89 protein-coding genes (1 of these 89 running past the window's edge) are annotated in these 115,343 nt (G+C 35.4%); 55 read left to right on the forward strand and 34 right to left on the reverse strand.

Features of this window, described 5'->3' with window-relative positions:
• Window positions 1-155: 155 nt before the first annotated feature.
• Together ICJ84_RS15560 and ICJ84_RS15565 are read right to left on the reverse strand one after the other, a co-directional pair.
• Window positions 156-1,322 (reverse strand): lipoprotein N-acyltransferase Lnb domain-containing protein, encoded by a 1,167-nt coding sequence (locus ICJ84_RS15560; protein WP_188217345.1) that lies wholly within the window; start codon window positions 1,320-1,322, stop codon window positions 156-158.
• Window positions 1,323-1,354: 32 nt separating this feature from the next.
• Window positions 1,355-2,425 carry a putative type IX sorting system protein PorV2 gene (locus tag ICJ84_RS15565; protein ID WP_455423514.1) on the reverse strand — a complete coding sequence of 357 codons (1,071 nt, stop codon included), beginning with the start codon at window positions 2,423-2,425 and terminating at the stop codon, window positions 1,355-1,357.
• A gap of 117 nt (window positions 2,426-2,542) precedes the next feature.
• Here ICJ84_RS15565 and ICJ84_RS15570 point away from each other — a divergent pair, with 117 nt between their 5' ends.
• Entirely contained in the window at window positions 2,543-3,295 is a 753-nt protein-coding gene (locus ICJ84_RS15570) for a CDP-alcohol phosphatidyltransferase family protein (RefSeq protein WP_188217346.1), read from the forward strand.
• A 26-nt stretch (window positions 3,296-3,321) separates the two neighbouring features.
• Window positions 3,322-4,188 (forward strand): DUF808 domain-containing protein, encoded by an 867-nt coding sequence (locus ICJ84_RS15575; RefSeq protein ID WP_188217347.1) that lies wholly within the window; start codon window positions 3,322-3,324, stop codon window positions 4,186-4,188.
• Window positions 4,189-4,315: 127 nt separating this feature from the next.
• Here the strand turns inward: ICJ84_RS15575 and lptB are convergent, their stop codons facing one another.
• The 4 genes from lptB to ICJ84_RS15595 all read right to left on the reverse strand — a co-directional run bounded on the left by lptB (window position 4,316) and on the right by ICJ84_RS15595 (window position 7,942).
• On the reverse strand, window positions 4,316-5,056 hold the full coding sequence (lptB, locus tag ICJ84_RS15580) for an LPS export ABC transporter ATP-binding protein (RefSeq protein WP_188217348.1): 741 nt from the start codon (window positions 5,054-5,056) through the stop codon (window positions 4,316-4,318).
• 126 nt (window positions 5,057-5,182) lie between these two features.
• Window positions 5,183-5,542, reverse strand: a complete 360-nt coding sequence (locus ICJ84_RS15585; RefSeq protein ID WP_188217349.1) for a carboxymuconolactone decarboxylase family protein — start codon at window positions 5,540-5,542, stop codon at window positions 5,183-5,185.
• Between the two features lie 598 nt (window positions 5,543-6,140).
• Window positions 6,141-6,977, reverse strand: coding sequence for a twin-arginine translocase subunit TatC (tatC, locus tag ICJ84_RS15590; protein ID WP_188217350.1), 837 nt, complete (start codon window positions 6,975-6,977; stop codon window positions 6,141-6,143).
• Window positions 6,977-7,942 (reverse strand): KpsF/GutQ family sugar-phosphate isomerase, encoded by a 966-nt coding sequence (locus ICJ84_RS15595; RefSeq protein WP_188217351.1) that lies wholly within the window; start codon window positions 7,940-7,942, stop codon window positions 6,977-6,979. The genes tatC and ICJ84_RS15595 overlap by 1 nt, the downstream gene beginning before the upstream one ends.
• A gap of 213 nt (window positions 7,943-8,155) precedes the next feature.
• Between ICJ84_RS15595 and ICJ84_RS15600 the strand changes: the two genes are divergently transcribed.
• From ICJ84_RS15600 to ICJ84_RS15615, 4 genes are all read left to right on the forward strand, one after another.
• Window positions 8,156-10,354 carry a RecQ family ATP-dependent DNA helicase gene (locus tag ICJ84_RS15600; RefSeq protein ID WP_188217352.1) on the forward strand — a complete coding sequence of 733 codons (2,199 nt, stop codon included), beginning with the start codon at window positions 8,156-8,158 and terminating at the stop codon, window positions 10,352-10,354.
• A gap of 209 nt (window positions 10,355-10,563) precedes the next feature.
• Window positions 10,564-11,193: a hypothetical protein gene (locus ICJ84_RS15605; protein ID WP_206688710.1), complete on the forward strand. Its 630-nt coding sequence runs from the start codon at window positions 10,564-10,566 to the stop codon at window positions 11,191-11,193.
• A gap of 256 nt (window positions 11,194-11,449) precedes the next feature.
• Window positions 11,450-12,382, forward strand: coding sequence for a peptidylprolyl isomerase (locus ICJ84_RS15610; protein WP_188217354.1), 933 nt, complete (start codon window positions 11,450-11,452; stop codon window positions 12,380-12,382).
• A 119-nt stretch (window positions 12,383-12,501) separates the two neighbouring features.
• Window positions 12,502-12,987, forward strand: a complete 486-nt coding sequence (locus tag ICJ84_RS15615) for a GNAT family N-acetyltransferase (RefSeq protein WP_188217355.1) — start codon at window positions 12,502-12,504, stop codon at window positions 12,985-12,987.
• Here the strand turns inward: ICJ84_RS15615 and ICJ84_RS15620 are convergent.
• Window positions 12,984-13,541 (reverse strand): thioredoxin family protein, encoded by a 558-nt coding sequence (locus ICJ84_RS15620; protein WP_188217356.1) that lies wholly within the window; start codon window positions 13,539-13,541, stop codon window positions 12,984-12,986. The two genes, ICJ84_RS15615 and ICJ84_RS15620, sit on opposite strands and share 4 nt — an antisense overlap.
• A gap of 46 nt (window positions 13,542-13,587) precedes the next feature.
• Here ICJ84_RS15620 and ICJ84_RS15625 point away from each other — a divergent pair, with 46 nt between their 5' ends.
• The gene (locus ICJ84_RS15625) at window positions 13,588-13,923 is read left to right on the forward strand and encodes a tRNA-binding protein (RefSeq protein ID WP_188217357.1); all 336 of its coding nucleotides are present in this window, start codon (window positions 13,588-13,590) and stop codon (window positions 13,921-13,923) included.
• A 44-nt stretch (window positions 13,924-13,967) separates the two neighbouring features.
• On the opposite strand, the gene ICJ84_RS15630 is transcribed toward ICJ84_RS15625, so the two are convergent.
• Window positions 13,968-14,354 (reverse strand): PUR family DNA/RNA-binding protein, encoded by a 387-nt coding sequence (locus ICJ84_RS15630; protein WP_188217358.1) that lies wholly within the window; start codon window positions 14,352-14,354, stop codon window positions 13,968-13,970.
• 163 nt (window positions 14,355-14,517) lie between these two features.
• On the reverse strand, window positions 14,518-16,275 hold the full coding sequence (locus ICJ84_RS15635) for an ABC transporter ATP-binding protein (RefSeq protein WP_188217359.1): 1,758 nt from the start codon (window positions 16,273-16,275) through the stop codon (window positions 14,518-14,520).
• A 298-nt stretch (window positions 16,276-16,573) separates the two neighbouring features.
• Between ICJ84_RS15635 and nusB the strand changes: the two genes are divergently transcribed.
• The 9 genes from nusB (at window position 16,574) to ICJ84_RS15680 (ending at window position 22,932) form a co-directional block, all read left to right on the forward strand.
• Window positions 16,574-17,518, forward strand: coding sequence for a transcription antitermination factor NusB (gene nusB / locus ICJ84_RS15640; protein ID WP_241748774.1), 945 nt, complete (start codon window positions 16,574-16,576; stop codon window positions 17,516-17,518).
• 139 nt (window positions 17,519-17,657) lie between these two features.
• Window positions 17,658-18,113, forward strand: coding sequence for a DUF1573 domain-containing protein (locus tag ICJ84_RS15645; protein ID WP_188217360.1), 456 nt, complete (start codon window positions 17,658-17,660; stop codon window positions 18,111-18,113).
• Window positions 18,114-18,161: 48 nt separating this feature from the next.
• Complete coding sequence (gene yajC, locus ICJ84_RS15650; protein ID WP_188217361.1) at window positions 18,162-18,455, forward strand: preprotein translocase subunit YajC; 294 nt, start codon at window positions 18,162-18,164, stop codon at window positions 18,453-18,455.
• A gap of 152 nt (window positions 18,456-18,607) precedes the next feature.
• Complete coding sequence (locus tag ICJ84_RS15655; protein WP_188217362.1) at window positions 18,608-18,790, forward strand: hypothetical protein; 183 nt, start codon at window positions 18,608-18,610, stop codon at window positions 18,788-18,790.
• A 563-nt stretch (window positions 18,791-19,353) separates the two neighbouring features.
• Window positions 19,354-19,794, forward strand: coding sequence for a GNAT family N-acetyltransferase (locus ICJ84_RS15660; RefSeq protein ID WP_188217363.1), 441 nt, complete (start codon window positions 19,354-19,356; stop codon window positions 19,792-19,794).
• A 30-nt stretch (window positions 19,795-19,824) separates the two neighbouring features.
• On the forward strand, window positions 19,825-20,016 hold the full coding sequence (locus tag ICJ84_RS15665) for a hypothetical protein (RefSeq protein ID WP_188217364.1): 192 nt from the start codon (window positions 19,825-19,827) through the stop codon (window positions 20,014-20,016).
• A gap of 118 nt (window positions 20,017-20,134) precedes the next feature.
• Entirely contained in the window at window positions 20,135-20,941 is an 807-nt protein-coding gene (gene proC, locus ICJ84_RS15670; protein WP_188217365.1) for a pyrroline-5-carboxylate reductase, read from the forward strand.
• A gap of 1 nt (window position 20,942) precedes the next feature.
• On the forward strand, window positions 20,943-21,713 hold the full coding sequence (proB, locus tag ICJ84_RS15675; RefSeq protein WP_188217366.1) for a glutamate 5-kinase: 771 nt from the start codon (window positions 20,943-20,945) through the stop codon (window positions 21,711-21,713).
• Window positions 21,688-22,932, forward strand: coding sequence for a glutamate-5-semialdehyde dehydrogenase (locus ICJ84_RS15680; protein WP_262891583.1), 1,245 nt, complete (start codon window positions 21,688-21,690; stop codon window positions 22,930-22,932). The genes proB and ICJ84_RS15680 overlap by 26 nt, the downstream gene beginning before the upstream one ends.
• A gap of 7 nt (window positions 22,933-22,939) precedes the next feature.
• On the opposite strand, the gene ICJ84_RS15685 is transcribed toward ICJ84_RS15680, so the two are convergent.
• The 4 genes from ICJ84_RS15685 to ICJ84_RS15700 form a co-directional block, all read right to left on the reverse strand.
• Window positions 22,940-23,533, reverse strand: a complete 594-nt coding sequence (locus ICJ84_RS15685; protein WP_188217368.1) for a YdeI/OmpD-associated family protein — start codon at window positions 23,531-23,533, stop codon at window positions 22,940-22,942.
• Window positions 23,534-23,542: 9 nt separating this feature from the next.
• Window positions 23,543-26,518, reverse strand: coding sequence for an AsmA family protein (locus tag ICJ84_RS15690; RefSeq protein WP_188217369.1), 2,976 nt, complete (start codon window positions 26,516-26,518; stop codon window positions 23,543-23,545).
• A 195-nt stretch (window positions 26,519-26,713) separates the two neighbouring features.
• Window positions 26,714-27,088 (reverse strand): hypothetical protein, encoded by a 375-nt coding sequence (locus ICJ84_RS15695; RefSeq protein ID WP_241748775.1) that lies wholly within the window; start codon window positions 27,086-27,088, stop codon window positions 26,714-26,716.
• A gap of 510 nt (window positions 27,089-27,598) precedes the next feature.
• Window positions 27,599-28,471 carry an AraC family transcriptional regulator gene (locus ICJ84_RS15700; protein ID WP_188217371.1) on the reverse strand — a complete coding sequence of 291 codons (873 nt, stop codon included), beginning with the start codon at window positions 28,469-28,471 and terminating at the stop codon, window positions 27,599-27,601.
• 93 nt (window positions 28,472-28,564) lie between these two features.
• Between ICJ84_RS15700 and ICJ84_RS15705 the strand changes: the two genes are divergently transcribed.
• Window positions 28,565-28,921, forward strand: coding sequence for a DUF983 domain-containing protein (locus tag ICJ84_RS15705; protein ID WP_188217372.1), 357 nt, complete (start codon window positions 28,565-28,567; stop codon window positions 28,919-28,921).
• 59 nt (window positions 28,922-28,980) lie between these two features.
• On the opposite strand, the gene ICJ84_RS15710 is transcribed toward ICJ84_RS15705, so the two are convergent.
• The 4 genes from ICJ84_RS15710 to pepT all read right to left on the reverse strand — a co-directional run bounded on the left by ICJ84_RS15710 (window position 28,981) and on the right by pepT (window position 33,065).
• Window positions 28,981-29,301 (reverse strand): hypothetical protein, encoded by a 321-nt coding sequence (locus ICJ84_RS15710; RefSeq protein ID WP_188217373.1) that lies wholly within the window; start codon window positions 29,299-29,301, stop codon window positions 28,981-28,983.
• Between the two features lie 445 nt (window positions 29,302-29,746).
• Window positions 29,747-31,312 (reverse strand): sulfatase family protein, encoded by a 1,566-nt coding sequence (locus ICJ84_RS15715; protein WP_188217374.1) that lies wholly within the window; start codon window positions 31,310-31,312, stop codon window positions 29,747-29,749.
• Window positions 31,313-31,440: 128 nt separating this feature from the next.
• On the reverse strand, window positions 31,441-31,716 hold the full coding sequence (locus ICJ84_RS15720; RefSeq protein ID WP_188217375.1) for a hypothetical protein: 276 nt from the start codon (window positions 31,714-31,716) through the stop codon (window positions 31,441-31,443).
• Window positions 31,717-31,823: 107 nt separating this feature from the next.
• Complete coding sequence (pepT, locus tag ICJ84_RS15725; protein ID WP_188217376.1) at window positions 31,824-33,065, reverse strand: peptidase T; 1,242 nt, start codon at window positions 33,063-33,065, stop codon at window positions 31,824-31,826.
• A gap of 158 nt (window positions 33,066-33,223) precedes the next feature.
• On the opposite strand from pepT, the gene ICJ84_RS15730 reads away from it, so the two are divergent.
• From ICJ84_RS15730 to ICJ84_RS15780, 11 genes are all read left to right on the forward strand, one after another.
• The gene (locus ICJ84_RS15730) at window positions 33,224-34,258 is read left to right on the forward strand and encodes a quinone-dependent dihydroorotate dehydrogenase (RefSeq protein ID WP_188217377.1); all 1,035 of its coding nucleotides are present in this window, start codon (window positions 33,224-33,226) and stop codon (window positions 34,256-34,258) included.
• A gap of 77 nt (window positions 34,259-34,335) precedes the next feature.
• Window positions 34,336-35,199 (forward strand): hydroxymethylglutaryl-CoA lyase, encoded by an 864-nt coding sequence (locus tag ICJ84_RS15735; RefSeq protein ID WP_188217378.1) that lies wholly within the window; start codon window positions 34,336-34,338, stop codon window positions 35,197-35,199.
• 143 nt (window positions 35,200-35,342) lie between these two features.
• On the forward strand, window positions 35,343-36,551 hold the full coding sequence (locus tag ICJ84_RS15740) for a DUF4856 domain-containing protein (RefSeq protein WP_188217379.1): 1,209 nt from the start codon (window positions 35,343-35,345) through the stop codon (window positions 36,549-36,551).
• A 100-nt stretch (window positions 36,552-36,651) separates the two neighbouring features.
• Window positions 36,652-37,770, forward strand: coding sequence for an imelysin family protein (locus ICJ84_RS15745; RefSeq protein ID WP_188217380.1), 1,119 nt, complete (start codon window positions 36,652-36,654; stop codon window positions 37,768-37,770).
• 63 nt (window positions 37,771-37,833) lie between these two features.
• Window positions 37,834-39,189: an HTTM domain-containing protein gene (locus ICJ84_RS15750; protein WP_188217381.1), complete on the forward strand. Its 1,356-nt coding sequence runs from the start codon at window positions 37,834-37,836 to the stop codon at window positions 39,187-39,189.
• Window positions 39,170-41,593: a TonB-dependent receptor domain-containing protein gene (locus ICJ84_RS15755; RefSeq protein WP_188217382.1), complete on the forward strand. Its 2,424-nt coding sequence runs from the start codon at window positions 39,170-39,172 to the stop codon at window positions 41,591-41,593. The genes ICJ84_RS15750 and ICJ84_RS15755 overlap by 20 nt, the downstream gene beginning before the upstream one ends.
• A gap of 89 nt (window positions 41,594-41,682) precedes the next feature.
• A complete protein-coding gene (locus ICJ84_RS15760) occupies window positions 41,683-44,436 on the forward strand; it encodes an outer membrane beta-barrel protein (RefSeq protein WP_188217383.1) in 2,754 nt (917 codons plus the stop codon).
• Between the two features lie 158 nt (window positions 44,437-44,594).
• The gene (gene guaB, locus ICJ84_RS15765) at window positions 44,595-46,067 is read left to right on the forward strand and encodes an IMP dehydrogenase (protein ID WP_188217384.1); all 1,473 of its coding nucleotides are present in this window, start codon (window positions 44,595-44,597) and stop codon (window positions 46,065-46,067) included.
• A gap of 179 nt (window positions 46,068-46,246) precedes the next feature.
• The gene (locus tag ICJ84_RS15770; RefSeq protein ID WP_188217385.1) at window positions 46,247-48,625 is read left to right on the forward strand and encodes a TonB-dependent receptor; all 2,379 of its coding nucleotides are present in this window, start codon (window positions 46,247-46,249) and stop codon (window positions 48,623-48,625) included.
• A 67-nt stretch (window positions 48,626-48,692) separates the two neighbouring features.
• Complete coding sequence (locus tag ICJ84_RS15775; protein WP_188217386.1) at window positions 48,693-49,850, forward strand: PepSY-associated TM helix domain-containing protein; 1,158 nt, start codon at window positions 48,693-48,695, stop codon at window positions 49,848-49,850.
• 231 nt (window positions 49,851-50,081) lie between these two features.
• On the forward strand, window positions 50,082-50,732 hold the full coding sequence (locus ICJ84_RS15780) for a sterol desaturase family protein (RefSeq protein ID WP_188217387.1): 651 nt from the start codon (window positions 50,082-50,084) through the stop codon (window positions 50,730-50,732).
• A gap of 1 nt (window position 50,733) precedes the next feature.
• Here ICJ84_RS15780 and ICJ84_RS15785 read toward each other — a convergent pair whose 3' ends face one another.
• Window positions 50,734-50,970, reverse strand: coding sequence for a hypothetical protein (locus ICJ84_RS15785; RefSeq protein WP_188217388.1), 237 nt, complete (start codon window positions 50,968-50,970; stop codon window positions 50,734-50,736).
• Between the two features lie 147 nt (window positions 50,971-51,117).
• Here ICJ84_RS15785 and ICJ84_RS15790 point away from each other — a divergent pair, with 147 nt between their 5' ends.
• From ICJ84_RS15790 to mqo, 9 genes are all read left to right on the forward strand, one after another.
• Complete coding sequence (locus ICJ84_RS15790) at window positions 51,118-53,073, forward strand: peptidylprolyl isomerase (RefSeq protein ID WP_188217389.1); 1,956 nt, start codon at window positions 51,118-51,120, stop codon at window positions 53,071-53,073.
• Window positions 53,074-53,925: a peptidylprolyl isomerase gene (locus ICJ84_RS15795; protein WP_188217390.1), complete on the forward strand. Its 852-nt coding sequence runs from the start codon at window positions 53,074-53,076 to the stop codon at window positions 53,923-53,925.
• Window positions 53,888-55,339, forward strand: coding sequence for a peptidylprolyl isomerase (locus ICJ84_RS15800; protein ID WP_188217391.1), 1,452 nt, complete (start codon window positions 53,888-53,890; stop codon window positions 55,337-55,339). The genes ICJ84_RS15795 and ICJ84_RS15800 overlap by 38 nt, the downstream gene beginning before the upstream one ends.
• A 3-nt stretch (window positions 55,340-55,342) precedes the next feature.
• Complete coding sequence (locus ICJ84_RS15805) at window positions 55,343-56,296, forward strand: AAA family ATPase (RefSeq protein ID WP_188217392.1); 954 nt, start codon at window positions 55,343-55,345, stop codon at window positions 56,294-56,296.
• A 37-nt stretch (window positions 56,297-56,333) separates the two neighbouring features.
• Window positions 56,334-57,446, forward strand: coding sequence for an acyltransferase family protein (locus tag ICJ84_RS15810; RefSeq protein WP_345013603.1), 1,113 nt, complete (start codon window positions 56,334-56,336; stop codon window positions 57,444-57,446).
• 275 nt (window positions 57,447-57,721) lie between these two features.
• Window positions 57,722-60,514, forward strand: coding sequence for a bifunctional aconitate hydratase 2/2-methylisocitrate dehydratase (locus tag ICJ84_RS15815; RefSeq protein WP_188217484.1), 2,793 nt, complete (start codon window positions 57,722-57,724; stop codon window positions 60,512-60,514).
• A 207-nt stretch (window positions 60,515-60,721) separates the two neighbouring features.
• The gene (locus tag ICJ84_RS15820) at window positions 60,722-62,989 is read left to right on the forward strand and encodes an aconitate hydratase (protein WP_188217393.1); all 2,268 of its coding nucleotides are present in this window, start codon (window positions 60,722-60,724) and stop codon (window positions 62,987-62,989) included.
• A gap of 104 nt (window positions 62,990-63,093) precedes the next feature.
• Window positions 63,094-63,867, forward strand: coding sequence for a nucleoside triphosphate pyrophosphohydrolase (gene mazG / locus ICJ84_RS15825; protein WP_188217394.1), 774 nt, complete (start codon window positions 63,094-63,096; stop codon window positions 63,865-63,867).
• Window positions 63,868-64,038: 171 nt separating this feature from the next.
• Window positions 64,039-65,403 (forward strand): malate dehydrogenase (quinone), encoded by a 1,365-nt coding sequence (gene mqo / locus ICJ84_RS15830; protein WP_188217395.1) that lies wholly within the window; start codon window positions 64,039-64,041, stop codon window positions 65,401-65,403.
• A 69-nt stretch (window positions 65,404-65,472) separates the two neighbouring features.
• Here the strand turns inward: mqo and ICJ84_RS15835 are convergent, their stop codons facing one another.
• From ICJ84_RS15835 to ICJ84_RS15885, 11 genes are all read right to left on the reverse strand, one after another.
• Window positions 65,473-67,446, reverse strand: coding sequence for a DUF349 domain-containing protein (locus ICJ84_RS15835; RefSeq protein WP_188217396.1), 1,974 nt, complete (start codon window positions 67,444-67,446; stop codon window positions 65,473-65,475).
• A gap of 129 nt (window positions 67,447-67,575) precedes the next feature.
• Window positions 67,576-68,319, reverse strand: coding sequence for a shikimate dehydrogenase family protein (locus ICJ84_RS15840; RefSeq protein ID WP_188217397.1), 744 nt, complete (start codon window positions 68,317-68,319; stop codon window positions 67,576-67,578).
• Window positions 68,312-69,331 (reverse strand): DUF368 domain-containing protein, encoded by a 1,020-nt coding sequence (locus ICJ84_RS15845; RefSeq protein ID WP_188217398.1) that lies wholly within the window; start codon window positions 69,329-69,331, stop codon window positions 68,312-68,314. Before ICJ84_RS15845 ends, ICJ84_RS15840 begins: the two co-directional genes overlap by 8 nt.
• Window positions 69,332-70,252 (reverse strand): DUF368 domain-containing protein, encoded by a 921-nt coding sequence (locus ICJ84_RS15850; protein WP_188217399.1) that lies wholly within the window; start codon window positions 70,250-70,252, stop codon window positions 69,332-69,334. It abuts the gene before it with no gap.
• A 51-nt stretch (window positions 70,253-70,303) separates the two neighbouring features.
• The gene (locus ICJ84_RS15855; protein ID WP_188217400.1) at window positions 70,304-71,692 is read right to left on the reverse strand and encodes a tetratricopeptide repeat protein; all 1,389 of its coding nucleotides are present in this window, start codon (window positions 71,690-71,692) and stop codon (window positions 70,304-70,306) included.
• A 154-nt stretch (window positions 71,693-71,846) separates the two neighbouring features.
• Window positions 71,847-73,031 carry an aspartate aminotransferase family protein gene (locus ICJ84_RS15860; RefSeq protein WP_188217401.1) on the reverse strand — a complete coding sequence of 395 codons (1,185 nt, stop codon included), beginning with the start codon at window positions 73,029-73,031 and terminating at the stop codon, window positions 71,847-71,849.
• A 6-nt stretch (window positions 73,032-73,037) separates the two neighbouring features.
• Entirely contained in the window at window positions 73,038-75,185 is a 2,148-nt protein-coding gene (locus ICJ84_RS15865) for an OstA-like protein (RefSeq protein ID WP_241748776.1), read from the reverse strand.
• Between the two features lie 151 nt (window positions 75,186-75,336).
• Window positions 75,337-76,614, reverse strand: coding sequence for an adenylosuccinate synthase (locus ICJ84_RS15870; RefSeq protein ID WP_188217403.1), 1,278 nt, complete (start codon window positions 76,612-76,614; stop codon window positions 75,337-75,339).
• 12 nt (window positions 76,615-76,626) lie between these two features.
• Complete coding sequence (locus tag ICJ84_RS15875) at window positions 76,627-77,079, reverse strand: Fur family transcriptional regulator (RefSeq protein WP_188217404.1); 453 nt, start codon at window positions 77,077-77,079, stop codon at window positions 76,627-76,629.
• A 26-nt stretch (window positions 77,080-77,105) separates the two neighbouring features.
• Window positions 77,106-79,328, reverse strand: a complete 2,223-nt coding sequence (locus tag ICJ84_RS15880; RefSeq protein WP_188217405.1) for a RelA/SpoT family protein — start codon at window positions 79,326-79,328, stop codon at window positions 77,106-77,108.
• Between the two features lie 70 nt (window positions 79,329-79,398).
• Window positions 79,399-79,971 (reverse strand): non-canonical purine NTP diphosphatase, encoded by a 573-nt coding sequence (locus ICJ84_RS15885; RefSeq protein ID WP_188217406.1) that lies wholly within the window; start codon window positions 79,969-79,971, stop codon window positions 79,399-79,401.
• A gap of 122 nt (window positions 79,972-80,093) precedes the next feature.
• On the opposite strand from ICJ84_RS15885, the gene ICJ84_RS15890 reads away from it, so the two are divergent.
• Window positions 80,094-80,393: an HPF/RaiA family ribosome-associated protein gene (locus ICJ84_RS15890; protein WP_188217407.1), complete on the forward strand. Its 300-nt coding sequence runs from the start codon at window positions 80,094-80,096 to the stop codon at window positions 80,391-80,393.
• Between the two features lie 2 nt (window positions 80,394-80,395).
• Here ICJ84_RS15890 and rlmH read toward each other — a convergent pair whose 3' ends face one another.
• On the reverse strand, window positions 80,396-80,869 hold the full coding sequence (gene rlmH / locus ICJ84_RS15895) for a 23S rRNA (pseudouridine(1915)-N(3))-methyltransferase RlmH (RefSeq protein ID WP_188217408.1): 474 nt from the start codon (window positions 80,867-80,869) through the stop codon (window positions 80,396-80,398).
• A 127-nt stretch (window positions 80,870-80,996) separates the two neighbouring features.
• Between rlmH and nadC the strand changes: the two genes are divergently transcribed.
• The 3 genes from nadC to priA all read left to right on the forward strand — a co-directional run bounded on the left by nadC (window position 80,997) and on the right by priA (window position 85,370).
• Entirely contained in the window at window positions 80,997-81,857 is an 861-nt protein-coding gene (gene nadC / locus ICJ84_RS15900; protein ID WP_188217409.1) for a carboxylating nicotinate-nucleotide diphosphorylase, read from the forward strand.
• A gap of 111 nt (window positions 81,858-81,968) precedes the next feature.
• Window positions 81,969-82,907, forward strand: a complete 939-nt coding sequence (locus ICJ84_RS15905; RefSeq protein ID WP_188217410.1) for a YihY/virulence factor BrkB family protein — start codon at window positions 81,969-81,971, stop codon at window positions 82,905-82,907.
• A gap of 6 nt (window positions 82,908-82,913) precedes the next feature.
• Entirely contained in the window at window positions 82,914-85,370 is a 2,457-nt protein-coding gene (gene priA / locus ICJ84_RS15910; protein WP_188217411.1) for a replication restart helicase PriA, read from the forward strand.
• Window positions 85,371-85,400: 30 nt separating this feature from the next.
• Here the strand turns inward: priA and ICJ84_RS15915 are convergent, their stop codons facing one another.
• Window positions 85,401-86,096 (reverse strand): LytR/AlgR family response regulator transcription factor, encoded by a 696-nt coding sequence (locus ICJ84_RS15915; protein ID WP_188217412.1) that lies wholly within the window; start codon window positions 86,094-86,096, stop codon window positions 85,401-85,403.
• A 213-nt stretch (window positions 86,097-86,309) separates the two neighbouring features.
• Between ICJ84_RS15915 and rpsF the strand changes: the two genes are divergently transcribed.
• The 6 genes from rpsF (at window position 86,310) to hisS (ending at window position 92,811) form a co-directional block, all read left to right on the forward strand.
• Complete coding sequence (rpsF, locus tag ICJ84_RS15920) at window positions 86,310-86,648, forward strand: 30S ribosomal protein S6 (protein ID WP_188217413.1); 339 nt, start codon at window positions 86,310-86,312, stop codon at window positions 86,646-86,648.
• A gap of 2 nt (window positions 86,649-86,650) precedes the next feature.
• Entirely contained in the window at window positions 86,651-86,947 is a 297-nt protein-coding gene (gene rpsR, locus ICJ84_RS15925; protein WP_188217414.1) for a 30S ribosomal protein S18, read from the forward strand.
• 13 nt (window positions 86,948-86,960) lie between these two features.
• Window positions 86,961-87,407, forward strand: coding sequence for a 50S ribosomal protein L9 (gene rplI, locus ICJ84_RS15930; protein WP_188217415.1), 447 nt, complete (start codon window positions 86,961-86,963; stop codon window positions 87,405-87,407).
• Window positions 87,408-87,546: 139 nt separating this feature from the next.
• Window positions 87,547-90,702, forward strand: coding sequence for an outer membrane beta-barrel protein (locus ICJ84_RS15935; RefSeq protein WP_188217416.1), 3,156 nt, complete (start codon window positions 87,547-87,549; stop codon window positions 90,700-90,702).
• Between the two features lie 100 nt (window positions 90,703-90,802).
• Window positions 90,803-91,273 carry a DUF6495 family protein gene (locus ICJ84_RS15940; RefSeq protein ID WP_188217417.1) on the forward strand — a complete coding sequence of 157 codons (471 nt, stop codon included), beginning with the start codon at window positions 90,803-90,805 and terminating at the stop codon, window positions 91,271-91,273.
• A 167-nt stretch (window positions 91,274-91,440) separates the two neighbouring features.
• Window positions 91,441-92,811: a histidine--tRNA ligase gene (hisS, locus tag ICJ84_RS15945; protein ID WP_188217418.1), complete on the forward strand. Its 1,371-nt coding sequence runs from the start codon at window positions 91,441-91,443 to the stop codon at window positions 92,809-92,811.
• A gap of 100 nt (window positions 92,812-92,911) precedes the next feature.
• Here hisS and ICJ84_RS15950 read toward each other — a convergent pair whose 3' ends face one another.
• Both ICJ84_RS15950 and ICJ84_RS15955 read right to left on the reverse strand, forming a co-directional pair.
• Window positions 92,912-93,694: a hypothetical protein gene (locus tag ICJ84_RS15950; RefSeq protein WP_188217419.1), complete on the reverse strand. Its 783-nt coding sequence runs from the start codon at window positions 93,692-93,694 to the stop codon at window positions 92,912-92,914.
• 187 nt (window positions 93,695-93,881) lie between these two features.
• Window positions 93,882-100,991: a LamG-like jellyroll fold domain-containing protein gene (locus ICJ84_RS15955; protein WP_188217420.1), complete on the reverse strand. Its 7,110-nt coding sequence runs from the start codon at window positions 100,989-100,991 to the stop codon at window positions 93,882-93,884.
• A gap of 555 nt (window positions 100,992-101,546) precedes the next feature.
• Between ICJ84_RS15955 and ICJ84_RS15960 the strand changes: the two genes are divergently transcribed.
• A complete protein-coding gene (locus ICJ84_RS15960; RefSeq protein WP_188217421.1) occupies window positions 101,547-101,975 on the forward strand; it encodes an FKBP-type peptidyl-prolyl cis-trans isomerase in 429 nt (142 codons plus the stop codon).
• A 73-nt stretch (window positions 101,976-102,048) separates the two neighbouring features.
• On the opposite strand, the gene ICJ84_RS15965 is transcribed toward ICJ84_RS15960, so the two are convergent.
• The gene (locus ICJ84_RS15965) at window positions 102,049-106,146 is read right to left on the reverse strand and encodes an ATP-binding protein (RefSeq protein WP_188217422.1); all 4,098 of its coding nucleotides are present in this window, start codon (window positions 106,144-106,146) and stop codon (window positions 102,049-102,051) included.
• Window positions 106,147-106,409: 263 nt separating this feature from the next.
• Between ICJ84_RS15965 and ICJ84_RS15970 the strand changes: the two genes are divergently transcribed.
• The 7 genes from ICJ84_RS15970 to ICJ84_RS16000 form a co-directional block, all read left to right on the forward strand.
• Complete coding sequence (locus tag ICJ84_RS15970; RefSeq protein ID WP_188217423.1) at window positions 106,410-107,768, forward strand: Gfo/Idh/MocA family protein; 1,359 nt, start codon at window positions 106,410-106,412, stop codon at window positions 107,766-107,768.
• A gap of 649 nt (window positions 107,769-108,417) precedes the next feature.
• Entirely contained in the window at window positions 108,418-110,691 is a 2,274-nt protein-coding gene (locus ICJ84_RS15975; protein WP_188217424.1) for a SusC/RagA family TonB-linked outer membrane protein, read from the forward strand.
• A gap of 16 nt (window positions 110,692-110,707) precedes the next feature.
• Window positions 110,708-111,625 carry a hypothetical protein gene (locus ICJ84_RS15980; RefSeq protein WP_188217425.1) on the forward strand — a complete coding sequence of 306 codons (918 nt, stop codon included), beginning with the start codon at window positions 110,708-110,710 and terminating at the stop codon, window positions 111,623-111,625.
• Window positions 111,626-111,636: 11 nt separating this feature from the next.
• Entirely contained in the window at window positions 111,637-113,181 is a 1,545-nt protein-coding gene (locus ICJ84_RS15985; protein ID WP_188217426.1) for a RagB/SusD family nutrient uptake outer membrane protein, read from the forward strand.
• Between the two features lie 28 nt (window positions 113,182-113,209).
• Window positions 113,210-113,869 carry a fasciclin domain-containing protein gene (locus ICJ84_RS15990; protein ID WP_188217427.1) on the forward strand — a complete coding sequence of 220 codons (660 nt, stop codon included), beginning with the start codon at window positions 113,210-113,212 and terminating at the stop codon, window positions 113,867-113,869.
• Window positions 113,870-113,900: 31 nt separating this feature from the next.
• Window positions 113,901-114,992: a DUF5007 domain-containing protein gene (locus ICJ84_RS15995; RefSeq protein WP_188217428.1), complete on the forward strand. Its 1,092-nt coding sequence runs from the start codon at window positions 113,901-113,903 to the stop codon at window positions 114,990-114,992.
• Between the two features lie 74 nt (window positions 114,993-115,066).
• Window positions 115,067-115,343: the start of a hypothetical protein gene (locus ICJ84_RS16000; protein ID WP_188217429.1), read on the forward strand. 1,049 nt of this gene lie beyond the right edge of the window; 277 of the gene's 1,326 nt are visible here — the first part of the coding sequence; the start codon lies at window positions 115,067-115,069; the stop codon falls past the right edge of the window.

A 115,343-nucleotide genomic window follows, 5' to 3' on the forward strand; every position in this document is an offset into this window, starting at 1 on the left:
GTCATCCTGAACTCGTTTCAGGATCCAGTTACTTTTTTTAGCGATGAAAATCGACGTAGGAGATTCATGAACACCTTTAACTTGAGATATAGATTAGTGAATAAAAAAGTAAATCCATTTGTTTAAACAGCAACAGCAAACTACGACTTAACGCCTCACGCCTCACGATTCACAACAATCAAATACACATACCTAACCAGTAGAGCAATAAGCAAAGGAATTAACCCAACGGTAAAGACTTGTACACCAATCATCCAATGCAGGGTAAGCAGGCAGAGTAAAATCACCAAAAGTTTTAAATACTTCACAAACCAGGTACTGACTTTAGGTTTCAATAACTGACCGATGACAAACAGATTTAAAGGAAAAGCCCAAAGTAAATTGTAATTTTGATGCGTTCCTGTATGATCCGTAGCAAACCAAAGCAGTAAAAGAAGAACACCTAGTATCCCAGTCACAGAAAACAAAATAACATCTAGCCACTGACTTCTTCTGTTGTTTCTATAATCTTTATAAGTAATGTATAAGATGACAAGCGCTATCATGCCAAAAACAAACAACGGACTGGTGAAAAAGTGTGTCGCAGCTGGGGTATCAATCTTGTTGTAGATAACGCTACTGTCTTTCACCAAAGGTTTGTTATTTACGGTGGCTACTTCAAAAAAGCGATAGATGTTTTCGGGTAAAAACATATGGTCTTCAGCAGGTGCCACACGGTCTATTATAGATCCCAAAGCGACATTTATACCAAAACTACCCCAGGAATTAGCGCTTAGATTATTATTGATTAGGGTTCGGAAGGTCGCATCTTTAAAATCGGCTGGTTTGTTAAAAACAATACCGTTACCCACCGCAATATTGGTAACATCTTTGATTTTGGTCGCACAGTTATCGTAAAAGAAATCGTAAAGATAACGTCGGTTGGCGGGCTTAATATTGTTTCTAAGGTAATCGAAGAGCTTTTGTTTTTCGGTAGCATCTAAGTTTAAAACCTGAGCTTTTATGCTGCGGTTTTGAGAGATATAGGCATTATAGAAATCTTCATAATAATTCATGCCGCATAAATAATGCAACCGTCCCTGAGCAAACTTCAGATAGAAATTAGGGGTGTTAAAATCATAAATACCATAGTTGAAAACCAGGTCAATACCTTTTACAGGGTCTTTTACGCGAAATCCGCTATGGCCAAAAGAATCGTTTAAAGAGGTGCCCGGACCTATAGTTAATACACTGATTTCGGCACGTTCAGATAATAATTGAGATTGTGAAAAACTCAGCTGACTTAAAGTGAAAACGATAAGGGAAAAAAGAAAATGTTTCATCAATGTATTCTTATTTATAGAATGATACGGGCTTACCTAAAGATACTAAAATCGAGTTTTAATGAAAATACATTCGAATATAAAGCCACACTTTGGTCTCCAATGTCTGTAAAAGCATAATCCACCTGAATGCCGTTGTATTTAAAACCAACCCCAAAACTCGCCTGAAAGCTTAACTGTTCGGTATTGTCGATTTGTAATTCATTTTGAAAATTACCCACACCACCACGTAAATACACCATATCAATATAACCAAACTCAAACCCTAAAGCGGGATTGATACTGGCGAAAGATGAGGAGATAATATCGTTATTTTCTTCGAATCGTACATTTAAATTCGCGGCTGCCAATAGGGTGTAGTCGTAATGAAAGGTGAATAACTTCGAGACTCCTAGTTGTAATTTAGGAATGGTAATTTCAGTAGTCTCCGGAAGCTCTTGATTCTGACCGGCAACGGCGTCCTGGATTTTTTTAAATTCGTCTTCGTCAATAGCCCAGGCGTTAAATGTGGTGGTGATATCACGGGCCATCAATCCGAATTTCCAGTTGTTATCGGTTTCAAACTGAATACCGGCATCAAAACCAAAGCCCCATGAGGAGGCAAAATCGCCGATAATTCTGCGAATCACTTTTGCATTAACACCGTAGTTTAAACCCTCAACAGGCAAGGCGCGGGCATAAGAAAAGCTTAAAGCGTAATCGGCAGTTGAAAACAAACTAATGCGATCGTAATTAATATTCCCTTGCTCGTCTATCAATTGTGTGGTGTTTAATATATCATCTACAGCAAAGCGAATTAATGAGATGGCAAAGGCACTTCGGTCATCTAAAGGCTTGGCAAAGGCGGCATAATCGTAATTGGCGATATTGGCAAAATAGCTGGAGTGCATCAAAGCCATTTGGTTATCTTCAAGATGTAATAATCCGGCTGGATTCCAGTAGCCTGAATTTACATCTGCCGAATGTGAGGTTACGGCATTGCTCATACCTAAAGCTGCTGCGTCAACACCTATATTCATAAACTCGTTAGAATATTTTCTAACCGTCTGGCTGAAGATGGTTGCCGTAATAAAACAAAGCAGGACAGTAAGGGATGTTCTCAACCGCAATTTTTTTTACAAAGATGCATATTATTTATAATCTTTTAAAACTTGAAAATGGAATAGATATTGTTTTAGACGAAAATTGTTTGCTATTTTTACCGAAATAAAATGCCTGTTATGAAGAAACACATCCCCAATGCTTTAACCCTTCTTAATTTATTCTGCGGAAGTATTGCTGTTATTTATGCTGTGAACGATAACTTTTCGTCGGCAGCCTTATTTGTGTTTTTAGGGATTTTCTTCGACTTTTTCGATGGGTTTGCGGCCAGAAAATTGGGAGTTTCAAGCGAATTGGGTTTGCAGCTGGATTCTTTAGCCGATATGGTTACCAGTGGGGTAGTGCCGGGTATCGTCATGTATAAGATGCTGGAATTAACTCAGGAAAAATCGGTGGTCATGCAGGTCATCAACGAATGGAATTCTGATATCGAGTTGTCTGGTTTTAAATTATCGGCGCTGCCGCTCATAGGTTTGTGCATCACCTTGGCATCGGCATATCGTCTGGCTAAGTTTAATTTGGATGATGAGCAGAAAACCTATTTTAAAGGTTTGCCAACACCGGCAAATACACTTTTAATTGTGTCCTTACCGCTTATTCTGGAATTTCAGAATAGCGATGCTATAAACAGCATTATTATCAATAAATGGTTTTTAATAGGATTAACGGCAGTAAGTTGTTATTTACTGAATGCTAATATCAAGTTATTCGCATTAAAATTTAAAGACTTCAGTTTTAAAGCAAATGGTCTGCGCTATACCTTTATTGCGCTTTGTGTGGTATTGCTTATTGTATTGCAATATGCAGCCATTCCGTTAATCATTCTAACATATATCCTGTTGTCTTTATGGGACAACGCAACTTCAAAATAATTTTCTAAAACACAGAACAACGTTTTATGGCCTCAGGTTTTTTCGCATTATTAGATGATATCGCTGCATTGATGGATGATGTAGTGGTAATGAGTAAGATTACAACAAAAAAAACAGCAGGGATATTAGGTGATGACCTGGCTGTTAATGCTGAAAAAGCGATAGGCTTTGTATCGTCAAGAGAATTACCCGTATTATGGGCAATCACCAAAGGATCGTTTTTAAATAAGTTGATTATTTTACCTATTGCCTTTTTATTGAGTGCATTTGTGCCTTGGGCGGTGACCTTAGTATTGATTGCCGGGGGAGTTTATCTGGCTTATGAAGGGGTTGAAAAAGTCATGGAATATGTTTTTCCGCATAAACATCAGGTGGAAGTCGTAAGTCATGAAGCGCTATCGCCGGAAGAACAGTTGATAGCAGAGCAGAAAAAGGTGAAATCGGCCATATTTACGGATTTTATCTTGTCGGTGGAAATTGTGATTATTGCCTTGGGAACGGTTTTAGGAAAGCCCTTGCTGTTTCAGGTATTGGTAGTGTCTATTGTGGCAATTATTGCAACTGTTGGGGTTTATGGTATTGTGGCCTTAATTGTGAGAATGGATGATATGGGCTTTGCATTAATTCAGAAAAGTGGCGACCAGAAAGGAATGGTGTTTAACATAGGAAATGTTTTAGTTAAAGCGCTGCCAGTCGTAATTAAGAGTCTGTCGGTGATTGGAACCATTGCTTTGCTTTTAGTAGCAGGTGGGATATTTACACATAATATTGAAGCCTTGCATCACTTTGCAGAATCGATTCCCGGATTTATAAAGGATTTTATTATTGGAATTCTTGTTGGACTACTCGCTTTGCTAATGGTGAAAGTATTCAGTATGATGTTTAAAAAATAGAATGGCATAAAAAAAGCGACTTAGTCTAAAAGGTCGCTTTTTGTCAATCTGAACTGGTTTCAGATTCTTTATGTTGTTAAGAATAAAAGTCTCGTTATTCTGAAATAAATTTGAATAACAGAATGTATTAATCTCTGATTTTCTTTTTACGTAACTCGAAATTCTGACCCAGATACACTTTGCGTACCATCTCATCACTTGCTAATTCTTCCGGTTCTCCGGCTTTAAGAATACTACCTTCAAACATCAGGTAGGTTCTGTCGGTAATGGCTAAGGTTTCCTGAACGTTGTGATCGGTGATTAAAATACCGATATTCTTTTTGGTTAACTGCGCCACAATACGTTGAATATCCTCAACCGCCACCGGGTCAACACCTGCAAAAGGTTCATCCAGTAAAATGAAACTCGGGTCGGTAGCCAGAGCACGGGCAATCTCGGTACGACGACGCTCGCCTCCGGATAATAAATCACCGCGGTTTTTGCGAATATGTCCTAAACCAAACTCCTCGATAAGTGATTCCATTTTGTGCAGTTGTTCTTTTTTGCTCAGTTTGGTCAGCTGCAATACACTTAAAATATTGTCTTCAATACTCAGTTTTCTAAACACCGAAGCTTCCTGTGCCAGATACCCGATACCGTTTTGAGCACGTTTGTACATCGGGAACTGGGTGATTTCGGTATTGTCTAAAAAGATATGGCCGCCGTTTGGTTTTATAAGACCAACAATCATATAGAATGAGGTGGTTTTACCAGCACCGTTAGGTCCCAGTAATCCAACAATTTCTCCTTGATGTACTTCAAGAGAAACGTCTTTAACAACTTTTCGTCCGTTATAGGACTTCATTAAATGTTCGGCTTTTAAAATCATATGCTCAACTCACCAAGTGAGAATTTAATATTCAGATGGATCTGAAATGTTAAATGGTATTTCAGTTTAAAACGCTAAAAATAGAAAAATACTATAAATACGGTCTGTTATTTTGTTACAAATGGGTTATGCTTTCGAATCGTCTTGTGCTTCTAAGGCATCCCAGAACTCATAGGCACGACGCAAATGCGGGATCACAATGGTACCACCAACCAGGGTAGCAATACTTAAAGCTTCAACCACTTCAGCTTTGGTTAATCCTTCTTTGTAGCTGGTTTCTAAATGGTATTTCACACAATCGTCACAGCGTAACACCGCTGAGGCCACAAGACCTAATAACTCTTTGGTTTTAACATCTAAGGCGCCTTCCGCGTAAGCGTTGGTATCTAAATTGAAAATACGTTTGATAACTTTATTGTTATCAGATAAAATTTTATCGTTCATTTTAGAACGGTAATCATTAAATTCAGAAACGATATCAGACATTTTTTTTAGTTATAATGTTATTTTTTATTTAATATGCTCATTTCTACATTTTAGGCTTCACAATATCTTGTCATCCTGAATATGTCATACTCCACTGTCATTCCGCGCTTGATGCGGAATCCATTTCAGGTCAGACGTGCATATCACAACTCACAACCCACAACTGATAACCGACAACGCCTCACACTTCACACTTCACGACTCACGTTCCCCAACTCACTGTCATTCCGTACCTGATGTGGAATCCATGTTTAGGTCAGACGTACATATCACACCCGACAACCCACAACTGATAACCGACAACCGACAACGCCTCACGCTCCTCGCCTCACGCCTCACGTTCCCCAACTCACTGTCATTCCGCACTTGATGCGGAATCCATTTCAGGTCAGAGGTACATATCACACCCGACAACCCACAACTGATAACCGACAACGGACAACACTTTACACCTCACGACTCACGCCTCACGTTCCCAACTCACTGTCATTCCGCACCTGATGCGGAATCCATTTTAACTCAGATATACATATCACAACCGACAACCGACAACCGACAACCGACAACCGACAACCGACAACCGACAACGCCTCACGTCTTATTTCCTAACCGCCTCCGATGCTAATTTTTGGTTCCTCACCACAAGCTTGGAAATGTAAATACTCGCTTGATACAGTATTAAAATCGGAATCGCCACAATCACCTGACTCGCAATATCCGGAGGGGTAATAACCGCCGATAGGATTAACACGATAACCAAAGCAAACTTCCTGTATTTCTTTAATATTTCCGGGGTTACCAGACCTATTTTGGTTAAAAAGTAAATAACGATGGGTAACTCAAAAATTAATCCTGATGCTAATACCGATGAGCGCACCAAACCAATATAAGAACTGATGTCGATTTGGTTTTCAACCACATCTGAAATACTATAATTAGCTAGGAAATTAATCGATAAAGGGGTGATGATGTAATAACCGAATAATGTTCCCAAAAAGAACAGTAGTGAGCAAATGATAATAAAGCCACGTGAATGTTTGCGCTCGTTTTCATGTAGCCCCGGGCTTACAAATTTCCAAAGCTGATAAATGGTATACGGAAAAGAGATGATGAATCCGGCCAAAATAGCAGTCCAGATATCGGCAGAAAACTGTCCGGCCATGGTTCTACTTTGAATCATCATCGGGATTTCATCATTACAAAACGACGTTTCTACACCAATAAGCCTGCCCATATTACATAAGAATTCGTAGGTAGGGAAGCTCATGTTAAGCGGAGCAAAAATAATATCCTCAAAAATGAAGCGACTAAATGTAAAAGCCAGTACGGCAATAATCATGATGCCGGCACAAATACGAATAAGATGCCAGCGTAAATCTTCAAGATGGTCTAAAAAAGACATCTCATTAATACTTTTCTTTTCCTTTTTAGCCATTATATAATGCCTTCTTTTATTAAATCGTGAATATGAACCACACCAGCGTAAAGCCCGTGGTCTTCAACTAGAATCTGGGAAATTTCGTTGGCTTCCATAATTTCTAAAGCATCAATCGCCATGGCACTGGCTTCAATGCGTTTTGGGTTGCTGCTCATAATATCTTTGGCGGTCAGGTTCGCAAAACTATCTACTTTAGTCAGCATGCGACGTAAGTCACCGTCGGTAATGATACCGATGATTTTACCCTGTTCAACCACGGCAGTAACACCTAACATGTTTTCGGTGATTTCAATAATTACATCTTTAATGTTGGTTGAGGCTTCAACCTTTGGTTTTTTGTTAACCGATGAGATGTCCTGAACTCGTAAGTACAGTTTTTTACCTAAAGCTCCACCAGGATGGAATTTAGCAAAGTCGTTGCTGGTAAAACCACGCATTTCTAACAAACAAACCGTTAAGGCATCACCAATAACCAATTGTGCCGTGGTACTGGTGGTTGGTGCTAGGTTGTTCGGACAAACTTCCTTTTCAACATAAGCGTTTAAAATATAATCGGCATGTTGGCCAAGAAACGAGTCTTTATTTCCGGTAATGGCAATCATTTTATTGTTAACGCGCTTAATAAGCGGCACAAGTACTTTTATTTCCGGAGTATTTCCGCTCTTAGAAATACAAATAACCACGTCGTCTTTTAAGATGAGTCCTAAGTCGCCATGAATGGCATCGGCAGCATGCATAAAAACGGCAGGTGTACCGGTGGAATTTAATGAGGCGACTATTTTACTGGCAATAATGGCACTTTTTCCAATACCTGTTATAATAACACGACCTTTTGAATGGTATATAAGCTCTACGGCTTCGGCAAAATCAGAATCGACAAGATTCGATAAATTTAAAATAGCTTGACTTTCAGCTTCAATGGTTTCTTTGGCTATTTTAAGAATTGAATGTTTGTTATTCAAAATTTATGAAATTTTTTAGTTGATGCTTTTGAAGAAATTCTTAACTTTAAATGTAAATAAAATTTAATTTTATAGTAATTTCGATTTTCGTTACAAAGCTAACGAAAAAAACACGAGGGTTTCTTAATGCACTATTAAAAAGTCAATTCAAAATTTGAGTTTGATAGGGGCATGGTATAATTAATTAAAATAAATTTTAAAGTTTTCTGATTGATGGAAAAGAGTGACTTGCATTCTGCGCTAAAAAAATATTTTGGGTTTAGTAAATTCAAGGGACTTCAGGAAGATGTTGTAGAAAGTATATTATCGGGCAACAACACATTTGTGATTATGCCCACCGGAGGCGGTAAATCGTTATGTTATCAGCTCCCGGCATTAATGCAGGAGGGTACGGCTATCGTGGTCTCGCCTTTAATTGCCTTAATGAAAAACCAAGTAGACGCCATTCGTGGCGTTTCTAATGAGGAAGGTATCGCACACGTGCTGAATTCTTCGTTAAACAAAACAGAAATTAAACGGGTTAAAGAGGACATTGTTAACGGGGTAACCAAATTACTTTACGTGGCTCCCGAATCCTTAACCAAAGAAGAGAATGTAGAGTTTTTACGTTCGGTTACAATTTCGTTCATGGCCATAGATGAAGCCCACTGTATTAGTGAGTGGGGGCATGACTTCAGACCGGAATACCGTAACTTAAGACATATCATTTCTCGCATAGGGGATAATATTCCGATTATCGGACTCACCGCAACGGCGACGCCGAAGGTTCAGGAAGATATTATTAAAAACTTAGGGATTACTGGGGCAAAAACGTTTAAAGCCTCCTTTAACCGTCCTAATTTATATTACGAGGTACGCCCAAAGACCAAGAATGTCGATGGCGATATCATTCGTTTTATCAAACAAAATGCTGGTAAATCGGGTATTGTATATTGTTTAAGCAGAAAGCGCGTGGAAGAGCTGGCGCAGGTATTACAGGTTAACGGCATCAACGCCGTACCATACCATGCCGGGTTAGATGCTAAATCGCGTTCCAGTTTTCAGGATAAATTCCTTATGGAAGAGGTCGATGTGGTCGTAGCAACCATCGCTTTTGGTATGGGAATTGACAAGCCGGATGTGCGTTTTGTAATTCACCACGATATTCCTAAAAGTATCGAAAGTTATTATCAGGAAACCGGCCGTGCCGGACGTGATGGAGGTGAAGGACACTGTTTAGCCTACTATTCTTATAAGGATATTGAAAAGTTAGAAAAATTCATGTCGGGGAAACCGGTGGCTGAACAGGAAATCGGGCATGCCTTATTACAGGAAGTGGTCGCTTTCGCGGAAACGTCAATCTCACGTCGTAAATTCATCTTGCATTATTTCGGAGAAGAGTTCGATAACGAAACCGGTGAAGGTGGTGATATGGATGATAATGTACGTCACCCTAAAAAGAAACATGAAGCTCAGGACGATGTGGTGGTGCTATTGGAAACCATTGCTAAAACGAACGAAAAATATAAGTCTAAAGATTTGGTTCAGGTAATTATCGGTAAAGAAAACGCCTTAATAAATTCACATAAAACAAACGAACAGCCGTTTTTTGGTAAAGGAAAAGACAAAGACAAAAAGTATTGGATGGCCTTGTTGCGCCAGGTCTTAGTCGCTGGTATGTTGAGGAAGGATATCGAAACCTACGGGGTAATCAAACTCACGGAAAGTGGTAAAGCCTTTTTACAGACTCCGGAATCCTTTATGATGACTGAAGATCATGAGTTTGATAGCAGTCAGGATGACGGTGTGGTTGTGTCCGCAGCTAAAGCACAGGCTGCCGTGGCTGATGCCTTACTCATGGATATGCTTAAAGACTTGCGTAAAAAGAACGCGAAGAAATTGGGCGTGCCGCCGTTCGTTATTTTCCAGGATCCCTCTTTAGAGGATATGGCGTTAAAATACCCGATAAACTTAACTGAGTTGGGCAATGTGCATGGCGTAGGTGAAGGGAAAGCTAAAAAATATGGTAAAGACTTTGTGGAGTTGATTGCCAGATATGTCGAAGAACATGATATCATTCGTCCGGATGATTTGGTAGTGAAAACCACCGGAACCAATTCGGCAAATAAATTATACATCATCCAGAATATTGATAGAAAACTGCCACTTGACGATATTGCTTCGGCCAAAGGTTTGGCAATGGATGAGTTTATCAAGGAAATGGAAGCCATTGTATATTCGGGGACCAAACTAAATATCGATTATTGGATTGACGATATTTTAGATGAAGATCAGCAGGAAGAACTGCACGATTACTTCATGGATTCTACCACAGATAATATTGCTACAGCCATTGAAGAATTTGATGGCGATTACGACGATGAAGAATTGCGTTTATACCGTATTAAATTCATCAGTGAAGTAGCGAATTAATTGTTATTCTTTTTATTGAACTATTTTATTTTAAGTTTCAGAGATATAGAAGTTTAGTTAAACTTATTTTCTTTGAAACTTAATTTTTTAAGGAATATCTTCAATTTTATAACATTAAAATGAGACTAAAAAGATTTTTAAAATTATCATTCTTTATTATTACAATTAATGTCAATTCACAATCATTAATTGAAACTATTTTTTATCAGATGAAAATTTCTGATTTGAATGAGTTTAGCAAAAGGAATTTGATTGAAAGCGGTAAAATATTTAATGTAAAAGAAAAAATATATACTGATGAATCTCAAATACCAGAGAATGAAAAAAATGAATTTCATAGAGAATTTGAAATTGAAAGCTTCTTACCAAAATCAGGATTTTTAAGTTTTAATGAAAATTTCATTAGAGCTGATGGTGGGAGTCATTATGATTTATGTTATTGGAATACCTCAAAAGACTATAAATTGGTAGCGTTTAGATATTTTGAATTTGGTTCAGAATCATACGACGAATTGGAGTTTTTTATTCTAAAGAATAATAAAATTGTCGAAATTGATAGCAAAAATATTCTACCAAAACTTGAATTAGAAGATTTAGTAGATATTAAAGCTATTGAAAAAGATGGTTTGGACAAAGTTGAGCTCCTAAGGATTTTTCAAAAAGTAACAGAATTGGAATTTATATTACCTAAAAAAGGTAAAAATATAATTGTAGATTCATTTGAAAAAGATGTTGAATTAAATGGACAAGAGTTTGACTCTTTTCAAAAATTCAGAAAATACTTTAAGAAAAATATAGTTCTAATCTGGAATGATGGATATTTCGAACTTGATAAATAAAATGTGATTTAATAAAGTGTGTGAAAATTACTATTTTGTACTAATCAGGGATATTTGTTTTCTAGTATTTGATTTTTCGTTAATCTTAGAAATAAGTTAGGGCTATAGCTAAGATATAGTTAAGATATAGTATGGATATAGTATGAAATATACATTTAGTAAGATAGGAGCTTTTATAAAAGTATAATATTGAGACCGCTTAATTGTCAAATGACAATTAATTAAGTACCTTTGCGCTTTCTTAAAAATTAGAACCATGCAAGACGGATTATACGCAAAATTCAATACAACAAAAGGAGAAATTCTTGTGGCTTTAGAATACAAAAAAACACCTGGAACCGTAGGTAACTTTGTGGCTTTAGCAGAAGGAAATTTAGAGAATAAAGTAAAACCTCAGGGTACACCGTACTACAACGGATTAAAATTCCATCGAGTAATTCCTGACTTTATGATTCAGGGAGGATGTCCTCAGGGAACAGGTTCAGGTAATCCTGGGTATCAGTTTGATGATGAGTTTCACCCGGAGTTAAAACACGACGGTCCTGGAGTATTATCTATGGCTAACGCAGGTCCTGGAACCAACGGAAGTCAGTTCTTCATCACACACGTTGAAACGCCTTGGTTAGATAATAACCATACCGTGTTTGGTAAAGTGGTAGAGGGTCAGGATGTGGTTGATGCCATTGCTCAGGGTGATGTTATCGAATCTTTAGAGATTGTTAGAGTAGGTGCTGATGCTGAAGCTTATAATGCTGTTGAGGCATTCAGAACATTCGAAGGTTCTAGAGAGAAGCGTTTAGCTGAAGAAAAAGCAGCTATCGAAGCGGAATTAGATAAATTAGCTGCTGGTTTCGAGAAAACGGAAAGCGGTTTACGTTACCAGATCATACAAAAAGGAACTGGTGTAAAAGCTACAAAAGGTAAAAACGTATCTGTACACTACAAAGGGCAATTAGCTGATGGTACCGTTTTTGATTCGTCTTACAAACGTAACCAGCCTATCGATTTTCCGGTAGGAATGGGGCAGGTAATCTCTGGATGGGATGAAGGTATTCAGTTGTTAAATGTTGGTGATAAAGCACGTTTTGTAATTCCTAGTCATTTAGGTTACGGAAGCAGAGGTGCTGGTGGTGTAATTCCTCCAAACGCAACTTTAGTTTTCGACGTAGAATTAATGAACGTAAAATAAGAGATTCCTCTTTTTTATAATATCTAAAAGCACTTCATTTTTGAAGTGCTTTTTTTATATTTACTCAATTCGAGTTATTGATAGCTCTTGAAACGGAACTTAATTTAAAAAGCTTTGGAATGATACGATCTGTAAACTTTGGCGATGCACAGCAAATTTTAAATATTTATAACTACTACGTTATTAATACAGATGTCACGTTTGATTTGACGCCTATGTCGTTAAAAGCATTTCAGGAAAAGATGCATAGTATCACCAAAGGGTATCCATTTATCGTTTACGAAGAAGATAATGAGATTTTAGGCTATGCTTACGCCGGAAAATTCAGAGAACGTCCGGCTTATAATGCGACCTTAGAATCTACGGTTTATGTGAAACATAACCAGCATGGGAAAAAAATAGGGTCTTTACTTTATGCCGAATTGATTTCGCAATTAAAACAAACCGATTGTCGTGTGGTTTTAGGCGTTTTAACGCTTCCAAATGATGCGAGTGTGAAGCTGCATGAAAAATTTGGTTTTGAAAAAGTAGGGCACTTAAAAGAGGTCGGCTTTAAATTCAATACCTGGCTCGATGTTGGTATTTTTGAGTTGAAACTCGTTTAGAGTTTCCACTTGATATTACAGCCAATACTTGGTTTTTGTACTTGTGTGTTTTCTTTCCCCTCAATTAAACAATCTAAGGCATGCGATAAATCAGAGCCGGTTACCGGAAGTCCGTTACCAGGTCTGGAATCATCCAGTTGGCCGCGATAAGTAAGTTTTAAGTCCTTATCAAAAACATATAAATCAGGTGTACAGGCTGCATCGTAAGCTTTCGCGACTTCTTGAGTTTCATCATATAAATACGGAAACGGATAACCTTCGGCTTTAGCGTGAACCTTCATTTTGTCAGGACCATCTTGCGGATAGTTAACAACGTCGTTACTGGAAATGGCAATAAAAGCAATACCTTTTTCCGCGTAAGCGTTAGCTATTGAAACCAAAGTGTTATTTACATGAATCACAAACGGACAATGGTTACAGATGAACATGACTACGGTGCCATTTTCTCCTTTAGCACGCTCTAAACTGACCATGGAATCGCTTACAGTATCTGGAAGTGTGAAAAGAGGTGCTTTTGTGCCTAACGGAAGCATATTTGAAGGGGTATTTGCCATAACTTAAACTTTTTTCAAAGTTCGTAATTATTTATATTTTTGAGAAATGGACAAAACAATAACTTTCGAAGATTTTTCGAAAACAGACTTACGTGTCGGGACAATTATTGAAGTGAATGATTTTCCAAAGGCCAGAAAACCAGCTTATCAGTTAACTATCGATTTTGGGGAATTAGGCATTAAAAAAACGTCGGCTCAGGTCACAACACTTTATCAAAAAGAAGATTTATTGCATAAACAAATTGTGGCAGTTGTAAACTTTCCGAAGAAACAAATCGCCAATTTTATGAGCGAATGTCTGATTTTAGGTGCTGTTAATGGGAAAAATGTGATTTTACTTAACCCGGAACATCAGGTTAAGAATGGTAGTGTAGTAAGCTAAAAAAAAACCGTTAAGAACACTTAACGGTTTTTTTAGTTCGCTATTTAAATATCGTCGAAATCGATATCTGTAAAACTTTCTGTAGTTTGGTGTAATTCACCATTTTCACTGGCTTCTACGGTATCGTATTCTTTTTTGAAGTCTTTTTGATGACGTTCGCTAATTACCTCGTCGCCTCTTTCATTAACAATGAAATCGGTCATTTCGTTTAGAATTTCTTTAAACTCGGCAAAATCTTCTTTGTAAATATAGATTTTATGCTTCTTGTAGTGGAAAGACCCATCGTCATTGGTGAACTTTTTACTTTCAGTAATTGTCAAGTAATAATCATCTGCTTTTGTCGATCTCACATCAAAAAAATAGGTACGTCTTCCTGCTCTTAATACCTTAGAAAAAATCTCCTCTTTCTCCATCATGTCATTATTGCTCATAGTTGTTAATAGAAATTATTTAAATATTCTTTCAGTACCAAAAATCTAAAAAAAAGAGTTATTAACCAACATTTTATAAGATTTCTTTTTAAAATCTCAGTTTTTGTTGCATTTTATTAAAACAAAGTTGATGTATGTTGTTGATTATTAAATGTTTAATTTGTTAAGAAGCAGCAGTTTCGCTTAACTGTTTCAAATAAAGGTGTTTGTAATAGCCGTCAACATTAATAAGGGAGTCATGTGTACCTTGCTGAACTATTTTACCATCATCTAAAACAATAATCTTATCGGCATTTTTTGCTGAAGACACACGGTGACTCACAATCACAGAGGTTTTATTTGCTGTGATTTTATTCAGGGTTTTTAAGATTTTTTCTTCGGTTTCGGTATCGACAGCTGATAAACAGTCGTCGAACAATAATATTTTTGGCGCTTTAATTATGGCACGCGCAATAGATACACGTTGTTTTTGTCCACCAGACAAGGTAATACCTCGTTCGCCTAAAACCGTATCATAGCCGTTATTGAATTTTACGATGTTTTTATGCACCTGTGCATTTTTAGCAGCCTCGATAACTTCCTCGTCGGTAGCGTTTTCTTTTCCGAATTTAATGTTGTTCTTTATAGTATCAGAAAACAAAAAGGCATCCTGAGGCACATAGCCAATACTGTCTCTTAAATCGGATAGGTTGTGCTTTTCTATTGACAGATTATTGATGGTAATGACGCCTTGATCTATATCATACAGTCGACCAATTAAATCTAAAATGGTAGATTTTCCAGATCCGGTTTTCCCTAAAATGGCCAAGGTTTCTCCGTTTTTAATTTCGAAACTCACGCCTTTTAGCGCTTGAATGTTCGTGTCGTCGTAAGTGAATGTTACATCTTTAAATACAATATCACCGGTGACTTCAGTATGTTTGTCAACATCATTTTTTATTTCTGGTTCGATTTTTAAGAATTCATTAATGCGTTTTTGAGAAGCTTCAGCTTGCTGTACAATAGATGTTACCCATCCTACTGTCGCTACAGGCCAAGTAAGCATGTTTACGTAAATGATAAACTCAGCGATAGTTCCCAAACTTTCTATTTCTCCGTTAATGTATTGCATACCTCCAATGTAAATAACAAGTAAGTTACTGGTACCGATAAGTAAAATCATCATCGGAAAAAACCAGGCCTCCACTTTAGCTAGATTCACTTGTTTGTTTTTGCTTTCTTCAGCTAAAGTTTCAAAATTAGCTGAGGTTTGTGGTTCTATGCCGTAAGCTTTAATCACTGAAATACCGCTAAATGATTCCTGAGTATAAGTCGATAATTTCGATAAATATTGCTGTACAATAGTACTGCGGTTATGAATTTCTTTACTTAATTTATAGATAGCTACCGACAGAATAGGTAAAGGGATAACCGTATACATGGTTAACAACGGCGCTTGATTGTACATGTAAATGATGGCAATTATAAAAAGTGTGATGGTATTGATACTGTACATAATCGCTGGACCTGCATACATACGTACACGTCCAACATCTTCACTTATGCGATTCATTAAGTCCCCTGTTCGGTTTTTCTTATAAAAATTTAGTGATAGCTTTTGGTATTGTGCGTAGACTTCATTTTTTAAATCGTATTCAATATATCGCGAGATATTAATAATATACTGACGCATGAAAAAGGTGAGTATGGCTCCAATAATGGCTGCGCCAATAATGTAGATGATGATTTCGATTAGTTCACTTTTTATGACCTTTTCGGTAATTTTACCATCCAGATAATTTTCCACAACGATGAAAATTTTTCTAACATAACGCGGTGTATAGAGCAAAAAGATACGGGCAATAATGGTGATTAAAATCCCAAGAATAAGCTTCGTTTTATATTTTAAGAAGTATTTATTTAAGTGTTGTAATTCTTTCATTGAAATTGATAATCTGCTATGAAGATGTATTTGATATACTAACACGCAAATATACAGCAATAAAACAACAAAAGAGAAGTGAAGCCATATGCCTTGTGTTAAATATAGATTAAAGTTAAGGCTTTTATAAAATCAAGAAGCTTCCCGCAGAGCGCATTAGCAGCCATTCAAAGGTGATTTGTAAATGAAATAATGAAGAATTAAACGAAAATATGAAGTGACTTTTTTAAAATAGTATTATTTTTGCAGCCTGAAACCATATTTTTTCGGCTAAAATAAATTTAAGTTCCTTGTTATTATGTTAAACAGAAGACATATACGTGTAAAAGTAATGCAAACCCTTTATGCCTTTAAAGGAGGCGAAAGCGATGATTTTAGTAAAGATCAAAAGTTTTTACTGTTTAGCATAGACAATATGTACAACTTGTACTTATTAATGATTTCCTTACTTCTTGAAGTACAAAAGCGCGCCGAAAGCGACCTGGTTAAAAAGCAAAACAAATACTTAGCAACTAAAGAGGATAAAGATCCTAACCGAAAGTTTGTAAATAACGAGGTGTTAAATCTGCTTCAGGAAAATTATCAGTTAAAAAATCAGTTAGAAGTTCATAACATCAACAACTGGCAGTTAGATGATGAGTATGTTGAAGTTATTTTTAAAGCAATTACATCGAGTGAATTGTATGAAGAATACATGAAAACTCGTGTGTCTGACTTTAAAGAGGACAAGGAGTTTATTGTAGATGTTTTTAAAGATATTATTGCTCCTAACGAAAAACTTTATGAATATTTAGAAGATAAAAACCTAACGTGGTTAGACGATCTTCCAACAGTAAACACGACTATTTTAAAGTTATTGCGCAAGGTGAAGCCATCGTCTGCAGAAACGCATTTTACACCTAAATTATATAAAGATTTAGACGATAAGCAGTTTGCAATCGACTTATTTAAAAAGACCTTATTAAACCGTACAGCGGTTAATAAGGAAATTGAAGACAAGACACAAAACTGGGATTCTGATCGTATAGCCAATATCGATTACGTATTACTTCAAATGGCTATAAGTGAGATTAAGCATTTCACCTCTATACCTGTAAAAGTAACCATTAACGAGTACTTAGAAATCGCAAAAGAATATTCTACTCCCAAAAGTAGTGTCTTCATAAACGGTATTCTTGATAAATTGGTTAAAGAATATGAAGAAGCCGGTAAACTAAATAAAATAGGGCGTGGTTTAATGTAAGTTTCCAAATTAGTGGAGCTTTCATTTCGTCTATTTAATTCTCGATGAGTAATAAAAATAGTGTTAACGGATTAACAAAAGTTTTTAATCGTATAAATAATTTCTATTTTTACGACATTAATACTAAATAAATTTTACAATGAAAAAATTAATATTAGGATTAAGTGCATTAAGCTTAATAGCATTTACATCTTGCAAAGAAAACGCTGCTAAAAAAATAGAAGAGGCTAATGTAATTGCTGCGGCAGAAAGAGATGCAGTAGCGTCTAAATTTCCAAAAATTGAGTTTAACGAAACGGAGCATGATTTTGGTGAAATAGAAAAAGGAACGCCTGTAGAAACAACCTTTAAATATAAAAACGTAGGTGATGCACCTTTAGTAATTACCGATATTAAAAGTTCTTGCGGATGTACTGTACCTAAAGATTGGAGCAGAGAGCCGTTAGCGCCAGGAGAAAGTGCAGAGTTCTCTGTGAAGTTTAATGGTAGTGGAGCGAACAAAGTGTCAAAAACGATTACAGTAACAGCAAATACAGAGAAAGGTTCTGAGATTGTAAAAATTACAGCCTTTGTAAAACCAGACGCTGCTGAGTAATTAAAAAGTAACCAAGCTGTGTAGACAGCAAATTAAATACATAAAATAATGGGAGAAGGAATCGGTCAATTTTTACCGTTTTTACTAATGTTTGCGGTGGTATATTTCTTTATGATTGCACCACAAATGAAAAAGGCTAAGAAAGAGAAGAAATTCGCTGCAGAATTAAAAAAAGGCGATAGAGTCATTACCAAAAGCGGTATGCACGGTAAAATTTTAGAACTTAACGATAAAGACGGAAGTTGTGTTATTGAAACATTATCTGGTAAAGTTAAGTTTGAGCTTTCTGCTATTTCAATGGACTTAAGTGCAAAACTAAATGCTGGAGAAACTAAAAAGTAATTCGTTACTTAAAACTTATACTATAAAAGGCTTTCCGTGAAGGGAAGCCTTTATTGTTTGTTTAATATTCTGGACTAGGGTAGGGTAAATTCTTACGAAGGTGTCTTGTTTACAGAAAGCTTAATGTAAGTGTTTAACAAAATCCCAGATCTATGAAAGTCGTTCCAGTATTACTTTTTTTAATGGTTATTAACTTAGGTTGTTTTTATAATTTTAAATATGATGAAGCACATGAAACCGATTATAATGTTGTAGCTTCATCGTCTGATATCTTCTTTCTTCAGGTTTTAAAGAAGAAGAAATTGCCGGGTCTAGCCAATAAAAGCAAATCTTAGGTCTATAGATTCAACATGTTTAATTTGTCAAATAGCCTTGAAATAGCAGTGCATTAAAATTTTTTTTAATTTTTTTCCTTTCTGTTTATCTGAATTTTTATAGAGTAGATTTTATAAGCAAAATCTATTTTACATAATCTTTGTTAAGTGTTATGGTTACACGTTGTAGAGGGGATTTTTATTTGTAAGAAATCATTCGAAAAACACGCAAAATATCTGTCTCAAATTAACAGCTGTTAACAGCATCTTAGCCTTGTCTTAACGACTTCGATTTGCGTAAAGCCTTGTGTTTTCGTATATTTGCAGTATGGAAAAAGGGATTCATGAAATACAAAACAACAGAATTTTTAATTTTAACTTTCTAGTTTTTAGAAACCAGTCCGATAAGTTTATTCCTCCGAGCACTTCCAATTAAGTATTCTATTCGTAAGACGTTTTTGTCTTACCCGAACACGTTATCGCCTGTAAATATTTAAGTTTTTCAAGTATTTATAGCTTTAATTAATTCTAACATGATAATTGCGCTCCTAAGTATAAGGTGTGCTCAAAACATATATCTGTTAATGACTATTAAAACTTTTGATGCCTTTTCGAGGCTGTCAATTATTGATATCAATCGAATAACTAATTTTTTGTATCGCTATTCAGGAGAATTCAGAGATACAAAAAGTGCTATAAAGAAATCTATTCTGTATGCCGCCAAAGAAATTCCCGGATTGGGAGGTTATGTGTTTGTTATAGAACAACATAACGAGATTATTGGTGCAACGGTAGTAAACCGTACGGGTATGAACGAGTATATTCCCGAGAATATTCTGGTTTATATTGCCGTAAAAGAAGGGTACAGAGATAAGGGTATTGGAAGCGAATTAATTAAGTATACAAAAACGTATTGCGATGGCGATATTTCAATTCATATAAATAAAGATAATCCGGTAATTAAATTATTCGAAAAGCAAGGGTTTAAACCTCGAAACATAGAAATGCGACTGGTTAGAGACTAAGTTTTATTAATTACAAACAAACAACGACAGATGAAAATTTTATATATCAAAAGAGAAACGAAATACGAAAAGCGCCATACAGTTAAAATGGGTGAGTTAACGACCAAGGTAACTTACATCAAAAAATACTTATTAGGCCTGCCTATTGCAACGCTTCACAAATATCGTGAGACTTATTATGGTGAAGTTAAAGATTGTAACGACTGCATGCTTTTTGTTTAACATTCTATCATAACATATTAAATATAAATAACTAATGGCTTTAAGTAGTTGCTGTAACTGGCTTCTACCGAAGCGTTATGTCTAATCACTAAACAAAAAATAAGTAAACAAACAACACATGAAAGTACTAGTAATTGGAGCAGGTAACATGGGATTAACCTATGCTGAAGGGATGTCTAAATCCAAACTGTTAAAAAAGAAAAACATTATGGTTTTAGATAAGTCTGAAGAGAAGCTTGAAGAGCTTCATCAAATTTCACACTTCGATGCCTTTAGCGAACTTAAAGATTGTGTGCCAGAGGCCGACATTATCTTTATAGCCGTTAAGCCATACCATGCCGAAGGCGTGTTTAAAGCCATTAAGCCGCTTGTAAATTCGCAGCAAATACTTGTTTCCATTATGGCAGGTGTGACTATCGCATCTATAGAAGACATTACAGGCTTAACAAAAATTGTTAGAGCCATGCCAAATTTACCGGCACAAATAGGTAAAGGATTAACATCGTATGTTATTTCTCAAGACGTTTCAAGAATTGAAATGTTAACCGTAGAGAGTTTATTAGATACCACTGGAAAATCTATTCAGGTAAGCAACGAGCAATTTATCGATGCTTCTACAGGTATTTCGGGTAGTGGTCCCGCTTATGTTTTCTACTTTATGCAAAGTATGATGGAAGCAGCCATGCAAATGGGCTTTTCAAAAGAAGATTCAACCATTTTGGTAAGACAAACCTTTACAGGAGCTGTCGAGCTCTTCAATCAATCCAACTTATCACCTAATTCATGGATGGAACGTGTGGCTTCAAAAGGCGGAACAACACGAGCAGCATTAGACTCGATGGAAGACAATAATGTAAATGAATTAATTAAAGATGCTGCATTTGCTGCTTTTAACAGAGCTGTAGAATTAGGTAAAGAATATTAAAATGTACAAGGAAAAAATAGTAATAAAGGTCGGGACAAACGTCATGACCAACAGAGATAATAAAATTGTTAGACCCGTACTTAAAGAGTTAGTGAGACAAATAGCAGAGCTTTACGAACGCGACATTATGACCATTCTGGTATCATCAGGGTCGGTAATCGCAGGTAAGGAAGTACTGGGGAAATCGCAAATTGAAAACAAAACACAAAAACGTCAGGTGTATTCGGCCATCGGGCAACCTCGAATGATGCGCTTGTATTATAACATTTTTCATGATTACGGAATGAAATGTGCGCAGGTATTACCTACTAAACGTGATTTTAGTCCGGGGGTACACCGCCAGAATATGATTAATTGTGTGGAAGGACTCCTGTCTGAAGGTGTAATACCTATTGCGAATGAGGATGATGCCGTTTCGGTAACCATGTCGATGTTTTCCGATAACGATGAGCTGGCCAGTTTAATTGCACAATTAGTTAATGCCGATAAGTTGATTATCCTAACCGATATTGACGGATTGTATACCGGTCACCCCGATCTGGAGAGTAGTAATTTAATAGAAAACGTCAATCCAGACGAAAACTTAGATAAATATATAAAAGACAGCAATAAAAGTGAAGGAGAAGGTCGTGGAGGCATGGGCTCGAAATTAGATTATGCGCAGCAAGCCGCCTCGAAAAATATCCCAACCTATATTGCGAATGGTAAAAACAATAATACCATTATAGATATTATAGAAGGCAACTTTGTGGGAACCAAAGTGTCTCTATAAACAAAACAAAAACAGACAGATGAAATTATTATCAGAAGATAAAAAGAATGATGTATTAGTAAGTATGGCCAAGCTCATTAAAGTCAACGCCCATACTATACTGGAAGCGAATAAAAAAGATATAGATGCCTTTAACAAAGAAGATCAGGCCATGTACGACCGTTTAGTTTTAAATGAAAAGAAAATTGACGGTATGATTCAGGCTATTGAAGAGGTGCATGTGCAAGCCGATCCGGTAGGGAAGGTTATTGAAAGCAAAACTTTAGAAACTGGCTTGGAAATTATTAATAAAACAGCACCATTCGGAACGATTATGATTATTTATGAATCACGTCCCGATGTGACCGTAGAGGCAACCGTTTTAGCGTTTAAAGCCAACAATAAAATCCTTTTAAAAGGAGGTAAAGAAGCCATTCACAGTAACAAAGCTATTGTAGAGCTTTGGCATCAGGCTTTAGCTGAAAATGATTTAAACACGGATTATATTCAGTTGTTAACCATGAACCGTGAGGAAACGCAGGAGTTTTTAAAGAATCCTAGTGAGCCCTTAGATTTAATTGTACCTCGTGGAGGCGAGCGTTTAATTAAGTTTGTTAAAGATCACGCTAAGTGTGCAGTATTAGTCAGCGGACGTGGGAATAACTTCCTGTATGTCGATACCGAAAGTAACTGGCAACAGGTTATTAAAGTGATTTTGAATGCCAAGACTCATAAAATTTCGGCTTGTAATGCTTTAGATAAAATAGTGGTGAATAAAAACATTGCTGATTATGAAGCTAAACTAAAGGATTTAAACGCTGTATTGAAGTCTAATGGTGTATCTGTATTAGTCGATGCCGAAACGCACAAGGTATTAAATGAAGATACCTTGATTCAAAATGAATCGGTTTGGTATGAAGAGTTTCTGGAGATGAAATGTCTTATAGGAACAGTGGATTCTTTGGAGGAGGCTATTCGTCAAATCAATATCTATTCCGGAGGGCATTCCGCAACCATTATGACCACAAATACTGCTACCGCACAACAGTTCATGGAACAGGTAGATTGTGCAGCAGTGTACCATAATGCATCAACAAGATTCACCGATGGTGGACAATTAGGAGCGGGTGCAGAGCTCGCTATTAGTACCGATAAATTACATCACCGTGGTCCATTAGGACTTAAAGAACTGGTGACCAATAAATATTATGTATATGGCGATGGTCATGTAAGAGTATAATCGGGACTTAACGATATTTATCGTTGAGACCGATACCCTGCAAAACCATAGGAATAATTTTTTCTAAGCGCGACAGTTTAGTCGCTTCCCGTTTTGCAGTACTAATGTATTCACAATATTCGCGTTGTTTGTATGTGGTAAGTGAAGCGAAGCCGGCTTTAAAGTCGGTATTATTACTTATCAAATCTTTTAATTCCATAGGCATGCTAAGACTCTTAGCGTGCCTTTTTGGTTTTAGTTCTTTTCCTAATTTCTGATTTTCAATCGCCTCCTTTATATAACTGATAACAAGATTCTTGTCGATGTCGTTTACAGATTCAAAACGCAATTGTCGTAACGCTTTGGTTTTATCTTCCTGAGCATTCACTAAGACCTTATGCTCGTCTTTTAAAAACACCCCGTTAAAAAACCAGATGCCAAAATGATTTTTGAAGGCGCCCAGTCCAACCACATTTTTTCCGTTTAAGGTGTAAACAGGTGAACTCCATTTTATAGTTTCTTCAAGTTCTGTTGAAATAATAATATCTCGAAGCAATTGTAATTCCTGCTCAAAATGCGAATGGCGTTCTATGTATTCTTCAACCGAAGCGACTTTACTCATACTAGTTGTTTAGTTGAAATCCAACGTTTTTAAAATACGTTCTTTATGCTCAAACACCGAAGCATCAGCTTTTTTTATTAACCGTTCTTTATCGGTAAAATAATATTTGTATTTGGCTTTTACTAGTTTGATATGATGCTCAGAAAAATTACTGCCACTAATATCAACACCCATTTTAATAGGAATAGGCGATTTGAGTACCGAAACGTGATAATCATAACTCATATCCAGACGTTGTACACCACCCAAAGCAATACGGTATTTATCTACTTCCAGTAGTGCCGGAAGAATGTCTACTTCCCCTTCTTTAAATTCAATCTCAACATCAAAGGTTTTTACCGGGTTTTTCTGTTTAGGTTTAAAACTTATGACTTTTGCCACATCGTTAAATGCCGGATCGTTTACCACCATAATATTTCGGGCTTTTAGCGCAGCGACGCCTCGTAAACTGGGAAGTTTAAAGTCTAAATTTTCATTTAAAAGGACATTGCCTTTTATTCTGAAATCGGCCTTGCCTTCAAACGATTTAATGGCCGGGAAGAGCGTATCCATCACCGGAACGACATCGTTAATTTTATTCATATCAATTTTACTGATATAAAATCTGAAATCTAAGCTCGCCTCGGTGTTGCTTTTCGGATTGTATTTCATATAGGCATCCATATTAGCTGAAAGTGTGGTCAGGTTGATGTTATTCATGTTTACCACACCATCTTTCACCGTCATGTCACCTTTAATTTCATTCATGTTAATGAACCCCATACGAAAGGCTTTCACATAAGTTGAAAACTTAAAGTCACACTGCTTGGGGATTCTAAATATGCGTTTGCCAGGTGTAACATGAGCCGCTTTCACCGAATCGATAACGACTTCGTCTTTTACCGTAACAATTTCTCCGGTTTCCGGTGGCGCCAAAGCCGTCATTAACTGGTTGGCATCTGTAAAGTTCGATTCTACTTTTAAATTTGCCGTTACCAGTTCACCATTTTGAAAGCCTCGGGCGTGTTTCAATTCTCCGGTAAGGGTCATGTCGGTATCGCCAAAGTTAATTTTGGTACGGTTTAGGGTAATGTCGTCATTCACAAAAGCAATGCCCGACTGCGAGGTTTTTAAATTATACACATATTCCGGTGCGTGAGCATAAATACTTTTAAACGATAAGTTTCCTGAAGGTTCCCAAAGGTTATTGGGTGTTTTTCTCACCTTCAATTGCGTTTGTGCGCCCATAATGGTTACAAAGGCTGTTTTTTGTGATAAGGTAACACTATCGGTCACGATTTCAGATATCATATGAGCTGAGAGATTTTCGGTTTTCGGGATGAACTGTGCATCCATATTCAGGGTTTTTATATAGCTGTAAATGGAATCGGTGGCTTGCATTTCAAAGTGTTGTAGGGCGATATCGGCTTTAAATTCAGGTAGCGTTGTTGGTTTGTCAACAGCTTTAAAATCCATACTTACCTGTTTCATACTGGTATCCAGCCACTGTTTATATTTGGCTGCCGTAGTATTAACCGATACAGTCGCAGTTAGGGATTTATGGGCATCTTCACCTTTATGTATTTTTAAATTGATGTTTTCAGAACTCACCAAAACCGAGTCTTTTTGCGAACTTAAAACCAGATTATTAACCTCTAATAGCGCATCCAGATTTACTTTATTGAAGTGAAAATCTTCGAGGTCGGCTGTGTTGAATTCAGCCAGTATGTTGGAGTGGATACTGCCCTGTAGTTTAATGGATGGATGAACCGGAAAGTTGTTCGTAATGGTATTGAAATTTATATCGGCTTTCGATTGAATGTCGATGATGGGTTGTTGGGTGAGTTGTTTGATGTTGCCCGATACATCTATGTTTATGCCTGTGCCTAGAATGTTTAAGGTTTTAATCTCTGAGAAGGACTCCTTTGGACTATTTAAATTAATGTAGGTATGAATATCGGCATTCATGTCTTCAATTTCGCCCTTAAACGTTTTGTAGGCTATCGATCCGTTATCCAGTTTAAAGTAAGTGTTAACCACCGGAAAGCTGTCTTTGCTGTAAATGCCTTCGGTATGGGTTTTTAAACTGATAGACCCTTTGGCCTTTAAGCCTTCCTGGCTTAAAAAGCGGGGAGGGATCGTATTAGCAATATTTTTTAAGGACTTTGTGGAAAGTTCACTGTTTATATTAACCTTTATTTTTTTATGATGCGGAAAGAACTGTACATAGCCTTCATTTTCGAAGTGGATGTCGTTTATAGATACTTCGCTGTTTTTTATGGTGAGCAGGGTATCGGCAAAGGTGAGTTCCAGTTTTGAAGCCACAGTAACATGGTCCAGGCTATAGGGGTGTTTGCCGGGTTGCGATAGAGCAATGTGGTCGCTGCTTTTCTCTACATTCAGTCGCAGACCGGTTTTGGTAGTTTTCGATTTTATGGAAAGGTTGAGGTTTTCAACATCGTAATTCATTTTCGATAAACCGTCTATGGCATGGGCTTCGGCCTGTGTAATGGTAATTTCAGGGACATAAATTTCAGATGCTTTAATCGGTTTTTTTGTTTTGGTCGCTTTGGTTGTATCGGGAGTGGTTTTAGCCAGATTATTCCAGTTCGAGTTTCCTAAGGAGTCTACATAAAAGAACAGTTTAGGGCTATTAAGCTCAATGCTGTGTACCGCTTTTTTGCTTTTTTGCAGTAAGCCAATCACACTTAAATTTACCCGGGCTTTTTTGAAAGCGATTAAGGTGTCTTGTTTATAAAAGGTTTTGTTAGGTAATAGGGCACCGTTGGTTAGCTGTAAGGAGAACTTAGGAAAACTGGAAAAATAGGTGACTTCTATACGTTCACAATCCACTTTTCCTAGTAAATCCTGATTGAGTAGTTCTAAAGCTTTGGGCGTAATTTTTTCGGGAGTAATAATTATGTTAAGCGCTATGGCAATGACAATAAAAACGAACACAATGAGACTTAGCAGTGCTATTGAAAGGCGTTTGATCCATGTTTTCATATTAGAATTTATTAGTTGATTACCAGTGGTTAAGGACTAATAAATTTATGAAATATTAATAAGAAAGACGATTAATCAGATAAGTTTATTGGAGGGCATTACAATAAAAGGCAATCACCCTGAAAGGGGCGATTCTATATTTTGGGTTTATAAAATTAGATGTTGCGTAACAGTTACCACTTTTGTATTTGCCTCTTAATTAATCTTTCCGTTAAATGTTTTTGAAGTATTATATACCGTGATTCCAAAAAGATTCCATTTAAGGATACCGTTAACAACAAATTCGGTTTGTTCATTAGAATTATAATTATTGATGTCGATGGATTTAAATTCCCAGTCATATCCCATAACAAGACCAGTTAATGAACTATAACTTTCAATAGGGATGTAGTTGTTTTGTTGAATTGAATATTGCACATGTAAATTTATATCTAGAGTTAAATTGTCTTCAAGTATTATTTGTTTCGTTTTTGTTTCATCTTTTTTGTTATAATTCTTAGATATTGTTATGTGGTTCGTGCTTTTTTTAGAATTAGATGCTGAAATTATTTGAACAATCCCAATAATCATTATAAATATTGATATTCCTTTGAATTGTGGTTTGAAAATTCTTTTGCCTTTTAAAATGAACCCGATAAGCAGATAGAAAAAGTATACGACAATTATTACGTTAATTATTGACCAAATTAAATGTATCATAGTTTTCGTTTTATTGAGCTTATTTACAAATTGTATATTAAATATTGTGTGTTTTAGAGCGAGGATTTTACGAAGGAAATTCAGAAGCTAATAAATAACAAGCAACTCACAGTCTTTCATTCACGATTTTCGGGGCAAATGATTAGCAACAGTTAGTATAACTGCCAGTTATCATTTTGGTTTCTTAACTTTTAGTTGCAATATAATAACTTTCTTACAATGTGTCGCTTGTTGTAGGTCTTATTTTTAGAAACATATTATATATTCTTTCGGAAATTCTATAGTAAACATTTAGTTGAATCCTTGTAAATTTTTTATCCACCCAAAACAGAAGGCATCCTAAAGGCTGGATAAAGCATTATAGACTGTATTAATTGCTAATCAAAAATACTTTTTACGAAAATCCAATGGTGTCATACCTGTTTTCGATTTGAAGAATTTCGAAAAGTAGCTGTAGTCTGAGAATTCAAGAGTATGTGCGATAGCGCCTAAACTCTCGTGAGAATGTACAATTAATCTTTTGGCTTCCAGAATTATCCTTTCAGAAATTAGTTGGCCTGTTGTTTTATTTATTGTTTTTTTTACAATCCTGTTAAGATGCTTGGTGGTAATATTTAATTTATCGGCATAAAATTTAGGTAGCTTTTCTTTATACACATGTGTGTTTATTAAGTTTTCTAAGGTTTCAAGTGTGTTCGAATAGTTAGAAGCATTAAGTTTTTCTACATTAATATCTATGGTGTAAACCCGTGTTAACTCTATATAAATGTTATTTAGTGAATTCACTAGTTTTAATTCTCTTAAAAGATTGTTTTGTAAATATTCATTATAAGCTTCTTGAAACTTCATGCTTAATTCCTGCAGCTTTTCAGGCGGTAATTCTAATACAGGAGGATTTTGATATGAATAATAAAAAGGAAATGCATGCAGCTTATGTTCTAAAAACTTTAATTCATAAAATTCTTTAGAATGAAAAAAGATAAATCCTTCGGGTGGTGTTTCAAATTTCCAGAAATGCGTTTGCCCTGGTTTTAAAAAGAATACTTTGCCCGGGTTTATACTATAAGAATTGAAATCAATTTCATGTGTACCTGTGCCCTCAGTAAACAATACACACAGATAGAAGTTATGACTGTGTGGTTTGTTAATTAAATTCTTATTTAGCTGTATGTGATTTGAAAACGAATTTATGTACACATCATTAAGGTGTACCGATTCTTTAAATTGATTAATATGTAGTACGGGTGTTGTCATTGTAAATGTCCTAAAACTACAAATAATAGCGTATATATTATACAAGAAAAGAGTTTTTAGGTCTTAATTTTGCAGTTAAATAAATGGCAGGTTATGAGTAAAGTTATCAATGCTTTAAATTGCAAATGTCCGAATTGTAAAAAAGGAAAGATTTTTCTGAACAAAGGAAATATATTATTGTTGAATATACCTAAAATGAACGAGAGGTGCCAGATTTGTAATTATAAATTTGAAAGAGAAACAGGATTCTTTTTTGGAGCTATGTTTGTGAGTTATGCAATTGCAGTGGCGCAAATGATTGCAAGTCTTGTGGTGTTTTGGTATTTTTTTGATTTATCGCCTTTAAGAGTTTTTGTAATAGTTATTCTGGTAGCCTTTCTGTTAAGTACTGTTAACTTTAAATTGTCAAGGTCTATTTGGATATATTTATTTTATAGGAATAAGTCTTAAAGCCTGTTTTAGCCTGCTTTTATAAAGTTAGGAGTTTATGCTACGGTTACCGGTGTAGACTAATATACTAATCTATCAAATTTCACAATTGTAGTGTCTTTTTCCACTCTAAAATCAACGCAATAGTTAACTGAACCACCATTGGTATAATAGCCAGCTAGGTTCGTTACTCTTTCTCCATTTGAACGGGTAAAAGTTAATAAGTATGCTCCATCGCTTTTATTTTTCCGCATCGATAAAAATTGCTTCACAATTTCCCTTGGAGCGATTTTATCAATTTTTATTACTTCCAGATTTTCGGTAGTGGTAAATTCAACGTTAGTTATTTGTTTGCTTGAGTTGTTTTTAATCTTTATTTCAATTCCAGTTTCTTTAACCATAAAACAAGAATTTAAAGTCAGAATTATCATTATTGCGAATAGTTTTCTCATATTATGTCTAACGTTTTTACAAACATCCCAGAGCGTTTAACTGTATAGTTTATATTCAAATATAAATAAATACTTACGTAATGAACCGCTACTTAAGAAAAATACCTGTTAAATTCTAACGGATATTCATAGGTTTCCTTCGATACATGTTCGAGTTTCCTTCGGGGATTCTTCGGTAAAACCCTTATTTTACGAAGAAAACCCGAACAATTCCTGAAGGAAACTCGAAGCAAACCCCTTAAAACACACTTTTTTATGTTAAAAATACTACAATAAGTATGTTTTTGTAGTATTTTTAATTAGTTGTTTACGTTGTTGTACTAACCTCGCTTAAAATCAAAATATTGCAATAAGGAAAGTGGTAGATAGGAGTAAGAAGGTGTTCTGTTAATTTTTAAGGGTTTACAAAATCGATTTGTTTCCAGATAAAACTAATGGCGTCGTTGGGTTGTGGTGTACCGGGTGTACTTCGGCCTTCTTTTATATATCTTATCAATAAGGTTTTTAAGGCTGTTACTTTTTCCGGATAACGGTCTTGCAGATTGGTGGTTTCTCCCGGATCGTTTTTCAGATTATACAATTGAATTTCAGGTAAGGTTTCAATCACTTCTTTGTCACCTGGTTTAGGGCCGCTCCACCCTCCGGAACCCGCACACATTGCTAATTTCCAATCGCCTTGTCTGATGGCAAAACTACCATTAATGGAGTGGTGCACCGTAGCTTCTCGGATTGGTTTTTTAGGGTTCGGTTTTTTAAATAAGGGCAGCATGCTGTAACTGTCTTCTCCTTCGTTATCCAATAGGGAATAGTTGGTAATATCGGCAGCTGTTGCCATAAAATCTGTAGTACAAATAATGTCGTTCGATACAGTACCTTTTTTAATATAGTCCGGCCATTTTACAATAAAAGGGACACGGTGGCCACCTTCAAAAATATCTGCTTTGTGGCCACGGTACTGATCACTTGGGTAATGCCCCTGTGCTTCCAAACCTTTAATGTCGGCAGCAGGCGAACAGCCGTTGTCACTGGTAAATATTACCAGCGTGTTGTCTTCAATTCCTGCATCTTTTATGGCTTTTACAAGTTGCCCCATGTAATCATCTACCATCATAACAAAATCGCCATATGGATTTAGCTGACTTTTTCCCTGCCATTCTTCAGTAGGTAAAATAGGCGTATGTGGTGAAGGTAAGGCTAAGTATAGGAAAAAAGGCTGATCGGTTTTTGCTTGTGCTTCAATATGTTTAAACGACTTTCTAAAGAAATTAGGAGTAACGTCTTCATGCACAAAGTCGCTGGCTGTAGGCCCTTTGCGCCACCAGGAGAACTTTCCATCGTTTACCGATACGGTATCGGGTACCTGAGTTGGCATACCGTTTTCAACATACACGTAAGGCGCCATGTCTAATGAACCACTATGTCCGTAAGAGTAATCGAAACCAAGCTCTTTTGGTCCGTTTTGTACGGGTTTAGAAAAGTCTATATTATCAAAATCTTTAGCATCCCAGCCTTCTTTTTTTTCTGCATTGGAATCTTTAAGCGCCCAGTCCCAACCTAAGTGCCATTTGCCAATGAAGGCGGTGTGGTAACCTTGTTGTTTGAGCATAGAGGCTACAGTTGTGCGTTCGGTAGGAATTAAGGCTTTAGAGTTTCCGGTAAGCACACCCTGTTTAAGAGGGCTTCGCCAGTTATAACGCCCGGTGATGATACCGTATCGGGTTGGGGTACATACCGACGAAGAGGTATGGGCATCGGTAAACATCATCCCTTCGGAAGCCATCTGGTCTAAATGCGGGGTTTGTATTTTACTGTTTTTATTGTATGCAGAAAGATCGCCATAACCTAAATCGTCTGCCAGTACATAAATGATATTCGGACGCTTAGTTTTTTTAGGGATCTCTTTAAAGGAGTTGAAACTTAAAATTGCAAAGAGACTGATAAACAGTACCGTGATTTTCATAGTATGCGACTTGTGTATTAAATTGGGATGAATATAGAAAATTCATTGTGATTTTGACATTAAATTTCGACAGACAGAGGTTTTTAAACTCTGAAGGTTGACATTAAACGGGGTTAGTATGATGGTGTTTATTTATTGCTAAATAGGGGAACTGAATCTATAACAACAATAATGAAGAAAACAACAAAGAGTAAGAATCCCAAAGGTATGGTAAACATACCTAACCAGGGGAGTACCATCCAACCGCAATTGCCTTCATGGCAGGGTTCGCCGGTTGTGTATTCGGTAAAACTGGCGCCAATCATGCCAATGATAACCGGTGCTAATCCTATAAAAATAATCAGGAATGTTAACAGGGGCACTCGGGTGAGCAGGTGTTTTTTACGTTTTACAATAAGGGGCATGGTAAGTAGTTTGTTTTTTTGTTTTAAATATAAATTAAATATGGTGTAATAAAAAAACGCCTGAAACTTTCATTTTCAGGCGTTTTTAAAAATATCTAAAGTGTAACTTATTGAGCTTTTAAGGCTGTAAGTTCGGCGATTTTACAAATCACCTGAGTGGCTTTAATCATACTTTCAACTGGTACGTATTCGTAACGTCCGTGGAAGTTATGACCACCAGCAAAAATATTCGGACATGGTAACCCCATATAACTTAATTGCGACCCATCGGTCCCTCCGCGAATGGGTTTGATGATTGGCGTAATGTCTAGTTGTTTCATGGCTTCTTCAGCAATATCAACAATATGCATTACCGGTTCTACCTTTTCACGCATGTTAAAGTACTGGTCTTTAATTTCGATAGTAATGACTTCGCGACCGTATTGTGAGTTCAACTCATCGGTTAACTTTTTTAGCACTTCCTTACGTGCTTCAAAATGCCCTAAGTCATGGTCACGAATGATGTATTCCAAAGTGGTTTCTTCAACCTCTCCTTCAATAGAACATAAATGGAAAAAGCCTTGGTAACCTTCGGTGTGTTCCGGAGTTTCAAAACGAGGTAAGGAGCTGATGAATTCCTGAGCGATATACATTGAGTTTACCATTTTACCTTTGGCATAGCCCGGGTGTACAATTTTACCTTTTACCTTTACTACGGCTCCGGCAGCGTTAAAGTTTTCGTATTCTAATTCTCCAATCTGGCTACCATCCATAGTATACGCCCAGTCGGCACCAAATTTTTCAACGTCGAATTTATGCGCACCACGACCAATTTCTTCGTCTGGAGTGAACCCAACACGAATGGCACCATGCTTAATTTCAGGATGATTTATCAGGTATTCCATCGCCGAAACAATTTCGGTAATCCCGGCTTTATCATCGGCACCAAGAAGTGTTGTTCCGTCGGTAGTAATTAAGGTCTGGCCTTTGTATTGTAACAAGTCTTCAAAATAATCTGGAGATAGTACAATATTTTCAGCTTCATTCAATACAATATCTTTCCCATTGTATTTTTCAATAATCTGTGGTTTTACATTGGCTCCGGTAAAATCCGGAGAGGTATCAAAATGCGATACAAAACCAATGGTTGGTACCTCGTGGTCTACATTGCTTGGCAGAGTAGCCATAATGTAGGCATTCTCGTCGATGCTAACATCTTGCATGCCAATAGCTTTTAGTTCTTCGGCAAGCTTGTTGGCTAAATCCCATTGCTTTTCGGTACTGGGTGTGGTTTGTGATTTAGGATCTGATTCGGTGTCTACGGTAACGTAGCTAACAAATCGGTTTATAATATGTTCTTTAGAAATCATATTAACGACATTTAAATGGATTAAATTTGAGTGTTCTGGTATAATGTATACCTAGTGTTTTTCAGGTTTCAAAAGTACGATTAATAATTTTTTTGCTTTTAGAATTTCCCGATTTTTTATTTAGAAGAAATAAAAGTATTTTTGCACAAATAATCGAGATGTATAAATTATTACTCCGCCCTATATTTTTCGCGTTCGATCCGGAAAAGATCCATCACTTTACGTTTTCATTAATAAAAATCACCTCTAAAATCCCTGGTTTTAAAACTTTGTTTAGAAGTTTGTATGTGGTTAATGATGCCCGATTAGAACGTAAACTGTTTGGTTTAACCTTTAAAAACCCCGTGGGTCTTGCTGCAGGTTTCGATAAAAATGCGGTATTGTATAACGATTTAGCCAACTTTGGGTTTGGCTTTATTGAAATAGGAACTGTAACACCAAAGGCGCAACCAGGAAATCCGAAAAAGCGATTATTCCGTTTAAAAGCCGATCAGGGAATTATTAACCGCATGGGCTTTAATAATGAAGGCTTAGAAGCTGCGATTGAAGCATTAAAGAAAAATAAAGGTCAGTTAATTATAGGTGGAAATATTGGTAAAAATACCAGTACCAAACCGGAAGATTATACCAAAGATTATTTGGAGTGTTTTAATGCACTTCACCCGTATGTAGATTACTTCGTGTTGAATGTAAGTTGTCCGAACGTAGGAAGCCATGCCAAGTTAAACGATAAAGATTACTTAGAGGAATTGATTGGCGCGGTGCAACAGGCAAACAAAAGTTTTGAAACCCAGAAACCAATTCTCTTAAAAATTGCTCCAGACTTAAACAATATGCAACTAGACGAAATTGTAGAGTTGGTTAAAGATACAAATCTGGATGGGGTGATTGCCAGTAATACATCTACCGATAGAAGTGGTTTAAAAGCCACTGAAGAACAGTTAGCTGAAATTGGTAACGGAGGTTTAAGCGGACAACCCATTAAGGATAAGAGTACTCAAGTAATTAAATACTTGGCAGAAAAGAGTAGTAAGGCCTTCCCGATTATTGGGGTAGGTGGTATTCACTCAGCTGATGATGCTTTAGAAAAGATTGAAGCGGGAGCCGATTTAGTTCAGGTATATACCGGATTTATTTACGAGGGGCCAGCCTTAGTTAAGTCGATTAACAAGGCGATTCTTAAAAAGAAATAAGTGAATTACAAATTGCTTTTCCTGAATTTGATTAAAAATTATAGTATTTTTATTCTCCTATTATTTTAAACAAATCAATGCCAAGTCCGATAAAAATCATTGAATGTCCTCGTGATGCTATGCAAGGCATCAAGACCTTTATTCCTACTGAAAAGAAGGTTCAGTACATACAGTCATTGTTGCGTGTGGGATTCGATACCATTGACTTCGGAAGTTTTGTATCGCCAAAGGCTATTCCACAAATGGTGGATACAGCTGAGGTTTTGGCACAGTTGGATTTGAGCAAGACGACGAGTAAACTATTAGCCATTATCGCTAATACCCGTGGTGCTATGGATGCAAGTGTTCATAATGAAATAGATTACCTGGGCTATCCGTTTTCAATTTCTGAAAACTTCCAGATGCGTAACACGCATAAAACCATTGCGCAGTCGGTGGTTACACTTCAGGAAATTCTAAATATTGCCGCTAAAAGTAATAAGGAAGTAGTCGTTTACATTTCTATGGGCTTTGGTAACCCATATGGAGATCCTTGGAATGTAGATATAGTAGGGGAGTGGACGGAACGTTTGCACAACATGGGCGTGAAAATTCTATCGTTAAGTGATACCATTGGAAGCTCAAACCCTGAAAGTATAACCTATTTGTTTTCAAATTTAATTCCTAAATATCCGCACATTGAATTCGGGGCACATTTACATACTACATCGTCTTCCTGGTTTGAAAAAATAGACGCTGCTTACAAAGCTGGATGCAAACGTTTTGATGGCGCTATTCAGGGATTTGGTGGTTGCCCCATGGCAAAAGATGAATTAATAGGTAATATGCCTACTGAAAAATTGCTATCCTATTTCACTTCAAAACAAAACAATAACCTGAATGCTTTGAGTTTTGAAAGTGCTTATAATGAGGCTTCTAAAATATTTAAAACATACTTTTAATTTTATTATAAGATTTAAAATTTTACCGTCTTAATGTTAAGAATTTCACTTTATTTATTTTTAATCTAAATAAACTTTGTGAATTTGATTTAGTATTTTAAATTTGCAGCTGTCAATTAATTTATACTAAGTCTAAATAAAAAATGAAAAAGTTTTTATCGATAGCTGCTGTGGCTGCAGTATTGTTTACATCGTGTTCAGATGATGATAATGAAAAAAATAATGTAGAAAATCCGGCAACCTATACCTTTACCAGAAATGGAGAATCTACTGTAAATTTTGGAGGTCAAACCACAAGGATTGCTATGGCCACCGAATTGGTTTCAGCTTTAAGTGACAACACAAAAACAAAAGTACAACTACAAGCGATGTTTAATCATCAGGCAGGTAATGCAGACTTTACCGATGCCAACTTAAATAGCTCAGATAAAAATGTACGTAGTAAAGTGGCGGCGTCTAACGATTTCTTTGCCAGCAATACTACGGTTTCAAATACTATTAAAGCCGATTTTGATGCCTGGATTTCAGAGCAGGCTGATAATGTTTTTGTAAGTTGGAATGTTACAGCTCAGGCTGGTGTGGCAGGTAAATTACAACAATTGGGGAGTACTACAGTACGCTATTTTAACGCAAAAGGTTTAGAATTAAACCAGGCCGTAGCAAAAGGGTTAATAGGTGGTTTAATGGCAGATCAGATGCTTAACAACTACTTAAGTGATGCCGTGCTTGATGCAGGTTCTAATATGGCAAATAATGATAATGATGTGGTTGAAGTAGGTAAAACATACACCACAATGGAGCACAAATGGGATGAAGCTTACGGTTATTTATACGGCGCAGAGGAAAACCCTGAGAGCCCGGTTTTAGATGCCGATCGCTTTTTAAATACCTATTTAAGACAAGTGAATGATGATGCTGATTTTGCTGGTATTGCCGATGAGGTTTATCAAGCTTTAAAATTAGGTCGTGCGGCTATTGTAGCTAAAAATTATACAGTTCGTGATGCGCAGGTAAAAGTGATAAGAGAAAATATTTCTAAAGCTATAGCGGTTCGTGCCGTACACTATTTACAAGGAGCGAAATCTGATTTAGAAGCAGAAGGAACTGTTGATTATGCACATGCGTTCCATGAATTATCAGAAGGTTTTGGTTTTGTTTACAGTTTGCAGTTTACGAGAAAGCCAGAAACCAATGCCCCTTACTTTAGTCATGAAGAAGTTAATGCATATGTTGATGCGTTATTAAACGATAATACAAATGGTTTCTGGGACGTAACTCCTGAAACTTTAGATACTATTTCAGCTGAAATTGCTGCAGAGTTTGGTTTTACGGTTGAAGCGGCAGCAAACTAATTGAAATAATATTAGTTTTTTATAAAATTATGCAGGCTGAATTTTTAAAAATTCAGCCTGCTTATAGATATTTGCAAAATATTTAAGAACGTAGTAGGTTATGATTAAAAAAGTTATTTCTGTAGTACTTTTAGCGCTGGTGGTTATAGCGTGTAGTAGCTCTGATGGTGGCGAAAGCAAACCAAAAGATAATTTTGACAGGCAAACCATGTTGGTGAATTGGGCGGATAATATTATTATCCCAGTTTATCAGGATTTAGATAGCAAATTAAGCGCGTTGGTTGAGGCTAAAAATACCTTTACAGTAACAGCCGATCAAACCAATTTAGAAGCCTTACGTACAGCTTGGTTAAATGCTTATAAAGTATGGCAATATGCCGAAATGTTTAATATTGGTAAAGCAGAGGGGATTTATTACAGTTCTTATATGAATATTTACCCAGCCAGTGCTGCTGAAATTGAAGCTAATATAGCTAATGGCGGTTACGATTTAGGTTTGGCGAACAATCAGGATGCGGTAGGTTTTCCGGCTTTAGATTATTTGTTATATGGAGTAGCGGGTGATGATTCAGCTATTCTTGAAGTATATAATACAAATGCCAATGCATCTGGTTACAAAACTTATTTAAGTGATGTGATAGATAAAATGAAGTCACTTACCGAAACCGTGTTAAACGACTGGACATCTACATATCGTGACACTTTTGTGAATAGCGCAGGAAATACCGCGACCAGTTCGACCAATAAGTTAACTAACGATTTTATTTATTATTTCGAAAAAGGATTGCGCGCAAATAAGTTTGGAATCCCAGCCGGAATTTTTTCAGGAGGTGTTTTATATCCTGAAAAAGTTGAAGGGTATTACAATCAGGATGTTTCTAAAGAATTGGCGTTGGTAGCTTTACAGGCAAGTCAGGATGTATTCAATGGAAAGGCTTATAATGGAACTACAAACGGTAGCAGTTTTGACGATTATCTAGATTATTTACAAACCATAACTGATGGGGAGGACCTAACAGCTTTAATCAATGCGCAAATGAATACCGCTCGTACTCAAATTCAAACGGTAAATACTAACTTTTCTAGTCAGGTTGAAAATGATAACACCAAAATGACCTTGTCTTACGACGAGTTACAAAAAGTTGTTGTATTACTTAAGTTAGATATGGTACAAGCCATGAATATTAGTGTGGATTACATTGATGCTGACGGTGATTAGTATGATTAAAAAATAAATAATTAAAAGATTCTCTATTACGATAGAGAATCTTTTCGTTTTTATATGAGGTTTAATACAAAAGCATATCTGCAAAGCAAAACAGATGCCGCACCATTGGCAGTGTTTAGAATATTATTCGGTATCATGATGCTGTTTAGTATTGTTCGCTTTTGGGCTAATGGCTGGATTGATAAGTTATATATTAAACCAAAATTTTATTTTTCTTATTATGGTTTTGAATGGGTGAAACCCTTAGGTGACTATACCTATTTACTATTTATTATTTGTGGATTGTCGGCTCTGTTTATTGCATTGGGCTTAAAGTACAGAGTAGCTATTATCGTGTTTTTCCTGAGTTTTACTTATATAGAACTTATGGATAAAACCACTTACTTAAATCATTATTACTTTATTAGTTTAATGAGTTTTTTAATGATTTTTTTACCAGCCAACGCTTACTTTTCGGTAGATAATGTGTTAAGGAAAACAGCTTATAAAACCATACAGCAATGGTGCGTAGATAGTGTAAAGCTGCTTTTAGGAATTGTTTATTTTTACGCTGGACTGGCAAAGATAAATTCCGATTGGTTATTTCGAGCCATGCCATTAAAAATATGGTTACCATCAAAATACGATTTACCACTTATAGGAGAAAACCTCATGCAGCAGGAGTGGTTTCATTATGCCATGAGCTGGAGTGGTATGCTTTATGATTTAGCTATTCCATTTTTATTGCTTTACAAACGTACCCGATGGTTTGCCTTTGCTTTGGTGGTATTCTTCCATGTATTTACACGCGTATTGTTCCCGATAGGCATGTTTCCGTTTATTATGATTGTGTCGACCTTAATTTTCTTTGAAGCCGATTTTCATCATAAAATAATTAATCATATTAAACGTGTTTTAAAACCTAAAGAGGTAATAGATTTTAAAGCTGTTTTAGAGATTAAAATGGAAAAAGTTCTGGTGCCTTTTCTTGTGGTGTTTTTTGTAATTCAATTACTATTTCCATTTCGATATGTATTGTATCCGGGCGAACTGTTCTGGACCGAGGAAGGCTTCCGGTTTTCGTGGCGGGTGATGCTTATGGAAAAAATGGGACATGCTACATTTACGATTAAAAATGCCAAAACGGGTGCTTCTTTTGTAGTTAGAAACCGAGATTTTCTGAGTTCATTTCAGGAGAAGCAAATGAGCTTTCAACCTGATTTTATTTTAGAATATGCCCATTATTTGGGCGATCATTTTACATCTCAAGGTCATAAAAATGTACAGGTGTTTGTCGATAGTTATGTAGCGCTTAACGGAAGGTTAAGTCAGCGCTTTATAGACAATACCGTCGATTTATATAAAGAAAAAGAATCATTCTGCCATAAGGCATGGATATTACCATTTACCGATGAAATTAAAGGACTTTAAATTATTACTCGTATTACTTTTTTTAGCAACTGCTGTTCAGGCGCAACATAAAATTTATGGTATCGTAACCAGTGCCGGAACCAAAAAGCCTGTTGGCGATGTTGAAATTTACGATAAGACTTCAGGTCTAAAAGCCACAACAAATACCTCAGGGTATTATGAGTTTACTACAGATAAACAGGATTTGGTTTTAGTGTTCTTTTCTTATGAATTTCAGGTTCAGGAATTACCCGTTTCAGTAGCTAATGATGCTGAAATTGATGTGGAGTTAATACCACTATCGGTGAACCTTTCTGAAGTAGAAATTACTGCAAGAAAAGCAAAGTTGTTTGAATTGTCACGTTTAAAAGATGTTGAGGGTACGGCCATTTATGCAGGAAAAAAGACTGAAGTGGTTTTGGTAGATCAGTCTATGGCTAATTTAGCTTCAAACAACGCACGACAGATTTTTAGTCAGGTAGCAGGTTTGAATATCTATCAGAATGATGATGCCGGGTTACAGTTGAATGTTGGCGGGCGAGGATTAGACCCGAACCGAACAGCAAATTTTAATACCCGTCAGAATGGTTACGACATTAGTGCCGATGTATTAGGATACCCGGAAAGTTACTATACGCCAGCATCGGAAGGTTTAAAAGAAATTCAGGTGATTCGCGGGGCGGCATCTTTGCAATACGGGACACAGTTTGGAGGTTTAATTAACTTCAAAATGAAAGATCCGAACCCCAATAAACCGTTTGAGTTAATCACCAGAAATACTTTAGGAAGCTTTGGTTTATATACCAATTTCACAAGTATTAGTGGTACAAAAGACAAGTTTAGTTATTACAGTTATTTCAATTATAAGAAGGGCGATGGTTTTAGAGCAAATTCAGAATTCGAATCTAAAAATGCCTTTGCACATTTAGGCTATCAATTTAATGATAAAACAAAAGTGACCGGAGATGTCACCTATATGCGCTATTTGGCGCAACAGGGCGGAGGTTTGACCGATACGATGTTTGAAAATGATCCGTATCAAAGTAATCGCGAGCGTAACTGGTTTCAGGTCGATTGGTTGCTGTACAACTTAAAGTTAGACCATAAATTTTCAGATAAAACTAATTTTACATTTAACTTCTTCGGGTTGAATGCATCCAGAGATGCTTTAGGTTTCAGATCAAATCGTGTAGATCAGGTAGATTCTGGTGAAGAACGCGATTTAATAAAGGGAGATTTTAAAAACTTTGGATTTGAAGTGCGTTTGTTAAGTAAGTACAATATTGGTAGAAAGGACGCAACTTTTTTAATAGGAAGTAAATTTTATAACGCCAATAACTATCAGCAACAAGGGCCGGGAAGTGATGACAGTGATGCGGATTTTAACTTTTATAGTAATCAGTTTTCAGATTATCCGAGCCAATCGCAGTTCGATTTGCCTAACTTGAATGCCTCGGTGTTTGGAGAAAATATTTTCTATTTAAATGATAAATTATCGGTAACGCCAGGATTCCGTTTTGAATATATCCGAACTCAAAGCGAAGGTTTTTATAAGCAAATTAATAAAGATGCTGCTGGTAATGTCATTTTAGATCAAACTATTGATGATAACCGTGATTATGATCGTGCGTTTGTACTATTAGGTTTGGGGGTGAGTTATAAACCTTTAAGCGGTATGGAAGTGTATGGGAATATCTCGCAAAATTATCGTTCGGTAACTTTTTCAGACATAAATATTAATAATCCGGCGTTTGAAATTAATCCGGATATCACCGACGAAAAAGGCTTCACAACCGATTTAGGAATTCGTGGTAATCTTAAAAATATTCTCTCTTACGATTTAGGTACTTTTGCTTTATTTTACAATGGTCGTATAGGGTTTAAACAAATAGAAACCAGTCAGGGAGTAAAGAGTGAGCGTGGCAATATTGGTGATGCGGTTATGTACGGTGTAGAATCGTTGTTTGATTTCAATTTGAAACAGGTATTTGGCTTGAATAACGATTTCAGATTGAATTATTTTGTAAATACCTCGTTTATCAATTCAGAATACACTTCGTCTGAAGCTACAGGGGTAGAAGGAAATAAGGTAGAATTTGTTCCCGATGTCAATTTAAAAACGGGATTAAGATTTGGATTTAGAGATTTATCATCAAGCATACAGTATACGTATTTATCACAACAATTTACCGATGCTACAAACTCTATTGATGGAGGTATAAGTGGTGTAATAGGAGAAATACCTAGTTATGATGTGCTAGATATCTCTTTAGCGTATACTTATAAGCGCTTCAAGTTGGAAACCGGAATCAATAACGTCTTAGATAATGCTTACTTTACCAGACGGGCTACAGGTTATCCAGGTCCAGGTATTATTCCATCGGCGCCAAGAAACTGGTATACAACACTTCAGGTGAGATTTTAAGCTTGGAAATCTTATGTTTTTTTTAACATAATTAGGTTAAACTTTACAAATTAAGTAAGGTCTAAGCTACTATTAACCTAACTAAAAATATGTTGAAAAAATTATTGCTTGTTATAGCATTGTGTTTCACTTCAGGATTATTTGCTCAGAAGTTTACCTTAGAAGGTGTTGTTAAAGATGAATACGCAACAGTGCTGGAAGGCGCCACAGTGTATCTCCAAAGTATAAAAGACAGTGTTCCCATGGCTTATGGTATTACTAATAAGAGTGGAGAATTTTCCATTCAGGTAAATGCTGAAGATGATAAAAAGGCCATTTTCAATATTGCTTATTTAGGTTATAAGCCCTATTTAAAGGACATAGATGTTCCTGTCGGAAATAAACTGGATATGGGTGTTGTGACTTTGCAAGATCAGGTGGAAGAACTTAATGTGGTGTCTATTGTGGGGAAAGCACCACCCGTTGTGATTAAAAAAGATACTATTGAATACAATGCCGATAGTTTTAAAACACTTCCAAACGATAAAGCTGAAGATTTATTAAAGAAATTACCAGGTGTGGATATAGACATTGATGGAAATATTACAGTAAATGGTGTAGAGGTAGAAGCTATAAATGTTGACGGTATGCGCTTTTTTGGTGAAAAGCGCGGTGATATCGCCTTAAAAAATATTCCAAGTCAAGCCATTAGTAAAGTTCAGGTGACCGATTATAAAACCGATATGCAAAAGTTTACCGGAGAAGAATCAACTTCGGGAACTAAGGAAATCAATTTAAAAATTAAAAAAGGACAGAACAGAGCGACCTTTGGAGATATTAAAGGCGGTTATGGTACAGACGATAAGTATCAGGCGAATGCGAATCTATTCCAGATGATAGATGGTAAACAGATTGGTCTTATTGCGGGAACCAATAATATTAATATGTCGCGTGGGTTCAATGCGTTGCCAGATACCGATACCAGTAATGGCTACATCAAATCAGATTTTGTGGGAGCAAACTTTTCGAAGGGACGTTGGGACGAAACACGTATCAATGCAAATTACAGGTACAGTGAACAAAATTCCGATACAGAGCGAAAAAGTAATAGAGAAACTTTTCTACCGGATTTAAATTATTTAACCGAATCGACCAGTAGAGGCTTCAGTGATTCCAATTCACATAATGGTAGTTCGGATTTAAAGTTTGTTATCGAGCCAAAAAACAAGGCCTCAAAAAGTAAGGTGCAGATTTCTAATGAAACCTCATTTAATACCTTTAATTCTGATACAGGGTCGATGGTTGAAACTCAATCAGAGTATACCAATGGCGATTTGGTAAGCGATTATACCAGTAAAAATGAATCGAGCGCGTCAAATTACGATATTAGTAATAATTTTAGAGTAACACCGGTTAGAGGTGGTGGAGGAAACTACTTTAATATTGGAGTGAATACCGATTTTAGTAAATCTATGTCCGATAGTAAAAAGTATTCAGAGAATGTTTTGTACAATAGAGGAGAAACGGTTGTGCAAGATCAAATAAGTAATAACGATAGTAATAACAGTAATATTGGTATTGATGCCGAGTGGAGCACGGAATTGTTTGAAGATTTTAGAATTATACCAAGTTATAACGCCAGAGTGAGCAGCCAAAGTAGCGAGCGCTATATTTATGATTATGATGAAGATAGTCAGAGCTATGATAGTTTTAACGATCTTTTAAGTACCGACAGTAAGTACATAGCTACAACTATAAGACCGTCGTTAAAATTACGATATCAGCTTAAAGATTTCCGTTTTGAAGTAGAAGCAGGACATACCACAACCTACAGAAGTTATAAAGACCAGATTATTGAAGCGCGTAATTTTAAAGCCGATTTTGAATATTTAACCTATTCAGGACGTATTCGTTACCGCGACCAAAATGGTTATAAAAACATTAGTTTAGATTATAATCAGAATGTGAATTTACCATCCATGACTCAGTTACAACCAGTAGAAGATGTTAGTAATATTACACATATTCGTGTGGGTAATCCGTTATTAGAACCACAGATTAATCATAATTTACGTTTCAGATATCAAAACAATTTGGCGTTTCATAATATCAACATTTCAGGAAATGCTAATGCCGGAATCACTCAGGATAAAATTATCAACTCAACTATAACCGATAGTGATTTAAATAGGTTAACAACTTATACGAATATTAACGGGGATTATTCGATTGATGGAAACGCATCGATTTCTAAATCGATTTATAATAAGAAGACGAATATTAACATCAATGCCGATTTTTCAGCAAGCTTTAATAACAGTCTCTCAATGCAGAATGGGGTAAAATTTACCGGACAAACCACACGATTAAGTCCAAAGGTTTCCTTCAGATATGCTTACGATAATAAAATAGACTTAAGTGCACGTTATAGCTATTCGGCCTTTAAAAACGTTTATGATACCGATGCTTTTAACGATAATGATTATTTTGTTCAAAATCTAAATTTTGATTCATCGATTTTCATTATTAAGAATTTATTCATTTCTAATAAAGTATCCTACCGTTACAATAGCCGTGTAGGTGATGCATTTGATGGTGATGCGATATTCTGGAATGCTGGAATAGGTATGGAACTTTGGAATAACAAGGCCACCGTTAGTTTGGTAGGTTACGATGTTTTAGGAAAAAATAATGGTTACAGACGTAATGTTACCGAAACGTATATCGAAGATGTTGAAAACAAAATATTAGAGCAGTATTTTATGCTTAATTTCACTTATAAATTCGGAAGCTTTGCCGGACAACCTATGAATGTTGGTGACCATGGCAGCCGAGGTGGACGAGGCGGTTATCGTGGTCGCTAAAAGAAAGACACAAAAAACGTCCGATTACAAGTTTTAATCGGACGTTTTTTGTGTCCACTTAACACTAAAAGCAATCTTAACATTAATTTAGTTTATTATTATAGAAAATCAACTTAAAAAATGTGTATATTTGCACGCAATTAAAATGTAATTGCATCATGATCGCACATCAAAATAAAATAGTAGGAGAAGGACTAACCTACGATGATGTCCTTTTAGTTCCAGCTTATTCAGAAGTACTTCCTCGCGAAGTAAATATTCAAACAAAATTTACTAGAAACATAACCATAAATGTGCCAATTATTTCGGCTGCTATGGATACTGTTACCGAAAGCAAAATGGCTATCGCTATGGCGCAAGAGGGTGGTATTGGTGTGTTGCATAAAAACATGACAATTGAAGCTCAGGCTTTAAAAGTTAGACGTGTGAAACGTGCAGAGAGTGGTATGATTATCGATCCGGTGACTTTACCATTAACAGCAAAAGTATTTGATGCCAAAGCGGCAATGGCTGAGCATGGCATTGGAGGTATTCCGATTGTAGATGATCAAGGGATGCTAAAAGGAATTGTGACCAACCGTGATTTACGTTTTGAGCACGATAACAAACGTCCGATTATTGAGGTTATGACAAGTGAGAACTTAGTGACTTCTGCCGTAGGAACTTCATTAAAAGATGCTGAAATCATTCTTCAAAAACATAAAATTGAAAAACTACTTATCGTAGATGACAATTATAAGTTATGTGGTTTAATCACTTTCAGAGATATAACAAAATTAAAACAAAAGCCAATAGCTAATAAAGACGAGTTTGGTCGTTTACGTGTAGCTGCAGCCTTAGGTGTTACTGCCGATGCTGTTGTAAGAGCTGAAGCTTTGGTAAATGCAGGAGTTGATGCTGTGGTTATCGATACGGCTCACGGGCATACTCAAGGTGTGGTTAATGTACTAAAAGAGGTAAAAGCGAAGTTTCCAAAGTTAGATGTTATTGTTGGAAATATTGCTACAGCTGAAGCGGCTAAGTATTTAGTGGAGGCTGGTGCTGATGCTGTTAAAGTAGGTATTGGTCCAGGATCTATCTGTACAACACGTGTAGTTGCTGGTGTAGGATTTCCTCAATTTTCAGCCGTGCTAGAAGTGGCTGCTGCGATTAAAGGTTCAGGAGTTCCTGTAATTGCCGATGGTGGTATTCGTTACACAGGAGATATTCCTAAAGCGATTGCGGCTGGTGCAGACTGTGTGATGTTGGGATCGCTTTTAGCAGGTACTAAAGAATCTCCGGGAGAAACGATTATCTACGAAGGACGTAAGTTCAAGTCTTACCGAGGTATGGGATCTGTTGAAGCTATGAAAGAAGGTAGTAAAGATCGTTACTTCCAGGATGTAGAGGACGATATTAAGAAATTGGTGCCAGAAGGTATTGTTGGACGTGTACCATACAAAGGTGATTTATACGAAAGTATTCACCAGTTTATAGGAGGTTTACGTGCTGGTATGGGATACTGTGGTGCTAAAGACATTGAGACTTTAAAGGAAAAAGGACAATTCGTAAAAATTACAGCGAGTGGTATTAACGAAAGTCATCCACACGATGTAACCATTACAAAAGAATCACCAAACTATTCAAGATAGTTTTAAAGATTATAAATTTAAGAACCCGGCAGAAATTGTCGGGTTTTTTTATGCTTTGACATCTTATTGGTTATCATTTAGTTATAAAAATTATTTATATTTAGTCTAAATAAGTTTTGTTTTGTGGGAGTTGGATGATATATTTGCATCGCAATTTAAAATCAATCTAAATAATAATCATGTTTAATAAGTTAAGTTTATTCTTGATTTTGGCAGTTCAAATGTCATTTTCACAATCTAAAATTATTGGGACAATTCTTGATCCTAATAAAGATACCGTAGCTTTTGCTAATGTTTTACTAACAGGAACAAACATAGGAACGACCACTAATGAAGCTGGTGTTTTTGAGTTTAATAATCTTTCATCTGGGGCATATACAATCAAGGTAAGTTTTGTAGGCTATAGATCAACAATTAAAACTGTAGTCTTAAAAGACAACGAGACGTTGAAGCTGGAAATTATCTTAGAAACCGATTCAGATTTAGAAGAAATAGAACTATTTGGAAATCGATTTAAACGTCCGGATAAAATCGAAGCTCTAACAAGATTACCTCTAGAACCATACGAACAAATTCAGAGTATTTCTATTATTTCCGATAAGGGCATTACGCAACAAGGGAATTTAACCATTTCTGATGCCACGAAAAATGTGCCTGGGGTGTACACATTTGCAACTTATGGAAATAAGAGAGAGAGTATGTCGTCTCGTGGATTCAGAGGAATTCCAATCTTAAAAAATGGGGTACGAGTACATTCCGATTTTAGAGGAACAGGTATTTTAACCGATATGCAGGGGGTTGATAATATTCAGGTGCTTAAAGGCGCTGCAGCCATCACCCAAGGGGTGGCTACCGATTTAGGAAGTCCGGGTGGTGTTATTAATATTGTCACTAAAACACCTAAATACTATTTTGGAGGAAATGCCGCTTTACGTGTTGGTAGTTTCGGGCAGGCTAGAACCACGTTTGATGTTTATGGGCCATTGGCAAAAACCGAAAATGTGGCGTTTAGAATTAACGGAGCTTTAGAGCGTGCCGATAGTTTTAGAAAAGGCGTGTCGTCTGATCGTTTTTATATTAATCCGTCGTTACAATGGAAAGTGGATAGCAAATCGACGATTACATTAGAAATGGATTATATGGACGATAGCAGAACACCAGATTTAGGAACAGTAAATTTGGGTGAGAATGATACTAATGCGATTTACGATTTACCTTATGATCAGTTTTTAGGCTATACCAACGATAAATCACTTACCACCAATAGCACGTATTCTGTGCGTTTTGATCGTGAATTAACCGATAAATTATCTTTAAAAGCCGCGTATTTTAAATCGAATTTAGATTTAGATGATAAAGGTGTGAGTTTAGGGTCGGTGGTGAATGATGAATTTGGAGATCCAATTTACAATCAGCGTAAGCGAGGCTATTCGATGTCTACCAGAAAAGATGCCAATAGCGTTTTACAATTCGATTTAATAGGAGATGAGTTGAAAACCGGAAGTGTTTCGCATAGTTTTCAGGTTGGATTCGATTACAGAACTACAAAATATAGCACGACTTCACAACGTATAACTACGGTAGATACAATTGATGTATTTGCTTCAGTGAATCATTTACTACCGGGTAATTTATCTTTCGGAAATGAAACTTTGGCAGGATCTCAATCTAGAGCTATAGGTTTTGTGGCTCAGGATGTGATTACGTTTAACTCTTGGGTAAAAACCTTTTTAGGTTTACGCTACAGTAAAACACAAACTGATGCCGAAACCGAAACGACTGAAAGTGATGCATTTAATCCGTTGGTAGGGGTTATTGTAACACCAGTTAAGAATGCCAACGTATTTGTATCTTATACCAATAGTTCATATCCAAGAACCGGAACACGTTTAGATGTGAACGGTAATCAGTTGGGTAACGAGCGTTTTGATCAGTTTGAGACAGGGATTAAAACCAATTGGTTAGATAATCGTTTACGTTTCAACTTTACTTTCTTCAAAATTAATAATAAAGATATCAATTTGCCGGTTTACGATGAAAACTGGATCGCAACGGGATATTACCAAAAAGGAGGAAATGATGAAAGAAAAGGAGTAGAGGTCGAGTTAAGCGGACATATTTTAGATAATTTAGAAGTTATAACCGGATATTCTTATATAGACGCGCAGTACAAAGAGCACACCTCGTATGTGTACGGTTCGGCCCCGTTAAATACGCCTAAGCACACATTTAATGCTTATGCGAATTATAAATTCAAGCAAAAGTTAGAAGGTTTATCATTGGGAGCAGGTGTTTATAATACCGGAGAGCGACCAATTAATGACTGGAGTTCAGGAGCAGTAACCCATGAAGGGATTGTGCCAAATCAAAAGCCATTTACTGTTGATGCTTATACACAAGTTAATGCGCAGATAGCCTACAATTTTAACCGTCACTGGAATTTTAGATTTATTATGAATAATATTTTCGACGAAATAGGTTATAATGCTTACAGAACAAGTTATATCAACCAAACCGATCCAAGAAATTTTGCAGGTGTGTTAACATATTCATTTTAATTAGTAATTGATCACTCAAGGTGTAATCTTTTTAAGGTTGCACTTTAAGTATTTATAGTTTTAAAATATGTCAAAAAAAAGAGCCTATAGTTTTAGAACGTTTATTAATGATATCCATCTGTGGATGGGAATCGGCAGTGGTATTATAATTTTTTTAGTGTGTTTAAGCGGCACATTTCTGGCTTTTGAACATGAGATAAAAGAGGTTTTTTTAGAATCTATCGAGGTTAAAGAACAAGCTGAAAGAGCTTCAGTACAGCATTTGGTTGAATCTTTAAAAGCGTCAAATTCCGGATTTGTAACCGGTGTGACTATTCCAAGTGCTTCAAATGAACCCTATAAGTTTTTAGTAAAAAAGGATTTAAAAGAACGTCGCGGATCGAAAGTATTAGTAAATCCATATACATCTGAAGCCTATAAAGTAGAAAAATCTGGAGCAGATGCTTTTTTAATGGTGATGTTTCGACTGCACCGCTGGTTGTTATTAGATATTAACATTGGTCGACCCATTGTAGGGGTGGCAACCATTATCTTTTTGATTTTATCCATTTCAGGTCTGGTTTTATGGTTTCCTAAAAAGATGAAATGGAATCAATTTAAGCAAGGTTTTAAAATTAAAACGAAAGCCAATTGGAAACGCATCAATCACGATTTGCATAATACCTTAGGGTTTTATTCTTGTATTTTCATTTTAATTATGGCTATAACAGGTTTGTGCTGGCCTTTTGAGGGCTATAAAGAAGGTTTAGGAAATTTAATAGGCGCTAAAATTTTTGACAGAGGAAGTTTTGAGTACCATTCAGAACAAGTGTCAGAAACCCTGATTTCCATTGATGAAGCGATAGCTAAAGCGAACGAGGTCTTAAATTATAATGGAGAGCTTTCAGTAAGTTTTCCAGATAAGCGAAATAACTATTACCGATTTTCTAAAATTGCAGATGCGAACTGGTCGCCGGTAACTTCAGATAAATTATACTTAGATACTTCCGGAAAGGTTTTAAATGTAGAATGGTTTGACGATAAACCGTTAAATACAAAAATAGCGTCGTTAATACGACCAATTCATACGGGAGAAATTTATGGAACATGTTCAAAGATTATTTATTTTCTTGCTTGTTTAATAGGAACGAGCTTGCCTGTAACCGGAACTATTATCTGGATCAATAAATTGAAAAAGAAAAATAAGAAAAAGAAGGCTAATGTGGTTTTAAGGAAAAGTGCTTAATAGACTGTTCTAGTCAGGTTTTGAATAAAAAGGGGCTTCTGTTTTTCAGAAGCCTTTTTGTTTACTTTTCTTATTCATAAGTTTTTAGATTTTATATTTCGTTGATTTTATTATCTTTAAGTAAGATAAATTGAAACGTTGTGAAATGAGTTTTAATTAAAAAGTTGATTTTGACTTGAACAATTAGTAGCGAATTACATCTGACTTATAAAACAATAAAAATTGAAACAGATGAAAGAACACCGAGTAACCACAGATTTTTCTACAGGTCAGGCTCAGATTTTTAAAAATCCATTTTTAGAGAGCTTGACCAAAACCAATCCAACCTCCAATATTATTGTTTATGGTATTACTATTTTGCTGTTAGCCTATTTAGCTATCGATGTAGTAGGGCTTTCTATTCTTAGTTTCCTTATCTTATTTATTACAGGTTTTGTGTTCTGGACTTTAGCCGAATATTTACTCCATCGTTATTTGTTTCACTGGTATAACGACTGGAAATGGACACAGCGTTTTCATTTTATAATGCATGGTTCGCATCATGAATATCCAAAAGATAAAGAGCGTTTACTTATGCCGCCAGTTCCAGGTTTAATTCTGGCGTCCTTTCTGTTTTCTATATTTTATGTGGTATTCTGGATTTTCGGGTTTTCATCCTTTACTTTCGGATTTTTTCCGGGTTTTTTTCTAGGATATTTAATGTATTCGTTTGTACACCGAGCCATTCACATGAAACGGCCTCCAAAACGTTTTAAATATTTGTGGCATCATCATAATTTACACCATTATCAGTATCCTAATAAAGCTTACGGAGTGTCTAACACTTTTTGGGATAAAGTTTTTGGTACCATGCCACCAAAGCCAACCCGAAAAGAGGTTTAATTTAGTCTTGGAAAACCTGACCGCGATGAGGTTTTAAAGCATCTCGAATGGGCTTCATTTTATCTTCGTCAACTACCAAATAGGCAATGGCATGCATCTCGTTTAAAATGTCGAAACCGGTTAAAATGTTTTCCAGCTTTTCCAGTTGAACATATTCTTTCAGGTGAATTTCGTGATGTTCGGCTGTTTTATGGGCTGCAGGACCTCTAAAGTCCCAAATTAATTTAAGTCTGCGCATGCGTTTTATGCAATAAAATTGAATGCCGAAAGTTAAAAAGATATAATGAAAACCACACTTAAAATTTATCTTTTCAAAGCTTGGTTAAAGCAACTTGTATTATAGCATTATATTAGTATTTTTGTTGCTACGGTATAAATTTTTAATATGAATATAAAGTATAGTCTTGTTTTATTCTTCGCATCGTTTTTATTTCAGGTAAATGCCCAAATTTCAAAAGAAACCGTTTTATTTACAGTAGACGGCGATTCGGTTACCGCTTCAGAATTTATTAGGGTTTACAATAAGAATTTAGATTTGGTGCAAGACGAATCGCAAAAGGATGTTGATGAGTATTTAAAACTTTTTACCAATTACAAGCTGAAATTAAAAGAAGCCAGAGCCTTAATGCTGGATGAAAAGCCATCGTATATACGAGAACTATCGAACTATAAAAAACAGTTGGCAAGCAGTTATATTACCGATAATAAAGTAACTGAAGAATTGGTAGAAGAAGCCTATAATCGCGTATCTTATGATGTAAAGGCGACACATATTCTTATTAAATTACCGGAGAATGCTAGTCCGAGTGATACCTTAGTGGCTTATAACGATATAATGAAACTTCGTGATCGCGCTTTAACAGAAGGTTTTGAAAAGGTTAGACAGGAAGTACACAACGGACAAACCATTTACGGTGAAGATTTAGATTGGTTTTCAGGGTTTAAGATGGTGTATAAGTTTGAGAATGCAGCTTATAATACACCGGTAGGCGAAATTTCAAAGCCATTCAGAACACGTTTTGGCTACCACATTGTAAATGTTCAGGATAAGCGTAAATCGAGAGGTGAACGCACTGTGGCTCATATTATGATCTTAACAAGTAAGGAAGATGTGAATCAGGAGCAGGCAGCTGAAAGAATTCAGGATATTTATAAAAAACTTCAGCAAGGTGAAACTTTCGAAACCTTGGCCAAACAATTTTCCGAAGATAAAAGTACAGCTTCAAATGGTGGACGTTTAACTCCGATAAGTAGTGGTCAGTTAAATTCAAAAATATTTGAAGATACTGTATTTGGTTTAAAAGAAGAAGGCGATATTTCAGAACCTATAAAAACTGACTATGGTTGGCATATTATAAAGCTTTTAAATAAAAAGCCAATTGCCGCATATGAAGATATGCGCCCTGAATTAGAGCAAATGGTAAAACGTGATGAGCGTTCAAAATTAATTGATGAGGCTTTGTATACAAAGTTAAGAGCGAAATACGGTGTTTCAGAAAAACAACCGGCATTACCTTATTTTATTGGACTTTTAAATGATGATTATTACAGGTTGTCATGGCAGTTGCCCGTGGCTTTTGAAGCTAATAAACCTTTGGTTAGGATTGGAACAGAACAACTTTTATTCAAAGATTTCGGAAATTTTCTTGTTAAGAATCAGCATTACAATCGCAGTGCAGATACTTTCGAAAGTATCGTAAATAAGGCATATTCAACGTTTTTAAATACTAATCTTGTAAAATATCAGGAGGAGCATTTAGAAGAGGAAGACGAAGATTTCGCCAATATTGTTGCTGAATATCGCGATGGTTTGTTGCTATTCGACTTGATGGAAAGTACTATTTGGGATGCGGCCAAAACCGATTCTTTAGGTGTTCAGAATTATTTTAACGAACACAAAGAGAAATATATGGCACCTGAAAAAATGGATGCTATTGTAGCCTCATCGGCTCAGCAAAAGACATTAAAAAAAGTATCGAAGTTAATGGTACAAGGCATGTCTGTTGAAGATATTAAGACGTTGGTGAATAGTAATGATAAAATAGATGTTATCTTTACAGAAGAAATTATGGATGCGAATCATCAGGCGTTACCAGAGCATTTTGAATTTAAAAAAGGGATTTCTAAAATATACAAGCATAACGATGCGTTTGTATTGGTAGAGGTAAAAGATATTCTGCCTCAAACTCAAAAAACTTTCGAAGAATCAAAAGGGCTGGTGCTTAGTGATTATCAAACCTACAAAGAGGAGCAGTGGGTAGCCGAACTGGCAGCAAAGTATCCGGTTGTAGTAAATCAAGAGGTTTTAAAGGAAGTAAAGTCTCAACTAAAAACTAAATAAGTGCGATTAAAATTTCTCTCGGTATTATCGTTGCTTTTGGCGACTTCTTGTCATTTCTTTAAAGAAGTAGACGACCGTATTCCTGTGGCGCGCGTTAATGAGGCATATCTTTATTACGATGATATTAAAGATTTGGTATCTGAAGGCACTTCAAAAGAAGATAGCACCTTGTTGGTTCAAAATTACATTAATCAATGGGCAACGCAGCAATTATTGGTGGATGGTGCGATGCGGAATTTAAGCGAAACCACACAAAATGGCTTTAATAAGCTGGTTAATCAGTATAAAAACGATTTATATACCAAAGCGTATGTAGAGGCCTTGGTGACACGAACTATCGATTCGGTTATTTCAAAAGAAGAGGCTGAGACATATTATAACATCAATAAAGACGCCTTTAAATTAAACGAAGAATTAATTAAGTTTAGGTACGTTCATATTGATGAAAATATGAATAATTATAAGTCTGTGGTTGAGCGATTTAAGCGTTTTAATGAGAAGGATAAACGGGTTTTAGATTCGTTGTCTATTCAGTTTAAGTCGTATTCGTTAAACGATTCTATCTGGATAAAAGCCAGTCAGGTGGTAAAAAAAATTACAGCCATTACTCCTGAAAATAAAGATGAACTGTTAAAAAAATCTAATTTTGTGCAGCTCAAAGATTCATTAGGAGTATATTTGATGCAAGTGAACGATGTGTTATTGCCTAAACAAACGGCGCCGTTGGAGTATGTAAAACCAACCATAGACCAAATCGTTATTAATAAGAGAAAGCTGGAGCTTATCAAAAAAATAGAAAAAGATATAACTAAAGATGCCATTACAAATAAACAATTCGAAATCTATAAATAATTTGAAACATATATTGGGGTTATGCATTGCATTACTTGGGGCACAAGTAATGATTGCACAAGAAATCATTCAAGATGAAGTAAAGGAAGAAGCCGTTAAAGAAACAGCTCCGGTAAATAAAAACGCTAAAAAAGTAGATGGTGTAGCAGCAGTTGTTGGAGACTATATTTTACTTGATTCTGATGTTGATAAGGCTTATGTGCAGTTACAGGCTCAAGGCGTAAATACAAAAGATATTGGCCGTTGTGAATTGTTTGGTAAACTGTTAGAAGATAAATTATACGCACACCACGCTATTCAGGATAGTATTGTGGTATCTGATGCACAAATCAGACAAAATGTAGATCACCAAATAGAACAGTTTTTGCAATCTACAAGCGGTTCTATGGAGGCGCTTTTAAAGTTTTATAATAAAGATGACGAACAAAGTTTCAGAGATGAAATGTTCGAAATCAATAAAGCGAACATGTTAGCACAGGAAATGCAGAAAAAAATTGTTGGTGAAATTGAAATTACTCCTGAAGAAGTACGTGAGTTTTTTAATAAAATTCCTAAAGAGCAACGACCAACTTTCGGTACTGAGTTAAAAGTGGCACAAATTGTTGCAGAACCTAAAGTAACTGAAGAAGAAAGACAACGTGTTATTAATCAGTTAAAAGAGTTTAAAAGAGATATTCTTGAAAACGGAGCAAGTTTCCGTTCTAAAGCAGTTTTATATTCAGAGGATCCTGGTTCGGCCAGTAAAGGAGGAAAATATATCTTAAACAGAAATCAGCCCCGAATGGTTAGGGAATTCAGACAAGTCGCTTTCGCACTTCAAGAAGGTGAAATTTCAGAGCCTTTTAAAACTGATTTTGGTTACCATATTATTTACTGCGAACAAATTAGAGGTCAGGAACGTGACGTCGCACATATATTGCTAACACCAAAAGTGTCAGACGAGGCGATAAAAGAAGCCAGAGAACGTTTAGAGAAAGTAAGACAACGTATTGTTGACGGTGAAATTTCTTTTGCTGATGCAGCCAGAGAGGCCAGTGATGAAAAGGAAACTAGAGGTGATGGGGGGCAGATGATTAATCCAGAAACGCAGGATTATAATTTTGAATTAACTAGAATGGAACCGGAACTGTATTCTCAAATTCAAAGTTTAAAAGACAACGAAGTAAGTCTGGTTTATAAAGAAGAAGATCACACAGGCAAGGTGACGTTTAAAATATTAAAAGTTACCGATAGAATTGATGAGCATGAGGCAGATTACGCACGCGATTATTTAAAAATTAAGCAACTGGCATTAGATGAAAAGAAAATTGATGCTATTGCTAAATGGCAGGAAGAAAAAATCATGGATACTTACATAAAAATTAGTGGTGAGTATAGAGATTGTAATTTTTCAAGTAACTGGTTAAAAAAATAATATATGTCCGATGTTTCCGCTATTGAACAATTTGTAAAGCAGTATAAAGATTTAAAAACTGAAATCGCCAAAGTTATTGTTGGTCAGGATGAGGTTGTAAATCAAATATTAATTTCTATTTTTTCTGGCGGACACTCACTTCTTATAGGTGTTCCTGGTTTAGCAAAAACCCTAATGGTTAATACCATTGCTCAGGCTTTAGGCTTAGACTTTAAGCGTATTCAGTTTACGCCCGATTTAATGCCTAGCGATATTTTGGGGAGTGAAATTTTAGATGAAGACCGTCATTTTAAATTCATTAAAGGTCCGATTTTCTCGAATATCATTTTAGCAGACGAGATTAACAGAACGCCTCCTAAAACGCAGGCTGCTTTATTGGAAGCCATGCAGGAACGCGCGGTAACTGTTGCTGGTCATCATTACAAATTAGCGTTGCCATATTTTGTTTTAGCAACGCAAAACCCAATTGAGCAGGAGGGAACATATCCGTTACCTGAAGCCCAGTTAGACCGTTTTATGTTTGCCATTAATTTAGATTACCCAACTTTTGAAGAAGAGGTACAAGTGGTAAAATCGACAACGACTGATACACAGAAAACCATAAATGCATTGTTTACAGCAAAGCAGATTATCGATTTTCAACAATTAATTCGTCGTATTCCGGTAGCCGATAATGTTGTAGAATACGCAGTAACGATGGTGGGTAAAACCAGGCCGAATTCTGATGCGGCTGCTGAGTTGGTTAAGAATTACATTGATTGGGGCGCAGGGCCGAGAGCATCACAAAACTTAATCCTTGCAGCTAAAACCCATGCGGCTATTCATGGTAAATTTTCACCAGATATTGAAAATGTGCAGGCCGTCGCTTCAGGAATCTTAAGACACCGTATTATTAAAAATTACAAAGCCGAAGCCGAAGGTATAACCGAAGATCAAATCATTAAGAGTTTATTTTAAATCTTAAATAACTATAATAATAGATAGTAGGCATAGAATTTTAGGATTAGATGCTATTCGTGCATTAGCTATTCTATTAGTACTATTTTCTCATTCAACTTTATTATTGTTTCCTAATGAAAATACGCTGGTGCTTACCGCTATTCGTTTTCTGGGAACCATTGGTGTCGATTTGTTTTTTGTATTAAGTGGTTATTTAATTGGCGGAATTATTTTAAAACAATTAGAAGCCGGAAAGACATCGCTTAATGATTTCATCTATTTCTGGATTCGTCGCTGGTTTAGAACTTTGCCTAATTACTTTTTAGTTCTGGTTTTAAATATTCTGTTGTTTTATTTTTTTTCAGGGGAAATTATAAACGGATTAGGAAATTACTTTTTGTTTCTGCAAAATTTTGTAACACCACAGCCAGATTTTTTTACCGAATCATGGAGTTTATCTATTGAGGAGTATGCCTATATCATAGGGCCTTTATTATTGTATTTAATCATCAGATTAATCAAGCCTGTTAATAAACGAATTTGGTTTCTATGGGTTTCTGTGCTTCTCATCATTACTTCTGCAATCATGAGATATAATTTTCATATAAATCACAGTATTCTTTCAGACGGAGCATGGAGTGGAGGTCTTAGAAAAGTTGTTATTTACAGATTAGATAGTATTTATTTCGGTTTTGTATTCATTTATTTAATGAATAAATATAGATCAGCTTTTGAGAGATATACAAAAACCATGTTTGTGTTAGGATTTGGAGTGTTTTTATCAACACATATACTAATTGCCCTATTGGGTTTAACGCCGGTTAATACACCATTGTTTTTCAATGTGTTTTATTTGCCTATATTGTCTGTTTGCTTATTGTTGCTTTTTCCTTCTTTAATAACGATTGATACTTTTAATTACGTAAAATTACTTATAACTAAATTAAGTATTATTTCCTATGCACTTTATTTGCTGAATTATTCAGTCATATTGTTAACTATTCAACATTTTACTGATGTTTGTGAAGCTTCATTAACAGTTAAAATAATAACTTTGCTAACTTATTGGAGCTTGTCAATTTATTTGAGTCATTTGTTATATACGTATTTTGAAAAACCCATGATGAATTTAAGAGATAAGCCATTTTTTAAAAGAATACTGAGTTAAAGTAAGTTAGCAAATAAGCATTTTTTTATAGAATTTCTTTAAAAAACAGCAAGCTATATTTAATAATTATGGTACTATAATAATTAAGTATAAATACGGATTGTATTCCGTTTTTTATTTTTAAAACTTTGCATTAATTCAGTACTTTTGCCAGGCTAAATAAAAAACTAAGTTAAACGGCTTTGTTATAATAAGTAAGGGTTGTAATCAGTCTTTTGAATACAGCCGTATCAGGTTATGTTCAAGGTCTTAAAATCGAAATGACTTCTAATAATATGAATATGTACAACGATTACATCAAGGAAATCGAAGAACGAAAAGCTCAAGGGCTTCACCCAAAACCAATTGATGGAGCTGATTTGTTAAGCGAAATCATAGAGCAAATTAAGGATTTAAATAACGAAAATCGCGAAGATTCGCTTAAATTTTTTATCTACAATGTAGTGCCTGGAACAACGGGAGCTGCAGGAGTAAAAGCAAAGTTTTTAAAAGAGATTATTCTTGGTGATGCTGTTGTAGCGGAAATTACGCCAACATTTGCTTTCGAATTACTTTCTCATATGAAAGGGGGGCCTTCTATTGAAGTGCTTTTAGATTTAGCTTTAGGAAATGATGTAGCTATTGCTAAGCAAGCAGCCGAAGTTTTAAAAACACAGGTGTTCTTATACGAAGCAGATACCGCACGTTTAGAAGAAGCGTACAAAGCAGGTAATGCTGTGGCGAAAGAGTTATTAGAGAGTTATGCTCAAGCAGAATTCTTTACAAAACTTCCTGAAGTTGAAGAGAAAATAGAAATCGTAACCTTTATTGCTGGAACAGGTGACATTTCAACTGATTTATTATCTCCGGGAGCAGATGCACACTCAAGATCAGATCGTGAGTTACACGGGCAGTGTATCTTCGAGCACAATAAAGACATGCAGCAAGAATTAACTGCATTAAAAGCGCAACATCCAGATAAACGTGTGATGTTAATCGCTGAAAAAGGAACTATGGGAGTGGGATCTTCAAGAATGTCTGGTGTAAATAACGTAGCGTTATGGACCGGTATTCAAGCAAGTCCTTATGTCCCATTTATTAATATTGCGCCGATTATTGCAGGAACAAACGGTATTTCTCCAATTTTCTTAACAACAGTTGGTGTGACAGGTGGTATTGGTATCGACCTTAAAAACTGGGTTAAGAAAACCGACGAAGCTGGTAACACAGTGTTAGATGAAAATGGGGATCCGGTTTTAGAGCAGGCGTATTCAGTAGAAACTGGTACGGTTCTTACAATTAATACTAAAGAGAAAAAGTTATATAATGGCGATCAGGAATTAATTGATATTTCAGCGTCGTTAACACCTCAAAAAGTTGAATTCATCAAAGCAGGTGGATCTTATGCTGTAGTTTTTGGTAAAAAATTACAAACAATCGCAGCAGGTATTTTAGGTGTTGAAATTCCAACGGTTTATGCGCCTTCTAAAGAAATCTCTGTGGAAGGTCAAGGGTTAACCGCTGTAGAGAAAATCTTCAATAAAAATGCTGTAGGAACAACACCAGGTAAAACATTACATGCAGGTTCTGATGTTCGTGTTGAAGTAAACATTGTAGGGTCTCAGGATACTACAGGATTAATGACATCTCAGGAATTAGAGGCGATGGCAGCCACTGTTATTTCTCCAATTGTTGATGGTGCTTACCAATCAGGATGTCATACTGCTTCGGTTTGGGATAACAAATCGAAAGCGAACATTCCTAAATTAATGAAATTTATGAATGACTTCGGATTAATCACGGCGCGTGACCCTAAAGGAAAATACCACGCTATGACCGACGTTATTCACAAAGTATTAAACGATATTACTATTGATGACTGGGCTATCATCATCGGTGGTGACTCTCACACACGAATGTCTAAAGGTGTGGCTTTCGGAGCCGATTCAGGAACCGTGGCTTTAGCTTTGGCAACAGGAGAGGCGACTATGCCAATTCCTCAGTCTGTTAAAGTAACTTTTAAAGGAGAAATGAAATCTTATATGGATTTCCGTGATGTGGTTCATGCAACACAACAACAAATGTTAAAGCAATTTGGTGGTGAAAACGTATTCCAAGGTCGTGTTATCGAAGTACATATTGGTACCTTAACATCAGATCAAGCCTTTACATTTACCGATTGGACAGCTGAAATGAAAGCCAAGGCGTCTATCTGTATTTCTGAAGACGATACTTTAATCGAATCTTTAGAAATCGCAAGAGATCGTATTCAAATCATGATTGAAAAAGGTATGGATAACGATAAACAAGTGCTTCAAGGGCTTATTGATAAAGCAAACACGAGAATCGAAGAGATTAAATCGGGTTCTAAACCAGCATTACGTCCTGATTCTAATGCAAAATATTTTGCTGAAGTGGTTATTGATTTAGATGAAATCGTTGAGCCTATGATTGCCGATCCAGACGTAAACAACGATGATGTTTCTAAACGTTATACGCACGACACCATCCGTCCGTTATCTTTCTATGGTGGTACTAAACAAGTAGATTTAGGTTTCGTAGGATCTTGTATGGTTCACAAAGGAGATATGAAGATATTAGCTCAGATGTTAAAGAATATCGAAGCACAACAAGGAAAAGTTGAGTTTAAAGCGCCTTTAGTTGTGGCTCCTCCAACATATAACATTGTAGATGAGTTAAAAGCTGAAGGTGACTGGGAAGTATTACAGAAATATTCAGGTTTTGAATTCGACGATAATGCACCTAAAGGTTTAGCACGAACTAAATACGAAAATATGCTTTACTTAGAGCGTCCGGGTTGTAACTTATGTATGGGTAATCAGGAAAAAGCTGAGCCAGGAGATACTGTAATGGCAACATCTACACGTTTATTCCAAGGTCGCGTGGTTAAAGATTCGGGTGAGAAAAAAGGAGAATCTTTATTGTCATCTACTCCGGTAGTAGTATTATCTACAATTTTAGGTAGAACACCTAATATTGAAGAGTATCAAGCTGCAGTAGAGGGTATTGTTTTAACAAAGTTTAAACCACCTCACAAGCAATTGAGTACAGCCGCAATGGCTTACTAAAGAAAAAAGTAACTCATAATATATAAACCGAGTCTGAATGAAAATTCAGGCTCGGTTTTTTTATAGCGTTCATTTTAAAAAGAAACAGATGCTTTTCATAAGATAAACTCAATATAAATAGACTAATATTTAGTTAATTAGTAAGTGGCATCGCAATTTTTTTAATAAATTAGAGGGAATTTAAATACATTAAAAAAAGAAAAGAATATGGCATTTGATATTGAAATGATTAAAGGCGTTTATTCCAGAATGGCAGAGCGCGTTGATACCGCTCGTAAAGTTGTGGGGAAACCTTTAACGCTTTCTGAGAAAATATTGTATAATCACCTATGGGATGGTAATCCAACTACCGCATTTACAAGAGGTAAAGATTATGTCGATTTCGCTCCAGATAGAATCGCATGTCAGGATGCTACAGCGCAGATGGCTTTATTGCAATTTATGCAAGCTGGAAAAAGTAAAGTTGCGGTGCCAACTACTGTACATTGCGACCATTTAATTCAGGCAAAAGATGGTGCTGCTGCCGATTTAAAACATGCGAATAGTGTAAGTAGTGAAGTCTTTAACTTTTTAGAGTCTGTTTCAAATAAATATGGCATTGGTTTCTGGAAACCAGGAGCCGGTATTATTCACCAGGTTGTTTTGGAAAATTATGCATTTCCGGGAGGGATGATGATTGGAACCGATTCACATACGGTAAATGCTGGTGGCTTAGGTATGGTGGCTATTGGTGTTGGTGGTGCCGATGCCGTAGACGTTATGGCAGGTATGGCTTGGGAACTTAAGTTTCCGAAACTTATTGGGGTCAAGTTAACTGGTAAATTATCAGGTTGGACTGCTCCTAAAGATGTGATATTAAAAGTAGCTGAAATTCTTACTGTAAAGGGAGGAACTGGAGCTATTGTTGAATATTTCGGACCTGGAGCAACGGCTATGTCTTGTACTGGTAAAGGAACTATTTGCAATATGGGAGCCGAAATTGGAGCAACCACATCGACCTTTGGTTACGATGAATCTATGGAGCGTTACCTGCGTTCTACCGAAAGAGCTGATGTGGCCGACGCAGCGAATAAAGTAAAGGATTATTTAACTGCCGATCCTGAAGTTTATGCTAATCCTGAGCAGTATTTTGATCAGGTTATTGAAATTAATTTGTCTGAATTAAATCCGTTATTAAACGGTCCGTTTACACCCGATTTATCAACTCCGGCAGGAAAGGAAATGGGCGAGAAAGCAAAAGCCAACGATTGGCCAATGGTTGTGGAATGGGGATTAATTGGGTCTTGTACAAACTCCTCGTATGAAGATTTATCGCGTGCATCATCCATAGCTCAACAAGCCATCGATAAAGGACTTAAAATGAAATCTGAATTAGGAATCAATCCAGGTTCTGAACAAGTTCGTTATACTGCAGAACGCGATGGTATTCTTGAGGTTTTTGAAAAATTGGATGCTAAAATATTTACAAATGCTTGTGGACCATGTATTGGGCAGTGGGCACGTTACAGTGATCCTAAAAATGCACCAAAAAATAGCATAGTACATTCGTTCAACAGAAACTTTGCTAAACGTGCCGATGGTAATCCAAATACCCATGCTTTTGTGGCTTCTCCAGAATTAACAGCAGCTATTGCAATTGCAGGTCGTTTGGATTTCAATCCGATGACAGATAAGTTAATTAACGAAAATGGAGAAGAAGTTATGTTTGAAGAACCAACAGGATGGGAATTACCTCCAAAAGGTTTTGAAGTTAAAGATAATGGATATTTGGAACCAGAGAAAGACGGAAGCCATGTACATGTTAAGGTTGATCCAAACTCGGAAAGGCTTCAGTTATTAACGCCATTCACACCAATTGGTGATGAGATTAAAGGTGCTAAATTATTGATTAAAGCTTTTGGGAAATGTACGACAGACCATATTTCTATGGCTGGGCCTTGGTTGCGTTTCCGTGGTCATTTAGATAATATTTCTAATAACTGTTTAATTGGAGCAGTGAATGCTTATAATCAGCAAACAAACTTTGTTAAAAATCAATTAACCGGAGAGTATGGCGGCGTACCAGATGTACAGCGTCAATACAAAAAGGAAGGTATTAAAACAGTTGTGGTTGGTGATCATAACTACGGTGAAGGATCTTCTCGAGAGCATGCGGCTATGGAACCAAGGCATCTTGGAGTTGCTGCTGTGATTGTCAAGTCATTTGCACGTATTCACGAAACCAATCTTAAAAAGCAAGGTATGTTAGGTTTGACTTTTGATAATGAATCTGATTACGATTTAATTCAGGAGGATGATACGTTTAACTTCCTAGATTTAAATGAATTTGCACCAGATAAACAGTTAACTTTAGAGGTTGTTCATGCTGATGGTAGCAAAGATGTTATCAAGTTAAATCACACTTATAATGATGCTCAAATAGCATGGTATAAGGCAGGATCGGCATTAAATCTTATTGCAGCTCAAAATGCCTAATAGATATAAAATGAATTTAAAATCCAGCTTAACGGCTGGATTTTTTGTTTTACATCCCTAACTAAAAAACATTTATAATTGTACTTTTACCAAAACATTTTACTATGAATTCCAGAGCAGATCAACTTAAAGCATTTGATAGATTATTAACTATTATGGATGAACTGAGAGCGCAGTGTCCATGGGATAAAAAGCAAACCATGGAAACGCTTCGTCATTTAACTATTGAAGAAACCTACGAGTTAGGCGATGCTATCTTAGATAATGATCTGGAAGAGGTTAAAAAGGAATTAGGAGATGTACTGCTTCATATTGTATTTTATAGTAAAATAGGTAGTGAAACCAACGATTTCGATATTGCCGATGTATGTAATAGTATTTGCGAAAAATTAATCAGCAGACACCCGCATATTTATGGCGATGTAAAAGTTGAAAATGAAGAAGATGTTAAGCGTAATTGGGAAAACTTAAAGCTTAAAGAAGGGAAGAAGAGTGTTTTAGAAGGCGTACCTAATAGCTTGCCAGCTCTGGTTAAAGCCAATAGAATTCAGGAAAAAGTAGCAGGCGTAGGATTCGATTGGGAAGAGCCCAATCAAGTCTGGGAAAAGGTAGAAGAGGAACTTCAGGAATTAAAAACTGAAATCGATTCGAATAATACCGATGCTATAGAAAGTGAATTTGGCGATGTGTTATTTTCAATGGTAAATTATGCCAGATTTTTAAATGTGAATCCTGAAAATGCCTTAGAGCGCACTAATAAAAAATTCTCAAAGCGGTTCAAATATCTGGAGGAGAAAGCACAGGCCTTGAATAAACCTTTGAAAGAAATGACCTTAGCAGAAATGGATGTCTTTTGGGAAGAAGCAAAAAAGTTATAAAAGACTTTGAAAAAATGTTGACTTTCAGAACGATACATTGATATATTTCTAAAATTATTCACCTGAAATTTCAATACAAAAAAATTAAAAATATTGTGGCAGGTATCGATTTTAATTCTTTTAGAATCGATTATATTTGCAAGCGATTATTAAAGAAACAAGGTTTCAGAAATGGCTAAAACGATTAAGCACTCCGAGTTTGTACTCATCGGAGGTGGAATAATGAGTGCCACATTGGCAATCCTACTTTTTGAGAAATTTCCTGGTAAGAAAATAACAATTATTGAAAAGCTGCCTAAAATGGCAGAAGAGAGTTCAGAAGCATGGAATAATGCCGGAACTGGGCATGCAGGTAATTGTGAATTAAACTACACACCGGAAAAAAAAGGTGCTGTACAAAAGGGTGCAATTGATGCGACTAAGGCAATTAATATTTCAGAACAGTTTAATGAAACATTATCGTTTTGGAAAGATTGTGCTGAAAAAGGATACATCAAAAACTTGTCTAAGTGTATAAATGAAGTACCACATATTAGTTTTGTTGAGGGTGCCAAGAATGTAGAATACTTAGAAAAGCGATGGAAAACTTTAAAGGAAATACCACATTTTAGAGAGATGGTATTTTCAAAGGATATTAATGAAATTAAAGAATGGATTCCTTTAATGATGGAAGGTAGAAGCGAAAAGGAAACTATTGCAGCTACGTTTTTTGAGAAGGGATACGATGTTAATTTTGGAGAAATAGCCGATCAATTGTTTGCTTTCTTAGGAAGACAAGATAATGTAGAGTTAGTAAATAACAGTAACGTGTACAATTTACAGCAAACCGATAATAAACGTTGGTTGATTTCAGTTAAAGGGCAAAATGTTGGCAAACACTGGAAAATTGTTACAAACTACGTGTTTATTGGTGCTGGTGGAGGAGCCTTGCCTTTATTAGAGAAGTCTAATATAAAAGAGGCCAGAGGCTATGGAGGTTTTCCGATTAGTGGGCTTTGGTTGCGTTGTACAAACCCTGAAGTTATTGAAAGACATCAGGCAAAAGTTTATGGAAAGGCCAAAAAGGGCTCGCCTCCAATGTCTGTACCTCATATGGATACCCGTATGATTAATGGGCGTAAAGAGTTGTTGTTCGGACCGTTCGCAGGTTTTACCACGAAGTTTTTAAAGCATGGATCAATGTTCGATTTACCGAGATCGGTGGAATTTGATAATATCATGAGTCTTTTAGGAGCGGGATATCAAAATTTACCATTGGTAAAGTATTTAATCAAACAGGTTAGCTTAAATTTTAAAGACCGTATGGAGATGCTTCGTGAATTTTATCCGGAAGCTAACGATGACGATTGGAAAATTGTTGTGGCAGGTCAGCGTGTACAGATTATCAAGCGCAATAAAAAGGGTTTCGGTAAACTGGAATTTGGAACCGAAATTATCGTTTCTAAAGATAAATCCATTGCAGCATTGTTAGGAGCGTCGCCAGGAGCTTCGACATCGTATTCTGTAATGAAAAATGTAATTGAAAAATGCTTTTAAGCACTGAGATATAACATAAAAAAGCGGCTTTAAACCGCTTTTTTTATAACTATGTAGAACTCTACTTAACTAATAGAGTTCTTTAATTTTACTCAGTTTATTTTCCCAAAGTTCTAAAGACTCTTTGTGCGTTTTAATGTTGTTATGCACTTCTTTAACCAAAGGGTTGTCGTCGTCAACATTCGTGAAGAATTGTAAGTTGTTTTCCAACTGGTTAATCTGACCTTTAACTTCGTCAATCTTTTTACGAATAAATGAACGCTCGTTATCTAAATCTCTGTTATCATCATCGGTATTCATATGGTCAAGTTTGTTTTCAAACTTAATCATTTCAACCTCGTTTTTATCCATTTCTAAGCCCGATAACAAATCATCAACGGCTTTATTGAATTTGCCTTCTACGTAGCGTTTGTCGTTAGGTACGCGTCCCAATGCTTTCCATTGGTTTGTGAACTCTTTTATTTGTTCAATACCTTTATCTTTATCTGAAAATGGTTTAAGATTTTTTAGAGTATCTAAAAGTTCTAGTTTTTTAGTGAAAGCTTCTAAGCCTTCTTTATTGGCTGCATTCTTTTTAGCATGTAACTTATCAAAGTAAAAATTACAAGCTGTTTTAAATCGTTTCCAGATTTTATCACTGTCTTTACGAGGAACGTGACCAATTTTTTTCCAATCATTTTGAATTTTTTTCATGAGTGGGGTAGTCACTTCGTAATCTTCACTGTCTTTATTGTCTTCGGCAATTTTAATTAAATCCAGCTTCTTTTGAAGGTTGGTATATTGTTCCTTTTTAAGGTCTTTGTAGAACCCGTTTTTACGTCGGTTAAAGGTTCTTACCGCATCTTTAAATTTAGCCCAGGTATTTTCATTTTCTTTAATAGGTACCTTTCCTGCATTGAAGAATGCTTCTCTTAACTCTTCAACTTCTTTAATTTTCTTTTGCCAACCATTATGAGACGTAATATGTTCAGCAGTTATTGCTTTAATGGCTTCAACAATGGCAAGTTTGGTTTCTAGATTTTTTTCGTAAACTTTATCGATTTCCTGAAAATAAACCTGACGTTTATCGTTAATAGTTTTGGTAGCAGCTTTAAACTTGTTCCAAATTTCTTCGCGATATTCTCGTTGTACAGGACCTAATTCTTCCTTCCACATTTTGTGAAGTTCCTGAAGTTCTCTGAAAGCGCGTAACACATTGTCGTCTTTAGCTAACTCTTCAGCACGATCAATTATTTTCAGCTTCTGGTCTAAGTTATGTTTGAAGTCTAAATCGCGTAAATCTCTGTTTAAATGTAGAAAATCGTAAAACATTTCTACATGGTGGTGGTAGCTATTCCAGGCATTATTGTATTTGTCTCTTGGAATAGGACCTGTATTTTTCCAACGCTCCTGAAGTTCTTTAAAATGCTTGTAGGTCGTATTGATGTTTTCTTCAACATTTAATAAGCCTTTAAGTTCTTCGATAATTTCAAGCTTATCGGCTAAATTTTGTTTCAGATTTTTTTCAATATTCTGGTAGTATTCGTTACGTTTTTTACGATAATCGTTGTAAGCTTCTTTGTAACGTTTTTGTACAGGAGAGCTGTAATAAAAATCTATTTCGTTGCCACCTTCGTTTATAAAGTCTTCTTTTTTCTCGTCCAGAAGGGCTTGAAACTTGTCTTTAAACTCGTTGTTAATGGCATCGACATGTGTTTTTATAGCCTGAACCTTTTCGTTTTTAAGTAAACGTTCTAACTCTATGGCCAGGGCTTCAAGCGACATGGTGTCGTAAGCTTTTAGCTCGATGGTGTGCCTGTCTTTATGACCTTCATCTTCGGCATCTTCAGCATTAGATTCGTCAATTTCATCTAAACCGTGATCATCATTGTCAGATTCTGAAGCTGAGGCATGAACAGTTTTGTCTTCCTCGATGGTTTCAGACTCCTTGGCATCAGTAGATTCGGTAGATTCTATTGACGTGTTTTCTACTAATTTTTTTTCAGAATGTTCCTCATTCTTACTTTGCTCTTCTTTTCCGTTCAGGTTATTTAAATCAGACATTTTAAAAAATGTTAGGGTTCGTAATACAGCTTTGTGTGTTTAAAGATACTAACAAGTCTATTATTTACAAATATTTAGAAGGCAAATTATTTGCGCGTACTGTAAGAATATTTGAAATTTTTACTGAGTTTAAATAGTAACATTCCAGATAGACCATGCTTTTTCAGCTTGAAAAACAAGCATGTCTAAGCCGTTTACCGTGGTTGCGTGACGTTCTTTACCTAGTTTTAAAAAGGTGGTTTCTTCTGGATTATAAATTAAATCGAAAAGAATATGTTTATCTGTGATACCGTTATAAGGAATATCGGGATGATTTTCAATATTTGGAAATGTGCCTAGCGGTGTACAGTTTATAATAAGTAAGTGATCTGCAATGATGGCTTCGGTTAATTCATTGTAAGTGTATTTAACAGCTTCTGAAGCTGTTCGCGACACATAATGATACTCTATTCCCAGCTTTTTTAGGGTGTACGCAATGGCTTTACTGGCACCACCTGTTCCTAGAATTAATGCCGATTTATGACGTCTTTTTAAGTGTGGTTTAAGAGATTTTTTAAAACCGTAACAATCGGTGTTGTATCCTACAAGTTTTCCTTTTTTAGTCACGCGTATCGTGTTAACCGCACCAATGGCTTTTGCTTTTTTGTTGAGTTTATCTAAATACGGAATGACTTCTTCCTTGTAAGGAATCGTAACGTTTAATCCTTTTAAATCTTTAGTATTTTCTATGATTTTAGGAAGTTCATCAAGAGATGGTATATCGAAATTTTCGTAAGTCGTGTTGTTAATTTGTTCGTCTTCAAATTTTCTTTTAAAGTACGATCTGGAGAAAGAGTAGGAGATGCTTCTACCTAAAAGCCCTAATTTATTCATTAATTTTTCTTGTTTTTTGTCCATAGTATTCCAATGCCAAAACAATGGCAACACCCATAAAAATATATGCTATAGCATAATAGGTTTCGGTATTGAGTTCCGGAATATAGCGTTGATAGTTGGCTACGATTTTAGTTCCTGTAGAATCCATCATTGGCTTGCCGTCTTCAGAAAGTTTGTAGATGGTGTACTTCCATGGCCATACAACACCTAATGATCCAACTATAAAACCGATGATAGCGGAAAGCGTAATACTTTTATAACGTTTTAAAATGTAGCTTAATATATGGGAAAAGGTAACTAAGCCAGTTACAGAGCCTAGGGTAAAAACCGCTAACACTTTTAACATGCGAATGCGTTGCGAATTGTGTATAAAGTCGAAGTTTCCTCTGAATATATCAGAAAATGTATCGTATAAGGCGTTGACTGAATCGACTAACAACAAGACATAATTTCCTAATAGGATTAAAATGAAGGACCCTGAAAATCCTGGTAATGTCATGCCTGAAACACTAATGATGCCGCAGAAAAAAACAAACCAAAGATTGTCGTTTTCTTTAGCCGGATTTAAAAAACTAATACCTGCGCCTAACAAAATGCCTATGGCAAGCGAGGTATAGGTTCTATAATTCCAGTCTTTGAAATCTTTATTGATGTAATAGATAGAGCCGATAATCATGCCGAAAAACACACTCCAAACATAGAGTTCATAGTTTTCAATAAGATAATCTAAAACTTTCGAAACGCTGAAATAGCTGACAATCATTCCGAAGAATAGTAGACTAATAAAACGTCCGTTTATGTAATTGTAAAAACTTTTATAACGTCCGTTAATCAGTAATTTAAAAGCTTTACCGTTAATCTTTTTTAAAGAATATATAAATTCTTCGTAAAAGCCGGCTACAAAAGCAACCACACCGCCAGACACACCAGGTACTTTATTGGCAGCACCCATTCCTAATCCTTTTAGAACTAGAAATATTTTGTCCTTAAGTGTTCTGGTGCTTTCCATTTATGCTTTTTTTGCGCCTATCTTTTCAAGAATAAAAATAGTTAAAAATCCCAGGATCATCAGTATTATGGCAAATACAATTTGATTATCACCATTAAAAGCAAAAGGGGAGATGCTTTCCTGGATTAAAGGCGATTTGATGCCTTCAGAATTTGTATGCCAGCTTAAGGTATTTTTCCAAGGCCAAACTTTGTTAAGAGAACCGAAGATAAACCCGGTTAACAAAGCTAAAGTAATGTTGTGGTAGTTTTTAAATAGCCATTTTAAAGCATGACTAAAGCTTAACAAACCAATAATGGCACCAGAGAAAAAGATGATTAATTTTTTGATATCGACATCATGAATGGCATCACTTAAAGTTTTATAAGCGCCTAATATGATTAAGATGAAAGAGCCCGAAATACCCGGAAGAATCATGGCGCAAATAGCTATGGCGCCTGCAAAAAACAAAAACCAGTCGCTATTGTTATTTTCCATAGCAGGAAGCGAACTAATATAAAAAGCAACTACAGCTCCAATGATTAGCGATAATATGATGGAAGCATCCCATTTGGTTACTTGTTTGCCCACAAAATAAATACTAGCTACAATTAAACCAAAAAAGAAAGACCAGATTAAAACGGGTTGATTTTCTAAAAGATATTTCGCCAGTTTCATAAAGGAAACATAGCTGATAACAATACCACTTAAAAGCGCCAAAATAAAGTTACCATTAACTTCACTCCAAAATGCTTTAACGCCTTTGTCGAAAAGCGTTTTTAAAAGCGAAAGGTTAACGTTGCTAATAGTTGAAATTAACTCTTCATAAATTCCCGAAATGAAAGCGATAGTACCACCTGAGACACCAGGAACAGCATCGGCTGCACCCATGGCTAAGCCTTTAAAAGTAATGATTAAATAATCAATTAAGCGTCGTTGCATATTTTGGTTTTGCATAAAAACCAAAGGTATACATTTTAATTAAACAGAGACTTATTGATTTGTTTTTAGTATGTTTTTAACAAGTATTTTGTTAGCTACTTCAGGAAAAAGTTCCTCTACAATAAAAGCGTAATCTTCGTTGTGATCTAAGCCATTTTTAAGGTAAAAAACACCTTTATCTTCTTCATTTAAAGATAAATATAAGCCTGCTAAGCGATATTCTATTTCTGAATTTTCAGGATAAAATTCAATAGCCTGCTCAAAATTGTAAATGGCAGCTTCAGGTTCGCCTAATTTAATTAAAATATCGCCTCTTGAAAGCCAAGTATTTAGTTCGTAATTGCCTAGTTCTAAGGTTTTTTTGTAACCGCGCTCAGCTTCTTCTAAATGATTCAAGCGATGATTGATTTGCGAATATAATTTCCAGTAAACCACATTTTCAGAATCTATGTTAATCGCTTTGTTGATGTAGTAAAGCGCTTTTTCATAGTCTCTTTTTTTGTTGTAAAAACGGGTTATGGCAATCCAACCTTTATCTAATAACGGATCTTCATGAACTGTTTTGTAGTAGTACTGAACAGCTAATTCGTCATTTTTAAGCTTTTCATGACAGCTACCAATACGCAATAGAGCAAACGAAGTCGGGTCGTCTAATTCTAATGTAATGGAATAGTTTTCAATTGCTTCGTTAAAACGTTTTAGTTTTTCTAAAACTTTACCACGTTCTAAATAGGCGCCGACAAAAGTATCATCAGAAATGATAGCAAAATCGTATGCCGCCAAGGCCTTTTTGTAATTTTTAAGATTGTAGTACTGTTTACCTAATTGATGCCAGGCAACTTCGCAATACGGATTTTTGTCTAAAAAGATATTTAAATACTCAATAGCTTCTTCAGTTTGATTTAAGAATTCAAAACAGTAAATCACGTTATAAAGTGCCGAGTAATCTTCAATATCTTCTTCTAAACACTTTATAAAACATTCTTTAGCTTTTTCAAATTCATCAAGAAAAAGGTATTCCATTCCTATAAGCGAATACAAATCTACAACGTCATCAGTCAGTTCAAGTGCTCGTTTAAGTACATCAATAGCTTGTTGATGGTCGTCTTTTTTAGAAAAGATATTGGCTTTCTGGATGTAGATTTCTTCATTCATCGGATCCAGATTATAAAGTTCGTTAAGCAACGTGTCTGCTTCAACAAGTTTGTTTTCAAACACATAAACTTCAACTTTAAAAAGTCTTAGATTGACCGAGGTAGGATGTTGGTCTAAGCCAAGTTTGATAGCTTTTTTAGCCAAAGCTATTTTACCTTGATTCAGATAGTGATGAATGATGTTTTCAAATTCCTCTGAGTCAAAAAACAACACATGGTTTGTTTTTAACATCGACTCGAATTTGGTTAGAGGTAAATTGTTGTTTTCATCTTGACTAAACTCCATAGGCACATTTGTAAAGTTCTACTACTATAAATTTAATGTTCTATTTTAATGATTAGCCGCCAAAACTTAAATGTTTTTAACAAAGTAATGAACAGCTAAGGAGTTTATTTGTAAAATTAAGTTGTTTGTTGAGAGTTAGTCGTTTGTCGATGTTTTAGCTTTCAAGAATATCGTCTAAAATGGAAATTATTATAGAACAGCCTTTAATTATCTCTTCTTCTGAAATGGTAAGTGGTGGCGTAATTCTTACTGCACGACCTTCGAACAGTAACCAGAAGAGAATTAAACCAGCCTCCTGACTTTTTAAAACAACCGTATTTGCTATATCTGCAGATTGTATTATTGGAGCCAACATCAGACCTTTTCCTCGTATTTCTGTAATCAGTGGATGTACTAAAAGTTTTCTGAAAAGTTGTTCTTTTTGTAAAGCTTCAGCCATCAAATTGGTTTCGGTGATTTCCTTCAGTGTCGCTAAAGCCGCCGCTGCAATCACCGGATGCCCTCCAAATGTGGTGATGTGTCCCATTTTAGGGTTGTCCATTAATAAATCCATATGTGCGGTTGAAGCAGTAAAAGCACCTATAGGCATACCGCCACCCAAACCTTTACCCATAACCACAATATCTGGAATACAATTGTAATTTTCGAATCCGAATAATTTTCCAGTTCGACCAATACCTGGTTGAATTTCATCTAAAATAAGAACCGCGCCAACCTCGTCGCAACGTTTTCTAACTTTTGTTAAATAATCATTTTTGGGTTCAATAAATCCTGCGCCACCTTGAATGGTTTCGAGAATAACTCCAGCTGTTTTTGTTGTTATTTTAGTAAGATCATCTTCGTTATTGAATTCTATAAAACGAATGCCAGGTAATAGGGGTCTGAAGGCTTGTTTGCGTTCTTCGTAGCCCATAACACTCATAGACCCCATGGTGTTACCATGATACGCTTTTTTAGCAGCGATGAGTTCACTTCTACCTGTAATACGTTTGGCGAGTTTTAAAGCACCTTCAATAGCTTCAGTTCCAGAATTGGTTAAATATGTTTTGTCTAATGGTTTAGGTAGGTTGTCAGCGATAAGTTTACACAAATCTATGGGGGCTTTTTGAATGTACTCCCCGTAAACCATAACGTGCATATATTTATCAAGCTGCTCTTTTATGGCATTTACAACTTTTGGATGGTTATGGCCAAGCGGCGTTGCAGAAACCCCAGAAACAAAATCTAAGTAATCTTTGCCATTGGTATTATAAATATAACTACCACTAGCATGACAAATTTCCATAGATAATGGAAAAGGAGAAGTTTGTGCTTGATATTTTAAAAAGTCTTCTTTCATACTGAATTATTCTTTTGATTCTGGTGTTTCTTGGATTTCTGTCACATTGGCATCTTTTAAAAAGACAATTTCACTTGAATCAATACTACTAATTATAATCATTAAATCATCTCCATCATCTTGTTTTTTTCCTACTACTTCATATCGAACCCAATCTTGTGTTAAACTTATTTTATTAGTTCCATAATACTCTCCATTATTAGACGATCGTCTTAGACCTATGATAATTTTGCCTTTACCTTTTAGAAAAATAGAGAATTTATACTTGTTTGGTTTAACAGATATCAATTGATAAATAAAACCAATATTGTATCCTTTTATCACGAGGTTTTTTGAAAAACTATCTTTTGAAAATTTTAATTTGAATTGTTTAGAACTGGAATCTTGAATTATATCAACCATAATAAGGTTTTTCTTCCATTTATCTGATAGGAAATCATTAGAAGATTGTAAAAGGTTACTTGATATTCCTTTTCCTGCCATATTAATCCTCTCCATCATTTCATCATTAAAGAAATCATCTTCAGGTATATAATCTTCAAGACCTTGGATTGTGGGAAGAATTAGTGGTGCATCTTCCTCAAATAAATCTTCCACTGTTTGCGGACGTTCATCTTCGCGCCAGTCAAAACCTTTGAGGTGTTTGTCCTTGTCAAGATATTTGGATTCTGGAGGTAGTGTGCCATCCACCTGATTAAATCTGGTATATTCTTCAATATCGCCATTAGCGAATAGAATAGAAATACTTCCGGATTTTGCTTTGTCAATTCCTACTAATTCCTGTTTGTCATTGCGGACGTAAAAAATAGATTGCGCATTTTTGGTAATATCAACAGTGCGTAATTGGTTTTCATCATCAAATTGTCCAAGTAACTTTAGTCCATTAATTTGGTTATAACCATCATCGCTTAAGGTGTCTTTACTGATGATAAATGCATTATTGAAAACAAGAAGCGAATCCAGTTTTTCTGTTTTTGTATTTGAAAACAGGTGAATGGTGTCGCCGGTCATTTGACTTTCGATATTCCACATAATTGGACGTCGTTTGGTGGAAAATTTATCCAGAGTTGCCAAACGATTTAAGTTGATAAGTTGCGTTAAACCTGTTTTTTGATTCGAGTGAATGGAATCGGCTTTTCCGCTTAAATCCGTTTTAAAAATTTTAGCGTTGTAATAGGCTCTTAAAATACGTTCGTCCGGTTTTCCTGTCACCATAATTTTATCGGCGTGCATGTATATCGAGTCATTCTCCTGTTTGGTTGCTGCTAATGCCCGTTTTGTTATGAATAAGGAATCCTTTTCTTTAAAAACTTCGGCGTAATGCCCTTTAATAATGGTTTTGTTTATTGTGTCGGTAACCTTTATATTGTTGGTAGCCGAAGCAAAATTAATGTTATTATCGAAGTACAAACTATCTCCTTCAATAATACGGTTGTCGTAATCGATTCTGGAGTTTTTAACAGCGTAGCCTATTTTTTGTTTTACATTATAAAAACCTTTTTCACAGTAGGTTTTGCTGGTTTCGGTGACTATTGTTGAAGGACCATATAAATAGGCGTCTTCAGTATCTGAATAAAAATCGAAGTAATCAGAATTTATAACGGCATCATCACTTGTTAAAACTACATTTTCTGTAAAGCGATGTTTTTTTTCTTGCATTAAATAGCGCCCAACTTTACTAGTGATTGTACCCGATGTATCTACTTCAACTAAACCACCACTTTTATAAAATGCAACTTGATTAATTCGGTCGAAATACAATGTGTCGCTTGAAATAGTAGTATTTGGGTCTTTTAAAACGACTTCACCGCTTGCAAAAGCTAATTCAGAAATACCACTATATTCAATGTATTTGGCAGACATATTTATGGTGTCACCCTGAATCATTTTTACATTTCCATAGGCTTCAATAAAATTTTCTTTCCCGTATCTAATAGCCTTATCACACCATAAATCTGTTCCGTTATGGTATAAATGAACTTGCTGAGAGTCGTCTCTTGTTAAAATCGTAGCTCCAGGATAATTTACTTCATCACGATTGAGTCTTCCAGAGTATTTAATATCTATTTGTCTTTTATCTTGAGCAAATACATTTAATGTAGCTAAGAAAGAAGATAAGAAGAGTAATAGGTATATAGGGTTTGAATTTTTCAAGATTAAAAAGTTTGTAGCAAAAATAACGATATTTCTAAAGTTTAATTGTTTTGGTACAAAAAACGCTCCAAAATATTTTAATAGCATCTATTAAACGAAAAAAGACCACTTAATAAGTGGTCTTTTTTATTTCGGAAAGAAATAAAATGAATTATTTACTTCTGAAAATTGTTTGTTTTCTATCCGGTCCTACGGAAACGATAGTAATCGGAATTTCTAATTCTTTTTCTAAGAACTCGATGTAATCGTTTAATGCTTTAGGCATTTGAGAAGCATCCGACATTTCGGTTAAATCTTCTGCCCAACCTTCAACTTCAGTGTAGATTGGTTCTACATTTTCAGGGTCGATATTGTAAGGGAAATGTTTAATAACGTCTCCTTTATATTTGTAAGCGGTACATACTTTTAAGGTTTTAAAACCAGAAAGCACGTCACCTTTCATCATCATTAACTGCGTAACACCGTTAACCTGACAAGCATATTTTAAAGCTACAAGGTCTAACCAACCACAACGTCTTGCACGACCTGTTGTAGCACCAAACTCGTTACCAACACGGCTCATAGTCTCACCATCTTCATCGAATAATTCCGTAGGGAATGGCCCTGAACCTACACGTGTAGTGTACGCTTTAAAAATACCGAATACTTCACCAATTTGATTTGGTGCCACACCTAAACCAGTACAAGAACCAGCAGCAGTCGTGTTACTTGAAGTTACGAATGGATAGGTTCCAAAGTCGATATCTAATAGAGACCCCTGAGCTCCTTCAGCTAAAATAGTTTTACCCAATTTTTGCGCTTGGTAAACGTATTCTTCAGAATCAATAAATGTTAATGTTTTTAAAACTTCGACAGCTTTGAAGAATTCAGCTTCTAATTCTTCTAAATTATATTCAATTTTTGCATCGTAAAACGCAATCATAGATTCGTGCTTATCAGCTAACGATCTGTAACGTTCTTGCCAATCACTTAATTCTAAATCACCAACACGAATACCGTTACGTCCGGTTTTATCCATGTAAGTTGGTCCGATACCTTTTAAAGTAGAACCAATTTTAGCTTTACCTTTTGAAGCTTCGCTAGCCGCATCTAATAAACGGTGCGTTGGTAAAATAATATGTGCTTTGCGAGATATTACTAAAGATTTTTTGTAATCAACATTTTGCTCTGCTAATTTGTCTAGCTCGCCTTTAAAAATTACAGGGTCTATAACCACACCGTTACCAACTAAATTAATAGTGTCTTCATGGAAAATCCCAGAAGGAATGGTATGTAAAACGTGTTTTTTACCGTTAAAAACTAAAGTGTGTCCTGCATTTGGTCCACCTTGAAAACGCGCAATAATGTCGTAGTTAGAGGTAAGTACGTCAACAATTTTCCCTTTGCCTTCGTCACCCCATTGTAATCCTAGTAGTAAATCTACTGCCATTTTAAATATAAATTATTTAGTTGCTTTTCTATTTCCGTAGAAATAAAGTGAATGATTATTAATTTCGATATCGAAAACTTCTTCGATAGTTTTTTTGATAGACTGAATTCTTGGGTCACAAAATTCTATAACTTCTCCAGTATCGGTTAAGATTACGTGGTCATGTTGTCTATCGAAATATGATTTTTCGTAATGTGCTTGATTTTGACCAAACTGGTGTTTTCTAACCAAACCACATTCCAGAAGTAATTCTATGGTGTTATAAAGCGTAGCGCGAGATACACGATACTTTTTATTTTTCATATTAAGGTACAGAGACTCAATATCAAAATGTTCTTTGTTATTGTAAATCTCTTGTAATATAGCATACCGTTCGGGCGTTTTACGGTGTCCGTTGGTTTCTAAAAAGTTAGTAAAAACACTTTTTACTATTTCTTGATTTTTTGTCTCTGCGTTTGCATTCATAATTTCGTTGCAAATTTACACTTTTTTTACACTCTAGTAACCTTATCTATACCATTAATTTTTCGAAGTTTTTCTAATAACTTTTTCAAGAGGGTATTGTTCTTGACGATTACGTTGATTTTTCCTGAGAAAATACCGTCGTGACTTTCAAAACTGATGCTCTTCATGTTAACGTGCATATTTTCAGAAATGATTTTGGTGACATCGTTTACTAGTCCTATGTGGTCGATACCGGTAATAATAATCGTTGCTAAGAATTCCTGCTGCGAAGAATCAATCCATTTGGCAGGCATAATTCTATAGGCGTAATTCGATTGTAAACTCAGGGCATTCGGACAGTTCTTCTTATGAACTTTGATGCCTTCTGAAACGGTTAAGAATCCAAATACATCATCACCAGGAATAGGGTTGCAACAGGTTGATAGTTTGTAATCCAGTTTTTCTTCTTCCTTGCCAAATACCAGTAAATCATAATTAGAAGTAACTTCTTCTTTTTCTAATTCTTCCTTACTGATATGTGTTGGTTTTCTGGTAATTTTACTCTTAATGAAATTCATTAAGGTATTGCTTCTAGAGGATGCAAAATCCTTTAACATGGTATTGTCTATGGTGCCAATACCCACGCGATAAAATAAATCTAAGCTGGTTTTAAGTTTAAAATAATTTACCAGTTCGTTTATAGAAGCCTCATTAAGCGTAATTTTTAATTGCTTTAGTTTTCGTTTAAGAAGTTCTTTACCATCTTCGCCAATTTGTTTTTTGTCTTCACGTAAGGCCGATTTAATTTTACTTCTCGAACGCGCCGTAGTGGCATAATCTAACCAGTTTGCGGTAGGTTTTGCACTTTCGGAAGTTAAAATACTCACCTGATCGCCACTTTTTAGTTCGTAGCTCAAAGGTACCAGTTTACCATTGACTTTAGCTCCGCGAGTTTTCATGCCAACTTCGGTATGAATACTGAAGGCAAAATCGATTGGTGTAGCACCTTTTGGTAAAGATTTTAATTCTCCGGCAGGGGTGAAAACGAATATTTCTTTAGAATATAAGTTGAGTTTAAACTGTTCAACAAAGTCAACCGCATTGGTTTCTGGGTTTTCCAAAGCTTCCTGAAGTTTGTTTATCCAATCTTCAAGGCTGTCTTCTTTTTCGTCTGCTTGTTTGTATTTGTAGTGAGCAGCGTAGCCTTTTTCGGCAATTTCATCCATACGCTCACTACGAATCTGCACTTCAACCCAACGACCTTTTGGTCCCATTACGGTAATATGAAGAGCCTCATAACCTGTGGTTTTAGGTGAGGAAATCCAGTCGCGTAAACGAATTGGGTTAGGGCGGAAGTGATCAGTAACGATGGAATAAATTTTCCAGGCCAGGAACTTTTCGTTAGCAGCATCACTTTTATAAATGATACGAATCGCAAATTTATCGTAAACTTCATCAAATGTAACGCCCTGTTTAATCATTTTTCTTCTGATGGAAAAAATAGATTTTGGGCGGCCTTTAATCGTATAATTTAAGTGTTCGCGATCTAAGGTTTTCTTGATAACATCACTAAACTGTTCGATGTATAAATCCTGTTCTTCTTTACTTTCTTTAATTTTATGAAGAATGTCGAAATACACATCAGGCTCGGTATACTTAAGACCTAAGTCTTCTAATTGGGTCTTTATATTGTACAGACCGATACGATGGGCCAGAGGGGCATAGATATATAAGGTTTCCGATGCAATTTTTTCTTGTTTATCAGTACGCATCGAATCCATGGTTTGCATGTTATGCAAACGATCGGCAATTTTTATAATGATAACACGAACGTCGTCGTTAAGGGTTAAAAGCATTTTACGGAAGTTTTCCGCTTGAAGCGAAACATCCATATCTTTTTCTTTACTTAATGAGGAAATCTTGGTTAAACCAGCAACTATAGTCGCTACGGTTTTACCAAATAAACGCTCGATGTCCTCGATTTCGTAATCGGGACTATCTTCAACTACATCATGCAGTAAGGCCGCGGCAATTGATGTGGCATCTAATCCAATTTCCTGAGCAACAATTTTAGCTACAGCAATGGGATGAAAAATATAGGCTTCGCCAGATTTACGTCGCTGATCTTTATGTCCGTCTAAGGCAACATCAAAAGCTTTACGAATTAATTTTTTATCGTCGTCAGTAAGTGTTGTGTAGCTAACTTTAAGTAACTCTTTGTAAGCCTTGGTTATGGCTGCATTTTCTTTTTCTATTTCTTCCTCTGTCATATCTTAAAAGTAACATAAAGAATATTAACAACCAATAGCAGTTCTGCTTTTTTTAGGTTGATTGTTGTGATTACGAATTTAAAAATTTAACCAGCTGCGCCACTGCATTTCCACGGTGACTTATACTGTTTTTAATGCTTAAATCGAGTTCGGCGAATGTCTCGGAATAGCCTTCGGGTTTAAAAATAGGGTCGTAACCAAATCCTTTTTCTCCATACTTTTCTTTGGTGATTTCTCCTTTACAAATACCGGTAAAGGTATGAAGTTTGTTTTCTAAATGCAGTGCGATTACGGTTTTAAACTGCGCTTGTCTATTGGATTCATTTTCTAAGATAGAAAGTAGTTTATTCATATTGTCATTTGCGTCACGTTGTTCACCGGCATAACGAGCTGAATAGACGCCGGGTTCACCATTTAAAGCTTCAACTTCCAAGCCAGTATCGTCTGCAAAACAATCGTAACCGTAATGGGTTTTTATGTATTCGGCTTTTTGAATAGCATTGCCTTCAATAGTGTTTTGACTTTCAGGGATATCTTCAAGACAATCAATATCCTCCAAACTTAATAGGGTGATGTGCTCAGGAATTAAAGCTTGGACTTCTTTTACTTTGTTGAGGTTGTTGGTGGCGAAAACCAATTTCATACGTTAAATTTTAGGTTCAAAAATAAGAGTATTACGATTAATTAGATTATATTACATGACAAAAATCAATATAATTTAATAACCATACTCTTAAATTTGAGTATTAATAAAAACAATATATTATGACTGTAAATTTTCAATATGTAGGTGTAGATGTAAGTGAAACTCTTTCGGCTTTTACAGAAGAAAAACTAAGTAAAATGTTTAACCGTTATGAGTTTTTAATCAGCGCGACGGTTTATTTTAAAATAGATGAAAAAGAGCATGAAACGGGAAAAATTTGTAATATAGAATTGAGTGCCCCAGGGCCTCGTTTATATGCGACATCGATGGAAAAAAACTTCGAGGTTGCTGTTCGCGCTACAATTAGCGATTTAGAGCGACAGTTAGAAAAACGAAAAGAAGTTATGAAAACGTATTAATGTTATCGGTGGTGATACGGCTCGTTTCTTAGAATCGTATAACCACGGTATAACTGTTCAATAAAAAATAAGCGAATCATTTGATGGGAAAATGTCATTTTAGAAAGTGATATTTTCCCATTTGCTTTTTGGTACACGTCGTCTGAGAATCCGTAAGGGCCGCCAATAACAAATACCAATTGTTTGATGCCTGAATTCATATGTTTTTGTAAATAGTCTGAAAACGCTACCGAATCGAATTGCTTTCCGTTTTCATCTAATAAAATCAGAACATCGGTGTTGCTGAGTTTACTTAAAATAAGTTCACCTTCTTTTACTTTTTGCTGAGCTTCGCTTAGGTTTTTTACATTCTTAATATCAGGAATAATGTCCAATGAAAATTTAATATAAAATCCTAAACGCTTCTGATAATCGTCTATAAGTACCTGCAGATTTTTGCTATCTGTTTTGCCTATCGCAATCAATTTTATGGTCATAAACGCAAAATTACTATTTACTATTTATCAAATATGGATTTAAATGCTAAAAATTTAAAAATTCGTAAATGTAAAATTTAGTAAAGTAAATCAATTTATTATTTTTGTTGCAAACCAACAATTAATTATGATAACACAAGAGCAGTTTGATCAAGAAGTCAAATCAATAATCGCCAATGCTATTAGAGAGGATGTAGGAGATGGAGATCATAGTTCCCTAGCTTGTATTCCGGAAACCGCCAGAGGTAAAGCCAAATTATTAGTAAAAGATAAGGGTATTATCGGTGGGGTTAACTTTGCTAAAAAGGTTTTTGCTTATGTAGACAAAAGTTTAAAACTTGATGTTCTTATTGAAGACGGATCGGAAGTGACCTATGGAGATGTGGTAATGTATGTTGAAGGACCGTCGCGATCTATTTTGAAAGCAGAACGCACCGTTTTAAATGCGATGCAACGTATGAGTGCTATTGCAACTAAAACCCGTATGTATGTCGATTTAGTGAAAGGGACGAATACAACCATTTTAGATACCCGAAAAACCACACCAGGGATTCGTGTATTGGAAAAATGGGCTGTAAAATTAGGAGGTGGTGAGAATCACAGATTCGCATTATACGATATGATTATGTTGAAAGATAACCATATCGATTTTGCAGGAGGTATTACCAATGCTGTTGAAATGACTAAACAGTATTTAAAGGAAACCGGAAGAGATTTGAAGATTATGGTTGAAGCCAGAGATTTAGTTGAGGTTAAAGAAATCTTACAGCTAGATGGCGTTTACCGAATTTTATTAGATAACTTCGATTACGAGGATACCAGAAAGGCTGTAAAAATGATTGGAGACAAGTGTTTAACGGAATCTTCAGGTAATATCAATGAGTCTACCATTCGCTTCTATGCCGAGTGTGGCGTTGATTTTATTTCTTGTGGAGCCTTAACACATTCAGTTCATAACATGGACTTAAGTTTAAAAGCTATTAAGTAGTTTAAACGTTTAAACAATCCGAAAATATAGACAATTGTAAACATCAATACTTTTTTAAGTATTGATGTTTTATTTTAATAACTTTGTTATAAACGATAAAATAAGTTATTAATGACCAAACCTATTGAAGACAAACTCGATACCATTCCGGTTATAAATGTCTTTGTTCGGTTTTTTAAGAAAATTAAATTACCAGGTTTAGAAGGCTTGTCGTTTTACGATTTATTAGAACTCTACATAACGGGTATAGTTAAAGGTGCAGTAACCACCAGGGCCAGTGCTATTGCGTTCAGTTTCTTTACAGCGCTTTTTCCGTTTTTATTATTCGTTTTATTCATCATACCTTATGTGCCGATTGACGATTTTAAAATTGAATTTTTAAAGTTCTTAGAGTCATTTTTGCCACCGACCACGTCCGATTTTTTCTTTCAGAATATTTTTGAAAATATCGATCAATCGCAACGTGGCGGATTATTGTCTTCAGTGTTTGTATTATCATTATTGTTAATGGCAAATGGCGTGAATGCGGTGTTTTCTGGTTTTGAGAATTCCTATCACGAGCAGTTATCACGTAATGTGTTTCGACAATATTTATATGCGCTTAGCGTTGCCTTAATTCTAGCGTTTCTCTTAATTTTAACCATTGCATTTTTAGGGTATTTTCAAATTTATGTGGTGCAACGATTGTTTGATACACTAGAAAACAAAGGGTATCAGGTAGCGACTCAGAGTGTGTTTTGGTTTAATGTAGTGAAATATGTGTTTTTCATATTAATGGTGTATATAGCCACGGCAACATTGTATTATTTTGGAACAAAAGAAGGACGACATTCTCGTTTTTTTTCTATAGGGGCTTTATTTACAACCATTTTAATAATAGTGTCTTCGTTTCTGTTTGGTATTTATATTGAAAATTTCAGTCAGTATAATAAGTTGTACGGGTCCATCGGAGCATTATTAATTTTGCTGTTTTATCTGTGGCTTAACGCAAATATTTTACTTTTGGGCTACGAATTAAATGCCTCGTTAAACAAACTTCGAAAACGCTAAATATTCATGCAGCATTTTATTGATGTTATTATTCCAGTACCGTTACAAAAACTATTTACATACAGTATAACTGCGGCCGAATCTGACTTTTTAAAAGTAGGTATGCGAGTGTCGGTACCGTTTGGTAAATCTAAAATTTACACTGGTATTGTTTATAAAATACATAATGAAGCACCTGAAATTTACGAAGCAAAAGATATTCATCAGATTTTAGATGAAACACCAATCCTCAACGAAAATCAATTAAAACTTTGGCAGTGGATTGCGAGTTATTATATGTGTACGCTAGGCGATGTGATGCGTGCCGCCTTGCCAAGTGCTTTTATCTTAGAAAGTGAGACCATCATTACAAAAAATAATGAAAAGGAAATTGATGAATCTGTTTTAAAGGATGATGAGTTTTTGGTTTTTGATGCTTTGCAGTTTCAGTCGTCGTTAAAGATTCATGATATTTCTAATATTTTAGGAATTAAGAATGCCTTGCCAATTATTAAGCGTTTAATTGAAAAAGAAGTTATTACGGTTGAAGAGGAAGTTTATGAAAAATATAAACCCAAATTAGTTCGTTATGTGAGGCTTCATAATAGTTACACATCCGAAGTCGATTTACATCAGTTGTTAGACGATTTAAGTCGGGCACCAAAACAACATAAAGTCATTATGACACTGTTTTCGTTGTCGGCTTCTACTAAAAAGCCTATTAAGGTAGCCGATTTAACGAAGGCAAGTGATGCATCGTCTTCAATAATAAAAGCTTTAATTGATAAAGGAATTCTTGAAGAATACTACATTCAAACCGATAGAGTAGAGTATGCAGGTGATGATGATAACGAATCGACGAAGCGACTAAACACGTATCAGGAAACAGCGTTAACTGAAATAAAAGCGTCGTTTAAAACGCAGTCGGTTGTTTTGCTTCATGGCGTAACATCTTCAGGAAAAACAGAAGTTTATGTAAAGTTAATTGAAGAAGCTTTAAGTCGTGGTGAACAAGTATTATATCTATTGCCAGAAATAGCCTTAACAACACAGTTAATAGCCCGACTTCAAAATTATTTTGGCGAGCAGGTATCTGTATATCATTCCAAATATTCAACTCACGAACGGGTTGAGGTTTGGAATAACGTGTTGAACAATAGCAATAAAGCACAGGTGGTTTTGGGAGCGCGTTCTTCTATATTTTTGCCATTTAATAATCTCGGGTTAATTATTGTTGACGAAGAGCATGAGCAGTCGTTTAAACAATTTGATCCAGCACCGCGTTACCATGCCAGAGATACCGCTGTTGTTTTAGCGCATTTTTATCAGGCTAAAACTCTTTTAGGTTCGGCAACACCAAGTTTAGAAAGTTATTTCAATGCTAAGCAGAATAAATATGGTTTAGTTGAAATCACTAAACGATATAATAATGTCTTGATGCCAGACATGGAGTTGGTTGATATTAAGGATAAGCAGAAGCGTAAGCGTATGAAAGGGCATTTCAGTGATCGATTGATTGATGAAATGACCGAAGCACTTAGTGAAGGTTTTCAGGTGATTTTATTTCAAAATCGTCGCGGTTTTTCACCAATTGTCGAGTGTAATACTTGTGGGCATTCGCCACAATGTCCTAATTGCGATGTGAGTTTAACGTATCATCAATATAAAAACCAATTACGTTGTCATTATTGCGGGTATGTAATGGCGATGCAAAATAATTGTATGGCCTGTGGCAGTCCGGAAGTAGATAGCAAAGGTTTTGGAACTGAGCAGATAGAAACCGAAGTTAAAGCCTTGTTTTCGGATTATAAAGTAGCTCGAATGGATTTAGATACTACTCGAGGTAAGTATGGTTACGAAAAGATTATTACGGCTTTAGAACAGCAGGAAATCGATATTCTGGTGGGGACTCAAATGCTTACTAAGGGATTGGATTTTAGAAATGTGAAGCTGGTAGGTGTTATGAATGCTGATAATATGTTGAACTTCCCAGACTTCAGAGCACATGAACGTAGTTTTCAATTGATACTTCAGGTAGCTGGTAGGGCAGGCCGAACCGATGTCCGCGGAAAAGTATTGATTCAAACATATAATCCGCATCATAATATTTTACAGCAAGTATCGACGAACGATTATTTGGGTATGTATAATGAGCAGATGGATGAGCGTTATAATTTTAAATATCCGCCTATATACAAACAGATTAAAATAACATTGAAGCATAAAGATTATTTAAACGTTGAGAATGCTTCCATCTGGTATGCTAAATCGTTGCGAAATGCCTTTGGAGATTTTGTCTTAGGGCCAGAGTCTCCGCCGGTAGCGAGAATCCGTAATTTATATCATAAAAATATATTGGTTAAAATTCCGAAGAAACAATCTTTAGCAAAAACAAAAGAAGCTATCATTAAAATTAACAATAGCTTCTTGAGTATTAAAGATTTTCGTTCAGTTAAGGTGGTTTTAAATGTTGATAACTTTTAATAGAGAGACGACTTAACTAAGTTGTGGGGCTTAAATATTATTTAAGGCGTCTACTAAAAGTGTCTTCTTGTTTCTACTTAAAGGAATTTCGTAGGCACCAACTTCAACATTTTTACTGTTGTACCTGTCGATTTTATCCAGATTAACAATATAAGACTTGTGAATTCTTAAGAATTTATTCTCAGGTAATTCCTTTTCAAAAGATTTCATGGTAGATAGTACCACTAAGCTGGTTTCTTCAGTAACTAATTTTACATAGTCACCTAAAGCTTCTATCCATTTAATGTCTTTAATATATACTTTACGTTTTTTAAGATTGCTTTTAACAAAGATGTGTTCGCCTTCTTCTTCGCTAAAATCCTGAATCAACTTATGTTGTTCTAAAGCTTTTTCTACAGATATATTAAAACGTTCCCTGGTAATTGGTTTGTGTAAGTAATCGGTAGCATCGTAATTAAATGCTTTAAAAGCATATTCTGTTTTACCGGTTACGAAAATAATTTGAGGTTTATTGTTTAATACGTCTAAAAGCTCGAAACCATTAAGTACAGGCATTTCAATATCTAAGAAAATTAGATCTACCTGATGCGTATTCAAACCATTTTTGGTTTCTAAAGCACTACTGTACTCTGCTATTAAGTTAAGATTTGGGTGATTCTCTACTAACTTAACAATAGAAAGACGTTGTATTGCTGAATCGTCTACTACTACACAGTTTAAAGTCATAACATTTCAATTATTTCGGTTAAGATATCGACAATAGTACGAAAAAATCCGCTAAAAACCAAAAAACATCGTTAAAATGTATTTTTTAACAAATATTTAACAGCTGTTTTCGCCGACAAATATAAAGTAAAAAATGATTTTAAATATAGTTGTTTTATATGGAATTAATGGTTATTTTTGCACCCAATTTTTTAATCATTAAAAACGATTTTTATGAATCATTATGAAACTGTTTTCATCTTGAATCCCGTTTTGTCTGAAGACCAGATAAAGGAAACAGTAAAGAAATACGAAGATTTTCTTGTTTCTAACGGTGCAAAGATGGTATCAAAAGAAGATTGGGGACTAAAAAAATTAGCTTACCCAATTCAACACAAAAAAAGTGGATTCTACCATTTATTTGAGTATACTGTAGAAGGAGAAGTAATCAACGCTTTAGAATTAGAGTTTAGACGTGATGAGCGTTTTATGCGTTACTTAACTGTAAGTTTAGACAAGCACGCTGTGGCTTGGGCTGAGAGAAGAAGAGAAAAACTAAAACAAAAAGCGTAATTATGTCATCTATAGAGCAACAATCTAAAGGGAAAAAAGACGGAGAAATCAGATATTTAACTCCGCTTAATATTGACACTAATAAAACGAAAAAATATTGTCGTTTTAAAAAGTCAGGTATTAAATACGTAGACTACAAAGATCCAGATTTCTTATTAAAGTTTGTAAACGAGCAAGGTAAAATTTTACCACGTCGTTTAACTGGAACTTCATTAAAGTATCAAAGAAAAGTATCTGTAGCTGTAAAAAGAGCTCGTCACTTAGCTTTAATGCCATACGTAGCAGATTTATTAAAATAAAATACCGATAACAATGGAACTTATATTAAAACAAGACGTTGAAAATTTAGGATTTAAAGACGATGTTGTAACAGTTAAGAACGGTTATGGTAGAAACTTTTTAATTCCTCAAGGAAAAGCTATTTTGGCTACAGTATCTGCAAAGAAAGTTTTGGCAGAGAACTTAAAGCAAAGAGCTTTTAAAGAACAAAAATTAGTTGATGATGCTAACAAATTAGCTGAAGCATTAAAAGCTTTAGAAATTAAAATAGCAGCGAAAGTAGGAGCAGGAGATAAATTATTTGGTTCTGTAAACAACATCGACGTAGCTGAAGCTTTAGAAAAAGAAGGTCACGCTATCGAGAAAAAATTCATTACTGTTGCTACAGTAAAACGTACTGGTAAATATAATGCTGGTATCCGTTTACACAGAACAGTAAATGTAGATTTAGAATTTGAGGTTGTAGCTCAGGCTAACTAATTTGCATGTGAAAATAAAATAAAGAGTAACATCTTTAGAATATAGAAAAAGCTATCCATTCGTGGATAGCTTTTTTTTTATCCTATTTTATCCTATCTTTTAACTGTAAATCAAATGACTAACTCTAATAATTAACTTCATGAAAAGAATTCCATTTCTAGTTTTTTTTCTGATTATTAGCTTATCAGCTTTTTCTCAGGTTACGACCTCTAACATTAAAGGACTTGTGTTGGATGCTAATTCTGTGCCGCTTCCTGGTGCTAATATTTTGGCAGTACATACTCCTACAGGTACAAATTATGGTGCAGCTTCAAATTTTGATGGTAGATTTAACTTATTGAATCTAAGAATCGGAGGGCCCTATACCATAACAATAAGTTTTATTGGCTATCAGGAACAAACTTTAAAAGAAGTGTATCTTTCGCTGGGTAATACTTTAAATTTGGATATTGTTTTAATAGAGAATAGTCAGGAATTGGATGCAGTTGTAATTCAAGGTTCACGTACTGGAACTTTTGGAAGTGATCGTACAGGTGCGGAAACTAGCGTGGGGCGACGGGAGATAACGCGTTTGCCAACGATTTCAAGATCGGCTGCCGATTTTACCAGATTAGAACCTTCGGCAAGTGGTAATTCATTTGGAGGTAGAAACGATCAGTTTAATAACTTTTCATTGGACGGAGCTATTTTTAATAATCCTTTTGGCTTGGATTCCCCGACACCAGGAGGGCAAACCGATGCTCAACCAATTTCTTTAGATGCTATCGATCAAATTTCGGTAGCTACTGCACCTTATGATGTAACGCAATCAGGTTTTACCGGCGCATCGGTAAATGCGGTTACAAAAAGTGGTACAAATGAATTTCATGGTACGGTTTACGGTTTTTTTAGGAATGAAGATTTAACAGGAGGTAAAATTAATGGAGAAGAAGTTACAAAACCAGATTTAGAACAGCTTCAATATGGTTTAAGTATTGGTGGACCTATCATTAAAAACAAATTGTTTTTCTTTGCTAATTTTGAAATTGATGATAGAAATGATTTGGGATCCAACGGTTGGGTTCCAAATACCGCATCAGGTGCTGTAAATGAATCTAGAGTACTGGAAACAGATTTGATTAATGTACAGAATGCACTGGCAACGCTAGGTTATGATACTGGAGCATATGAAGGCTTCACTTTTGGTTCTAATTCTACTAAAGGTATTTTTAAATTAGACTGGAATATTAATGATAATAACCGTTTGGCTGTAATTTATAATTTTTTAGATGCTTCAAAAGAAAAACCAGCACATCCAACAGCATTGGGTGTTAGAGGACCTAGTTTTTCTACCTTGCAATTCCAGAATTCAGGATATGAAATTAATAATAAATTAAATTCAGTTCAGTTAGAATTGAATTCTAATTTCACCGATGAAATCACCAATAAATTGCAGGCAGGATATTCGCATTTTGATGATTTTAGAAATCCATTTTCTAAGCCAGCACCTGTTATTACCATTCAGGATGGTGCAGGGGCTAATTATATTATAGCTGGTCATGAGCCGTTCTCAATAAATAATTTATTAGACCAAAAGGTGTTTCAATTCACCGATAATTTAAATATCACCAAAGGGAGTCATACGTTTACCGTTGGTGTTTCTTTTGAGAAATTTGAATTTGCAAACTCCTTCAATCTTGTAAATTATGAATCGTTTAATTTTGGAATTTTTCCTTATTATGGGATCTTTAGTCCATATCCCAATGTTCAGACATTTTTAGATAACGCACAACCGGGAGGGGTTGTAGAACAGTATTTAGCAGCCACTCAAAATGCATACGATACATTTAATTCTAATGGAACAGGTAACGACGGTGGTTGGAAACTAGCCGAGTTAAATGTAGGACAATTATCATTCTATGTGCAGGATGAATGGAATGTTTCAGATGCCTTTAAATTGACATATGGTGTTCGATTTGATAAACCTCTATATTTCAATACTGCAGATTTAATTCAAAAGTATATTGATACCGATAACGGTGCTACAAGAGATAATTCTGTGCTTTATTACAACCCAAACAAAAAAGAAGAGGTTACTTTTGACTCAACCACCTTGCCAAACAATAATTGGTTGATTTCTCCTAGAGTTGGATTTAATTGGGATATTAATGATGAAGCAAAAACTCAAATAAGAGGTGGTTCAGGATTATTTACAGGTCGTTTCCCTTTCGTATGGTTGGGGAATCAGGTAAGTGGAGCCGACGATGGATTCTTTCAGTTTGTTGATCCGGATTACAAATGGCCACAAGTATGGAGAACCAACATAGGTGCCGATCACAGATTTGAAAATGGTTTAACACTTACAGCCGATATCTCTTATACAAAAGATATAAATGGTGCTCATGTTCAAAATTGGGGACATAGAGAACCATCAGCAACCTTAAATGCACCTGAAGATAACAGACCATTTTATTTAGATAGCGACAAGGGTAATAATGCTTATGTTTTTACAAATACAGATAAAGGTCGAATTTGGAATACAACTATTAAAGCTCAAAAAACTTTTGGAAACGGGTATTTTACCAGCTTGGCATATAATTACCTAAATTCAAAAGATGTTAATTCAATTGAGGCAGAAATCACAGGAGATGCCTTCGATTTTAACCCAGTATCTGGTAACGTTAATGCAGATGTATTATCATATTCAAAATATGGAGATACTCACAGATTTGTTGCTATAGCCAGTAAAAAGTGGACGTATGGAAATGATAAATGGGCTACAACGATTTCTACATTTGGAGAATATGCTCAGGGAGGACGTTTTAACTATACTTACGCAGGAAATATTAATGGAGATAGTTCAACCCAAAATAACGATTTAATTTACATTCCAACTGCCAGTGAATTACAACAAATGCAGTTTTCTGGTGCAGGACAGGCAGAAGCCTATGAAAGATTTATAGAACAAGATAAGTACTTGAGTGATAACAGAGGGAAATATTTTAATCGATACGGGGCTTTGGCTCCATGGAGAAGCCGATGGGATATAAAAATTCTACAAGATTTAAATTTCAACGTAGGGGGGGATAAAACGAATACTTTACAACTTAGTATAGATGTATTAAACTTTGGGAATTTAATTAATTCCCATTGGGGTGTCGTAGAGCAGCCAAATAATTTATCACCTATAAGTGTTGATACCTCTGGAGGTTCACCGGTGTATACTTTTGATTCTTCTTTAACCAAATCTTTTGGATATGATTCTAGTCTAGCTTCGAGATGGCAAGCTCAGTTTGGTTTGCGCTACATTTTCTAGAATAAAGAATAATATATTATTAAATTTGCGCTCTTAATATCATGAGCGCTTTTTTTTTGCAATCGGATGTTTAGAAATTGAATCAGAATAAAAATATACTATGAAGTATTCGCGACTTACAAAAGAGCAATTTGAAGAATTACACCAGGAGTTTATTAACTTTTTAGCAACCCAGTCTATTACAGCAGACGAATGGACGAATCTTAAAGCTAATAAACCAGAGTTAGCAGAAGCTGAATTAGATGTGTTTAGCGATTTAATCTGGGAAGGTGTATTAAACAAAGCTGAATATTTAGAGCATATATCGCCACAACATATGTATTTATTTCATTTAGATGAAGACGAGATGCACGCCATTGTGTTAAATATTAAGAATGATGATGTTGATATAACAACAGAAGAAGGTTATGCCTGGCTGCGTGAAAATTTAATGGATGAAAATGTAGAGTTTTTGCAAGCTGATAAAGACTATACCGACGACAAGAATTTAGATAAGTTTAAAATGATTGAGCAAGGCGCAGTAATAACAAAAGGCGATTTGTTTAAATATTTTAATAAGCTTATCAACTAAAATATGTCATTCCTGCGAAGGCAGGAATCTTATTCAAATTAAACTCTTATTTTTGTCGCTTCGAGGATTTGATATTAAGAAGAGCAAATATTATTTGCGGTAAACTTCGAGAAGCATTTTTTTATTATTAACCTTAACCAAGATACCTGCCTGCGCAGGCATTTAATATGGCTCAAAAACCAAGCATTCCAAAAGGAACGAGAGATTTTAATCCGGAACAAGTCGCAAAACGCAACTATATATTTAACACCATTCGTGGTGCATTCGAAACGTTTGGGTTTCAACCTATTGAAACACCTAGCTTTGAAAACTCGGATACCTTAATGGGAAAGTATGGAGATGAAGGCGATAGACTTATTTTTAAGATTTTAAATTCTGGAGATTATTTATCAAAAGCAGATAATGTAGCTTACGAAACAAAAGACTCGTTAAAGTTAACATCGAGTATCTCTGAAAAAGCGTTGCGTTACGATTTAACCGTGCCTTTTGCGCGTTATGTTGTGCAACACCAAAGTGAAATCGAGTTTCCATTTAAGCGTTATCAGATTCAACCTGTTTGGAGAGCCGATAGACCTCAAAAAGGACGTTTTAGAGAGTTTTATCAGTGTGATGCCGATGTTGTTGGTAGCGATTCGCTTTGGCAAGAGGTGGAGTTTATTCAGTTATACGATGCGGTTTTTACAGCTTTAAAATTAGAATGCGTAACGATAAAAATTAATAACCGTAAGATTTTATCTGGTATTGCCGAAGTTATTGGTGCTCACGATAAGTTAATCGATTTTACGGTGGCTTTAGATAAGCTGGATAAAATTGGAGAGGAGAATGTAAAAGAAGAAATGCGTTCAAAAGGGATTTCAGAAGAGGGTATTTCTAAATTACAGCCATTATTTTCTTTATCAGGGTCGTTTGAATCTCAAATTGAATCTTTAAAATCAATTTTATCATCTTCGGAAGAAGGAACAAAAGGAATTGAAGAATTAGCTTTTATTAACCAAGCCATTTCAGAATTAGGATTAAATACCGCCGCTTTACAGTTAGATGTGACTTTAGCTAGAGGACTTAACTATTATACCGGAGCTATTTTTGAAGTAGCTGCACCAAAGTCCGTTCAAATGGGGTCGATTGGCGGTGGTGGTCGTTACGATGACTTAACAGGTATCTTCGGACTTCAAAATGTAAGTGGTGTAGGGATTAGTTTTGGTTTAGATCGTATTTACTTGGTATTAGAGGAGTTGAATTTATTCCCGGAAACCGTAACTAAAAATGTAGAAGTTCTTTTCATAAACTTTGGTGATGAAGAAGCATTATTCAGTTTAAACGCTATAAAAGCTTTACGTGAAAATGGCATCAAAGCTGAATTGTATCCGGATTCAGCTAAAATGAAAAAGCAAATGAATCATGCGAATAAACGCTTGATTCCTTATGTGGTATTAGTTGGAGAAGAGGAGATGATATCGAATACTTTCACGCTTAAAAACATGAGTACGGGTGAACAACACAAATTGAATATAGAAGAATTAATATCTCAGATAAAATAAGAAAAAAGCTCTAAAGAAATTTAGAGCTTTTTTTAGTTAATTATGAAAAGTGACTAACTCAAATAATTAAACATCTTAGCAGAGTGTCTTTGTTTATTGATTAGTGAATAATGAGTTGTTTTGTGGTTTGGCCGATATCTGTAATTACATTGACAAAAACCAATTGGCTACCCATTTGGTGAATGGGCACTTTTATGTGAGTGTCATTTATATTCCTAGTTGAAAATAATCTTTGACCATTGACATTTGTTAAAGCGATTTCTTTTATAGAAGTCAAACCGTTGGTGTCGATATATAATTCTTTAGAATTTCTTAAATATTGAATTTTTGTGTTTTTTAAGATTTCATCTTCGGTAGATAGTGTTTTAGCAGCAGATGTTGATGATATTGTGTTTTCACTTTTAAAAGCTAAATAAAATCTATCGTCGTGTTCTCCTTTTGTAACATGAGATTTAAAATTTGAGTCATTTATACGAGTATAGGTGTTTTCTTTTTTGTCGTAAATAAAGACATCAATTGGGGTGTCGAAGTTTTCTAAGCGGTTAAATGAGATGAAAAAATCTTCTTCGGTTGACATGAATAGCCATAGAGGATATTTTTTAGAATCATCATAAGCTCCAACGGCTTGAATAGTGCAGTTTAAATCATTAATTACCCAATTTAAATCATAAGGGTATTGAGTATAATTAATAGCATCGTAGCCGTAATCGTAATTGTCTGTAGCTGAATTGTCTTTTGTGAAACTAAACAGTAAAGGTCTCGTTAATTTGCCAGGAACAGTAAAATCTATTCTTACTCTTTGTATGTTTTGTGAGAGTAGTTTTGTTGTTAACGAACTACCTAAAAAAAACAACAGAAAGCATAAGTGTAATTTTCGTATCATAGGGCTTCAGGTTATGGTTGATTTGTATGCTAATATATGGATTTTTATAAATAAAATCGATAAAATAACAAATTTATCGACAAAAAGCATTTTATTTGTAGGAATAAAACTTCTTTTAAAGAGGTGGGGATAAAAAAAGACTATCTCATATGAGATAGTCTTTTTAGGTTTTTAATAAAAAGGCTACTTATTTTACTACAATTTTTTTGGATATATTGCTGTTAGAAGTAGTAATGTTAACAATGTAGCTGCCTTGGGCAATATCATTATTAAGAGGAATTCTAATTTCATTAGAATCAAAATTCATATTCGTTTTGTTCCAAAGATTTATGGTTTGACCTAAAATGTTGATTAACTGAATTTGTTTTACTTCAACATTTGTTGGTAAATTAACATCAATTTCTTTGGCATTATGTAAGTAACTAACTTGAATTTTATTTAAATCTTCATTAACTGTTGATAGCGTTTTTAGATCTTTATTAATAAAGGTTACATAAAATCTATCTTTATACAGACCTGTATCTAAGGTAATATTGAATGTTGAATTTTTATCGTTGATTTTAGTATAAGTACCCAACAAACTATCATAAATATAAACTTTGGTACTTGGCTCTAAATTTTCAAAAGACTTGATTGAAATTTCAAAAGAACCTCCTTTGTTAGTGTAAATAGTGAATGGGTATTGTTTGTTTTCATCAAATTTACCTACGGCCTGAATTATAAGTTTATCACCATTCAATGCAAAAGTCATATCGTTTGGTAACGGATCGAACACTTTGGCGTCAAAACCATAATCATAACCATCGCTAGCTTCATTATTAGGGGTGAATGCTAATATTAAATTACGTGTACCACTATCGCTCTTAAATTTAAATCTAATGCGTTGAATATTATATTCGTTTATTGCATTTTGGCTTGTTGATGTTTTAGAATCTTTCCCTGTGTTAGCAGTTTTGTATAATTGAGCACCGGTGGTGGTTGCCAAAACAGGTTCTCTCTTAAATTCCCTTTGACTATTTCTAAATTCAATATTAGAAGTTATTTTATTAGTTCCAGCAGAGGTTACATAGAATCCTTGAGCAACAGGAATATGATCAACAGGGATTCTGTCAGAACTACCTTGTCCACTAATATAAAAACCATCTTCTGTTAGTAAAGGTGTAGTAACAGCTTCAAGTCCACCCGCTAATGTATATGTGGCATAACCAGCTTGGTAATCTTTCAAAATATGTGTGTTATTGGTGTCATAATGTATCCAGAAATAAAGTGTACCTTCTATACTTCCGGTTGTGTTATTATGTGCTACTGTTGGTTGATTTAAAGGATTTAATTTAGGAATATTATCCTTAATAAACTCTCTAGCGTAAATAGCTGATGCATAAGGGTTTCCTATTAGAGTGTGGTTTCCATCTCCAACGGTATTTGTAATTGTACCATTATGCGGTTGTCCTCTAAATGTATAATTTTGGTGTTTCTCATTTGTTCCACTACCTTTTAATGTATATCCTAATCCAGCTTTTAACCTGGTGTAAGCATCCATATGCACCCATGCAGAATAAGTGTTACCTGGAGCATCTTGATAAGACCATAACCAATATCTAGCAGAACTGATAGGAGAGGTAGGCTTACCATCATAGCCTCCAATCCAATTAATTCTTTGCTCGTTTTGTGTAGTACCGTCAAGCATATTGTAAATTGGAACAAATGGCATATTATTGGTCGTCGTACTTCGAATACCTACAGGAGAACCCCAGTAATTAAAATTAAATATATTACTAGTCCCTTGCTGATCTCGCTCTAAGAATCCATTTCCAGCAACATCTAAAATACTTTCGTTAAACTGCCTTGTAGTAAAGCTTTGAGTGTCTGTTCCATAATTAATATAGTCGCCATATCGTTTTTGAACCAATTGAGATTCTCCTACTAAATCAATAAGACCATCTAGCCATAGATAATGTGTCACCCATAAACCTTGTCCATCATTGGTTTCATCAAAAGGAGGTGTTGGGTCCTGTATGGTGAGTTCGTATCCAGAATTAACAAGTAGTCCTAAAACCGTAATGTCTTTATTTCCAGACTGTACATTATTTATAATTTTTACAATATTCCAGTCAATCATATCTCCATTTATACCAACACCATTCGGAATATCCCAAACCACAGGTTCTTTCCATGTAGTATTGGTTGTCCATAATCCATCAGTTTTTGTAACGTAAGGAAGAGGAGCTGATTCTATTTGACTTGTTGTAATATTTCTAAGTCTACCATTAACACCTTTATAAGCATCCAAATCACCACAAGTAATAGTGCTCATTCTGTAATAGCCTATTAAGTTGTTCCAAGTTAACAAATCGTCTTCATTACCATCATTATCCACATCAGGCCCATAAATTTTGGTAGGTATTACAATACCTCCAACGTCAGTACCTAAGGCGTCAATTTCCTGATTCATCATTTGTCTAATATGTTCAGGTGTTAAAGCTTTATTCCAAATTCTAAGTTCGTCCATCCAACCTTCAAAATAATTAACGGGATCATTAGGAGGCGATTGGTCCATGGCTCCCAGTAGGGCTTCAATGTTTGTTGGTGTAGAGGCTGGAACCATTCCATTAGCGGAGTTTAGTTCAATGCCATCAACGTAAAGGGTATAGGTGCTACCATCGAAAGTTACTGCTAAATGATACCATCTGCTTGTGTCTACAACATTGGCTCCAGAGGTAACAGTACCTGAGTTTGTTCCATTAAACCAATTGAATTGAACTTGTCCATTTACAATACTGAAATCATAACCGTTTGTATTGTTTCCAAAATCTTTTCTTGAAAAGACGGTTCTTTTGTTGTTTACGGCATCTGGTTTTACCCATACTTCAATACTAAAATCGTTATTTAAATTATTAATAGCATCATAGTTATTTCTGAATGTAACATAATCGTTAGTACCATCAAAGTCTATAGTAGGACACTCAACAATAGTTACCTTAATTTCATCATAACACGCTTTTGCATCCTGAAGGGTCCATCTTAAAGTGTAAGTTCCCGGATCGGCTGTGAAAATGGCATTAGGATCTGTAACGCTTGAGAATGTTGCCGAATTTCCACACGATGTTGAGCTGGAATTTACTATAGACCATTGACCCGTAACGCCTGTCCCTAAATATTTTACAGGATCATCGGCGGTTAAACCTGCAGGAACAACGTATAAATTTTCTTCCCAAGCGCCATTATCAAAATTATATTTTGCATTTCTGGTATTATCGTAGGCTCTAAGTTGTAAATTGTTTTCACCACATTCACTGGTAACAGGAGTGTAATCTTGACCAGCATATGCTAAACTGGTATAAACGTTTACAAAGTTAGTTCCAGAATCGTTGTCTGTTCTACATCCGTTTACCAAGGTTGTAACGCCATATTCTCTTTGCCCAGGTGTTCTGGGGGTTACGGTTAAAGACTCACCTCTTACGATAACATTTCCTTCTTCGTCTGTCCATTCTAATTCATCTTCTACTTGGGCGTAAGCAAATCCAATGGCATCTATAGCCCATCCACTCGCAACTTTTTCAGCCTTATTACAATTTAAATTATTTGGATTGGAAAACATTGAAGGGCCCGCATCTCCACAATCAGATGTACTTCCTACAAATGTAAATTTAACACGAAGTCCCGATAGACCAGTGTAAGCACCTAAATTTATGGTTGCGGGAAGCATTCTCGGATCTGTTCTTCCAATACATTTTCCTCCAGTACCAGTCGTTAAAACAACTCCAGAAGTGGTTGTTCCCCCAACAGTAGAATCGAAATCATAACCTTCTACAGTTGTTAAGGTTTCTGAATATGTGTTTCCGGAATCGAAAGACAATTCTATTTTTCCGTAACCACCATTACAGAAATAAAAACTAGTATTAAAACTCATGATTGCTTCAGCAGAGGTCATTCCTATTGTTGAAAACACAGGAGTTTCCAGTGTTGTTGTGTTACCAACACCGTTGGCCATCGCAAATTTAGAATTGTCTGTAGTGTCATAATTAATACCACTAAATGTTTGGTTATTATTAGAATTTGTTTCTTTCCATGTAGGTTGTGTTGTTGTATTTCCACTCGCTGGAAAAAAACCATCAATTCCATCAACTCGCCATCCATCAGGTTGTGCATAATTAAACTCTCCTCCTTCACCAAATTGTCCATTAGGTTGATTAAAGAAACTCTCAGCATTTATAGTAACACTCTCATTTAAACAAATATCTAAAGCCGAGTGGCTTACAATAATTGGTGGCTCATCAGGAGGTAAAAATCTAACATAAGCTTCGGCTGATGTCTGTATAACATTTGCATCTTCAGCATCTTCCAAGACAAGTCTAACGAAAGTGTCTCCTGTTAAATTAGTAATGGTGTGTGTTAGCAGACCTGATGTGTTGTTTATTTTTATCCAGTTTTCGCCATTATCGGTAGAATATTCCCAATATAAAACTTGTGAAGCTTGTAAATCATAACCATTAACCGGACTTAAAGTAAATTGAACATCTCGAGGTGTTGTAATTCCACCTGGGCATGCTGTAGCCTCTATTAAAGCACTGGCAGGATCTCCGTTAAGAGGAATGATTTGTCCAGTGAGGTAGGTGTTATTGTTTTTTGGTGGTTCTACAGTAACGGTAGCTGTACAAGAAGCTTCATTGTTATTATTATCTTTAACTGTTAGAGTTACAGGAATAGTATAAACATTGCCAGTAGGGTCGGCATCGAATTCGTATTGAGACAAACTGTAAGATTGAATGCCACAGGCATCGTAAGATCCATTATCGATATTTGAGGCTGTAATTACAGCTTTTCTTGTTAAAGCATCAACAACAACAACATAGTTTTTACATATAGCTTGAGGAGCTGTATCATCAATAACGGTTACCGTTGTTGAGGTGCTATTGGTTCTACCGGCGTTATCTTTTACAGTGTAGGTTACTGTATTCGTACCAACATTACTACAATCAAATGATGACGGTGTAACAGATCCTATAAAAAAGCCGCAATTATCACTTGAACCACCTTCAATATCTAACGGAGAAACATTAACAGTTCCTGTGGTTGCACTTAAATAAACAGTTATTGGTTTAGCTACTGCCACAGGATCTTCATCGTCAGTAACGGTTACGTTTTGTGTACAGGTATTAGTGTTTCCATGACCGTCATCTACCGTCCAGGTTACTATTGTTAATCCCGTTGGAAATAAGGCAGGTGCATTATTTGTTATTAACAGATCGGCCGAGTTTGTACAATTGTCGGAAACATCAGGAAGCTCTAAGTTTACAGCGGTCTCACAATTGCCTGAACCATCACTTGAGGTTGTTACATTAACAGGGCCTTGACAAGCAATGCTTGGTTTAGTTATATCTTTAAGCGTTATGGTAAATGAAGTTGACTCAGAGTTACCGTTACCATCGTTGGCTGTAATTGTTATTAGTTGCGTACTATTATGACCACTTATAATTGTTCCAATAGCTGGAGTCTGAGTTTTAGTAATACTTCCGGTTACTGTACAATTATCATTAGCAGTAGTAAGTGCAGTATAATTAGGAATTCTAAAATTACAAGAGGTATCTAAATTTTCATTGCGATCAGAAATGGCGGTTAGCGTTGGTTTGGTAGTGTCGTCAACTATAATATTTTGTGTTAGTGTTGAACTATTACCATTACCATCATTAAATGTCCATGTTACTACTGTTGTTCCTTGCGTATTTCTTGTTAAAGATTTATTTGGGGTTCCATTTATAGTTCCTCCACAATTATCGGTTGCTGTAGGCACGGTAGTAATTGTTGCCGAACATTGCCCAGTTACGTCTGGTAAAGAGGTTGCGTCTGGGGTCGGGTTGGTTACATCCTCTACAATTACATTTTGAGGGACAATGATAGAGTTTCCGTTACCATCATCAAATGTCCAGTTAATCACAAAGGTTCCTTGTGTATTATAAGTTAAAGGATCAGATGTTGTACCTGTAATGGTTCCGGCACAGGCATCAGTAGTTGTAGGAGCTGTAGCCGTAGCAGAACATTCACCTGTAATATCGGCAAGAGAAGGAGTAATCGGGTTGGTTACATCCTCTACAATTACATTTTGAGGGACAATGATAGAGTTTCCGTTACCATCATCAAATGTCCAGTTAATCACAAAGGTTCCTTGTGTATTATAAGTTAAAGGATCAGATGTTGTACCTGTAATGGTTCCGGCACAGGCATCAGTAGTTGTAGGAGCTGTAGCCGTAGCAGAACATTCACCTGTAATATCGGCAAGAGAAGGAGTAATCGGGTTAGTTACATCCTGTGTTGTTATTTCTAATGTGGCAACGTTATTATATAACTCATCAGTTACTTCAAAAGAAACAGAGTAAGTGTGTCCAATTTCTGGGGTGAAGTTTGTTGATGTTCCGGATATTGTAGTAGTTGTTGAGTCGGTTAGATCTGTAATAGTCCATTCATAATTAACAGTGCCAGTGGTTGTTCCTGAATGATTTCCTTGGAGAGATACCAAGGTACAAGCTTCAGCTAGATATGAAGCAGCTGTGGTTGGTAATGTGATTTCAGCATTTAAACTTCCCCCAGACGACACTAATTGTGCAAAAGTATAGTTACCTCCTCCAGTACATACGGCATAGTCTATTCCTGAACCCAAAAATATTTCATTGTTGTTAGAACAATTTCCTATGATATTTCCTCCAGTTGCTATGTCAATGACAGCATTTCCATTTGATAGTGTTAAATCTACTTTATTACCATTAAAATCAATATTTCCTCCTGATAGAATATTAAGAGCATTTGTATTTACAGTTATGTTAATATTGCTGCTAGCGCCATTACCTAGAATTAAGGAACCGTCAATAGAAATGCTGTTAATTAAACTTGGGATACTAACTATAGAAGCTACAGTTACAAAATGTGATATGGTAACATTATTTGTGTTATTGAGCCCAGGATATGAAGTAGCTGTACCCCAGGTTGTCCCATCATAATATTGCCAGGTAGATAGACTGGTCCAGTCTCCATCGCTAACAGATCTGTAATCTCCAGCAACATCAATAGGAACTTCCATACTCTTTAACGATTGAGAGGTCGTTTGTCGATAAACAACAGCTGTTTTTAGCTCTTTTTCCACAAAGCGTGCATAATCAGAAAGTGCTCCGTAGTATAATGGAATCGTAGTTGTATTGTATGTTTCTGTTACTCTATTAACATAATAAGTTATGGCATGTAAGTTTAAGCTTAAATAAAGCAAGCCTATGAGAGTAAAAAGGTGTTTAAAGTAATTATGCTTCATAATTAGTTAACGTTTAGGGCGTTGCACAAACAAAAAAAGCCCGTCTATAAAGTAATTTCCATAGACAAGTAATTTTTAGTTTAATTATGCTATTAACCAATCCTTTAAGGGAATGCGTAAAATTAGTGCTACCACGAGGGCATCTCAAAAATACTCGTTGAAATACCTGTTTATTCTTTGGTGTGCAGATTAATATTATCACTTCTTTTTTGGTATTGATTTAGCTTTAGTAAATAGAGATAATCACAATAATAGACTTAGGATTGTGAGTATAAACAATTTACATCGACGAATATAAAACAAAAAAATGTAAAAATATCCATGAAATGCAAAAAAAATCGACAAAATGTTGTTTTTGATTTTAAATGAGTTTGAAAAATGCTCATTAAATCATGTTATTGTTTTAAGATACAATGATGTATTTAATAGGAGTTTTAGAAGTTTGTTTTTTAGGTTAAGGTTATCTTAAATAGGGGATGTTTTCGGGATATCTTATTGGTGTTCAATTTATAAATAGTAGTTTTGTCATGATTTTTAAACAAGAAAACAAAATTTATGAGTCAAGTAAAAGAAAATGATACCGTAAGAGTTCATTACACAGGAAAATTAAGCGATGGTCAAATTTTTGACACCTCTGCTGAAAGAGAACCATTAGAGGCTACCCTTGGACAAGGGCTTTTAATTCCTGGTTTTGAGAAAGCTATCATTGACATGAAAGTTAACGAGAAGAAAACAGTAACTATTCCTATGGAAGACGCTTATGGCGATATTCAACAGGAATTATTTCATAAAGTAGACAACTCGCAATTACCGGAAGAAGTAAAACCTGAAGTAGGAATGGGCTTAGTGTCAAGAAGTGAAGACGGTAGAGAGCATCAATTTAGAGTGGCTCAGGTAAACGAAGACCATATTATTGTAGATGGTAACCACCCATTAGCAGGTCAAGATTTAACTTTTGAATTAGAGTTGATTGAAATCAAATAGTTAAGACTATTTTTTAGATAAATAAAAAGCTTGAGAATTACTCAAGCTTTTTTGTTTTATGAAGTGTGCGCTTTTAGTTGACACTATTACTAAATTGCTCCAGACTATGTGCTTTTAAGTAATTGTCAATACCAATTTTTTCGGCTTCTTTACTAAATTCTTTCGGACTTTTATCGTATTGCTTTTTAAAGCATTTAGAAAAATATTTAGGATCGTTAAATCCAACTGCAAAGGCCGCTTCAGAAATAGAATAGCCAAATTTGGTAATTAATACCGCTGCGCGTTTTAAACGAATTAGTCTAATATAATCCACTAGATTTTTGCCCGTTAATGCCTGACATTTTCTATATAAACTAGAGTAACTCATGTTTAATGATTCGGCTAAGTCTTCAATTTTAAAACCGTCATCATTCAGTTTAGCGTTAATTATAGAAGTCATATTTTCTAAGAAAATCTCATCCTGAGTTTTTTCGGTGTCAATTTCTGGACTACTAATGATTTCTTTGCGGTATTTTGAGATAATATGTTCTTTAGAAGATATAATGTTTTTAACTTTTAATAATAACTCGTTGGTGTTGAATGGCTTGTTAATATACTCAATCGCACCAGATTTCAGTCCCGAAATTTTAGAATTCGTCGAATTTTTGGCGGTTAGCATAATCACAGGAATGTGTTTTGTAAGCGTGTCTTCTTGAAGCATGGCACACATTTCAATACCATCCATTTTAGGCATCATAATGTCGGTTAAAATTAAATCAGGAAAATTACTTTTCGCGTAATGGTAGCCTTCGGCACCGTTTTCTGCTAATAAAATATTATAATCTTTTACTAAAAGTTCTTTCAAAAATGATTGAAGGTCGTAATTGTCCTCAACAATTAAAATGGTTTTTTTAGAAAGGTCTTTTTCAATGGTTTCTTTTAAAGTTTTTGTTGTTTCTTCAGATTCCTCGTTGATAGAATCATTGGAATCATCGGTGACAATCAATTCAGATTCACGATAGGCTTCTTTAGTAATTGGAATCGTGAAAGTGAAAATGGTGCCTTCAACCTGAGAAGATTCCACTTCTATATAGCCTTTGTGTAAATCAACAAGCTCTTTGGTTAGGGCTAATCCAATACCTGAACCTTTATTTTTCTTATTGGTTTTCGACTGGTAAAATAGATTGAAAATAAGTTCTAATTCATCCTTTGGAATGCCGGAGCCCGTATCGGAAACCGAAACTTTAATTTGCTTTTTAGAATCGATAGGAATCACGTTAAGCTGAACATTTCCTTCCTTGGGCGTGAATTTGAAAGCATTGGAAAGTAAATTGTAAATAACGTGCTCTATTTTTTCTTTGTCGTACCAAGCTGAATGCAGATTTTTAGGGCAGTTTATAGCAAAGTCGATGCGTTTTTTTCGGGCCAGCTCTTTAAACGACACCGATATTTCCTCAATATGATTATAAAGGTTGTTTTTAGTGGCTAAAAGTTTAAGTTCGTTTAATTCCTTGTTGCGGATTAAAGTCAACTCTCTTGCTATTTTAGAAAGGCGTTTGCTGTTGTTTTCAATGATTTTTAAACGCTGATTGAGTAACATATTGCCGTTCTCTTGAGAGCGTTTTAGCATATCGTCTAAGGGGCCTAAAATTAGAGTAATTGGTGTTTGTATTTCATGCGACATTTTTGCGAAAAAGTTCATTTTCAAGTCGTAAAGTTCATTTTCTTTTCTGTGGTTAAGTTTTTCAACCAGTAATTTATTCTTTAATAAATACCATTTTCTTGAAGCGTAAATAACTAAACACAAAAGAATGAAATAAATAATATATGCCGTTGGGCTCTGCCATATAGGAGGAGCAATATGTACGGCAATTTGTTTTGGAGGAATATTCCAATTGTCTTTTTTTGTGCCAGCCTTGACCTCGAAAACATAATTGCCATAAGGAATGTTTGTATATGTCGCTAAGCGTTCCTGACCACTAATAATCCAGTTGTCGTTAAAACCTTTTAAACGGTAAGCATAGTGGTACTTAGGATCCAGAACATTATCAATAGCTGAGAATTTAAATGAAAATGAAGACTGGTTTGATTTTAATTTTAAAGGCAGCGTATTGTATGCAGCCAGACTTCCGTATTCTGGCATTAATTGTTCAATAGGTTGATTCAGAATTTCTATGGTGTTGATGAAGAGTTGAGGCGTGCTTTCTTTTTTGCTTATTTTATTAGGGTCGAAATAATTTAATCCATTATTACCACCAAAATAAAGCATGCCTTTTGAGTCTTTAAACGCGCATCGAGATAAAAAGATATTGTCTTGAAGACCATCAGAACTGTAATACGATTTTACGTTTAAAGTTTTGGTGTTTAGATGAAAAATACCGCTGCTAGAGCTTAACCATAAATTATTGTTATCCTGCTTTATAACAGCAGTTAGATTAGTGTCTTTTGAGATGTTAATATCATTTACAGCTGAAAAGGTGTTGGCTTGAATATCAAATTTAACAAGATGACCTTCATTGTTTATAAGCCAAAGTGTACCAGGTGTTCCTGTCGTCATGGATTTTACAGAGGAAATGGTGACTTCATTCGATTTTTTTTTGTGAGAAACGTTAGAGAATGATGAAGCTCTAAGGTTGTTAGGATTTTCATTAAATTTGAACAATCCGCCATTGTAGAACCCCAACCATATTGTTCCATTGTTGTCTTCAAGGATACTTTCAGCAATATTTCCCTGTAAACCATTGGTGTTGTTTTCAAAGGAAACTAATAGTTCTTTTTCGGAATTGTAAATGTTTAAGGAAATATTAGAGCTAATCCAAATACGACCTTGAGAATCTGTAAAAACTGTTCTTACATCGGTTGCTTCTTGATTTTTAGCGTTTAAGATATCTATTTTATCGAAGGTTTCTTGCTTTGTATCATGGAACCACAAGCCGTTGCGATAGGTTCCGAACCAAATATTTTGATTTAGATCTTCGGTGATGGATTGAATGTAAAATCCACGGCTAAGTGCTAGATTGTTGAAATATTGGTTTTCTGTAGTTTTTCCTGAAGCATCAAAAGCAACTTTAGTTAATCCGGAACCGTCAGTACCAATCCATAAATCATTCTTGCTGCTTTTGTAAATGCTTAAAATTCGTTGTGGGGTATGGTTGGCCGATCCTTCATGATAATTAATGTTGTTATCAACATTAGGTAACACAGAGAGCTTTCCGTAGTTGGTACAAATCCATAAGTTTTTATGGCTATCTTCATTAATATCTAAAATAGTGTTGCTACCAAGAGAGAATTCGTTGGCATCCTGTTTAAAAAACAAATTAATATCACCGGTATAGGGGTTGATTTTATATAATCCGCCACCATCTGTCCCGCCCCAGATATAACCATCGCTGTCGTTATATAGGGTTAAAAACACTTCCTTATTTACGTTATATTTTTCACCATTAAACAGGTCATCATGAATAAACTGCTTTTTTAAATCATCGTAAACAAAGATACCATAGGTTTCAGTGCCAATCCAAAGTCTATCATTTTTATCGGTTGTTAAAATAATTCCACCTGGATAATCGGTATATAGTCCAACCAATTCATTTTGGGCATTTGAACTTAGATTGTAATTATAAATTTTACCGTTTTCGGTACTGATGTAAATATTGTCAGGCGTTGTTAAAGCAATGTTTTTTATGTTTTTAACAGGTATGTTGTTATTGAAAATCTGAGTTATACTGTCGGTTTTAGAATCGTTATGTCTGTATATTAAGCCTTGAGTTGTTGCTAACCATAAATTATGGTCTTTGTAGTATAAGGTTTTTATTTTCGCATGGTTAACAAGTGAGTTGAAATTTTTAAACTCCCCTTCTTTAGTGTCGAATTTCACAAGAGCTCCATTAAATGAGCTCATCCATAAATCGTAGTTGTTATCCACAACGATAGTTTCTACACGGTCGTTATTTTCTTTGAATATGATATGGTTGGGAATTGATTTGTAGTTATAACCATCGTATATCATAATGCCACTTGAGGAGAGCATCCAAATATTACCTAGTTTATCTTGAACGGTTTTTGAGACAAACGTGGTTTTGTTATTAATTGTAGGTATTAATGGTTTAAAATTGATATGACTTTGGGAAAAACCAAATGTAGTTAAGCATAGCAGTACACCAAGTATTTTGTATGTTTTAATCGAATGCATGTACTTGTTTTTAGGATTTACAAAAATTAATCCAAAAGGACTTCTCGTAAAGGTATTAATAAAATTTATTTTCTCTTAACCCGCGTTACTACTATTACTAGCTAAAACGGGTGCAAATTTGTCAAAAAGGTAAATAGATTAGTCAAACACTTTTAAAAAGCAGAATTATACCCTTTAATGCATAAAAATTCAACTTAATAATGAATAGTAAGAGCAATATTTGTTAAGTAATTTTAACGAATAAACTATTTATTTAAAAATATATGAATTCACGTCGGAATTTTGTAAAGAAAACAGCAATTGCAGGAGCAGGATTGTCCTTTTTGCCGAATATGTCTTTTGGCTCTGTTTTAGGAGGTTCTAAGGAAAAATTAAAACTCGCTTTTCTTGGAGTAGGTTTAAGAGGGTGCAACCACTTAAATAATGCACTGCACAGAAAAGATATTGAAGTTACAGCAATTTGTGATATCGATCCAGAGAGAATTAAAATTGCTTTAAAAATGATTGATGATGCAGGCTATTCAAAACCTAAAGTTTTCGGAAATTCTGATTACGATTATAGAAACCTGCTGGAATTGAAAGAAGTTGATGCTGTTATTATAGCAACGCCTTGGTTGTGGCATACCAAAATGGCAGTCGATTCTATGAAAGCAGGCAAATATACGGGTGTTGAAGTATCTGCAGCAAACACTTTAGAGGAATGTTGGGATTTGGTAAATACACATGAAGAAACCGGAAGTCATTTAATGATTCTGGAGAATGTTAACTACCGTCGTGATATTTTGGCTGTTCTTAATATGGTTAAGCAAAATGTGTTTGGAGAGTTAATCCATTTCAGATGTGGTTACCAACACGATTTAAGAGGCGTGTTATTCAATGATGGAAAAACTGCTTACGGAAAAGGTGTGGAATTTGGAGAACAGGGAATTTCAGAATCTAAATGGCGTACCAATCATAACCTATTAAGAAATGCCGATGTGTATCCAACGCATGGTGTGGGACCAATCGCTGCGATGTGTGATATAAACCGTGGAAACCGTTTCTTATCCTTAACCTCACATGCAACAAAAAGCAGAGGACTTAATAAATATATTGTCGATAACGGCGGAGAAAATCACCCGAATGCCAAATTAAACTTCAAGATTGGTGATGTTATTACCAGTACCATTGAAACTTCAAACGGAGAAACCATTATTGTAACTCACGATTGTAGTTTACCAAGACCTTACTCTTTAGGCTTTAGAGTACAAGGTGTTGAAGGTTTATGGGAAGTAGATGGCAACAGAATTTACGTGGAAGGTAAATCGAAACCGCATCGTTGGGACGAAGCTGATGAGTGGTTAAAGAAGTACGATCACCCATTATGGCAAAAATATGGCGAATTAGCTACAGGTGCAGGGCACGGCGGTATGGATTTCTTCGTACTGAATGCCTTTGTAGAATCGGCCAAAGAAAATATAGCACCACCATTAGATGCTTACGATGCAGCAGCTTGGAGTGCGATTACACCACTTTCAGAATTATCAATAGAAAATAATGGCGAGCCACAGGATTTCCCTGATTTTACGCGTGGAACCTGGATAAAGCGTAAGCCTTATAATTGGATTAAAGACACATATTAGTTGTTTGGTTTATTAGTCACATTAGTGCTTGTTAAAAGAGGATATTGTTTTAAATATCCTCTTTTTTTTAGTTCTATATTTTAGAATTTAATCAAAGATGTTTTTTATTTTGTAACTATCGATAAATTCTTAGGTCAATAAAAAAAAGATACCCAAAACGATTCTTAGGTTTAAGGGAAGTTCTCTTTTAATTTGATTTTTTCAAGAAAATAAGGTTTAAAAGGTTGTTGAATTCTTAACGGTTTAAATACTTTTTAGCTTATTCATTGACGCATTTATTTCTCTATAGGCTATTTGTCTAATAGCTTGCTTTCCAGTGTAATGTTGTTGTAAGAAAAGAAATCTTCTTTTGTCTTGTTTTAGAAAAAATACACCTTTATGAGTGAAATTTCACCCTCATTTTACACGAATAAGAAGCATATTTGAATGTTAAGTTTCTGTTAAAAGGTTGTTATGGAATAACATTTATAAATGGAAAGAATAACAAAAAGAGGATTTTAAAAAAAGAAGACTAACAATTTAATTTATAAAACTATGCACAAAACAAAGCAAATGAAACAAAAGAATACAACATGAAAAACAATCTAAAATTTCAAAAAAACTAAACAATTTTATTTTAACCAACAATCAATTATTAATAACCAAATTTATGAGGAAACTATTATTATTCTTAGTGGCGCTTCAAATGAGTATTTTGTCCTTTGGTCAGGGTAGCAATATTCAAGGAACAGTTACTGATGCAAAAACAGGGATTCCATTACCTGGAGTCAATGTGTTAGTCAAAGGAACCGGAAAAGGAGTGTCGACAGATTTTGATGGAAATTTTAAACTCTCAGGAGTTAATTCAAATTCTATTTTGGTGTGCTCTATTATGGGGTACAAGACCATTGAATTAACCGTAGGAATTAAAACGTCTTTTAAAATCCAAATGGATGAAGAAGTCGGTGAGCTAGAGGAAGTCGTACTTATCGGTTACCAAAAAGTAAGAAAAAGAGAAGTTACAGGAGCTGTGACAAGTATTAAATCGGATGCTATTGAAGGTATTCCTGTGTTAAACGTAGCAGGTTTAATAGCAACACAGGTTCCTGGTATGCAGAGCGTAACAATGACGGGTTCACCTGGAGGTAGAGGAGCTCTGGTTATTCGTGGAAATACTAGCATTGGTGCTAATATTGATCCTGATGTAGCTTATAGTACTCCTCTCTATGTCATAGATGGGGTACAAACTAGTTTAGAAGATTTGGCAGGTTATAATGTTTCAAATCAAGATTTCTTAGCGTCATTAAACCCCAATGATATAGAGAGTATCGATGTATTAAAAGATGCATCTGCTGCAGCCATTTATGGTTCACGTGGTGCAAATGGGGTTATTATTATCGAAACAAAAAAGGGTAGAGCTTTATCTAAACCAGAATTTACATTCTCATCTAATATTGGAGTACAACCTACACCGAGTTTGGCGCCTATGTTAGTTGGTGCGGCAGAACGTAATGCCAAATGGGATATGTTAAACACTTGGTGGGCAGAGTATGAAAGACAGAGTGGAGCTACACCTATGATTTTATCTGATAGTTTAAATCCTGCATTCAATAATAATGTAGACTATCAAGGATTATTCTATAAGACAGGGATTTCTCAAAAGTATAATTTAGGTATGCGTGGAGGATCCGAAGAAACAAATTATAGAGTAGGTTTGGGATATGATAATCAAGAAGGTGTTGTTATAAACACTGGGATTAAACGTATTACTTTTAATTCTAGCTTAAACTTTAAAGTTGGAAAGAAATTCAGAAATCAGTTAATCGCTCGATATACTTACGGAGATCAATTAACAGGTCAGGCAAACCCATATCCTTATGATGGGCCTTATCCATTAAACTCAAACTTACCTGTTAACCCAGCACAATTAAATTCTTCTTTATTCTACGTAACCGATACAAGAATTGAGTCTTTAAAAGGAGAATTAAATGAGAAAATGAGTACAGATAGAACTTATGGTTTAACCTTGTCAAATTTTGCAAGTCTTGATTTGTTAGATTGGTTAACCGTTAATTCTCAAGTAAGTTATGTTTATAATAGTAATAAGAAGAATTTTTACGAACCTTCAATTATACGTAATGAAGGTGATGGTTTTTCAAGTTATTCATTATACAACAGAAATAATTTAGCTTCAGATTTTTATTTAAGTTTATTTAAAACCTTTGGAGATCACAGATTAACTGGGGTATTGGGTAATCGTGCAGATTACAACCAATATGAAACGATGAAAGTTGCTGCTATTGGTTTTGGTAGTGACGCTATTCAAACCATAAATGGTAGATATACCACAGATGAAATTAGAGGATTCACCGATATTAGTGAAAACGCCTTGTTATCTTACTATGGTCGATTATCTTACACATATAAAAACAAATATCAGTTAAACGGAAACTTAAGTAGGGATGGTTCGTCTCGTTTTGGAGCTAATGTGCGTTGGGCAAATTTTTACGCTATTGATGGTGGTTGGACTATTTCTGAGGAACCATTTTTTGAACCAGTTTTAAGTACAGTTAACTTTTTAAAAGTTCGTGGAAGTTGGGGTGTTAATGGAAAGCAGTTCTCAGAAAATTACAGAAGATATGGAGCGTATAGTTTAGGTTTTGGTGGTGTTGCCAGTGGTTATAATACCAATCAAATGAACGTATCATCTTATGCAGGAGTAACTGGGGTAACCCCTAATTATGGACGTATAGGTAATGAGTCGCTAGGATGGGAAGAAACAGCACAATGGAACATTGGTGTTGATGTAGAAGCGTTTAATCGTAGGTTAAACATTACTTTCGATGCGTATAATAAATCTACAGAAAACCTGTTGTTAGATGCTAATTTCCCTGCATATTCGGGGTACAACTTTGCACCGGCAAATATAGGGGGGGGTACTTAATTACGGATGGGAATCTATGATACGCTATAAAGTGTTTCCACAGTCAAGTGATTTTAAATTAGAATTAACCGCAATCTTTGCTCAAAATAAAAATTTCGTATCAAAATTACCTAACGGAAACCGCGATTATATTGGCACAAATTCTAACGGGCAAGACTATGGTTATATAGTAGGTTTACCTATTAACTTGTACAGAATGTTTATTAACGATTATATTATTGATGATTTAAGTCAATTACCAGTTAATCCGTTTACAGGAGAACCGCTAACGGGTAAATCTGCCTGGGCAGCGATTAGACCGGGATTTCCAATCTGGAAAGATTTAAACGGCGATTATTTATTAAATGAGGATCATGATTTAAAATTAGCAACAGAATTTTCTCCTATACCAGATATTCAAGGAGCGTTCAATGTTAATTTCCAATATAAAGGATGGTATTTACAGGCTTACAGTCAATTCTCGTTTGGTGCTGATATTAAAAATACGGTATTACAGCCTTATTTAGATGCGTACGATCGTACTGGAGATGAATGGGCAATAAGAGGTTTAGCCGATTTAAGTGAGCACTCGTTCTGGGAGCAACCAGGTGATGGTGCTGCAGGAGTAGACTTTCCGGCGTTATACCCGACAACAGCAAGTATTGGTGGGCCTTTCTATGGATTTAGAGGAAATCAAAGTTTATGGATAGAGAGTGGTGATTACTGGAAAATAACAAATGCGGCAATAGGGTATAGTTTTAATAAAAATGAATCCTTTATGAAAAATATTGGATTATCAAGGTTAAGAGTAAACGTTAATGTTTTAAACCCTTACCAATGGCAACGTTCTAAAAAAGTAGTTGATGCTTCTATGGTTAACGCAAACGGAAATACGTACGGAAATGGTTATCCGCAGGCAAGAACCATATCTGTAGGAATTGATACACAATTTTAAATTTAAGAATTATGAAAAGATTTAAAAGCTTTAAAATATATACAGTGGTAGTTACTTTACTTTCATTAGTGAGTTGTAGTGACTTTTTAGAACGTGAACCTGTGAGTATAACACATCCTAATGTGTTTTGGGTAAATCAAGCAAATGCAGAACAGGCCGTAGCAGGATCTTACGCCTTGTTTAAACAAGTATTAATGACCCAAGGTAATTTTTTATACTGGGGTGAATGGACAGGAATGACCTTTATGGATAGCCGAAATTGGATTGTAGGTTATATTGAAGGAAGTGGTAACTATAATTTAGCATATAGAGATGCATCAAGAGACTGGAAAGGGTTTTATCGTGCGGCAAACTGGGCAGTTACCACTCAAAAGTACATTGAGGGCATGGATGATGATTTATTTGATTCTGTTGAAATGAAGAATAAGTTAATTGGTGAGGCCGCTTTCGTTCAAGCTTTAAGTTATTTTTATATGGCCCGTATCTGGGGCGATGTGCCTATTATAGAGGAATCTCTTGAAAGTATCGACCAATTAGTTACAGAAGATGGATTTATCGTTTCGGTGCCAAGATCTCCAGAACTTGAGGTTTTAGATTTTGCTTATCAGGCCGTAGAGAAATCAATTAGTTTGTTGGAGTATTCGTCTCCTGGCGATGCAGATTGGGCAATTCGCGCAAATAAAGCCAGTGCAGAAGCCTTAAAAGCCCATATTGCATTATGGTATGCCTCTCGTGATAATGATAATTCATTAATGATTGATGAAGCTATTCTTGCAACGACTAATGTTATTAATAATAGTGGTGCGAATTTAATTGATTATACGGTTGATGGGGCTGATGGCGTAGAAAGAATGTGTACAGGACAGTCAGAAACGGGTTTGTTTGAAGTTAATATTAGTTCAGAGTATAACGAGTCTTTTAGAGTATCTACAGGCGATAACAACCATACAGGTTTAACATTAAATGCGCCTTTTAATCGTGCTACAGTTGCTACAGGAGCAACGCCGGTTTGGAATCCTGATTTTTATGGTAATGAGATGATGGCTCAAGATGCTGATCGTGTCGACGATATTAGAAAGGATTTATTCTTCTACGAGTATGGTACAACTAATGGCACGTTTACAATGAAGTATGCTTATTCTTCGCAAGATCCAGATTCAGAAAGTGCTTATGCCTTATTTTCAGAATCAAACATTTTAATCTTCCGTTTAGCCGATATGTATTTATTAAGAGCTGAAGCTAATGCGAGATTAAATAAGGGAACAGATGCTGTTAATGATATTAATATGATTAGAAGCAAAGCTAACGTACCTAATTATACAGGAGCCACGGATAGAGCAAGTTTAATGAAAGCTATTTTTGATGAAAGAGCTATAGAATTTGTTGGAGAAGCGCAATCCGGTTATGATAGAATTCGTATGAATTATTTTGAAGGTGTTAGTTGGGCTAGTGTGAGCAGAAATGAAAAGAAAGGATATTTCTGGCCAGTACATCCAAATATTATTTCTACAAATCCAGAAATTATTCAAACAGAATACTGGCAAGGAAGATTGTAATTATTGTTTTAATTAAAAAAAACTAAAGATGAAAAAATTAATATTCCCTATACTTTCACTGCTTTTCTTCGCTTATGCTTGCGATGGAGGTGACTATTTAATAGATGGAGGGCTTAGTAATCCTAATACAGGAACAACAACTCTGGAATTTTTTAAATCACACGACCAATTAGATACGCTGGCTATTATTATAGAAAGAGCCGGTATGGAAGATGTGGTTAATGGTAATGTTACCATGTTTGCTCCTAACAATTTATCTATTAAAAATTATGTAGATAAAGTTTTGGCAGAAATGAGAGAATCAGATCCGCTGGCCGAGTTTACTGTGAATGATATACCAGTAGATACCTTGACTAAATATTTAGGTAGTTACATTTTTGAAGGAAGAATAACTCGTGAAAATATGCCAAAAGATCAAGGATCTATTTATACAGCAATCAACGGAGAAGAGAGACGTATCTCCTTAGAGGCTATAGGTTTGTATGGTAATGAGTTAGAGAATTACCCGGAATTTGTGTTTTTAACGTATAAAGTTGGTACCGATTGGGATGAATGGGATGCTACTGTAAATGACTCAAATGAGAAGGATGACAAGTTTGTAGTTAGAACCTCAAATATCATGTCTAATAATGGAGTTATCCATGTGCTTCAAGGAGGTCATACATTATTTAATTATGAGAGAGATTAACGTATTCGAAAGAAAAAATTAAAAATAACATATGAAAAATATATTTTATACATTTTTGGCGATAGCGCTTATTATAGTCGCTTGTCAGCCACCAGAAGTAGGGTATTTAAGTGATAATATTCATGCAACTCAAGATACAGTATTTGTACCTCGTGGTATTTTTGTAAAAAGTGCTGTACCAGCCATTGAAGGGTCAACCTATCCCTTACATTGGGAAATAACGGGTATGACCGATTCGCAAGGTAATCCTACTGATGCTTTTTTTGATGAATATGAAATTCTAACATGGAAAGAGTCGTTTAATCCAGACACCGACACTACATTGGCATTGGTTAATGAAAAATTAGAGTTGACAAAACGTCCTTCTATTTTTATGAACAGTGTGAGTGGAGAGTTTGCTTTTACTCAGGCTACTAAATTTATTGAAGGCGATGATATTTATAAAATAAATGTGAAGGTGTCTAATACAAAAGGAGAAAAGCAGTTAGATGATTTTACGGTTATAAAATTAGAACCTTTTAAACCTGTCGAATTTCCTACTGAGATGCGTTCTAGACTTAATTTGGTAAAGCAATCGAATAATTCGTTAACAGCGTTACATACGTCTGTGATTACCAATGATTTTGATGATGAAGTGCCAAGTGTTTTAGATGGAACACACCCTTATATAACCATTACAAAAATTAGTGAGGAGCCGTCTTTAGCAGTTAATGTTAAAATGGTAATTACAGATAGTTATGATAACCCAGTACATCCAGATAAAATTCCATTTTACCCAAATGGGGCATCTTATTTACAGAATTATCACGACAACTCTGTTGAAACAGTTTCAGATGCTACAGCAACAACCTTCTCTTTACCAGCACCACCGTTTCCGCAATATGCAAGAAACTATAACGGAAGTAGTTCGTATTTAATGTATTATATCTCTACAAGAGATGCTTTTACAGTAGATACTGAAGCTTATGAAGCCGATTACGGAGCTTACGACTGGGCACCGTTCACAGATCCTGATACAGGAGATATTGTAAATCAGGCTTATATTCGCTGGGGTATAAAAATTAACGACTCAGGAACCTGGGAAATTAAAATGCGCATTCCTTACACGAAATTAAAAGTGTAATTAGAGACTCAATAAATTATAAAATTAATCAGGGCTAGTAAATTCTAGCCTTGATTTTATTAAAATTCCCAAACATGATACTAAATAAATTATGGACCGCAGGTTTGCTGGTCTTTGGATGTTTTATGCCTGCTTTGGCACAAAGCAATGATGAAATTAAACCTTCAAGAACAGAGCAAATTTCTCCGATTATAAAAAAGACATTCAGAGAAGATCATTGCCCGCAACGCGTACAGGGTGGTGGTACAAAAATGTATAATGGTTATATGCAGTTTAATGGTGCTATGGATGGTAACAGACAAGTAGATCCTCAAATAGCAGTAGGAGGTGGTTATGTATTGCATGCAACTA

It is taken from the genome of Aestuariibaculum suncheonense, assembly GCF_014596935.1.
Lineage (GTDB): Bacteria > Bacteroidota > Bacteroidia > Flavobacteriales > Flavobacteriaceae > Aestuariibaculum > Aestuariibaculum suncheonense.

Coding starts and splice junctions, on each gene's coding strand:
- lptB (WP_188217348.1), bottom strand. CDS start 5,056: ATGATTTTAAAAGCCGAACATTTAATGAAGTCCTATAACGGACGAAAA.
- ICJ84_RS15840 (WP_188217397.1), bottom strand. CDS start 68,319: ATGAATAAATTAGGGCTTTTAGGTAGAAGCATCTCCTACTCTTTCTCC.
- ICJ84_RS15705 (WP_188217372.1), top strand. CDS start 28,565: ATGAGTAAAGTTATCAATGCTTTAAATTGCAAATGTCCGAATTGTAAA.
- ICJ84_RS15575 (WP_188217347.1), top strand. CDS start 3,322: ATGGCCTCAGGTTTTTTCGCATTATTAGATGATATCGCTGCATTGATG.
- ICJ84_RS15740 (WP_188217379.1), top strand. CDS start 35,343: ATGAAAAAGTTTTTATCGATAGCTGCTGTGGCTGCAGTATTGTTTACA.
- ICJ84_RS15960 (WP_188217421.1), top strand. CDS start 101,547: ATGAGTCAAGTAAAAGAAAATGATACCGTAAGAGTTCATTACACAGGA.
- ICJ84_RS15940 (WP_188217417.1), top strand. CDS start 90,803: ATGAAGTATTCGCGACTTACAAAAGAGCAATTTGAAGAATTACACCAG.
- ICJ84_RS15885 (WP_188217406.1), bottom strand. CDS start 79,971: ATGAAATTGGTTTTCGCCACCAACAACCTCAACAAAGTAAAAGAAGTC.
- ICJ84_RS15685 (WP_188217368.1), bottom strand. CDS start 23,533: ATGAGTAAAGTCGCTTCGGTTGAAGAATACATAGAACGCCATTCGCAT.
- ICJ84_RS15570 (WP_188217346.1), top strand. CDS start 2,543: ATGAAGAAACACATCCCCAATGCTTTAACCCTTCTTAATTTATTCTGC.
- ICJ84_RS15805 (WP_188217392.1), top strand. CDS start 55,343: ATGTCCGATGTTTCCGCTATTGAACAATTTGTAAAGCAGTATAAAGAT.
- ICJ84_RS15835 (WP_188217396.1), bottom strand. CDS start 67,446: ATGTCTGATTTAAATAACCTGAACGGAAAAGAAGAGCAAAGTAAGAAT.
- nusB (WP_241748774.1), top strand. CDS start 16,574: ATGTTAAACAGAAGACATATACGTGTAAAAGTAATGCAAACCCTTTAT.
- ICJ84_RS15775 (WP_188217386.1), top strand. CDS start 48,693: ATGTCAAAAAAAAGAGCCTATAGTTTTAGAACGTTTATTAATGATATC.
- ICJ84_RS15800 (WP_188217391.1), top strand. CDS start 53,888: ATGCCATTACAAATAAACAATTCGAAATCTATAAATAATTTGAAACAT.
- ICJ84_RS15785 (WP_188217388.1), bottom strand. CDS start 50,970: ATGCGCAGACTTAAATTAATTTGGGACTTTAGAGGTCCTGCAGCCCAT.
- ICJ84_RS15710 (WP_188217373.1), bottom strand. CDS start 29,301: ATGGTTAAAGAAACTGGAATTGAAATAAAGATTAAAAACAACTCAAGC.
- ICJ84_RS15715 (WP_188217374.1), bottom strand. CDS start 31,312: ATGAAAATCACGGTACTGTTTATCAGTCTCTTTGCAATTTTAAGTTTC.
- ICJ84_RS15815 (WP_188217484.1), top strand. CDS start 57,722: ATGAATATGTACAACGATTACATCAAGGAAATCGAAGAACGAAAAGCT.
- priA (WP_188217411.1), top strand. CDS start 82,914: ATGCAGCATTTTATTGATGTTATTATTCCAGTACCGTTACAAAAACTA.
- ICJ84_RS15770 (WP_188217385.1), top strand. CDS start 46,247: ATGTTTAATAAGTTAAGTTTATTCTTGATTTTGGCAGTTCAAATGTCA.
- ICJ84_RS15790 (WP_188217389.1), top strand. CDS start 51,118: ATGAATATAAAGTATAGTCTTGTTTTATTCTTCGCATCGTTTTTATTT.
- ICJ84_RS15700 (WP_188217371.1), bottom strand. CDS start 28,471: ATGACAACACCCGTACTACATATTAATCAATTTAAAGAATCGGTACAC.
- ICJ84_RS15745 (WP_188217380.1), top strand. CDS start 36,652: ATGATTAAAAAAGTTATTTCTGTAGTACTTTTAGCGCTGGTGGTTATA.
- ICJ84_RS15660 (WP_188217363.1), top strand. CDS start 19,354: ATGACTATTAAAACTTTTGATGCCTTTTCGAGGCTGTCAATTATTGAT.
- pepT (WP_188217376.1), bottom strand. CDS start 33,065: ATGATTTCTAAAGAACATATTATAAACCGATTTGTTAGCTACGTTACC.
- ICJ84_RS15750 (WP_188217381.1), top strand. CDS start 37,834: ATGAGGTTTAATACAAAAGCATATCTGCAAAGCAAAACAGATGCCGCA.
- rpsF (WP_188217413.1), top strand. CDS start 86,310: ATGAATCATTATGAAACTGTTTTCATCTTGAATCCCGTTTTGTCTGAA.
- ICJ84_RS15845 (WP_188217398.1), bottom strand. CDS start 69,331: ATGGAAAGCACCAGAACACTTAAGGACAAAATATTTCTAGTTCTAAAA.
- ICJ84_RS15730 (WP_188217377.1), top strand. CDS start 33,224: ATGTATAAATTATTACTCCGCCCTATATTTTTCGCGTTCGATCCGGAA.
- ICJ84_RS15690 (WP_188217369.1), bottom strand. CDS start 26,518: ATGAAAACATGGATCAAACGCCTTTCAATAGCACTGCTAAGTCTCATT.
- rpsR (WP_188217414.1), top strand. CDS start 86,651: ATGTCATCTATAGAGCAACAATCTAAAGGGAAAAAAGACGGAGAAATC.
- ICJ84_RS15915 (WP_188217412.1), bottom strand. CDS start 86,096: ATGACTTTAAACTGTGTAGTAGTAGACGATTCAGCAATACAACGTCTT.
- ICJ84_RS15695 (WP_241748775.1), bottom strand. CDS start 27,088: ATGATTATTGGGATTGTTCAAATAATTTCAGCATCTAATTCTAAAAAA.
- yajC (WP_188217361.1), top strand. CDS start 18,162: ATGGGAGAAGGAATCGGTCAATTTTTACCGTTTTTACTAATGTTTGCG.
- rplI (WP_188217415.1), top strand. CDS start 86,961: ATGGAACTTATATTAAAACAAGACGTTGAAAATTTAGGATTTAAAGAC.
- ICJ84_RS15950 (WP_188217419.1), bottom strand. CDS start 93,694: ATGATACGAAAATTACACTTATGCTTTCTGTTGTTTTTTTTAGGTAGT.
- ICJ84_RS15905 (WP_188217410.1), top strand. CDS start 81,969: ATGACCAAACCTATTGAAGACAAACTCGATACCATTCCGGTTATAAAT.
- mqo (WP_188217395.1), top strand. CDS start 64,039: ATGGCTAAAACGATTAAGCACTCCGAGTTTGTACTCATCGGAGGTGGA.
- hisS (WP_188217418.1), top strand. CDS start 91,441: ATGGCTCAAAAACCAAGCATTCCAAAAGGAACGAGAGATTTTAATCCG.
- ICJ84_RS15625 (WP_188217357.1), top strand. CDS start 13,588: ATGGACAAAACAATAACTTTCGAAGATTTTTCGAAAACAGACTTACGT.
- ICJ84_RS15890 (WP_188217407.1), top strand. CDS start 80,094: ATGACTGTAAATTTTCAATATGTAGGTGTAGATGTAAGTGAAACTCTT.
- ICJ84_RS15880 (WP_188217405.1), bottom strand. CDS start 79,328: ATGACAGAGGAAGAAATAGAAAAAGAAAATGCAGCCATAACCAAGGCT.
- ICJ84_RS15655 (WP_188217362.1), top strand. CDS start 18,608: ATGAAAGTCGTTCCAGTATTACTTTTTTTAATGGTTATTAACTTAGGT.
- ICJ84_RS15995 (WP_188217428.1), top strand. CDS start 113,901: ATGAAAAATATATTTTATACATTTTTGGCGATAGCGCTTATTATAGTC.
- ICJ84_RS15980 (WP_188217425.1), top strand. CDS start 110,708: ATGATACGCTATAAAGTGTTTCCACAGTCAAGTGATTTTAAATTAGAA.
- ICJ84_RS15560 (WP_188217345.1), bottom strand. CDS start 1,322: ATGAAACATTTTCTTTTTTCCCTTATCGTTTTCACTTTAAGTCAGCTG.
- ICJ84_RS15965 (WP_188217422.1), bottom strand. CDS start 106,146: ATGCATTCGATTAAAACATACAAAATACTTGGTGTACTGCTATGCTTA.
- ICJ84_RS15955 (WP_188217420.1), bottom strand. CDS start 100,991: ATGAAGCATAATTACTTTAAACACCTTTTTACTCTCATAGGCTTGCTT.
- ICJ84_RS15855 (WP_188217400.1), bottom strand. CDS start 71,692: ATGGAGTTTAGTCAAGATGAAAACAACAATTTACCTCTAACCAAATTC.
- proC (WP_188217365.1), top strand. CDS start 20,135: ATGAAAGTACTAGTAATTGGAGCAGGTAACATGGGATTAACCTATGCT.
- ICJ84_RS15780 (WP_188217387.1), top strand. CDS start 50,082: ATGAAAGAACACCGAGTAACCACAGATTTTTCTACAGGTCAGGCTCAG.
- ICJ84_RS15860 (WP_188217401.1), bottom strand. CDS start 73,031: ATGAAAGAAGACTTTTTAAAATATCAAGCACAAACTTCTCCTTTTCCA.
- ICJ84_RS15755 (WP_188217382.1), top strand. CDS start 39,170: ATGAAATTAAAGGACTTTAAATTATTACTCGTATTACTTTTTTTAGCA.
- ICJ84_RS15615 (WP_188217355.1), top strand. CDS start 12,502: ATGATACGATCTGTAAACTTTGGCGATGCACAGCAAATTTTAAATATT.
- ICJ84_RS15620 (WP_188217356.1), bottom strand. CDS start 13,541: ATGGCAAATACCCCTTCAAATATGCTTCCGTTAGGCACAAAAGCACCT.
- ICJ84_RS15970 (WP_188217423.1), top strand. CDS start 106,410: ATGAATTCACGTCGGAATTTTGTAAAGAAAACAGCAATTGCAGGAGCA.
- mazG (WP_188217394.1), top strand. CDS start 63,094: ATGAATTCCAGAGCAGATCAACTTAAAGCATTTGATAGATTATTAACT.
- ICJ84_RS15870 (WP_188217403.1), bottom strand. CDS start 76,614: ATGGCAGTAGATTTACTACTAGGATTACAATGGGGTGACGAAGGCAAA.
- rlmH (WP_188217408.1), bottom strand. CDS start 80,869: ATGACCATAAAATTGATTGCGATAGGCAAAACAGATAGCAAAAATCTG.
- ICJ84_RS15850 (WP_188217399.1), bottom strand. CDS start 70,252: ATGCAACGACGCTTAATTGATTATTTAATCATTACTTTTAAAGGCTTA.
- ICJ84_RS15605 (WP_206688710.1), top strand. CDS start 10,564: ATGAAAATTTCTGATTTGAATGAGTTTAGCAAAAGGAATTTGATTGAA.
- ICJ84_RS15735 (WP_188217378.1), top strand. CDS start 34,336: ATGCCAAGTCCGATAAAAATCATTGAATGTCCTCGTGATGCTATGCAA.
- ICJ84_RS15760 (WP_188217383.1), top strand. CDS start 41,683: ATGTTGAAAAAATTATTGCTTGTTATAGCATTGTGTTTCACTTCAGGA.
- ICJ84_RS15635 (WP_188217359.1), bottom strand. CDS start 16,275: ATGAAAGAATTACAACACTTAAATAAATACTTCTTAAAATATAAAACG.
- proB (WP_188217366.1), top strand. CDS start 20,943: ATGTACAAGGAAAAAATAGTAATAAAGGTCGGGACAAACGTCATGACC.
- ICJ84_RS15585 (WP_188217349.1), bottom strand. CDS start 5,542: ATGTCTGATATCGTTTCTGAATTTAATGATTACCGTTCTAAAATGAAC.
- ICJ84_RS15820 (WP_188217393.1), top strand. CDS start 60,722: ATGGCATTTGATATTGAAATGATTAAAGGCGTTTATTCCAGAATGGCA.
- tatC (WP_188217350.1), bottom strand. CDS start 6,977: ATGGCTAAAAAGGAAAAGAAAAGTATTAATGAGATGTCTTTTTTAGAC.
- ICJ84_RS15610 (WP_188217354.1), top strand. CDS start 11,450: ATGCAAGACGGATTATACGCAAAATTCAATACAACAAAAGGAGAAATT.
- ICJ84_RS15875 (WP_188217404.1), bottom strand. CDS start 77,079: ATGAATGCAAACGCAGAGACAAAAAATCAAGAAATAGTAAAAAGTGTT.
- guaB (WP_188217384.1), top strand. CDS start 44,595: ATGATCGCACATCAAAATAAAATAGTAGGAGAAGGACTAACCTACGAT.
- ICJ84_RS15720 (WP_188217375.1), bottom strand. CDS start 31,716: ATGCCCCTTATTGTAAAACGTAAAAAACACCTGCTCACCCGAGTGCCC.
- ICJ84_RS15975 (WP_188217424.1), top strand. CDS start 108,418: ATGAGGAAACTATTATTATTCTTAGTGGCGCTTCAAATGAGTATTTTG.
- ICJ84_RS15985 (WP_188217426.1), top strand. CDS start 111,637: ATGAAAAGATTTAAAAGCTTTAAAATATATACAGTGGTAGTTACTTTA.
- ICJ84_RS15990 (WP_188217427.1), top strand. CDS start 113,210: ATGAAAAAATTAATATTCCCTATACTTTCACTGCTTTTCTTCGCTTAT.
- ICJ84_RS15630 (WP_188217358.1), bottom strand. CDS start 14,354: ATGAGCAATAATGACATGATGGAGAAAGAGGAGATTTTTTCTAAGGTA.
- ICJ84_RS15665 (WP_188217364.1), top strand. CDS start 19,825: ATGAAAATTTTATATATCAAAAGAGAAACGAAATACGAAAAGCGCCAT.
- ICJ84_RS15935 (WP_188217416.1), top strand. CDS start 87,547: ATGAAAAGAATTCCATTTCTAGTTTTTTTTCTGATTATTAGCTTATCA.
- ICJ84_RS15645 (WP_188217360.1), top strand. CDS start 17,658: ATGAAAAAATTAATATTAGGATTAAGTGCATTAAGCTTAATAGCATTT.
- nadC (WP_188217409.1), top strand. CDS start 80,997: ATGATAACACAAGAGCAGTTTGATCAAGAAGTCAAATCAATAATCGCC.
- ICJ84_RS15600 (WP_188217352.1), top strand. CDS start 8,156: ATGGAAAAGAGTGACTTGCATTCTGCGCTAAAAAAATATTTTGGGTTT.